The organism is Paenibacillus sp. OK060, assembly GCF_900101205.1.
Taxonomy (GTDB): Bacteria; Bacillota; Bacilli; order Paenibacillales; family Paenibacillaceae; genus Paenibacillus; species Paenibacillus marchantiae.
The window spans coordinates 403,700-519,042 of record NZ_FNFR01000003.1 but is presented as its reverse complement, the minus strand read 5'-3'; the positions used below and the strand labels follow the sequence as shown (position 1 = coordinate 519,042).

Here is a 115,343-nt window from a genome sequence, read left to right as displayed (position 1 = left end):
TCTGTTGCTGCTGGACATTATGATGCCGGAAATGGACGGGATTACAGTACTGAAAAAACTGCGCAGCGAAGGCAATCATACGCCTGTCATTCTGCTCACAGCCAAAGGAGAAATTTCAGACAAAGTGACCGGGCTGGATTATGGAGCCGATGATTATATAGCAAAGCCCTTTGCCACGGAGGAATTGCTCGCACGGATTCGGGCAGCCTTGAGAAGGAAGGGAGAAGTTGTTCCAGAGGATGGACTGAAGTTCGGTGACATCGAACTGAACACGACGCAGCTGAAGCTGAGTGTGCAAGGCAAGGAGATCAAGCTGAATCTGAAAGAGAATGAACTTCTGGAACTGCTAATCACGCGCAAACAGGCCATTACTTCCAAAGAGCAGATTATTGAGAAATTGTGGGGTTTCGATTCGGAAGTGGAGTATAACAATGTGGAGGTGTACATCTCGTTTTTACGCAAAAAATTAACCTTCCTGAACTCCTCGGTCCGCATCAATACGATTAGGGGTGTGGGGTACGTACTTGAGGTGACGTCCTGATGTTCAAGAAACTCAGAAACCGATTTCTGATCGTGAACCTGGTATCCATATCAATTATGATGCTGGTTGCCTTTGCCACGATCTACATCATTACGTACCAGAATGTACAGCGGGAAACCAACATGGAACTGTTCAAAGTGTCGGATTTCTATCATGGGCCTTACAACTCCAGCAAGATGCCTCGCGGTGATGACAGAGATTCGGGGACGGGATCACTACCGTCCGATTCCATTGCTAATGGAGCTCCAGGGAGTGATCCGAATTCACCGCCAGGACGCTCTGTATCGTTCATGGTCAAGACGGACAGTGAATGGAAAATCACCGATGCACACTCCAGGTTTGATATGGATGACACGTTCTATACTGAAGCTTTGCAAAAGGTGAATAAAGTCGACGATCTGGATCGGAAGACCGGACAGTTTACACTGAATGGAACGGACTGGGCTTATGTGATCGACCCGAGCAGCACAGGGCATATGATTGTGTTCATCGATGTGACGGCCCAACAGGGCATCCTTACGAATCTGATTTATACTTTTGCCGTCGTGGGTTTGATCATGCTGATCGTTATCTATTTCCTGAGCCGCTATTTCGCCAATCGATCCATTACCCCGGTTAAGGAAGCCTTTGAGAAGCAAAAGCAGTTCATAGCCGATGCTTCACATGAATTGAAAACGCCGCTGGCGATCATTAATACCAACACAGATGTGCTTCTCGCGAACCGGGAGGATACGATTGAGAATCAAGCTAAATGGCTGCATTACATCAAGTCGGAGACGGAACGCATGTCGGGACTGACGAATGATCTGTTATATCTGACTCAAATTGACGATTCAAGATCCTCGATGATTCATGCCAAATTCAATATGAGCGATGCGGTGGAGACGATTATTTTGACGATGGAAGCCGTAATTTTTGAGAAAAATATATCTCTGGACTACAGCATTGAGCCGCAGCTCATGGTCCATGGCAACAGCGAACAGATCAAGCAGGTCATTCTGATTTTGCTCGATAATGCTGTGAAATACTCCAGAGCCAAGGGCTCGGTCAACGTATCGTTGAAGAAACAGAACAATGACGTTGTGCTGGCCGTTTCCAACACGGGAGAAGGCATTGCGCACGAACATCTGGACCGGATCTTCGATCGCTTCTATCGCACGGATGCCTCCAGAGCACGGAAACATGGTGGACATGGATTGGGTCTTGCGATTGCAAGGTCGATCGTGGAGCAGCACAAAGGTGAGATTTACGCCCGCAGTGTAGTAGGGGAAGGTGCAACATTTTACGTTCGTTTATCCTAGGGATAAGGAATAAGGCATGTCTGTTGTGGGTTAACCTATGCTACAATGGCAACAGAACGTATGAATCAAGGAGCTGACTTTAACGTGACTGAAGCAAATTCAATGAATGAACAGGAAATGAAGGCATATATTGCAGAGAAGACAAAGGCAAGCGAAGCGAATATCGCTCTTGTCCTGAAGCATGAGCAGGCGTACATTAACAAAGCACATGAAAATGCCAAAGGCGACGTGGATATCGACGGTGACGATCTGGCCGACTACATTTTGAGCCGCAAAGATGTAAAGCTGGATGAACTAACCGTTGAAAGCATACTGGATGCTGAAATGGACTACTTGATGGAAAAAGGTCTCGCAGGCTACGTGGATTAAATTTAAATCAATCTATTTATTAAAAAAATGACCTCAGCCTCCACGTTATTGTGGAATTTGAGGTCATTTTGGATTGTACACTCGGAAATACCTTTTAAAGCGTCAGCCAAGTTAGGCTAGCCCCATTCTTCTTATTGACCCATCATACCGCCATCTACAGTATAGAGCGAAGCGGTGACATACGAAGCTTCTTCGGATAACAGGAAGTTCATGATGGCTGCGACTTCTTCCGGTTCACCATAGCGGCCCATCGGAATTGCGGATACGGTAGCTGATTGATAATCTTCCACATTACCGGAGTTTGCTTCGATTTGACGCATCATACGGGTATTAATGGTGCCTGGCAATACCGCGTTAACCCGAATACCATGAGGCGCGAGTTCATTCGCTGCTGTGCGGGTGAGGCCAATCACGGCATGTTTGGACATAATATATGGAGATACGGCTGGAGCACCCATCAGACCTGCGAGGGAAGAGGTATTCAGAATCGCACCAGATTTTTGTTTTTTCATGACAGGGATGACGTTCTGCAAACCAAGGAATACGCCGCGCACATTGACGTTATATACGAGGTCGAGCGCTTCAATGCTCAGATCCTCGATCAGTCCGGTTGGACCTTCAATGCCGGCATTGTTGGCAAAATAATCGATACGACCAAACGTATCAAGTGCTTGCTGCACATAGTTTTTCACGTCGGCTTCTTGAGATACGTTTGCTTTCACTGCAATGGCGTGCTCTTTGTCGAGTTTCAGATCCGTGATGGTTTGCTGGATGGCTTCTTCGTTCAGGTCGACCAGCACCAGATTAATTTTACGTTCAGCAAGGCGGCGTGCCAATTCTTTACCGATGCCTCCGGCTGCTCCTGTAATAACTGCTGTTTGGGTATATGATGTACTCATCATGTATTCGCTCCTTATAAAATGAAATCAGGTGAACTGTGAGTGAACATTCAACCTGTGGTCTATCGTTCCTATCTCAATGTTAAGATATACATAGTAATGTGACAATCATCATTGACAGCGCATATGTCAGCTATCGGACAGAGATGTAAGCGGTGTTCATTTAGGTTACAATAATGGACAGAGGAGGTGGAAATGTTGATTATCGAACACCCTCAGGATCGGAGAGCACGAAGAACGCAGGATGCCATCATTGCTGCGGCAGTTTCTTTGATATTGGAAAAGGGAGCTGAAGCCGTCACGATTCGTGACATTACGGAGCGGGCAGATTATAACCGGGGAACGTTCTATTTACATTTTCCTGGTAAACCCGAGCTATTGCAATTCATTCTGGATGATTTCATGCAGGGCGTGGGACAAGCTTATGCATCACCTTACGCGGAGTTAAAAGAAGTGGATATGACGGCATTACTGCCATCAACGATGCCTGTATTTGAATATATCGAAGCACATCAGGACATCTTTCGAGCCTTGATGACGATGCATGGGGATATGGGAACGAGACTCTGCAATATGTTCAGAACATATTTAACCGAGGATTTTGTATTGGTGACCGAAGACAGCGACTACACCATTAATTACGATATCATGCTAAGTTACCTGGTATCTGCGACCGTTGGTGTGATTATGCACTGGGCGGAGATTGGGTTCAAGTATTCTTCCCACTACATGGGAGAACAGCTGACCGCGCTAATTAACATCAAACCGACCCGTCTCCTGATTGAACCAGGGCAGAAGGGCCGGACCATTCATGAACGCATGCTTCAGGACTAAATAGCGTGCCTGATTCTCTTATTCCCAAGGATAACTAACGGTGAGGAAGTCGGCGAAGTTCTTGCTTTCTGCCCGCCGTTGTTTCCGCATGGCCGCCCGGGCTGGAGCAGTCTCGTATAATTTCTTCTCTTCCTCCGTCTCCGGAATGATGCGAGGGACAATGAGTTTGCGGTTATTTTCATCCAAAGCGACAAAGGTAAGGAATGCGGTCGCCGCAATCTTCTTCTCCCCCGTCTTCAGATCCTCGCGGATCACCTTCACAAAAATCTCCATCGAACTTCGTCCCGTCCACGATGCGAAGGATTCCAACGTCACCGAATCCGTCGGATTAATCGGATACAAGAAATCGACCGAATCGGTCGAAGCCGTAACGGTATTGACCCGGCACAACTTGGATGCGGCGATGGATGCAATGTCATCGATATAGGACATGAGTTTGCCGCCAAACAAGGTATTATGGTTATTTACATCGGTTGGAAATACTCTTGCCGTCTTGAAACAACGTGTTTCGCGCACATACTTTATCTCCACTTGATCTGATTCCGTAGGTTTAGGTATCTCTCTCATTCTTTGTAGTCCTCCTGACAGTATGGCTGATGGACGCTGCAAGATATGCCGCGTCGATCCTCTCTATATGTTAGTTCTAGTATAGGTGTCGGTCACATCCCTATTCAAGTGAAGCATAATTCAAAAAAACCGCCAGGCGCGGACCGGCGCGCTGGCGGTTTGATGCTGTATATTAAGCCTTGGGTCTGAAAATGCCAGCCGGCTTGCCGATGGGCAAGAACGTATAGCCGAAGTGAGCGTTCAGTACGGAAGCACCTGTGCCGTACAACGACACGATTCCGATTCCCATTTCAGCATAAGCTGCGATGGTATGGAAGATATGAGGAGCTACGCCGAACGCGTCAAAGGTCAGGCCAAGGAACAGGAAGTCAATGAGAATGAAAATGATGAGCAATACTTTGTTGGCTTCCACGGCACCCAGCGTCATGAACAGGGTGAACACGAGGTATCCGGCAAAAGCAAATCCGAGCTGCTTGCCATCTGCCTGTTCCGCAAGAGTGGAGCCAAACACGCCCATTTTGATCAGCCAGTTGGCACCCATCGCGAACCAGAAGAATGCGTATGCGCCGAAGGCAGTTGTACCAAAGGTATTGTTGCGTTTGGAATCTTGAATGCAAGCGAACAGCTGGGCAAAGGCACCGAGGAAAATCGCCCAAGGAATGGCGTAGCTAAGGCCGTCTGTAATGCCAAGCTTTTGGGAGGAAGCGACCAGAGTGACGATGGCCAACCCAAATAATCCCATCGCGCTGGGATCGGCGTTTATGATTTTGACTTTAGTCTGTGAATCGGTTTGCATGGTGTTGATGAGCCTCCAAATAATCAAATCAGGATGATCCGTTCGAACTGAACCGTCCTCTATACTTCGTATTTCGTATCCGCCTGGTCCGGACACACACATCGCCCTATTGTACCTGAATGTATTTCGTATGAAAAGGGATTTTATTACCTTTTGGGGCATTATCCCTTCCCTTGTAAGGCATGTGTTAGAGATCAAGAACGAAGAAATCGGTTTATTGGTGGAAAAAGACGGAAAATTACATGTTCATTCCCTGGAAGAAGGGATAGTATCGAGGGGAAATGAAAACCTTTGCCTCAAAGTTTACTGATGTGAAGCATTAAAGAATTTGAAAATAAAAAAATTAAAGAGGTGATCCGTTAATCTTTTTTTAAACGACAAAATGCAAGCGCTTACTTATGGGTTGTACCATCGTTCTGGCTTTAATCATTCTATGATGAGGAAACGAAAGGATGGGTGTTCATGATCGCGAAGACGCGGCAGGTTGGTTTGGTTTTGCTCCTATGGGTATTTACAATTTCCAGTCTGGGGTGGGGAACAATGTTTGGCACACCAACAGCAAGTGCAGCCGTATCGGCTGATGAAGCTGCCGGTGGAGGCACTTATAAATTCGATTTTGGTTCAGGAGCTGTTGCGAATGGATATACAGGTGTGGACGCAACGTCTGCGTATTCGGCGGAACGTGGCTATGGATTCACCGATGTATCCAAGGTAACGGTACAGGATCGGGGTACAAGTGATCCGATTAAATCCGATTTTGCCAAAATCGCCGATGGGGGCGGATTCAAGGTGGATTTGCCAAACGGTGATTATACCGTCTCCCTTGTCGCTGGCGACAGTGCAGGCAACACAGATATTGCGATCAAAGTGGAGAGCATGAACAAGGTTCAGCAGAATACCAAGCCAGCGGGTGAATATCTGGAGATGAGCTTCGATATTGCCCTGGTGGATGGGCAGATGAACTTTGAATTCTCCGGAACGGCCGCTAATATCAATGCGCTCGTGATCACCAAACAACAGGAACGCGAGGCAGGGAATAAACCTGCTGTGTACCTTGCGGGTGACTCCACGATGCAGACGTATAATCCATATTGGGAGCCCCAAGCGGGTTGGGGACAAATGTTCCCGTCCTTTTTCAGTGATGCCGTGGAGATTAAGAACCATTCCATTGGTGGACGCAGCTCCAAATCCTTTATTTTCGAAGGCCGATTGGATGAGATTCTGCGCCTCATTCGTCCGGGAGATTATCTATTCGTGCAGTTCGGACACAATGATGCAACGATCAGTGTTCCTGACCGTTATGCTTCACCCGCCGATTACAAAAACTATCTGAAAACCTACATAGACGGCGTGCAGCAGCGGGGAGCTACCCCAATTCTCGTAACCCCAATGGGTCGCAGGGACTTTAACGCAGACACAGGCAAGTTCAATGTATCTTTCCCTGAATATGTGCAGGCGATGAAAGAGGTCGCTTCGGAGAAAAATGTGAAGCTGATTGATCTGAGCGCACTCAGCATTGCGTACTATGATTCCATTGGACCGGAAGCGACATTGTCTGTTTTCCTCCATGTATCACCAGGCATCTATCAGGCGTTCCCGAACGGGGCAACGGATAATACGCACTTCCAGGAATATGGAGCGATTCAGATTGCCCGTCTGGTTGCAGGTGCGGTTCGTGAGCTGGATCTGCCGTTATCGGAAGCGGTTCAGGATGCTGAAGTTCCAGCTGAATTGCCTGCCAAACCTGCTGGATTGAAGGCAGGCAGCATTAGCAACGCCGGAGCGGTATTGAAATGGACGGCGGATGACACCGCAGACATCTACAAAGTATACCGTAAGCTCTCAACAGAGCCGGAAACTGCCTACAAACTGGCAGGAACGGCAACCGTACCTACTTTAACGCTAAGCGGTTTGGTTGAAGGTAAGTCGTACACGGTTCGAGTAACGGCTGTGAATGGCCGCGGCGAATCCGATCCTTCGGATGAAGTCAGCTTCACCACCAAATCGGCAACGTATCGATATGACTTTGGCCCGGTAGGTTCTCCCGTTGCTGAAGGGTATACGGAAGTCAATCGGAATACGCTGTATACACCAGAACGCGGTTATGGATTAACGTCTTCCGCCAATATGGCGGATCGGGATCGTGGCAGTGCGACGGATAACCTGCGTCGTGACTTCGTGATCTATTTTAACGGATCATATGAATTCAAAGTGGATCTTCCGAATGGTACCTATTCGGTCAAGACGTACACTGGGGACTGGATTGGGTCAGCAAAAACCAACATCAACATCGAAGGCAAAGATTATGGAACCGTATCCTCCGGTGCTCAGAATATTGCCGAAAAAGTGATCAATCAGATTACCGTGCAGGACGGGCAGATGAATCTGGTCTTCAGTGGGGCTACGGCGCATCTCAACGGACTTGAGATTACACCTGTATTGGTGGCCCCTTCCAATCTGAAACTGAATGGCCTGGATCTGGAGAGTGATCCGATCACCGCTGCATTGTCGTGGAATGCTATTGCCGATGACGTACAGTATAAGGTATACCGTCAGTCAACTGGAGCGGCCAAGGCCGAGCTGCTGGCAACCACGGATGCAACAACCTATACCGATAATAAGATTGACCTGGGCATGAATTATGTATATACGGTAACGGCTGCGGATCGTACAGGTACGGAATCGGTAGCATCCAATGCATTGCCTGTATCGACGATTGATTCATCTGTAGACAAGGCAGAGGTTCCTTCAGGTCTGTCGTTACAAAGCATCAACAAAAATGACGTCTCCATCACTTGGACGGAATCAACAGGAGCGCGTGCATACCAAATCTATCGTGCTGTGAAGCAGGATGGACCGTATGATCTAATCGCTCGCACCAAGGAGACGACATACACAGACTCCACCATTCTCAGCACCATTCCTTATTTCTATAAAGTGGCGTCTGTGAATGCGGGAGGGGTATCCGAACTTTCGGCTGCACTCGAAACACCAGTAGCAACGACGCTGAATCGTGAAATGGAGTATCTGGACCGTGCTCCGGTGGCTATAAAAACAGAAAACGGCAACTATATCGGCTGGCGCATGCTAGGCTTGGATGCCGAGACCATTGCTTTCAATTTGTATCGGGATGGTGTGAAGCTTAACGATGAACCGATAACGGGAAGCACCAACTTTACGGATGCCGAAGGTACGGATGCATCCAAATACCGGGTCATGACGGTAGAAAACGGCATTGAAAAAGCGGCAACGAAGGAATTCGGCGTTTGGCAGGAGCAATACCTGTCTGTACCTCTGCAAAAGCCTGCTGATGCCTATACGAAAGACGGGCAGCCGTATTCGTATTATGCGGGTGATGCCAGCGTGGGCGATGTCGATGGTGATGGCGAATATGAGATTGTTCTGATGTGGTCGCCAAACAACGGCAAGGATAACTCCCAATCCGGATATACCGGTATTGTCTATATGGATGCCTATAAGCTGGATGGAACAAGATTGTGGCGCATCAATATGGGACCGAATATTCGTGCGGGTGCGCACTACTCTCCATTCCTGGTTTATGACTTCGATGGTGATGGCAGAGCCGAACTGATGATGCGTACCGCAGATGGTACCGTCGATGGACAAGGAAAAGTCATTGGAGACGCCAATGCAGACCACCGGAACAGTTCCGGTTACGTTCTGCTTGGTGATGAATTCCTGACGGTGTTCGATGGTGAAACCGGAGCAGCACTGGATACGGTGGAATATGATCCGCCGCGTGGAGATGTTGCTTCCTGGGGCGATGGCTATGGAAACCGGGTGGACCGTTTCCTGGCAGCGGTAGCGTATCTGGATGGCGAACATCCAAGTGCCATGTTCAGCCGTGGATATTATACGCGTACTGTGCTGGCATCCTACAATTTCCGTGATGGAAAGATAAGCAAAGTATGGCGTTTTGACTCAAGCGACGATGGCTACGGCGAGTATGCAGGCCAAGGGAATCACAATCTCTCGGTTGCAGATGTGGATGGCGACGGCAAGGATGAGATTACATTTGGTGCGATGGCCATCGACGATAATGGCAAACCGCTCTACAATACGAAACTCGGTCATGGCGATGCCATGCATCTGAGTGATCTGGACCCGACACGTCCAGGACTGGAAGTATTCGACGTACACGAACATAAAGATTCTAAGTATGGTATGGAAATGCGCGATGCGGCTACAGGTGAAATCCTCTGGGGTGTGTTCACAGGCATCGATACCGGACGTGGCATGGCTGCCGATATTGATCCGAACTATCCGGGAGCTGAGGTATGGGCTGCAACCATTACCAATGCTGAGCATATTCCAATCACCGGGCTTTACAGTGCTCAGGGGGAACTGATCACGACGAAGATTCCATCGTCCACCAACTTCGGCATCTGGTGGGACGGTGACCTGCTGCGTGAGCTTCAGGATGATATTCGTATCGACAAATGGGATTATGAGAACCAAACGACAGTTAATCTGCTGACGGCAACAGGTGCAGCTTCGAACAATAGCACCAAAGCGAACCCGAGTTTGCAGGCAGATCTGTTTGGAGACTGGCGTGAAGAAGTGATGTGGCGCAGTCAGGACAGCTCGGAATTACGCATTTATACAACGACAGATGAGACGGATGTGCGTATTCGCACGTTGATGCATGATCCAGTCTACCGCCTTGGGGTAGCTTGGCAAAATGTAGCCTATAACCAGCCGCCACATACCGGCTTCCATCTTGGAGTAGGCATGGAGCAGCCAGCGGCACCGAATATTCGTTATGTAGGTGGTCCGCAAGAAGTAGAAGATACGACACCTCCGGTCATTACAGGCATGCCTGCGGAACAGATGAGTGAAGAGGATGTACTCCAAGTTGATGTGAAGGCAGAAGATCCGGAGTCCGGGATTACTCTTCTGGAGTTGACTTGGGACGGTGAGGCCGTAGAACAGGGTGATGAGATTGCACTGACGGGTATGGTGGGAAAACACACTTTTACAGCCAAAGCAGTTAACGGCGCGGGACTCATCACCGAGCTTTCCGTGGAAGTGACAGTCATCGCCGCAGACCAAGCCACAGGTGCACCGGGTGTACCTTCCTTGTCCGACGATAACCAACATGGCGACGGTTTGGCGGATGGAACATACACCATCACCATGAATATGTGGTGGGGGAATAACGGTACACAGTATAAATTGTATGAGAACGGTGAACTGATCGATACGCAGAAGCTCACGGCTTCAAGCCCTTCTGCCCAAAAGGCATCCACGGATATTTCGGGTCGGGTAAACGGTACGTATGTATATACTTGCGAACTAATCAATTCAAAAGGGACGACCGAATGCGCTCCGCATACCGTAATCGTTCGTGATGCAGCACCAGGGAAGCCGGTGCTCTCTCATGACAACTGGGATGGGGATGGAAACTACACGATTACGATGAATATGTGGTGGGGCACAAATGCCACCTCCTATCGTTTGTCTGAGAACGGTCAAGAGGTCGACAGCCAACCGTTGACTGCAGCATCTCCGAATGCACAGACAGCAACAGCAGTGATCAAAGATCGTGCACCTGGCGAGTATGAGTACGTTGTGGAATGGATTAACGAAAGTGGATCGGTTTCTAGCGAAGTCATCACAGTGAAGGTCACACATTGATTAAAGTGATCTAACGATAAAGCACCTCTCTATCGATATAGGGTAACCCCTTGGGTAAGCCTTAGATAGAGAGGTGTTTTTTGGTTTTTTCAACATACACAATAATGACACAACTGTTTGATTATGAAGTTAGTGGGGAAAATTTGCTCGTGAAATTGTAATCCAACCTTCAATTAGGCGTTGCAGAGCCATTTTCGGATCGTCTTCTAGGGATAGCTATAGAGACTTTCAAAAATTGGAGAAGGATACAAAACATCCATGTGAACTATGCCATATGTTAATCCAACTATAGATTGACAGGAAAACCTAAAATGTAACACAGAAATAGGGAGGGATTAGACGCGATGGTTATGAGTTTGGAATTGAAAAATCAAATAGAGAAAGCCAGACATAACCTTCATATGTTGGTAGAGCATAACGAGGGTAGATTTGGACATCCCGATGTGCTTCAGCAGTCCATGGTACTGGATGAATTGATCAATGAGTATAATCGAATGCACTTAAGCAAGCCGAGGGCTTGATGGATATAGATGAGCTTTTTTTGCATGCGCACATGATAATAGCTGGAATAGACAGCAGGAAGAACGAATGCTGTATCATTCCAGTTCAATCATGAGCGCATGTTTTTTTTGTTACTCCTCAATGCAACAGCCGCTTGGCTTCCAGATAAAGTACCTGAACGAACTTTTTGGTATTAATGCGGGTCTGAGACAAGGAGGGCTCCACATTATTTTGTAGTTCCAGCATTTTCTTGCGAATCTCCGTAAAGTCAAAGAACTTCGACGCGTAATTCTCAAACTTCGGATGTGTGTAATCCGTGAGTCCGAGCGATACGACATGGCTTAATGTTTGGAAAATTGCACGGCGAACGCGCTGCTCAGATGCTTTAATCTCCTTCGTTACTTCCGCTGGTGAGGCATCGGAACCCAGTTTGCGTATGGCTACATTCTGGAAGATATCCTTAAGTGATGGGAACGTGTATGGAGAGAGCTTATGCTCCTCCGTTTCAATCTGCTCCAGGTATTCCAGCATGTCCAGCAAATCTCTGCTGCCCGCTTCTCCGATCATGCCCATCTCGGATAGCAGGAAATGTCCTGCGGTCGTAATTGTTTTGTCGGGGGCTGGTGTTGAAGCACGTTCGGAAGATTGCAGTCTAGACAGTCCTTGCAACGTACGCTGAATATCTGCGATGGATTGCTGCATACGCAGACGCTCGTCCACCAGACGCAGAACAGACAGGATCTCCAGCCGATTAATCGGCTTCGTAATATAATATTCGATGCCAAGCGAATAGGCTTCCCCGATCATATTTTTCGACTCAATCTGGGAGATCATCACGATCTTGCCATCGAACCTTCCTTCAAGTGCACGTATCGTCTGAATCCCGTCTCGCTGCGGCATGAGCAGATCAATCAGCAGTACATCCACCTTATGCAGCTCCAGCAGTTCAGCATGAATATGAGCTCCATCTTCAGCTTCCCCCGCAATCTCGCCGAGCCCCTCATCTTCAATAATATCCATCAGCATGGATCGAATCCCAGGATCATCATCCACAATAAAATAACGCATTTCCGTGTCCTCCTTTCTGATTAAGTTAACTCCTATATATTCCGTTCTCTGCATCTATAAATGATCTTTCCCTGCTATTAATGTCCCCTATTATCATACTTGGTTGTATATCCTGATGTGAAGACCCGTGCATGCTAACAAATATGTCAGATAAAGTGACAGTGAATGGATAAACGTTGCTTATTTATAAAAAATTTAAATGTTTCTGTGTAGGTATTTGTCGGTTTCCGTAGATGCCCCTGTAGTATAGGTAACATCCGAAAATGTGGATTCCGAGATATGCAGAATGGTACAAACGATCTCTTAACCTATCGTACTTCAGCAGAAAACGGTCCGTCTGAGGCGATAGAACTGCATGCCTTTATGAAGTAGTATGAGAATTTTTCGCTCAGTCATACAGCTGGGGAACGCTTTTTAACGAACCATCAACGAAAAGGGGCATTGCCAATGGAGCAAACAATACAAGATATTATTGCAGTTTTCAATGATTTTCTATGGTCCAAGCTGTTAATCATCTTGTTGGTCGTATGTGGTTTGTATTTTACGACCAAGACCCGGTTCATGCAATTCCGCATGATTGGAGATATGGTGAAAGTGCTCAAGGAGCCAAAGAGCAAGGAGCCCGGCAAAATTTCGCCGTTTCAGGCATTCTGTATCAGTATGGCAGCGCGCGTGGGAACCGGGAATATTACAGGTATTGCACTGGCAATCGCACTGGGGGGACCAGGGGCTGTATTCTGGATGTGGGTTATCGCGATTTTTGGTTCAGCTTCGAGTTTTGTGGAGAGTACACTTGCTCAAATTTATAAAATCAAAGATAAGGGCGGATTCCGCGGGGGTCCTGCTTATTATATGGAGCGTGGCCTCGGGAAACGATGGATGGGGATATTGTTCGCAATTCTCATCACGTTGTCGTTCGGTTTGGTCTTTAATGCTGTGCAGTCCAACACGATTACAGTCGCATTCAAAAATTCATTCGGCATCGATCGGTTGACGGTAGGTATTATTATGGCCGTTGTGTTTGCGGCAATCATCATGGGTGGTGTTAAACGGATTGCCAAGGCGTCCGAATACATCGTCGTTGTTCTTGCTGTGCTGTATATTGGCGTGGCTGCATTTGTTGTTCTGTCGAACATCACACAGCTTCCGGCCATGATTGCGCTGATTGTGAAAAATGCCTTCGGCATTGAACAGGTCGCTGGTGGTACACTTGGAGCCGCGCTGATGAATGGTGTCAAACGTGGTTTGTTCTCCAATGAGGCGGGTATGGGTAGTGCGCCGAATGCTGCGGCTACGGCGGATACAACACATCCGGTTAAACAAGGGCTTATTCAGGCGTTTGGCGTGTTGACGGATACCTTGGTCATTTGTACAAGCACGGCCATGATTATTTTGCTATCAGGTGTATACAAAGGTTCCAATCTGGGTGGAATTGAATTAACTCAAGCGGCATTAAGTGTGCATATGGGTTCATGGGCGTCCGGATTTTTGGCAGTCATGGTGTTCCTGTTTGCCTTTAGTACGCTCATCGGGAATTATTACTACGGGGAGACCAATATTGAGTTTATCAAATCCAATAAAGGTTGGCTGTGGGTATACCGTGTGTGTGTTATCGCGATGGTGCTGTTCGGTGCCGTTGCCAAGGTCCAGCTGGTATGGGATTTGGCCGACCTATTCATGGGGCTGATGGTTGTGGTGAATCTGATTGCCATCCTGATGCTGTCCAAGGTGACATTCGATGCGCTGAAAGATTACAAGAAACAAAAGGCCGAAGGACGTGACCCGATCTTTACTCGGGACCGTATTCACATTCCGGGCGAAGTGGAATGCTGGGAGTCGGAGGCCGAGGTAGTAGGAACAAAATGAAGTGAAGTTGCTAAATAACGAAGAAATAACGGATACAAATACAACAAGAGATCCACATACACTACGATAAAAAGACAAATGAAAAAACAGGACTTAGAATTTCCGTCACGGGGACGGGGATTCCAAGTCCTGTTTATTACATATAAAGTAGTTAATGTTCAGTATATCTGGTGGAATGGGTAACCATCCTATCGGGAGATGTACCTGCCCTTAATCGTTCACAGAGTAACTGATGAGTTGTTCAGACAGAGCTTTCATGCGTTCTCCGGCTTCATTCAGCTTCTCGATGACATCCGTAAAGGAGGATACGAGCGTGGCTTGCTCCTGAGAAGAAGCTGCAATCTGGGATACTTCGACTTCCATCTGTTTAATAACCTGTTGTACATCTTTTAAGCTGATATCAATATCGCTGGTAGCCTGTTTGGCATCGACAGAAAGTTTGCGCACTTCCGTTGCGACCACACCAAAGCCTGCTCCGGCTTCACCTACACGCGCAGCTTCGATAGCGGCATTAAGCCCAAGCAAGTTGGTCTGTTCCGAGATTTCACGAATGAACCCGGCAACCTTGTTGATCTGAGACGAATTCTTTACCGCCAGGCGTGTATTCTCCAGAATCTGTTCGCTGGTGGCCTGCAATTCCTCCGCATGAGCGGCAACGTGCTGGACCATTTCAACCAGGTTTCCATTAATCGTTTGGTTTTCTTGTATAATAGCTTCAAGCTGATTCTGGTTCGATTGATCATACGATACGCAGAAAATAGCAACGACCTGATGATTGTCATCAAAGATCGGTATATTAAGGACATCCAGCTCAATACCGTAGTATTCTGCCGGCAGGTGGGTCAGAGAGGCTTCGTTTCCGTTCTTGAGAGCGGTGAAGTTCTTATATCCATCCAAAAGAGGATCGCCTTCGTTGAATCCGAGATTGAACTTTTCAGTGGAGACAGAATACAATACCTTCTCGTGATCATACACCGTTAGACTGGCTGGTTCTCTAAGAATCAGACGGATATAAGGCATTACTTTCAAAAGGGCATCTACAACGTTCATAGTAGGTCGAACCATCCTTTCTTTATTTGAATTCTAAATTAGCAGTTGTAACTATGCTTATTACTTTATCTTTCATCGGATAAGAGTGCGCTATCATGTACTCCATTTTCCATAAAATATTGTCATTTTGAAGGCTGAATTTTAGAATATTTCCCATTTGAATGAATGTATTGGATATAAAATCTAGTTGTAACTATTTTTATATCAAGATATTTGTACGAACCTATATCGTTTATGGGACATGTGTCCATTGTATATGTAGATTCACACAGGGGGTTTATCCGAGATGAGAGAAATTATGGACTTTGGATTGCTGCGCCAGCTTGCGCGGGAGCATGGCCTGGATCAGGTGCTCGACGAACCTGCGCTTGCTGAATTAAGGTTGCTCGAAGCCTCCAAAGGTGAGATTATATGTGCCAAAGGTGAACGGCCCGAACGATTATATTTTCTCGTCCAGGGTAAGCTCAAGATTTATACAACACTGCCGAATGGCAAGTCTTTGTTGCTTCGTTTCAGTATGCCTCCTGCGCTGGTAGGTGATCTGGAGCTGGTCAATGGCAAGGAAGCCAAAAACACGGTGGAATCCGTCAATAAGAGCCTGCTGCTCGGTGTAAGCTATCGCTATCTCAAGAATACATATGCTGAAAACCCGAAGTTTCTCCATTTTATGCTCAGTCATGTGACCCACAAATTATATACCTTCTCGAATCTGTCGAGTCTTAATCTGCTTTATCCTGTCGAGAGCCGTTTTGCAAGCTATTTGTTGTCCACGATGGAGCAGGGGGAGCAGATCACAGAAGAAATCCAGACCTCCAAGCTAACAGAGCTGGCGGATATGCTGGGCACGAGCTATAGACACTTGAACCGGGTGATCCATGACCTCCGCGACCGTGAAATCATCCGCAAAGAAAAGCGCAACATTGTCATCTGCAATCTGGAGCAGTTGCGCGAAATTGCGGGAGGTAATATGTACGAATAAATAAGGATAGTTCTGCTATTTTACAGCATTCTTAAACCATTAGTACGACAAAAACACCCTCTGCATGTCCTATGCCAGAGGGTGTTTTGCATCCACCTGTCGGTGGATGATCCATTTGAATTGCTGTGCTGTAGCTTTATGTTTGAATTAAATATCTCCACGCTGTTCAAATAATTGAGCAATTTCCACGATGACCTGTGTGGCCTTCACCATATTATCAACCGATACATATTCGAATTTGCCGTGATAGTTCTCCCCGCCCGTGAAGATGTTGGGTGTAGGCATACCCATGTACGAGAGCTGGGAACCGTCTGTGCCTCCCCGAATTGGGCGGATGACAGGTTCGATATCCAGGCGAGTCATCGCTTCATGTGCAATATCGACGATCTGGCGCACAGGTTCGATTTTCTCACGCATGTTATAGTATTGATCATTCAATTCAATGGAAATGCTTTTCTCGCCATATTTGCTTTTCAATTCGCCCACGACATCCAACAAATACGCTTTACGTTTCTCAAACTTCTCCCGGTCGAAGTCCCGGATGATGTAGCTCATCTTGGTCAGTTCGACGTCTCCCTCGATAGATAACAAATGATAAAATCCTTCATAACCTTCTGTGAATTCGGGAGCTTCCTCCGCAGGCAATCGGCGGTTCAACTCCATCGCAATTTTAGCGGAATTGACCATCTTGTTTTTGGCTGTGCCCGGGTGCACGTTGGTGCCCCGTACTGTGATTTTGGCAGCCGCCGCGTTGAAACTTTCGTATTCCAGCTCACCGAGAGGTCCGCCGTCCACCGTGTAGGCATATTTGGCGCCAAAAGCAGGCACATCAAATTTATGCGGCCCACGGCCAATCTCTTCATCCGGGGTAAAAGCAACACGAATCTTTCCGTGTTTTAATTCCGGGTGTTCAATCAGGTAGGCCATTGCCGTCATGATCTCGGTAATACCGGCTTTATTGTCCGCACCAAGCAGTGTTGTGCCATCTGTTGTAATCAGGGTGTGGCCTTTATATTCACGCAGTTCAGGGAAATCAGTGGTGGATAACACTACATCCAATTCCTGATTCAGCACAATATCCTGTCCATCATAGTTGTCGATGACCTGTGGTTTGACATCTTTGCCTGTGAAGTCGGTTGCTGTATCCAGATGAGCGAGGAAACCGATCACTGGAACATCCTTGTCGGTGTTGGATGGCAATGTCGCCATTACGTAGCCGTTATCATCCATGGTCACTTCCTGCAATCCAATGGATTTACATTCTTCAACCAGGTATTTACCCAAGACCAGCTGGCCTGGTGTGGAAGGGCAGGTTTCACTATTTTCATCGGATTGCGTATCCATTTGAGCATAGGTTGTCAGTCTTTGAATTAAAATATCTTTCACCAGTAATCGCTCCTTCGGCTCGGTTTATTATAGTTGGGTATATTATAACCTGTATGTCTGTATGGCTATCATATCATGTTTTAGATTCATTTCGAGTTGTGGTGAATGCATCAGAGGAAAGGGTCGACTAGGTATAAAAAAGGGTACTATCTCACAAAAAAGTACGTACTTGTATTTCTATAGGTTAGGTTCATAATAGTGATTGAGGATTTGAAGCAGGACAACTGCGGCAAGCATGGGCAGCTGTTTTCCGATCTGGAAAACAAGGAATTGCCTCAACATATATCATCATCATATTGAATAGGAGATGTAATTGAAATGACAGAGAAATTATTTTCCCCGTATCAATTCAAGGGACTTCAACTAAATAACCGTGTCGTCATGGCACCGATGTGCCAATATTCCGTTACTGCCAAAGACGGTATTCCGAACGATTGGCATCAGGTACACTATGTAAGCCGTGCGGTTGGGGGTACAGGATTGATCGTGATTGAGATGACGGATGTTGATCCGGACGGACGTATTACCGACAATGATTTGGGCATCTGGTCAGATGAACACATTCCTGCCTTTACCAAGCTGGTGGATGGCATTCACGCTTATGGCTCCAAGGTGGCGATTCAGATCGCGCATGCTGGACGTAAAGCAGAGGATGCGGCTCGACCTGTAGCTCCATCGGTGGTTACCTTCCCTGGAGAGAGCTTCAATACGCCACATGCTTTAACTACAGAGGAAACACAAGCCATGGTACAGAAGTTTGCGGACGGTGTACGCCGCGCAGTAGCTGCTGGGGTCGATGCTATTGAGCTGCATGGTGCACATGGTTACCTCATCCACCAGTTCCATTCTCCGCTGATGAACCATCGCGAGGATGCGTATGGACAGGATCTTTCCCGTTTTGGTGTCGAGATTATTCATGCAGTGAAAAAAGAAATGCCTGAAGATATGCCTCTGATTATGCGGATTTCGGCAGTGGAGTACGCTGATGGCGGATATGATATTGATCATACCATTGAAATTTCCCGTGCCTATCAGGCAGCAGGCGTGGATATATTCCACATTAGCTCCGGTGGTGAAGGGGCTTCCGGACAACGTAAACCGGGTAACTACCCTGGTTACCAAGTGCCTTTTGCTCGTCGTTTCCGTGAAGAACTGAACGTTCCTGTCATTGCGGTAGGTATGCTTGAGGATTCAGCACTGGCTCAAGCAGTTATCGGCAACGGTGATGCAGATCTGGTCGCGGTTGGCAGAGGTATGCTGCGCGATCCTTACTGGGCGACTCATGCAGCTCTGGAACTGGGTGTTAGCAAAGATAAAGCGCCTGTTGCACAGCCATATTCCCGCGGATACTGATCTTAATTAGAACATTTATATAAATGCAATTAAAAAGGGATGTCCCATAAGTCATGAACATGACGGAGGACATCCCTTTTCTGTATCATTACGATCTAACGAACCGAACAGCTGTTATTAGCTGCAATTTCCACAGGTTTACGGATTAACAAATCGTAGGCACGTTTCTTCCTCGATCTTGGATCCTTCCTGGTGAGATCGATTCGTTAGCGCTTTGGCCTGAAAGTGAAATCACTTCGAGGGTATTCCTCGTGTAGCTTCAAACACAAATTTCTGATCAGAACGCGAAGGTGCCTGTTTGGGATCGAAGTCAGCATATACAACAACGTCGATGAAACCGATCTGTTCCAGAATCATGCGCAGCTCCTCCACACCGTACCAACGTAATGCAATCTGTTGCAGTTCTGTGGCTATGAGGGTGCCATGGCGCCACTTTTCATAGCGAATTAAACTTACTTTGTACTGCTGAAGCATATTGATTTCGATGTCTTTGCTCTCCATTGTAATCGTATCGCCATCCGGTAATTGAACAGTCGAGGTACCTGAGTAGTGTGAGGTCGTATTCGTTACATCGGGTAGAAAGAGGTCCAGCACAAGTCGACCTCCCGGTTCCAGATGTTGATACAGATTACGCAGGGCCTTTATGGAAGCCTGCCTGTCTTGAATAAGTAGCAGGGAGCCTGCGGCGATTATAATGACTTCATACCGGTAAGGAAGATCAAGTGTCTCCAGATCAGCAGCGAACAATTCAGGCATGGGCAATCCCCGCATGGAGCAAAGAGCACGGCATGAATCGAGCATATCCGTTGAATAATCAAGACCGTCTACGTTCAAACCAGCCTCAAGTAATGGAATCAGCATTCGACCTGAGCCAGACATCGCTTCCAGGATGCGTCCATTGCAGTTCGTCAGATAATTACGGTAAAATTCAATATCGCCTCCAAGGGAGTGGCCAACAGGCTTGGTGGCATTATAAACCTCAGTACATAATGGACCATAATAACTAAAAGACATGTAACGTTTCCTCCACAACATAATTAAAATGAGAATGTGGAAGGGACTAGCTACGAAATGTTTATCCCTTCCGGCAACGGTTGGAATTGAATTTTTCAGAGCAGACTATCATAAGGAATCACGCACCTTGTATGTAATATATTCCAATTATAGGTTTGCCTTCAAAGGTGGTCAATATAGTATCTGTTGTTAGAGGAATATATTTGACACTCATCACTTCATTTCGAACAATAAGTTAAAAGGGGATTTTGCATCAATTCCATGAGCGATAAATGGAATGATGCAAAATACTGATATATATCTAGGAGGAGATATGATGGAATCTTCAAGTGCATTGCCAGATATTCGGGAGCAGCTGTTGCTTCACGCGCCTGTGGAGAAAGTATGGGGGATTGTATCGACGTCAAAAGGCTTGGAATCATGGTTTATGCCAAGCAATCTAGAGCCAGTGGAAGGGCATGAATTTATACTGGAAGCTGGCCCCTTCGGAAAATCACCGTGTAAAGTTACGGAAGTTCAGCCGCCACGCAAGCTGTCATTCCAATGGGGTAAGGACTGGACGCTTACGTTTGAACTGACGGAGCAAGGACAAGACACCGACTTTACCTTGATTCACAGTGGCTGGGACGCGGACAAACTGACTGAATTTGGACAGGCTCATGCCATCATTCGTGAACGGATGGAGCAGGGATGGGCTGGAATCGTGCAGAAACTGGCCCAGGTCGTTGGACAAGCGTAAGGAAACGAGAAAAGTAAAACAGATAGTCAACAAATTCAAGAAAGCCACAGGTCTTACTCCGGTCTGCATTCCGGTAGCTGAGCCTGTGGCTTTTTTGACGTTAAAATATCATGTAAGAACTATTTCCGTCAGCAACAGAAACGTGTAACATGGAGTTATAGGTATAAAACGACAAAATTAGACGTCTCTCGCCATGGAGGCGGAAGGATTACATAGATGAGAAAACACTGGGTTATGCTCACCATTAGCTTTATATGTATTGTTGTTTTTCCTCTGGGTTCCATTGTACAAACGTTATTTACCGAGCGCGGCAACCCTCATGCGAATGATGGGGTTATGGACCTGACCGGCTGGAATTTCGATAGACAGGGGGCTGCTTCCCTGGATGGTACGTGGGATTTCTATCCGGGCCAATTGTTGACACCCGTTGACTTTGAAGCGGATGTATCTGGACGCAAGCCGATTTCCAAGCCTCTCCCTATCCATGTCCCATCCCGATGGAATGGAACTCTTGGAGAGGCGCACGGTTATGGAACGTATCATTTGCGTGTTCGCATTCCCCCGAGATTAGAGAAGAACGATTATGGGATACGTACTCAAAATATCCGCATGGCCCATCGTTTATTCATAGATGGCAAAGAGATTGGCGGCAAAGGGCTGCCAGGTACAACGGAAAATACCGATATTCAGCTCAATTTGCCTTTTACGGGATTTACCTCCATAGATGGCGACGTTGCAGATATTATCATTCAGGTATCGAATTACAGCTACTCGTCTGGCGGCATTGTTGCATCCATTTTGTTCGGAGACGAGCACAGCATTCTGAAAGGCCAACAGCAGGACTGGCTCAAGGATCTGATGACACTGTTCGGATTTATTCTGCCAGCGGCCTTCTTCCTGATGCTCTTCCGGCTGCGGCGCAGTGAAAAAGAGCTTCAGTATCTGGGATTATTCAGCCTATCCGGTGCGTTGTACGCATTGACTCATGGAGAGAAGTTGCTGGGAACACTGTTACCGTTCTTACCGAATAATGATATTCTGCGGCTTCAATTAATCAGCGCGGCTCTTGCGTATTATTTCTTGCTCCGTTATATGGATGCACTGGTACCTGGAGCGGTCCATCAATGGTTTGTTCGCTTGGGTGTGGTTTTGGTACTCGTCCAATGCGCGGTGGGTCTTACATTGTCTCCTGTTCTGTTCTCATTGCTGGAGCTGCCCATGCTGCTAATTTCACTCGTGGTGATTGGTTACACGCTGCGAGCGATGCTCCATTGGCTGAAAAAGCAACCGAATGACGGTCATTTTGTCCTGATGAGCATGATGAGTATATTTATGGTGGTTGTGCTGCACACCGTTGGTGCTTTCACCACCGTGGATACGACATTTCTAGCACTGTATGAGTTGCTGTTATTTGTCTTTGCACAGATGATTCTAACAGCGATTCGGTTTGCACAGTCATTCCGTGAAGTTGAAGCGTTGTCTGAACGTTTGCTTGCCATCGACAGTCTCAAGGATGAGTTTATGGCGAATACGTCCCATGAACTGAGAACTCCCCTGCATGGCATCATTAATATAGCTCAATCGATGCTGGAAGGGGCGGCCGGGGCGGTCACACCCAAGCAGGCCAAAAATCTGTCCATGATCACCTCAACTGGAAAGCGGCTTTCGCTGCTGGTAAACGATATTCTGGACTTTTCCAAGCTCAAAAATGGTGAAATTGAATTAAAACGGAGTGCTGTGGACCTCGAGTCAGTTGCCCGAACGGTTGTTGAAGTCTCTGGTTTTACCTTTGAAGATAAACCGGTTGTACTGATCCAGCAATGGCCTCCAGCGTTGCCGTTGGTTGAAGCGGACGAGGATCGCCTAAGGCAGATTCTGTACAACCTGCTGGGCAATGCGTATAAGTACACGAAGCAGGGTGAGATTCGTATCTATGCTCGTGTGGATGGAGCTATGGTGACGGTATCTGTCGCTGATACAGGTGTCGGTATCACCCAAGGTAAACTGGAAGACATATTTCAGTCTTACGAGCAGGGCAATGGAACAAGTGAGAGGGTTAACGAGGGAACTGGTCTTGGACTGAGTATCACTCGTAAACTGGTCGAGCTTGGCGGAGGGAGCATCTGGGTAGATTCGGAGCCAGGTGAAGGTTCGACCTTTCATTTTACCCTGCCAGTTGTGCAGTTTCCTTTGCTGCAAGCGAGTTCGAGGCCTGTTGCAGCCCAATATGTATCTACCCAAGAAAGAAGAGCGCAGGATACGGCAGCAGCAATGGATTGGGATGAGACGGATGATAATCTGGAAGCAGAGCATACCATTCTGATTGTGGACGATGATCCTGTGAATCGACAGGTATTGTTCAATCTTCTATCCACGGAACGTTACCGTGTCATTGCAGCAGATAGCGGGGCAGCAGCACTGAAGCTTCGTGAAAAACACCCCTCCATTGATCTTGTCATTACAGACTGGATGATGCCGCAAATGTCCGGGCTTGAGCTGTGCCGTAAGCTTCGTGAGAACAGTTCCTTGTCCGAGTTGCCCATTCTAATGCTGACAGCTCGCGGGCTGCCAGAGGATATCAAAATGGGATTCCAGGCAGGAGCAAATGATTTTCTGAGCAAACCTGTGGATGCAGGCGAATTGCGTGCAAGAGTACGGACGTTAATTGAGATGCGTACCTCGGTACAGGAGGTTGTTCGTACGGAAATGGCTTTTTTGCAGGCCCAGATCAAACCGCACTTTCTATATAACGCGCTCAACGTCATCATAGCGACATGCGCCGTCAATCCGGATAAAGCGACCGATTTGCTTATTGAACTGAGTCATTACTTGCGAGGAAGTTTCGACTTCCAGAACCGCGACCAACTGGTTCCACTAGCGAAGGAACTGGAGTTAGTGGAGTCCTATGTACATCTGGAACAAGCACGTTTCGAGGAACGTTTGGTGGTCCATTATGATATCGACCCAGATGTTCGTCTTTACCTGCCACCGCTTAGTATTCAACCGCTTGTGGAGAATGCGATTCGTCATGGGGTGATGGAACGTGCTGCAGGCGGCATGGTTAACCTGGGCATTACCAGGGAGGATGAACACATCGTCATTGTGGTACAGGATGATGGAGTAGGCATACCTCCTGAGCGTTTGGCTCAGGTAAGTTCAGGGCGAATCGAAGGTCCTGGAGGTGTAGGGCTACAGAATATTAATCGGCGCCTGTTGTCTTTATATGGTCAAGGGCTGGAGATTCAGAGTCATTCGGGGAAAGGAACGCTAATACGGTTTCGCATACCTGTGGAGAAGAAAAATGGTTCCAAATAATGGGCCGAGTTAGGCGAATTTGGTTAACAGATTATTAAACGAATGCCAAGATAATCGGTATTCCCATTGAATAATTCACGGCAGGAGGCTGGAAGAGCGATGAAAGCCATTGTAATCGATGACGAGAAACCGGCGCAGCTTCATCTGGAACGCCTGTTACGATCGGATGGGCGGATTACCCCCGTGCAGTGTTTTTCAACAGCCCGTGCCGGTCTGGATTTTCTGGCAAAAGAGCGTGTGGACGTTGTGTTTCTGGACATTGGCATGCCGGAAATGAATGGACTGGAAGCGGCTGAATATATACAGCAATTGGACAGCAGTATTCGCATTATATTTATAACGGCTTACGCCGATCATGCGGTTGAAGCCTTTGAACTTCAGGCGCTGGATTATGTGCTGAAGCCGGTAAGTTCAGCGAGGCTTGCCAAAACAATCGATCGCATTGCCGCAGGCATGATATCCTCATCCTCTCAGGTTGCTGCAACCGCTGAGGTTCAGGAATCTGAGGCTGTGGAGTTGGATATCCGTTTGCCTGGATTGCTTACTTTTAAACATCTGGATATTTACAGAAGCCTGGATCAGGAAGCAGAGAAGCACAAGTGGCGCACAGCCAAATCGCAAGAACTGTTTGCTTTTTTGTTTCACCATAGAGGGGATTGGGTAAGCAAAGAGATTCTGCTCGATAAGTTGTGGGCGGATGTCTCGCAAGAGAAAGGGCTAACCCATCTGCATACTTCCGTTTATCAGATCCGTAAACTGCTGAAAGAATGGAACATGACGGGCAAGCTGGAATACAACATGAACCGCTATCGTTTGTTATCGGGTAATCTGGTGAGTGATGTAGAGCAGTTCGAGCAAGGTATGGCATACGCTGACGTTACATCAGACAATGTCGATCAACTGCGGGATATCGTCCCCCTCTACCGTGGTGACTATCTGGAGGAGCATGATTATCGCTGGGCTCAAGCCAAAGCGAGAGATCTGAGAAGTAAGTATATAGGACTGGTTATGGATATCGCGGAATGGGACATGAAGCATGGACGGGGCAAGGAAGCGATGGAGCAGTTGAGTGAACTACAGGAACGGGAGCCATATGCCGAAGAAATCTGCCGATTAATGATGAGGGTAAGTGCATCCATGGATGATCAACAAGCCATACTCAGAATATATCATTCATTTACGCTGACCCTGCTTGAGGAACTGGGACATCAACCGGAGCCGGAGACAAGCAGGCTGTATAAAGATTTAACGGCAAAGTAGGCAGAAGTTCAGGCAGGAGGATGAAGCATGAAGTTATTCATACATCGCAAAGATTTGCGCACAGATGACCTGGTCGCATTCGATTATTTACTGCACCAGGATGCAGAGAGTCTGCATGTGCTCATCTATGATCCGTTTCTGCTGCGGCAAGGTCGTGAACAGGAACATAGTGGAGTGAATTTTCTACAGCATGCTGTAGAGCTTGGTAAGCGGTACCGCAAGTCAGGCCGTACGCTGCACATGGCTTATGGCAAACCAGCTGAGGTGATTGATTATATTCTCGATCAGATGCAAGGTCGTATAGATGAAGTTGTAGTTCATCGGGATATGACCCCATATGCAATTGAACGGGACCGTGGAATACGCAAGGTAACCGAGGAACGAGAAGTCACATTTACGCAGCTGACGGATCATCTGCTGATGGATTTGAAGGGATTCGCTGATTTTACGGGCAAGTCCGAGCCATATAAAGTATTTGCTGCCTTCCACCGACGCTGGGTGGAATTCATGAATGAGCATCCTAATCCAGCTTCAACCACTACGGTTGCAGAGGTGAAGGTCAGTGATCAGCAGATAGAATGGCCAGAGACCTTCCAGGTACCACAACAATTGCTGGCGTATGATGTATCTGATTTGAATGATCCTCATCTAATGTTGGATGGATTTTTATCTGATAGAATTGCCGATTACGGCGACCATCGGGATGAATATGAAGCTTATGAACCGAGCCGGCTCAGTTCTTATGTAGCTGTGGGGGCTGTATCCATCCGCAAGATGTACGATGCTGCGAAACGCACGGAGCATTCGGACGAGTGGATCAGACAATTGTGTTTCCGTGACTTCTACCTGTATCGGGCAGTGTATGAGAGTCATTATTTTACATATGAAAAAGTTTATGATCTTTCGGCGCTCAGCGAGGTTCACTTCGAACGATGGTGCAAGGCCGAAACAGGCATTCCGATTATCGACGCAGCGATGACGGAACTGAATGAGACTGGACATATGCCGAATCGGCTTCGTATTCTGACCGCAATGTTTCTTACCAAAAATCTGCAGTGCCCATACACGCTGGGTGAAGCGTATTTCAGACGTAAGCTCCGTGACTATGACAATATTCAAAACCGGGGCAACTGGCTGTGGTGTGCATCACTTGGCGAGAATGCAGCTCCATACTTTCGGGTGAACAATCCGGTGACACAGTCAGAGAAGTATGATCCCCAAGGGGATTATATCCGCAAATGGCTGCCTGACCTGAAGGGTTTGCATAGCAAAGAGATTCATCAGCCTCGCCAGGATGCCATTGTGGATCTGAAAACCTCAAGACAATCGGCTATTGAGATCTATAAACAAATTCTAGCTAGTCGTCAGCATTGAAGTTTACCATTTTCATCCCAGTGAACCAGCAATATTTTGGACAGATACGAAGCAAGCTCGCAGGCCGCGTCATAGCGGTCTTTTTTACATATATAGACATGAAAAGACTGTGAAACATGTTGAATATTTAGGAACTTTTAAGAATTTGGACTACCCATCTTAAGCTTTATGCTTTTTAATAGATAGTGTGCTTATCGTATTAAGTCATCTTAGACATATCAACGAAACATATTAAGGAGAAACGCTAATTATGAGTGAAACAATCAAAAGAGAGCGAATCCCAGAGCTGAATCTCGTACGGGCAATGGCTATCATCGGTGTGCTGTGTGTGCATTCCACTTCATATGCGACGGTAGACATGACGGGTTCAGGGTATTACTGGCTGTACAATTTTATTAATATTTTTATGAAATATGGTACACCAACGTTTATTTTCATGAGCAGTTTTGTACTGTTCTATAACTATTATTCTCGCCCGCTAGATAAGAAGCTGGTCAGCAATTTTTACAAAAAAAGATTTGTTTACATTTTACTACCGTATTTTCTATTTTCATTAATGTATTTTGTTATCCTGCACTTCACGCATTATCAGGGCCGTCCGTTCGGAGAATCAGCAGTAAGCTTCATAACAAAACTGTTCACCGGCAAGGCGTATACGCATCTGTACTTTGTATTTATTAACATGCAATTTTATCTGTTATTCCCGTTGGTATTGTGGCTGCTCAAGAAATATCCCTCAGTTGTCAAATGGTCGGTACCGATTGGGTTACTCATTCAGTGGGCATTTATCGTAAGTAATAAATATGGCTTCCAGGTGCCGAACAAGGGAAGTTGGGCATTCTCGTACTTCTCTTATTTCATGCTGGGTGCATTTATCGGGGTATACTTTCCGAAGATTAAACAATGGTTTGTCATTAGTCGGGAAAATGCAACCAAAGCTCGTGTAGTTTCATGGATTTTGCTGTGGGCGGTATGGATTTTTGCCGGACTCGGCCATGTATACATTTATTATCTGTTGCGCCTGAAAATTGCGACATATAACACGCTGTGGTACGAGTTTTTCTGGAATCTGCATACGTTCGCCTGTGCGTTGGTGCTCATTCAGATTGCGTACCTGCTCTATCGCAAAGGACCATCGCTGATCGTTAAGCCGCTCAATCGGCTTGGGGCACTGTCCTTCGGTATTTATCTGATACATCCATTCTTCCTGTTGATCTATCGGAATTATCCACCACAAACCGGGGTATCCTGGCTGATTCACCTGTGGTACGCCGGAGGTTTTGGTGTGGCGTTAATCGCATCGTGGATTGTGGTTGGACTCACGGCAAGATTTGTTCCGTTTGCATGGGTAATATTCGGCAATTTGCCAAAACCGAAGCCACGTCTGGTACCACAACAAAACTCGGGACAACTCGACGTTCGTTAAAATATTTATGCTAATACAGGAATAATAAACCGTTTCTTGGTCGACCATTAGGGTTGAGCGGGGAACGGTTTTTTTGATTGCCGATTAGATTCATACATGGGGAACGGATGTTTCTTTTTCATAAGCGAAGGGTAATGAGAAGGCGGAACACATTTTAAATAATTTATAAGTCTAATCTAGGTTTGAATAAAAAATACACACTAACGGAGAGGGCAGAAAAAACCTGAAGAAGCGTAGCGCTCGCCTTTAGCACCGGATTTTACCTTTTAAAAAGGGGATTAAAGAAATCTGGGGGTAACAGCGATCGGAAGGTTGTTCTGCCAGCGTAGTAAAACAGTGTAAATTCATTTATTCAATGGATGTATTGACTTTTAAGAACAGGATTAAGGTGAGAACAATGACAACATGTGAACAATGCGGGAAACCGATGCAAGATATATTGGAATACGTGGAACACATCCTTCACGAATGCGTGGGGCAGACCCAGGAGTACAAGACCAAAGACTATGGGACATCTGGCTATGAGTGTGTTGGCGAGCAGATGTGATACAATAGAAAGAAACCGGATTCATACGGAACCGAGGTGACAACATGGAGATGGGCTCGGCCCCTTTCCGGCAGGAAATGACGGAACATGAAGCGCAACTGACCAAGACATGTATGTATTGCGGGCAAAAGCGACCTTTGTCCGAATTTCGACGAAGAACCGGAAAGCGGGCTGGCCCGGGAGCCAGACGTGGCGCTTGTCGTCACTGTCGTCAGCTCGGTGGACAAGCCGATAACGATAATACCTCACTCCGGCCTACGGATGAGGCGATAAAGAGTCATAAAGGTGCTGCGGCTGCACGGCCTTCTGCATCTGCAAGTCATACAGCAGAACGGATCGTCGATACAGCAAATAGTACGCCTTCTGTTGCTTCTACTTCAGAAAGACACGAGCAGTCTAAGCCGTCCGTAAGTTCATCTTCTTCGATGGAGGGTGAAACGGCTGACTTCGTTGCTTCTTCAACTGTTTCTTCGCCTTCGGGCAACCGCAAGAAGAGGAGAAGGAGGAGAAAGGCGAAGCGCCCAGAACTGCAGTCGGGTAATGAGCAAACGGAGCCGCTCTCCGGAACTGAGGTGGAGAGCGAGAAGGTAGATCAGCCGCAGACGAGGGCTGATCTGCAAGAAAGGGATTCGCAGACGCATACAGCGAATGCTGATCCATCCGCGAAGCGTGCCCGCGCGCGTATAGCCGCTGGCACGGATCGGGCCGCCGAGCAGGAGATTGCGGCGGCCAAAGCTCTGCTGCTAGCCAAGCCGCAAGGCCCGGCAGCAGAGTCAGGGGCTGCGGATCAGCCGACCGCAGCCAAGCGCAAACGCAAGCGGCGCCGCAAACGTGCTGCCGCGCTGCTGTCCGGCGCAGGACAGGCCCGCAGCATAGCTGAGGCCAGTGCGCTGAACCTGAGCGACCGTGGCGATGCCTCGGTCGCCGGACCCCCAGCGGCGGCCGCACAGCCTGCCGCTGCTGCAAAGCCCGCCCCCGGCCAAGCGCCGGGCACGGCCATGGAGGCTGCGCCTCCTGCACCCGGGCGCCAGCCAGGCTCGCCCGGGTCGAAGCCGCGCCCGGCACGCAAGGAGCGTGCGCCTAAGGCAGGCGGCGAAGACGCAGCCCGTGCCGGATCATCCGGGCAGCGGGCGCCTGCACATTCCAGCCGCAGTCACGGGGCTGGAACGGAAAGCCGTCCTCGCCGTCATACTCCGGCGGTGCCTGTAGCGATTGATCCGGATGATCCGTCATCGCTTCGGACGAATCGGCAGGGCATGGTGCGCATGCGTGGCAAGACGGACAAAGGGCGGCGCTGGCATCAGGAAGTGGATATGGAGCTGGCGGTCACGTTGGTCAAGGAAAAAGCCGCTGTTGTGGTTAATCGGTACACGATCCGTCGATTGTTTAGCAACAAGGATTTCAAACGGTTTATTTTGACCCGTGATAACTATACCTGCTACTTCTGTGGATCGTATGGAGACACGATTGACCATCTTCTGCCACGAGCTAAAGGTGGGCATACCACCCCACTTAACTGTGTCTGCGCCTGCAATCTGTGCAACCAGTCCAAAGCAGCGATGGATGCCGAAGAATTCATGCGTTCCGGTATTCCCGAGTGGAATGCTGCGCATCAGGAAGAGCTGAATGAATTGGCAATGCAGGAAGCTCAGCTAGAATAAACGGTTTATGCGAAATACAAATACTTCCCCAAGCTTGTTCACCATGGGTTTCAAGCGGGGTATCCGATATAGAGAGCACACCAAGACTGAACGGGTCAGGGTGTGCTTTTTTGTTTTTTAGCTTCGCTGGTGAAATTTCTTCAAATTGACAACGGTACAGCGCTCATATGTACGTTATACTGGGGAGAAGTGAGTCGTGAAACTTCACATCGGTTTACCAGATGTATTTTATAATGGGCACCACATCTTTAGTAAATTTGAACTGTATAGATTGGAGGGAAGCAGATGAACCCGGCATCTTTGGACATCATGTCCTATATTACGGAAGAGAATATTCGTTTTTGGCTGGAGAAGTTTCGCTCCCTGGGCCCTTTACCGGCAATTTTGCTTACCTTTATGAAATCGTTCGTGCCCCCGCTGCCTACACTGCTCATTGTTGGGGTTAACGGAGCGGTGTACGGGCTATGGGCAGGATTTTTATATTCATGGATCGGGATGGTACTCGGCTGTACCGTTACGTTCCTGATTGTACGGGAGATTGGGAAGTCGGCTTTTGTGGAACGTTGGGCTAATAAACCCCGTGTGCAGCGCAGCATGGTATGGATTCGGCGGAATGCATTCAGTTATGTGTTTTTGTTGAGTATTTTTCCGGTTGGTCCGTTCGTCATTATTAATGTAGCGGCAGGTATTGCGCGGATGAGATTAATGTCCTTCCTGCTTGCGGTGAGTTTTGGTAAAGCCATTATGATCTTCTGTGTGACGTATATCGGTTCCAATGTAGCTCAGTTTATGGAGCACCCTGTGCGATGGGGCGGCGTGTTGTTGTTTATCGCGGTATCCCTTTGGGCAAGTCGGAAGCTGGAGCGGCATTTTACCCGTTCGTCATCCAATCGTGAGGAAATGAATGATCTGAGTCACTCCTCTGGAAAGTCTATTTCGTCGTAAACTTACGATGATACAAATACGTACGTTCGATTTTGTATGGTTTAGTCGCAGATAACCATCGGTTTAGACTGTTTGGAGGGGGATAAACATGATTGACAATATCTTTGATTTTGATCAGGAGCTGTACCGTATGGATGAGGACGAGCTGCGTTCGTTATTGCGTACGCTCTATCTCAGCGCAGATATGGCAGTCAGTGATCAGTCAGCGGAAGAACATTCTGTTCATTTTGCAACGAAAATACAGTCGATATTTAAGACATTGGATGAGAATCGGAACCGGGAGAAAGCGGAGCAACAGGCATTAAAGGCACAGATACCACGTGAAATTCATATAGCGATTGGTGAATCGCCACTAGGTAGCATTAAGGTTGCGATGGGCAAGGTTCCAGGTCGCTCGGAGCGGCGGTTTTTCTCTATGAATGACTACTATGCCATCGGTCCATTGGGCGATCTGACGAACAAGGCGGATTTACACCGCAGGCACCTCTGGCTACTTGAGAAACTTTATTTGGGTGAGCATGGAAGTTATGCCGTCCAAGGCATGGATAAGCTGCTTCAATTAAACAACATGTTGAGTTCAATTGATGAAGATACGCGAATCACCATTTGGTATGCGAATAATGCTCATGAGAGAACGGGGCTTTTATATGCCATGCATTTGCTACGTAAAAGGCTGGGGCCTATCTATTTAATCGATACCGGTGCATTATATCAGGAATTATTCAAACCTTCTGAAGTTCAGTATGATGTTCCTAGAACAGGTGAAATTTTTTCTGAGAAGTTGTTATCGATGTGGCAACACTGTGTGAATGCTGAACCGTTGTCTGTGGAGGAACGAAAACACATGGAGCAAGAGTGGGTGAATCTGGCTGTACAGCCAGGACTTCTGCGATTAATGAAGGATGGCCAGATTCAGAGCGTGCCCGAAGACGCGATTGATGAGTACATTATGCAGAAGGCTAGAGAGGTCACGTTAACCAGACAGCCTGGCGAGTTTATAAAATCAGCCCGCGTCGTAGGTGAGGTGCTGGGCCATCTTGAACAAGCTGTCGGAGACGCATTCATTGAATACCGTGTTCGACAGTTGATCATAAAGGGACGGCTTGAGATGGAAGGGAAGCCACATGCCATGCGATTCTACAGTGTGAGGCTCCCCCAGTAACCGAAATGGACTGTTCCCGGTAGTTTTTTTATCCCGGAGCAGTCCATTTATTCTTTCATGTCTTATTCTGATTCCATAACTCCAATAGTGGCCCCTCTTGCCCATAGACTGGATCTGTATCCGGAATGGGAACCTCCTGAATTTCACGCAGAACTTTGGGACGCTCCCCCGGTTCACCCGTTCGGGTATTATAGCTCATGCCACCTGGATAGGCCCCTGCAATGCGGAAATCACGGCTCGCACTCAGCCGCTTATGTCCGGTTCCCGCAGGTAATACGACCACATCTCCTGCATGAAGACGCACAACCTTTCCATGTTGCCCACCAAGAATGAGCTCAACCCAGCCACTAACCACTGCAAGTACTTCATGAGCATTGCTGTGAAAATGATGATAATCAAACACACCGTTAATCCAGCTGTTTCCCCATCCATTTTGGTTCAGTAACGACTCTGCACGAGCGGAATTTGTTGCCCAAATTCCTTTATACAGAAGTACAGGCAGACTCGGATGATTGGGGATCACACCATCGTCCTGAAATAACATCGTTTGTACATTGTTCATGTCCTCTTTCATCGTAAATATCACCTCTCTATGGCATTACCCGTTTATTTCTGGTGAAGAACAAAAAACAATTGTAAAATGATACAAAATGTATCACTATAAGGTTATAATCAGAACATAGACTCTCTTCAGTAACTTGTTGTATTAATCCAAGGGGGAATGTGCTTGAATATTGTCATTACAGGGGCTTCTGGATTTGTAGGATTTAACCTTTCTCAGTATTTGGCGCAAAAAGGACATCGAATCACCCTGGTGGACCAGGATGATTATTGTCAGAGGCTTGTTCACAGCTCTCCACTTCATGAGATGGCCTTTATCTGTTGTGATCTCGCGAAGGACAGATTCAGCTTGCCGCACGAAACAGACTATATTATTCATCTGGCAGCGATGCCACACGTAGATTATTCGTATCATCACCCCGGAGAAGTGTTTCGTAACAACACCCTCAGTACACAGGCCATTCTGCAATACGCTTCCGATCACCATATTCCCGTGGTGCTGGCTTCATCTGTTGAGGTATACGGAGGGGAGATGGGCAGAGTGTATCATGAATCCGATGAATATGCTCCGGTATCCCCTTACTCCGCTTCCAAAGTAGCCTGTGAGATGCTCGCACGATCCTACGCTCAATGTTACCAGCTTCCTATAAAAATATTTCGTTTAACCAATCTTTATGGACCTTGGCAGTTGCCGGACCGGATTATCCCGCGTAATTTTGGCCGAATGATGGACAGCCTTCCTCTGGATATTCAGGGATCAGCTGTACGTGATTTTTTGTATGTAGATGATGCGCTGCGAGCGATTGAACAGATTATGCTGAATGGACAAGATCAGCAGATCTATAACATTTCGACAGGGCAAGGAACAACCATGCAAGAGATCGGAGATCTTTTGCACCAATTGCATACTTCTAATGGAACGGCGGAGATTCGGGAGCAGGAGCCCACCCAGTCCAGAGGTTCGAGTCTGGTCGTTCACTCGGGAAAATTACGATCAGAGACCGGATGGTTTCCCCAGACGACGCTGGAGCAGGGACTGGAGCAGACCTTTCGATGGTATCAGGAACATCCCGAATGGGTAAGACAATTCAGCCGTGAATACCACACGACAAGAGAAGCACGCAGCTTTATTATCGATATGGCGAGATATGCAGTTCCGGCTATCTAACCAGGGCAAAAAAAGCCAGGGAAGGGTGTAGTGAATAACACCTTCCTTGGCTTTTTTGCGCCCCCGTCGAATCCCGGCTTTCAACCGGTATGGACGGTCGGGCAATGATCCTATATTTACTGCACGAATTGTCGTGCGTGTTCACGTTTAACAAATGGATCTAGTGATGTTTTTTTACATCAGCAATTTTGTCCTGCACAGCACCTTTGGCTTTGTCTTTCTTACCCTCAGCCTGAAGGGATCTGTTGTTAGTCGCATTACCGATCTGATCTTTCACTTCGCCTTTGGCCTTGTTTACGCCTGCTTTGATTTTATCGCTAGTTGAATTACTCATATCGAACATCTCCTTCGTTTCTGGTGTAGTCCTTATTAACCGGGATGCCCGTATTCTAAACGTTGCTATTGTGATAAGGGCAGAAATTTGTTCTGGATATTCTGTCAGAAATGATCAGTACGAAGAGTCAGTATAAGTATAGGCATTGCATAACCGCGTGCTTCATTAAAGAAATGAGAGGATGTTATGATATGAGCAATTATATTGGAAATGGTGCATATTGCTACGCTAATTCAGCTTCAATGCTGCTGTCGTCCATTGGAGAAAAGGTAGACCCCGGTCTGCTTGAAGCAGTCGGTGGCTTTTCACTAGGGGCCTTTCGAACGCAGGAAGATATGCTTTTTTTTGATAACTGTACCTCTAGTCCTGATCTGGCCATCAGCAAAGCGATGAGCATTCTGGGATTTAGTGTGCGCGAAAGTGTGCAATCACCGGGTACAGAGATGCCTGTAGATGAGCTAAGAGAGGCTTTGAAGCAGGGTCCTGTGATGATGGGGCCGCTGGATATGGGCAAACTCGTCTACAATCCCAACTCTCCCAACCTGGGTGGTTGCGATCATTATGTAGTGGCGTTGAGCATGGAGGGCGATGAAATATGCCTGCATGACCCGGCTGGATTCCCAAATGTCTTCCTAACACTGGATAAACTTGAGGAAGCATGGAAGTCTGAATTCCCGTGGAGCAGCGGTGTGTATCGACGATGGTTGAGTCCTGAACGCATTGAACAGCCTAATCTGGAGGAGATTAACCGCCGCGCTTTTACTTGGTTCAAATCAACCCTTACAGAACAGATCCATGATATTGCTGCACAGGAAGGACGAACCGGAGCTTCAGCAATTCTACATAAGGCGGAACAGGTTCGTGCTGGAGCAATCGATGGTAATGAGTGGGCTCATTATGTGTATTTTGCTCTGCCAGTAGGCGCGCGTCGTGCCCATGATTATGGGTTATTTTTTAAAACAATCCATCCTGACCTTTCTGCTTTGAAATACGCACAATCGCGCCAATTCGGGGAATGCCAATCCCGTCTTGTCTCCCGGAACTGGGAGGCTGCTGCGACAATCATGGTGGCACTCGCGGAGACGGAAGCCATGATCGAAGCTGCTATTTTGAAGATGGAATAATGTAATTGTAAGTGAAGCAAGGCTATGAGAAGGGGAGATACACATGGATGAATTAGCTGACAATCGCCATATCAGGCCAGGGGAAGATGAGACATTCGAGAATCGGAAAAAGGAGTCGGATGTCGCGCTTATCCAACGAGCCCAAACTGGGGATACAGAGGCTTTTGGTGAATTGATTCACCGTTACCGTGGGCAATTGTTCCGTTATGTGCGAGCACTTACACATGATTCTTATCTCGCAGAAGACATTTTACAGGATGGGCTTATTCGGGCGTTCATTCATATGGGGCAGCTTCAGAATGCCGAGCGTTTTATGGCCTGGATGCAGCGCATTGTGCGTAATCAGGCGTACTCACATATGCAACGCCGAGAGCAGCAGCGTGAACAACATTTTTCTTCTTTCCTTGCATTTGGAGCCGATGATCCCTCATGGAGCGATCAAGACTCGCTCGACAAGACGCTGAACCATCTTTTGAATGACACCGAACGGATATCGCAGGAGACTGGCTATGATCCGTATCAAGCTGTTGCTCAGCAGGAAATGAGGAATAATCTCTACAAGCTGCTGGGATGTCTGAATTTAAGAGAGCAGCAGGTCTTCACATCGTATTGGATGGAGCAGCTGTCACCGCAAGAAATTGCCTGTAAATTCAATCTGACAAGTGCCAATGCGTATCAAATTCTGTCCCGTTCACGTAAAAAAGTGTCGCAGCTTCATATTCATTTATCCGTAGAAGAAATGCTGGCAGAGTGGAATTCACTCGGGCAAAATCGAGTGATTCTGGAGGAACCCCTTTCGTTTCGGTCTCCCCAAACCTGGAACTCGGCAGCAGCATCCATTCACGAGATGTTAGGTTATATCGGTTCATCTCCATCTCTCCCCATGGTTATGGGGATGAGTGGACTTTCTTTTCGTCTGACCATCCTGCCTCAGGACATACATATCGCTGGACCCACCGCCTATAACTTCAAAGAGGTACTTATCAGAGGATTGCACCATATGGGTTATCGTTCCCATGCGGTTGAGGCTTTGGCGAGCGAAGCGGGACTCAATGCCAATCTGATCGATCCTTCGATGCTAGAGGAGAAAGCGAAGGGGAAAAGGTTGCTAAATCCAAGGCTTGTTCGGGCCCTCTCCTTGATTCGTTACTCCATTCATAGGGGAATTCCGGCCGTAGTATGGGACCTGAATATTCCCGAATTCGGATTGATTTATGGCTATGATGATGCAGCCCGGACCCTGTACGGTACAGATTTCATTAAATCAGTGACAATTCCCTATGATCATGTGGGCCGGGGGGTGAATCAGGAAGTATTTGTACTGGCAGCGGAATCAGATGGCATGATACGAGAAATGAACTTGCGCGCGGCACTGACAGATGTTTTGGCTCATTATCGTGGGGAGGACCCGTATACCTTGTCGAACACAGTCAGTGGTCTGGCTGCTTATGCGGTCTGGAGAGAAGCCCTAGAATACAGAAGGGTAGAACCGAACGGTCACGCTTATAACATTGCGGTTTTGTGGGATGCAAGACGTTATGCAAGTGAGTTTTTCAGGGAACTTTGTCTAAAGTGGGCTTCGATTCCCCGCTATTCCAGCTTGATTCCATTCTGTCTTCAGGCGGAAGAGTTATATCGAAACATGTCCCAAAGGTTAAACGTGCTCAAACAGTGTTTTCCTTTTCCTGAAGGCGGAAAGCCAAACGAGAAGCTTCAGGTCGATCAAGCTATCTCGATACTTCTGGAGGTGGAGGAATTAGAGCGAGCTGCTGTCGTTGCAATAAAAGCGTTGCTTGAAGAAATGGATCAGCATTCCCCAGAAATCGTTATGGTGTGGCCGAAATGTAACGATTAGATCTGGCGAACAGTGAAAGAAATATCAGGAGGCAGGACGATCCGTCAGGCCTTCTTTCTGTCTTTTTTGCTTTCGTGCCAGGATAGGTTCATACTTGAACAAGAAATGATGTCATTTCAGGAATAAGGCTGCACCCCTAGCTGCATAATAACGACAGTGACCAATTTCGTTGCATGAAATTCATGGTTTTGGAAAACAATTCCTGAAAAATTCAGTTGAAAAAATCCTTCCTTGTGTACATATCGCACATATGGTCATATGTGATCTTGTCTTCCTACCACATGTGGTAGGATTACGGATCTGGGACAGGAGAATAATCGATTTTAATCCGACCACAATGCTTGACAAAAAAATCGATTTTGTTACAATGTTCACAATATCTTCACAAGTGTAAAAAATTTCTTTTTCATGTTCATGTGTAAGAGGTGTAATATAGGGGTATAGAGTTCGGTTTCGGCCTGCTTGTCGTTTTGCGTCAACACATGTTGTCCGCAATAGACCCAAGATACAATACACGATGTGGGAACGGCCCTTGGGCTATGCTCATTCTATTGTGTGAAATTTGGTACATTTAGTTGTATTGGATGTATTTGTGGTTCGGCTCTGCTTGACAGGCATCATGAAAGTCGCGGACTTCTATCCCAAAGTAAAGGAGGACTTTCTCTTATGTCACAATCGCCTACTCAACAAGAGGTGCCGGTTACAGAAGGTGCCGACGTTTCCCAACGCCAGTCCTTGGACGTACTGGATCAATTGATGAAGCCTGAGGTACAGGAGTCTCTGACCGTTCTGGTGGAGAACTTGCCTAAACTGGCTGAAATGGTCACTGCTATGACCAAAGCTTATGACTTTGCACAAAGCGTAGCTACAGACAAAGTTCTGATCAGCGACACAATGAGCGCAATGGGCGAGTTTGCTAAACCTGTTGTAGACAAAGCTAAAGGTGTAGCTTCTGCTGCCATCGAAGCAAGTGATCGTGCGCAAGCCGAGCAAACTTCGGTTGGTTTGTTCGCTATGCTCAAAATGCTTAAAGATCCAAACGTACAACAAACGCTTCGTTTTGCTCAATCATTCCTGAGCATCCTGAACGAGCGTCAACAACAGCAACGTTAAGATTAGAAGAACGGAGGATGGATATGTCGAAGCAAATTTTGATCTTGGGCGGAGGTTACGGTGGTCTGTTGACTGCGCTGACTGCGCGTCAATACCTGACACCGGAAGAAGCGACTATTACAGTCGTGAACCGTTACCCTACGCACCAAATTATTACGGAACTGCACCGTCTTGCAGCAGGAAGCATTGCTGAAAAAGCAGTTGCCCTTCCACTCGAAAAATTGCTGAGTGGTAAAAATGTGAACTTGAAAATCGATACGGTGGATACAATCAAGCCGGACGAGAAAAAAGTTCTCATGACTAGCGGTTCTACTTACTCTTACGATGCACTCGTTGTTGCCTTGGGCAGTGAAACGGCATTCTTCGGAATTCCGGGATTGCAGGAGTACAGCTTCACGCTGAAATCCGTTAGCGATGCTAACCGCATTCGTGCACACGTGGAAGCTCGTTTGGATGCTTACAAACAATCCGGCAACAAAGCAGACGCTACGTTTGTTATCGGTGGCGGTGGTTTGACAGGTATCGAGCTTGTTGGTGAATTCGCTGACCTTCTTCCGGCTGTATGCCAAGAAAAAGGTATCGACTTCAAAGAAGTTTCCCTGTACACGGTTGAAGCAGGTCCTTCCATCCTGGCAGGATTCCCGCCAGAACTGGTTGAGCGTGCAAAAGCGAGTCTGGAAAAACGTGGCGTTAACTTCATCGTTGGCGTAGCGATTACCGAAATGAAAGAAAATGAAGTTCTGCTGAAAGACGGAAGCTCGATCCCTACGAACACACTCGTATGGACAGGCGGCGTTCAAGGTAATGCAGTTGTTGCCAACAGCGGAATTGAAGTGGATCGTGGCCGTGCGAAAGTTACGGAAGTACTGCAATCCACATCCCATAAAGACGTGTTTGTTGCTGGTGACAGCGCAGTGGTCTTCCCTAGCGAAGGCGCTCGTCCATACCCTCCAACAGCACAATTGGCTTGGCAAATGGGTGAAACTATTGGTCACAACTTGGGCGTAATGTTCAAAGGTGGCGCAATGGAATCCTTCACACCAGTATTCTCCGGTACACTGGGAAGTCTGGGTCGTAAGGATGCTGTCGGCATGATCGGTGGCAACCAGACTCGTCTGAAAGGTCTGCCAGCAACCATGATGAAAGAAGCAAGTAACATCCGTTACCTTGCTCATATTCACGGTTTGTTTGCACTGGCTTACTAATACCTGTACGCCATGCAGCAGAAAGGCACCCCACGTGGGGTGCCTTTCTTTATTTTTAACCAGCATCCGTAGAGCATAGGGACTAAGTTCCATGAAGTGAATGCGGAAGTATAACCGTTGTTATCAGATATGTATTGAAGAAAAAAGTGCTCGGTATAACCGTATAGGGTGTATGGTATATTAAAGGAAAGACGTGTTATCCGCATCTTGCCAGATCCGCTGAACGGTAGTAATACATAGCAGCCGGCGCTTAGAAGCGTCGGCTTTCGTTTAATTAAAGACAAGTCTGTTTTATAAAAGCTAGCTTATAAAAAGGAAAACCGAGAGGAGAATGACATATGAACGTATTAGTCATTGGAGCGAACGGACAAATCGGCAAATTTCTGGTGCAGCAACTGGCACAGGAAGGGAAACATCAAGTCACCGCGATGATTCGCAAACCGGAGCAGGCAGACCTACTTAAGCAGTTTGGTGCCAATGTCGTGATTGGCGATTTGGAAGGCAGCGTGGATGATCTGGCCGAGGCAATGAAAGATCACAATGCCATTGTGTTTACAGCGGGTTCCGGTGGATCTACGGGCGAAGACAAAACATTGCTCATTGATCTCGATGGTGCGGTGAAAACAATGGAGGCGGCACAGCAGCAGGGAATTACCAGATATATTTTGGTCAGTGCGTTTGGGGCAGATCAGCGGGAGAAGTGGTCCGACGCCATTAAGCCGTATTACGTGGCGAAGCATTATGCCGATCGGGCGTTGTTCGCAAGTGATCTGAATTACACCATTATCCGTCCAGGTGGTTTGAAAAATGAGCCGGGTACCGGCAAAATCTCTGTAGGAACAGATCTGAAACCGGGAAGTATTTCACGTGAAGATGTGGCTCGTGTAATCGCTGCTTCCCTCCAGGAGGAGAAGACGTATCGAATGGCTTTTGATCTGATCGCCGGGGATGAATTGGTAGAGGATGCCTTAGGTAAATTGTAATTCGTATTGTAATATAACGGGAGAATGGAATGACGGAATGAGGGGGAGCTCTGCATGAATGAAGCCGTGCTGGTGATCGAGGATGAGCCCAAAATTGCACGCCTGCTTGAACTGGAATTACAGTATGAGGGATATCAGGTAGGCAAGGCAGGCAGCGGAACGGAAGGGCTGGAGATGTATGGGGAGGGGCAATGGGATCTGATTCTGCTGGATATTATGCTGCCGGGTCTGAGTGGGATTGAAGTGCTGCGGCGGATACGTGCCAAAGATGCAACCGTGCCCATTCTGATGCTCACAGCCAAAGACTCTGTGGAAGACAAAGTATCCGGACTCGATCTCGGAGCCAACGATTACATTACAAAGCCGTTCCGTATTGAAGAGTTGCTCGCGAGAGTACGCGCTGCACTGCGCCTGAGTGCTGCATCGGCTGCTACCCACTCTGCCACTTCGGTCCCACGGGATACGGCGCAATCACCCGAGCACACGGCGGGAAATGAGACAGGCTGGCTTACCGCAGGTGGATTGAAGCTGAATGAAGGAACCCGTGAGATATCCCGGGATGGTCAATCGATTGAGCTTACACCGCGTGAGTTCGATCTATTGGTGTATCTGTTGCAAAACCAGCGCCAGGTGCTGAGCCGGGACCAGATTGTTCAGGCCGTCTGGGGATACGATTATTATGGAGATACCAATGTGGTGGATGTGTATATCCGTTATGTGCGCAAAAAAGTCGATAACGGATTCACACCACCCTTAATACATACCGTTCGGGGTGTTGGTTACGTTCTGAAGGAGCAAGTATGAGTCTGCGCAGCAGAATCTACGGATATTCGTCCGTATTGTTTGCCGTGCTGCTGATTGCCGTCAACCTGTCGGTGTATATCGTGTTCGAACGGATGTCGATCGATAACGAGATCAAGCGGGTAGAGGCTGAGGCCGAGTCTATTGTAAAAGGAGTGCGCCAGTCTGCCGGTTCCATTCCGCCGGACGACTTGCTCCGAGCCTACGCGCCGCTGGACGGCATGCTGCGGATCGTCAATGAAGACGGCACCAGCTCCCCGCCGGTGACGACCTCGGCAGAGGAGCAGCTGAGCAAGCTGTCCTACAAATACGAAAGCGAAAAAAAATCGGAGTATACCCAATTTGAACAAATCGGTTATGTCTGGGTCTCTGTTCCAGTGATCTGGCCGGATGGAGAAGTAGTGAATCTACAAGTCACCGAGAGCATTGAAGATACCGAGAATCGCCTGTCTGTGCTTCGTACAGTTCTAGTTGCCGTGACCATCATCGCGCTGATTCCGGCCATCATCTCCAGCCGTATTCTTGCGAACCGGATGACAAGGCCGATCCAGCAGATGACACGTACGATGAGTGATATCCAGTCGAGCGGCCAGTTCAAGCGACTTCCGCTCGATGAAAAATCGAAGGATGAGCTGAAAACGATGGGGCAGACGTTCAATCGCATGATGGATCTGCTGGAATCCAACTTCGAGCGGCAGGAGCGCTTTGTTTCTGATGCTTCTCATGAACTGAAAACACCACTCACCATCATTGAAAGTTATGCCAGTCTGCTGCAACGAAGGGGCAAGGAACGTCCCGAAGTATTCGACGAGGCGGTAGAAGCCATTCTGTCCGAATCCGTGCGCATGCGGGAGATGACCGAGCAGCTGCTATTGCTGGCAAAGCAGCCAGAGCAGTGGAATGTACAGCTGGAGCGGATGGATATCACCCAACTTGCGCTGGATTCCACACGTGCATTTCGCGAAGCCTATCATCGGGAAGTCCACTGCGATGACCCAGGCAGGATATGGGCGATTAGCGATGTGAGCAAGCTGAAGCAGCTGCTTTTTATTTTGCTGGACAATGCTCGTAAATATAGTGAGGATGCCATTGAAGTCCGGCTGGAGGCAAAGGGGCAGGAATGTCGGATACGTATTGTGGATAAGGGAATCGGTATGCGGGAAGAGGAACTGTCCAAGGTGTTTGACCGTTTCTATCGTGTTGATCAGGCCAGAACACGCAGCGGCGAAGCAAGCGGTTCGGGCTTGGGACTTTCCCTGGCCAAAGATATCGCAGAAGCCGTGGGCGCACGTATTGAATTGAACAGCACCGAGGGCAGAGGAACCGAGGCTTGGATTATTTTGCCCACATCCGTACAGAACGGATCACTCTCATGAAAATCTCATTCTTCTCTTATATACTGATAAACACAGTAGGGTTACGGATCACAAGAGAGTGCGTAAGGGAGGGAACGTGATGGAAGAGCATGAGGGGCGTCCGGAAATGAAACGGGAAGAACAACGACGCAAAGGATGGGCGAAGCCAAGACGTTCATTTTGGTGGGGTGCGGGGCTCCTGGCTCTCCTTGTCGTTATAGCGGTCATGTGGTGGAGGCCGTGGCAATCAGACCGAGTGATGTTAACAGCAGATGCAGCGGCCCAAGCGGTCTTGGATCAATATCCGGGAGAGATCCTGAATTCCACGTTGAAGGACGGAACCTACATCATGCAGCTCCGCTCAGAAACCGGACTGTATGACGTACAAGTTGATGCGGTTACGGCGACCGTGAATTCCATTAAACGGCTGGAGTCCAACCCACAAGCCGAGGAGAAGACGTTATGGAGCCGAGAACAGATCAAGACGGAATTGCTGAAACAAACGGATGCCGAACTGGTGTCGCTCGAACTTGTCGAGCAGCAGGGGAGCCCGGTGTATCTGGCGGTATTCAAGATGAAGGACAATGGTCGGGAGCAATGGACCATTGATCCGTATAACGGGGAGAAGCAGTCTTCAAAGCCGCTGGAAGCATCTTCGCCCGACCCGACAACAGGGGAAGGCACCAAGACTTCATTTCTGAGCGAGAAAGAAGCAGAGCAGAAGGCACTGGCTAAGGTTCCTGGTGAAGTGGATGATATCGAACTCCGTGGAACGAATAGTGGCAATCCGTATTATCTGGTTGAAATTGACCTGGATGACGGTCGTGAGGCTATTGTGCAGGTGAATGCCATTTCAGGCGCGATTCGTTCGGTCACTTGGGATGATGACGAAGATTAAAGGTATAGAAGCCATTCTGTGAGATTCTCACTCATTTTCTCATCAAATTCTAATCTGACTCTCGCTGAACTCTCATTCGTACAGGTTAATCTATAACTGTAGACGAGAACGAGAATAACAACGAGGAGATGAATGATGATGATGAATAAACATAAACTATGGATTGGCAGCTTGTCGGCAGCGGTGTTGCTCGGAGGATCAGCCGCTCTGGCTAGTGGGAGTGTAAACGGACAATCGGTACAGCCTACGCAAACGTCCAATACACAATCAGTAACACAGACCCAGAACAACACAGGTACATTGCTGACGGTCGCACAGGCCAAAGAAGCAGCCTTGAAAGCAACGGATGGTAAAGTGGATGATGTGGATCTGGAGCGCAGAAACGGCCAAACGTTCTATGAAGTTGAAATCGACAAAAAAGGTAGTAATGACGTTGTCGTTCGTTTGGATGCTTACACGGGTAAAATCCTTGCAGTAGTCGATGATGAAGATTACGATGACGACGATGATTATAATGGAACTGTGGCAGGTACGTCTTCCAATCAAGCTGCTTCAAAACAGGTTAAACTGACAGAGGTACAAGCTTCAAACATTGCCCTGAAACAGGTGACAGGCGGAAAAGTAACCGAAATCGAACTGGATCATGATAACGGCCGTTATGTTTATGAAGTGGAACTAAGAACAGCAAACGGTGAAGCCGATGTAGACGTCGATGCCAATACAGGCAAAGTGCTTTCGTTTGACCAGGATTTTGACGACGAAGATTAAGAAATAACGTATATTATAGGGATTTAGATTGTGTATAACAGAGGACGCTTCGGATGAAGCGTCTTTTTGCTGTTCACTCCATAAGTTCAGTGTGTAATCGTACATGTTCCGCCGTATTGTTCACTATTCGAGCAGGGGGATGGCGGATACAATCGTAATCAGGAGGTGAGTGCCGAGCCAGTCTGAGAAACAGGTAATCCTATGAAATGCATCATCGATCGGAGGAAGAAGAGACGTATCGATTTAATTGTAAGCGCTTTATAAATTAATTACGGAGGTGCATTATTCTATGAATGAGGGTTGGTTGAAAAAGAAAACAAAAACACATCGTTTCACTCGTCGCCTTTGTTATCTGCTTGCTCTAATCCTGGCGCTACAATCGCTAGGTATGCTGGTCGCTCCAGGACAACAGGCTTCCGCTGCTCCACTCAGTGTAACCAACGGGGTACAGTTCAAGGATACAAACGGCAATGTCATTCATGCCCATGGGGGCGGGATGATTAAGGCTAATGGGTACTATTACTGGTTTGGGGAGAATCGCAACCCTAATGGAACGTTCAAGGCGGTATCCGTATATCGTTCAGCAGATTTGAAAAACTGGGAGTATCGCAATGATGTGCTCACCAGCAGCTCGGCTGCCGAGCTGAACATTTCCAACATCGAACGCCCGAAGGTCATCTATAACAGTGCAACAGGCAAGTATGTTCTTTGGATGCATAAAGAAAACGGGGTCGACTATGGTGAAGCCAGAGTGGCGGTAGCGACCTCAAGTACAGTGGATGGCAATTATACGTATGTAGGCAGCTATCGGCCTCTTGGCTATGATTCGAGAGACATGACGGTATACAACGACAACGGAACGGCTTATCTCATCTCAGCGACCAAAGTGAATGCCGACCTGAACATCTACAAGTTGACTCCAGATTTTCTCGGTGTGGAATCGCTCGTAACGACGCTGTGGCCGGGTCAATATCGTGAGGCACCTGCCATGTTCAAAAAGGGTGGCGTCTACTTCCTGATCACATCCGGGGCTACGGGATGGAATCCGAATCAGGCCAAATATGCGACCGCTACCAGCATAACTGGTACATGGAGCGGCCTGAGCAACTTTGGAGATAGTACAACCTATGGCTCCCAATCCGCATACGTGCTTCCGGTGGAAGGCTCACAGACAACATCCTATCTCTATATGGGCGATCGCTGGGCTGGCGCTTGGAGCGGACCAGTGCAGGATTCTAAATATGTGTGGCTGCCGTTGTCTTTCCCAAGTGCAACCAGTCTGGCGATGAACTGGGCAAGCAGTATTACCATTGATGCAGCCACGGGTTCCGTAACCGGAGTGGATACGCCCGATGTATGGGACCCGAATGCTTCGTATCAGCTGATTAGTCGCAAAAGCAATAAATTGCTTAATGTCATCGGTGGTTCTGCGGATAACGGTGCGGATCTGGAGCAGCGGGCAGACGGCGGAACGACCAGCCAGCAGTGGCAGATCACGGATGCGGTTGGCGGTTATGTCAAAATCATCAATCGTTCCAGCGGCAAGCTAATCGGTGTAGAGAATGGTTCCACAGCAGATGGAGCTGTTATTGAACAGTGGAACGATGGCGGCTGGGCCAGTCAGCAATGGCAGTTGGTTAGTGTGGGTGGTGGTTATTATAAATTGAAAAACCGCAGCACAGGCAAGGTGCTTGATATTTCGGGACAATCCCTGGCAGACGGGGCAGCTGCAATCCAGTGGACAGATAATGGTGGTACGAATCAGCAATTCCAGATTGTTAAGGTTCAATAAAGATTGATTGTTTTGTTGGTTAAGCATCATAAAGATTCACAATTAAACCCTTGTCCCTCATTATGAGTGGGACAGGGGTTTTTATGAAGCTATATAAGCTAGAGATTAAACATTCCAATTGAACCTTTTTTTCTAATTTTAGATTATCAATAGCAGAAATAAGGTATTAGTATAAATAACGGAAAAGCTTAATCCTCAGGACGATTACATTGCTAAGATATATTACTGGTAGGATCCTGCCACAAAATAAAAATGGTAAAACACGAGTGCGAGTTAGGAGGTTAGCAAATGTACATTATTCTTCCTTTTTTGTTGTCGACATTAATCTCTGGATTGCTAGGTTATCTAACCTATAGAATATTATTAAAAAATAGAGCTGGGATTATTGTGACGTTGATATCATCCGCGTTTATAGCTTATATTTTTATAGATTTATATGCTTTTTTTGGAGTGGTAGGAGGTGTGTTGTTTTACATTTTACTAATAAGAATTTCAACTAAATAAAAAAATAATAATTACCAGACTTAATTGATAAATTAACAAAAATCAAATTCTATTCTATAAATTCAGGATCTTTGTTATGCACTTCTTTGTGCAGAGCAAAGATCTTTTAATTTTTCTTTATCCATCTCCATTAATCCAATCTGTGGTAAACTAGTAGAATTGTAGAAATAATAGAGACAGGGGCTGGATAACGAAGTGAGTGAAAAACAAGTACTGTCAATTGAAGGCTTGCGTATGCGGTATAACGGGCGTTATGTGCTAAATGGGATTGATTTAGAAGTGAATCGGGGCGAGATGATCGGATATATTGGTCCGAACGGTGCGGGTAAAAGCACGACGGTCAAGATTTTGCTCGGACTAGTTGAGGGATATGTGGGTACGGTCCGCATCTTTGGCAAGGATATCGCAGATGGTGACGCGGAATATAAGCGAAGAATCGGTTATGTACCGGAAGTCGCGGAGCTATACGAGCAATTAACCCCGGCAGAGTATCTGACCTTTATAGGAGAATTGTACGGGTTGTCCTATGAAGATGCCGATTATAAGGCGAAGCAGTTGATGGATTGTTTTGGACTAGAAAAATCATATCATTCCCGCATTGCTTCCTTCTCCAAAGGCATGCGTCAGAAAGTGCTGCTGATCTCCGCGCTGTTGCATGACCCGGATCTGTTGTTCCTGGATGAACCGCTAAGCGGTCTGGACGCCAACAGTGTAATGGTGGTAAAGGAGATTTTGACACAGCTGTCGGCCAAGGGTACAACGATATTCTATTCGTCACACATCATGGATGTGGTGGAGAAGATCAGCAGCCGAATCGTTCTGATTGCCGAAGGACGCGTGATGGCGGATGGTACGTTCAGGCAGCTCCAGCAGCAATCCATGGAAGGCTCACTGGAGGAAGTATTCAATCAACTGACGGGCTTCAATGAGCATCGGGCAATTGCAGAACGTTTTGTGTCCATCGTGCAGGAGGTGTACTGATATGGCGGAATCCTCCGACTTCCGCACGTTGAAGATTCTGGATCGTTTTCGGCCTATCATCGCCAGAACAGGAGCGGATTATGACGTACTGCGTTTGATTCTACGGGTGAAGTTCCAGATGGATCAGCGGAGGGTACCGACGGTATTGTCAGCACGCAATGGCAATAAGGAGCAGAAAGAAGGTAATCTGTATCTGCGTTCCCTCTGGTTATACGCACTGATGGGGCTGATTATGGTTCCGTTTGTCGTCTGGGATACGGGACATTATATGCTTCAGATGGGTCTAGTGACCGCCATGCTGATGTTTATGATCATGACCTCCATGATCTCCGACTTTTCTTCGGTACTGCTCGATATTCGGGATCGTAATATCATCATGACCAAGCCGGTAAATGGACGCACTGTTGGCTTGGCTCGTGCCATTCACGCAGGGGTTTATTTGCTGCTCCTGACAGGCTCTCTGACGGCTGCGCCGCTGGTAGCCGGATTGATTGCCCACGGGATCGGCTTTTTCCTGCTTTTTCTGGTGGAACTGGTGCTGATTAATATGTTAATTCTGGTGACCACGTCCCTGATCTATCTATTCATGATGAAGTTTCTGGATGGCGAGAAGCTGAAGGACATGATCAATATGGTGCAAATCCTGCTTTCCATCGGCATTGCCGTAGGTTACCAGCTGGTGATACGTTCGTTCAGCATCATCGACTTTAATATGGTGTTCACGCCTGCCTGGTGGCAGTTACTGCTGCCTCCGGTATGGTATGCAGCGGTTTTTGAGCTGCTGTTCAGCGGTGGGGGAGATCCCTGGCTGTATACTTTCTCGGCGCTTGCTGTGATCGTTCCAATGGTCAGTCTGTTGGTGTACGTGAAGTTGATGCCTTCCTTCGAATTGTATTTGGAGAAAATGGCACACGCAGGTCAAGCCTCCGGACGAAGACGTGGGAATTGGGATCGCATCATGGCAAAGGTATTCTCCCGTTCCAGAGAAGAGCAGGCGTGCTTTCGTTTGTCTGCCAGTATGATGCGAAGTGAAAGGGAGTTCAAGTTGAAGGTATACCCGTCGATGGGTTTATCTTTTGTATTGCCCTATGTATTCTGGTTCACCCAATTGCAGAGTTCTTCGTGGGCAGAATTTAGGGAAAGCTCCTTCTTTTACACGCTATATATTGTGCTCTTGCTGATTGTGTCTGTTGTGACCATGCTGAAGTATTCCGGACAATACAAGGCGTTTTGGACTTTCCGGGCAGCCCCTCTGGCAAACGAGAATGTGCTATATAGTGGAGCGCTAAAAGCTTTCTTATGCAACATGTTCTTACCCGTATTTATATCGAACGCCATTGTATTTGTGTGGACCTTTGGGTTAAGAATTCTTCCTGATCTGATCGTAATATTTTTGGTGGCAACTGCACTTATCCCGCTTTCTGGAAAGCTGTTGATGCGAAAACCGCCGTTCTCCCAATCCTTTAGTGTGGCCGGGCAAAGTGACGGCTGGCTCGTCTTTGCCTTCTTTCCGCTCATGGCACTGTTATGGGGACTACATGTATTCATCCGCACCATACCAGCAGGCATCTGGATCTATATAGCGCTACTAATAGTGATTAATATGCTGTTCTGGACGATGCTGCATCGGGTGAAGCGGGCCTCTGTAATGGTTGAAGGTTAAGGCGGGCGGTAGCAGGTTGAGGTTGCCTGATGAAGTTTAGCAGATGGAATTATGAGAATTATGAAGAAAAGTTGATTAAAGCCAATCCGGTGTTGATGAATCGGATTGGCTTTTTTACGTTTTTTCTAATTCTTTACGTGATGCGATGTACTTTAAAGATGGAGAAAATAAATGATATGCCGAACTGTAACAGTGATCTCGATTCTGGAGCACTTAAAAGATTGGGAGATTGAATTAGTGTGTTAAATCGGTATCGGTATGCTAAGCATGGGGTTTTCCGCTTTGTAGGACAGCTTCTGCCAGCTGATCGGCTGCATCCGCCGTGGAGAGGGCAGATTGCTCTGCTATCGCATAGACCTTGGACAGCGTGCCCGCAATCCCCGCCACCTTTTGGCGGATTAGGTCGGGCCCTGCGCCCTCCAGCTCGTAGGCGGTGCTGATGATTCCGCCTGCATTGAGCACATAGTCAGGCGCGTACAGGATGCCGCGCGCCTGCATGCCGCGAACAACCAGCTCCCGGTGGCTGAGCTGGTTGTTTGCCGCCCCGGCAACGATGGAGCAGCGTAGCTCCTCCACCGTTGCCGGGGTCAGTACGCCCCCAAGGGCACAGGGGGCGTACACCTTGCAGTCAGCGGCGTGAATATGGGCCGGATCGGCCGACATGGCGCCGCTGAACTGCACAAGGGCACGTTGTACACGTTCGGGTACAACGTCTGCCACAATGAGCCGTGCCCCGGCTGCATGCAGGTAATGGCACAGGGCATACCCGACCTTGCCCAGTCCCTGGACGGCAACGGTAATGCCCTGCAAGGCGTCAATGCCTTGGTGACGCAGCGATGTCACAATGCCAGTGTATACACCGTAGGCGGTCATCTCGGCTGTGAAATCATCTTGTGCACCAAGCGATCCAGTCGTATCTGTCACATGTACCGTCTCCAGCCGGATCTGGTCCATATCTGCCGCCGTAGTGCCCAGATCCAGGCCCGTCACATAACGTCCGTTCAATCGTTCCAGATAGCGGCCCAGAGAACGGAACGTTTCGGCACGCCGGCAGGCTTGTAGGTTGTTTTTGGATGTCTTATCTAAATCCTTATCTAATCCGTTCGATGTATCCTTGCCTTTTTTGGGATTCAGATTGTTGTCTGGGCTGGCATCGCCCGATTTGATGATCAATTCGGCTGGCACATCCCACACCACAGCTTTGCCCCCGCCATATGGCAGACCGGAGACCGCCGATTTGTAGGTCATGCCCTTCGCGAGTTTGATGGCATCCCGAACCGCTTCTTCCTCCGATGCATACGTCCAGCAGCGGCATCCCCCGAGTGCGGGGCCCAGTACTGTACAATGGATGGCGATGACAGCTTTAAGCCCGCTGCGTGGATCATGGCAAAATATGAGTTCTTCCATACCTTCCCGCTGCATCTCGTGCCACAACTGCATGACAGTTCCCCCTTTTGGTAGCCGTCGTTTCCCGAACCTTTTTGCCTGTACGCCTCAATCGAATTGCTGTTGGTTCAGCATATTCAGACACGCCGCTTTTCGCCCCTGGGTCTCAGGCCGGGTTGATAATGAGTGAAAAGGGCTCTATAATGTCAGTTCCGGCTTGCCAGTGGGCAGAAAATAGAAAATGCAGTCCAATTTACGTTCAACCGTTTAAAATGACCACATAACGTCCAATGATGGAGATAGAGTAAACATGCAGAAGAATAAATGATATGTAGAGGAAGCGGAACGAAGGCACGCAACAAACGGCCCATTTCGTTGTGAAAGTCAGGAAAGAGGGATTGCGATTGTTTAAAATATTGGTATTTATCTTTTTGATCCAGATTGTGTATGTATCTGCTTATACACTTCGGATGATTCTGACGCTCAAAGGACAGAAATATATTGCTGCGCTCATCAGTATGGGCGAAATTGTGATCTACGTACTCGGTCTGAATCTGGTACTCAAATATCTGACCCAGCCATCTGCGTTAATTGTATATGCCGTTGGTTATGGGCTGGGGGTATTGCTGGGTGCCTGGATCGAAGAGAAGATTGCGCTTGGTTACGTTACCGTTAAGGTTATTTGTAACCAGATGGGCGGGGATGTAGCGAATGCCTTGCGGGATAAAGGATACGGTGTCACCGCCTGGGTTGGTAGTGGACGAGATGGAGACCGGCTGGTTATGGAGATTTTGGCGAAACGCAAAAACCAGAAACTTCTATATCAGACGATTCTGGAGCTTGATCCCAAAGCATTTGTCATCACCGTTGAGCCCAAACAGTTCCATGGCGGGTTCTGGACACGTTCCATCAAAAGATAAATTAGGAATATTCGAGATAATAGTGAGCCCCTTTGGGGGCTTTTTTTCATGTCTATAAGTTGAAATGGGAATGCTCCGGGTTAAATCTGGTGTTATTTGAGGACTGATATCAGGATCTCAAAACGATCTGAGATAAGGATTATTGTTGTAATCGCTTCCAACATTTACATTGAGGACAAGTCCTTCGTGACATGTGATGGCAGAGATGGATGGACGTAATCATTATAATTAGGGAGGAATGGTTTTATGAAAAGCAAAATTCGAACATGGTGCAGTGCAGCACTGGCTCTGACATTGGGCTTTACTCTATTGTCTGGACCGACAAGTGTACAGGCAGCGGGCAATGCAGATTACAATCTCACAGGTTTCTCCCAAGGCAATACGGGTGGAGGTACCATCAGCGAGTCGGACACGTCCAAGTATAAGAAGGTATACAATGCAACGGATCTCGCTGCGGCGCTGAAAAAGAACTCTGGTGTCAAAGTCGTCGAGATTATGAACGACCTGAATCTGGGATGGAACGAAATTCCGAGCGCTGCACAGACATCGCCTTTTGCCAAGCATAATGATGCGCTGACTCATCCTGTATTGAAGCAAACGGGTGTCAGCAAGCTGACGATCGACAGCTTTAATGGCCTGACCATCTTCTCAGCCAACGGGGCCAAGATCAAGCACGGAGCCATCAGCGTCAAACGCAGTTCCAACGTTATTATCCGCAACCTCGAATTCGATGAGTTATGGGAATGGGATGAAGCGACCAAAGGTGACTACGACAAAAACGACTGGGATTACATCACCCTTGAAGAGAACAGCAACGTATGGATTGATCACTGCACATTCAATAAAGCCTACGACGGGCTTGTCGATTCGAAAAAAGGAACAAGCGGTGTGACCATCTCCTGGTCCCTTTTCAAAGGGGATGACGGCAGCTCAAACAGCTGGGTTACCCAGCAGATTAACGAGTTGGAGGCGAACAAGGCTTCCTATCCGATGTACAACTACCTGCGCAGCAGCGCGGTTGGGCTCAGCAAAGCCGATATCATTGCCATTTCATCTCCTCAGAAAAAAGGTCATCTGGTTGGTTCGACCAGCTTCGAATCGGCCAATGCTAATCTGTCCATAACTCTGCACCATAACTTGTACAAAGATATCCAGGATCGCATGCCGCGTCTGCGCGGAGGCAATGCGCATGCCTACAATATTGTGATGGATGCGACAGGGGCACGTGCGGCCAAATCCAGAATCACTTCTGCAATGGCAACGGCGATTTCGTCCAAAGGGTATCACTTTGATATCATCGGCAACGGAGCGATTTCCACTGAAGATGGTGCAGTACTGGTCGAAAAGTCGGTGATCAAAGACGTACTGTTCCCGGTCCGCAATAACCAGACGGACCCGGCCGACGCAACATATACCGGTAAAATTCAGGTGACTGACACGATGTATTCTCTGGATGGAAGCTCATTCCGTGGAAACAGTGATACATCCGGCAGTCCGCTCAGCCCGGTTCCGGCCGCAGTGAAAGCTTTCTCCTGGAACGGATTCTCTTCACTTCCTTACAGCTACACTACCGATGATCCAGCGACGCTGAATGCACGTCTCACCGGTTCGAGCGGAGCAGGTGCAGGCAAATTATCCTGGTCCAAAGACAACTGGCTGAAGACGAGTTACTAGGCTGTAACAGGAGTTAGGTTTTTGGAATCGAGTGGAGAGTGGCCGTGATCTATAGTGGTTCCTGACCACTTTCTCTTTTTTTCATAAGCAAAGAGTGCTCCTGCAGCCGTAATGGCCGGGAGCACTCTTTTTGTGGAACGGGAAGTCTTCGTTCCTTTTTAGTTAGATACGTTATCCGAAAGGGCAGGTGCAGCAGTTACCGAATCACGATAAATGATATTACCCTTCACGTGTACGCGGCCGAAGCTGCGACTCGGGTTATCAATCTTTTTGAGCATGGAATGAACCGCAGTGCGCGCCATCTGTTCGACATCGACTTCAACCGTAGTTAATTTGGGCTCGGAGAGTGTGGCATAGATATCATTATCGAACCCAACCACGGAGCATTGTGCAGGAACCTGAATACCCAGTGAAGTCAGTTTCTGAACGAGCAGATGGGCCACCTGATCACAGTTGCATACAAATGCCGTAGGCAGCTGCTCTGGCAGATCAATTTCAATAAACGTACCTCGCTCATCGCGGTCATTAAGCACAAGATCCGGATTCATCGGCAACCGATGCTCCAGCAATGATTTGTAATAACCGAGGAATCGGTCCTGAATGCTGCTAGTAGAATAGAGATTCCCCACATAAGCGATGCGGCGGTGTCCCTGCTGTACCAGAACGTTTGTCAGCTCATAAGCAGCGTAAAAGTTATCGGTAACGACAGAATCAATATCAGAATGCTCATCGTAGAAATCGAGAAACATTTTGGGTACCTCCATCGACTGGACCAGCTCGATATATTCCTTGCTGACTTGTCCAAGCACAATGAAACCATCCACTTTGTTGTCACTATAGAGCTTCGGTAGTATTAATTCCTCTTCGTCCTGAACATTCAGAATATGCAGAATACCGTAGTACCCCTGATCCTCCAGATGTTTGGTGATGCGCTGGAATACACGTACATAGAACGATTGTGTAGGTCCGGTAAAACGCTCCGGGATAATAACACCAATATTATGAGTCAGGCCTTCCTTCATCGAACGGGCTGCGGCGTTATACCGATAGCCCATCTGAACGGCAAGCACTTTAATTTTTTCCTTCAATTCGCCACTGACGCCATCTTTATCATTTAATGCTTTCGAGACCGTCACACTGCTAACTCCGAGCTTGTCGGCGATATCCCGCATGGTGATATTGTTCTTCAGCTTTGGTCGCCTCCTTCAAGCCGGTTTACGTACAATGTGCTGTCATTATGGTTAGCGCTTCCTTCAAACATAACAACAATCCATATTAGTATACATCGTTACCCACATGGAATAAAGAAATTCTGGTTAGCGCTGCGCTAATTTTTCAGCATGCCGCATTTTCCGTTGAAGGCTGATCTTCAGTTTTAAACCATTTGCTTTTGGAGAAGCTTCTCATTCCGCTCAATCAGGTCACCGCGCTGGCTGGCACAATCCAGGGAACGGTATGGATCAGATGGGGTATTGAAGGTGTAATCGACCAGTTTATCCAGCGTCGTTGTGGCCACATGACAGCGGGTATCGCTGGATGCGTAATAAATGAAGACCTCACCCTGTTCGTTGACCACCGCACCATTGCAGAAAATAACATTGGACACATCGCCTACGCGCTCGTCGTCATAAGGAGCAATGAAATGTCCGCCCGGCTTGGCGATGATGCGTGCCGGATCATTCAGATCCGTGGCGAACGTGTACAGCACATAACGAAGACCCGCTGCCGTGTTGCGAACCCCGTGGGCAATGTGAATCCAGCCGCGATCCGTTTTGATCGGAGCAGGGCCCTGGCCATTTTTCACTTCGTATACGGTATGGTATTTGCGTTCATCGATAATTGTCTCTTCATCAATTACCGGATTCAGAATGTCATTGCACATTCCGAAGGCAATTCCGCCGCCGCTGCCTGTGGAGATGAATCCGTCTTGTGGCCGTGTATAGAACGCATATTTACCCTTTACAAATTCGGGGTGCAATACAACATTTCGCTGTTGAGGGGAGTTGGTTGTGATGTTGGGTAGACGCTCCCAGCTGATCAGATCTCGTGTCCGCACAAGTCCAGCCTGGGCTACGGCACTGGATGTATCAAATGCCGGAGCTTCCGGGTCTTTGCGCTCTGAACAGTAGATACCATAGATCCAGCCATCTTCATGCTGAACCAATCGCATATCATACTGGTTGGTCTCGTCGGCATCGATATCTTCCCACACTAAGGGTTTGCCTGTGAAGCGAAATCCGTCGATACCGTTATCACTCTCAGCTAGGGCAAAGATGGATTTGCGGTCCAATCCCTCGGTTCTGATGACCATCACATATTTGCCATTGAAATAGATGGCCCCCGGATTAAGCGTAGCGTTAATGCCCAGACGCTCCATGAAGTGGGGGTTCGTCGTTTCGTCCAGATCAAATCTCCAGTGCAGCGGTACATGATGTCGTGTGATTACTGGATAACGGTACCGATCATATACGCCGTTGTAGAATGAAGAATCAATTTCATTTTGACGCGTAAGCAGCTGCTCCTGTTGCTCCAATAATTCATTGTATTTGGGGTGTATCATTGTTATCCCATCCTCTCAATTAGTTCAATGCAGAATCGGCTATTGTGATACGGGCATTTCCACGGTCCGGCGATTTCACTTTGATCCGGCGTGCCGTCCCCGTCTACCGACCAGTACCATTCCCCGCCAGCACGGTGATCGATAATATGTTCCTTCGTATATGTCCACAAGCGTTCCACTCTCTCCAAAAACAAAGGATCACCTGTACGCTCATAGGCGTTGTAGAAGCCGACCATCGCCTCAGCCTGAACCCACCATATCCGTTTCTCATCCACACGGTCACCCTCTTGTTCATTCATCAGGGAGCCATCGGCCTGTACAGCCACATTGGAAATGTTATAGGCAATATCCGTAACCATCGCAGAATACTCCGGGTGTTGATCCAGACGCAGCACTTTCAACGTTTCGTCGATCAGCCAGCTGGCTTCAATGTCATGCCCGAATGAGCGTAGATCGATGATGGAGTCCCAATCCTTGTTGAAAAATACCCCGAGAAACTTCGTGTCTTTGTCATACACCCGTTCATATAAGATGCCGAGCAAGCGTTCCAGCGCCGTCTTCACCTGCTGATCTGGCCACACTCGGTAGAGCGTGGTATAGGCCTCCAACACGTGAATATGCGTATTCATCGTGTAATCCGCGATCACACCATTCTCGCTCAGCATTTCATTGGGCTGTTCATTCCAGAAGCGATCAAATTGTTCCTTGTATGCAGGTAATTCGGCATTCAGCCCTTGATCCTCTATCAGGGCAAAAAGCGTTTTCGCAAGTTCCAAAGCAGATGCATCCCCGGTGGCACGATAGTACTCACTCAGTGAGTAGACGCCGAAGGATTGCGTATATACATGCTTGCTCGTGTCCATTGGTTCTCCTTTGGCATCCACCATCCAGTACATGCCGCCATACTCCGTATCTATCACATGGTCCACAAGAAAACGGTAAGCATGTTCAGCGTGATCACGCCAGATTTCATTTCCGGTTACCCGGTAGGCTGCTGCAAAGGACCATAATTGTCGTGCCGTGGCGATTCCGCCCTTGGGAGCGAGTGGATCGACCTGAAGGTCATTACCGACCCAGCCGTAGAATCCGCCGTTGTTATGATCTTTGAGGGCAGACCAGAATGGCAGAATATGACCTTCCCAGTGTTCTTTTATTTCAGTTCTAATGTCATTGGTGTGAGTCATAAGTGAGCGCTCCTTCAAAGTACAGGATTCAATTAATATTTAAGTTAACGTTAACTTTATTTATTAATATTAGTGTCGGGAAAATACGTTGTCAACGAATCTTGTGATAAAAACTTTTGCTAAGTAATAAATAATTTAATTGACAGGTAAACATTACCATAATAAAATTCATTTTGTAACCTTAACGATAACTTAAATTAACTTAGAAAAGGGGTAGAACCAAATGAGAAAAAACAAAGGCTGGATGCTTCTGCTTACCATGCTGCTCATCACTTCTCTGCTCGCAGCTTGCTCTTCCGGGGGTGGATCTCCACAGGCAGGAGAGGAAATCAGTACAGATCCTGCGGATATTAAGGGCGAAATCACCGTTCTCACGCAGCGTACAGATATTGTTGATAGCGTATTCAAAGATTACGCCGCGGAGTTCAATAAGGAATACCCGGATGTCAAAGTAAACTTCCAGGCACTGGCCGATTATGAGGGACAAGTGAAGATTCGTATGAGTACCAAAGATTATGGTGACGTGCTGATGATCCCCACCAGCGTACCGATTGCCGACATTCCGGACTTTTTTGAACCACTAGGCACGTACGATGAGCTGAAAGAGAAGTACACAGGCATCGAAGAACGTATGGTGGACGGTCAGATATATGGAATTCCAACCGTTATCACGTTCTCTGGCATCATCTATAACAAGCAGGTGTTCAAGGACGCTGGCATTGCGGAAGTTCCCAAAACGCCTGAGCAGTTCCAGGCTGCACTGCAATTGGTGAAAGACAATACGGACGCAGTTCCATTGTACACCAACTATGCCTCCGGCTGGGCTTTGACACAATGGGAAGCAGATCTGCCGACGGTTGCAGGCAGTGTGGACTACGTAAACATTGACCAACCGAACACGGATGAAAACTTTGTGGCTGGCAAGCCGCACTATGAATTGTACAAAGTGCTTTACGACGCAGCCAAGAATGGCCTGATTGAGAAAGATCCGACCACAACCGACTGGGAAAGCTCCAAGGCTGATCTGGCGAATGGGAAAATTGCAACGATGGCGCTTGGATCTTGGGCGATTACCCAAATTCAAGGCTTGACGGATACACCGGATAATATCGGATTCTTGCCATTTCCTACGAATGCAAGTGATGTTGTCGTTCCACTCGCAGCAGACTATAACATCGGCATGAACGTGAACAGTGAGAACAAACCTGCTGCGAAAGCGTGGATTGACTGGTTTCTCGCGAAATCAAACTATGCGGTTGAGCAAGGCGGAGGCATGAGCGCAGACAAAAATGCGGAATTGCCACCGATTTTGGATCAATACAAAGACGTTACATTCTCCACACTGACTCCTGCCAAAGAAGGACAGGAAGGTCTGGTTGACAAAATCGACAACGAAGGCGAGATTGGCCTCTGGCAGCCTGACTTCAAGAAACGCATTATCGAAGCTGCCATCGGTAATCGCAGCGAATCGTACGATGACATCATGAAGGATCTGAATGATAAATGGGTTAAAGCGCGGACAGAACTGGCGAAATAAGCAGATTGCGGGGATTCATCGATCTGTAAAGGCGCTACCTGTTGGCCGACCACCGCTGAAATACAGCGAGGCACCATGCCTTGGCTGAGGGGAGAAGGTCTCCCCTTTTCCTACGGCATTTTGCATCTGGAAGCAGCATATCGGATGTGAAATGCCACCTTCGGTGGTTGATTATCCAGCCGGATTTGTTCATTGGACGGGAGTCTTTCGATATAAAAGCGGCAGAACCGCTTGGAGGTGTGGAGAGCATGAAATACTTGAAGATTTCGAATTGGGGCTATTCAGCGCAACGCATATTTATCATTTGTGCCTTTTCAATCATTCCGCTGGCACTGCTGTTCACGTTTGCTTATTTGCCTGTCATTAATATGTTCAAATACAGCTTCACCGATTGGAACGGATACAGCAAAAGGTTCGACTATGTGGGGTTTGAGAACTACACGCGGATATTCAGTGACCCTGAGTATTTTAAAGTGTTTATTGTCAGTTTGTATTATTTTGTGGCTACCTTCGTACAAATGGGTCTGGCCCTCTACTTTGCAACGATTCTAAGCTTCAAAATCCGCGGCAAAAACTTTTTCAAAGGCATATTGTTCTTCCCCTATCTGCTGAATGGCGTAGCCATCGGATTTATCTTCCTCTTTTTCTTCAAACCGGACGGGACCCTCGATACACTCATGCAGGCAGTCGGTCTTGGGCAGTACACTCAGCTCTGGCTTGGGAATCCGAACATTATTAACGTGTCGCTCGCAGGCGCATCGGTATGGAGATACATGGGCTTTAACTTCATTATCTTCCTGGGTGCGATCTCTTCCATTCAAAAAGATGTCTATGAAGCGTCGGATATTGACGGAGCCAATCGCTGGCAGCAGTTCCGCCATATCATCCTGCCGAGTATCACACGCATCCTGCAGCTCAACCTGATTTTGGCGATTAGCGGCGCAATCAGTGCGTTCGATATTCCATACATTATGACCGATGGTTCCAACGGCAGTGAGACGTTTGTGATTCAGACCGTTCACTTGGCATTTAAGTACGGCAAGCTGGGCTTGGCATCGGCAATGGCTGTTGTGCTGCTGTTTATTGTCATTCTTGTTACGCTGGTTCAGCGGGTCACCATGAAAGGGGAGGAATGAACGTGCAACCATTCAAATATACCCTTGCGAGCATATTTAAATATGCTTCACTCATTCTCGCAGCGTTCATTGCGCTTGTACCCATCGTTGTGGTGCTGTTTGCATCGCTCAAAACCAATGCAGAATATGCGACAAGCAGTCCGCTAGCCCCACCAGCCAACTGGCTGAACTTTGCGAACTATACCAAGGCTTTTGTGGACGGCAACATGCTGGTCGGTTTCAAAAATACGATTATCATCCTGATCATCTCCATCGTGGGTGCCACTTTAACAGGTTCCATGATCGCGTATGTGCTGGATCGTTTTAAATTCAAAGGCAAGAAAATTATGGTCGCCGCGTTTCTGCTCGCTACCCTCATTCCGAGTGTGACGACGCAGGTCGCCACATTCCAGATCATCAATGCGCTCGACCTGTTCAATACCCGCTGGGCAGCCATTGTGATGTACCTTGGTACAGATATCATCGCGGTATATATCTTCCTGCAATTCCTGGGTTCCATCTCGAATGCATTGGATGAATCCGCCATGCTGGACGGCGCTTCCTACTTCACAATCTATTGGAGAATCATTCTGCCACTTCTGAAACCAGCGATTGTAACGGTCATTATCGTGAAGGGTGTCAACATCTACAATGACTTTTACACACCATTCCTGTACATGCCCAAGACAGACCTGCAGGTCATATCCACGGCTCTTTTCAAATTCAAGGGACCGTTCGGATCACAGTGGGAGGTCATCAGCGCAGGTATCATGATCGCCATCATTCCAACGATGATCATCTTCCTACTGCTACAGAAGTACATCTACAACGGCTTCGCACAAGGCTCCGTTAAATAAAAACGAAGGGAGAAATGAAACGATGACAGTTGTTGATACGAAAAACGTACACATTGTTGGGGATGCATTGCCGAATATGCCTTGGGAGGATAAACCGGAGGGAACAGAAGGCCCGGTATGGAGACACTCCGCCAACCCGATTGTGCCGCGTAACCCGGTCAAGGGAGTTGCCCGTATTTTCAACAGTGCGGTGATTCCTTATGAAGGGAAATTCATCGGAGTATTTCGCGCAGAAACCATTAATGGACGTCCACACCTGCACATGGGATCCAGTGAGGATGGCCTGAAGTGGAATATTGAAGAACAACGAATAACTTTTGTGGACGAGAACGGCGATTCCTTCATGCCGAACTATGCATACGACCCGCGTCTGGTGAAAGTGGAAGATACGTATTACATCATCTGGTGTACCGATTTCTACGGTGCAGCGCTGGGCTTGGCGAAGACGGAAGATTTCAAAACGTTTGTACGTCTCGAAAATCCGATGCTTCCGTTCAACCGCAATGGCGTGTTGTTTCCACGCAAAATCAATGATAACTATGTGATGTTGTCCAGACCAAGCGACAGCGGACATACGCCGTTCGGGGACATTTTTCTGAGCGAAAGTCCGGATCTCGTGTACTGGGGCAAGCACCGTCATGTCATGAGCAAAGGCGGTCAAGGCTGGTGGCAATCGGTCAAAATTGGCGGCGGTCCGGCACCGATTGAAACGTCCGAAGGCTGGCTGATGTTCTACCACGGCGTAACCGGAACGTGCAATGGTTTTGTTTATAGTATGGGCGCAGTCATTCTGGATCTGGATGAGCCATCCAAAGTGAAATATCGTTCCTCCAACTTCGTACTGACCCCGGAAAAATGGTATGAGGAGCAAGGCTTTGTGGACAATGTCGTCTTCCCATGCGCCACATTGCATGATGCAGAGACAGGACGGATTGCCATCTATTATGGTGCAGCCGACACATACGTTGGAGTGGCTTATACCACTGTCGAAGAGATTGTGAACTACGTTATCGAGACCGACGAAGTCATTGCCGGAGACCGTGAGGAAGGCAAATTATAATTGAAGTGAAACAATTTTAAAAAAAGCTGATGGTACTGCAATCGTAGTGGGACGTGTTATACATTCGGTCATTCATTTTACATTAATTGAAAAAGGGGCATTGCGGAATAATGCATATGGAATACATCAAGGGATTTACATTTGGCTGGATGAGTGGCAGGGGAGACTTCCGCAAGCCTGAAGCGAAAGAATCCTTGCGTCTGATGGCTGAACGCACTGGCAGTTCGCATGTTATTTTTGCACTGGCGGCACATCAGGATCATCCGCAGGCTGTAAAGGTCAAATATGAGGGTGAACATATGGTGGAAGACGATGAATTGGTGGATATGATACGTTATGCCCGCACACTGGGACTGCGGGTCATTCTGAAACCAACCGTCAATTGCACCGATGGCACATGGCGTGCACACATTAACTTCTTTGATATCGATGTGCCGTGTGAGCCGAAATGGAAAGACTGGTTCCGCAGTTATACCGTGTATCAGAAGCATTATGCAGCCATTGCAGAACGAGAGAAATGCGAGATGTTCATCGTGGGCTGTGAGATGGTGCAGTCTGAGCGTCGGAGCGAGGAATGGCGCGAGGTCATCGCGGGAGTGCGTGAAGTGTATTCCGGGCTAGTATCCTACAACACCGACAAGTATCAGGAAGGGCAAGTGAAATGGTGGGATGCCGTAGACGTCATTTCCTCCAGCGGTTACTATCCGATTGGGGATTGGGAGGCGCAGCTGGATCGGATTGAACAGGTCATTGCACCCTACGGCAAACCTTTTTTCTTCGCAGAAGCGGGCTGCCCTAGCCGTAGTGGATCGGCACAGGTGCCGAATGACTGGGGGTTAGAAGGTGCGGTCAGCGCGGAGGAGCAGGAGCAGTTCTATGAAGCCATGTTCCGTCATGGAAGTAAGCGGGACTGGGTACGAGGCTTTGGTCTGTGGGACTGGAGCGCAAATCTGCATCAGGAGCAAGATGCCTTGAGTGATGATGGATACGGAGTTTATGGTAAACCAGCCGAGAAGGTCATTCGTCGGTTCTATGAAGGCATTGCATTGGAAGCTTAGTCTGTCTTGGAGTTGAGTTATCCCATCTACTTGAATAGCGTTTATATATGGACAAAGATACTGCTGTGCTTATGCACGCAGTATCTTTTTTGGTTAAGTTTAATTTCTTTCTATTAAATGTAAATAGTCTCGAATATAAATTGTTAGAAGAATATATCGTTTAATTTAGTGATAACATTATATGAAAATCCCTTCAAGAACGAGTTGTTTGTTTACCCCAATTTCTGTCCAAGCTGCTCAATTTTCTCCAGCCATTTCTTTCTCTGTTCCTCGGACTGTTTGCCGACCAGATCTACAGGTGTTATGCGCACAGGTTTGATGCCTGTCAGAGCAAAGGTGGAGATCTTCATCATTTTGTGTGCAGGTTCACCCTGGAACCATTTGTAGTACCAGTTCGGACCATCCATGGTGGTGATCATGCGTGCGGAGCGACCTTTGAGCAGTTGATCCGGGAAAAGTTTACCTTTGTGATACTTGAAGGCATAGCCTGGCATGAAGATGCGGTCGATGAATCCTTTGAACAAAGCTGGTGGTCCTCCCCACCAAATCGGAAACACCCATACGAGATGCTCTGCCCACTTAATGGCCTCTTGGGCTTCCAGCAAGTCCGGTTCGAGCGGCAGTTTATTACGATAGCCTCCCTCTAAATTCATGTTGAACTCTAGTTCGTTCAGGGTGATCATGCGAACCTCGGCACCTGCCTGCACAGCGCCTTTACGATAAGCTTCGGCGATTGCGCCATTGTAACTTGGGGAGACGGGGTTGCCTTGAATAATTAATATTTTCTTCATAATGATGACACGTCCTGACTATTTTAGTTAATGAACACTAACCTCATGTACAAAAAGAAAAGGTCACGAATGACCTGGTAAATATTCAGGAACCTCCTGAAAGTCAGTTGAAGCCGGCGCTTCTAATTTAAAAGAATGTTTTTACACAGGAGCACTGTGCGATCAGATGCATCTCTTGATCGCCGACAGACCGGAACGATCTTCGCAAAGCTATTCCGCCCGCTTCTGCCCCATATCATTTGCCCCCTGGCCCAACATCGACACAAGACGGTGAACGGTCTCCCCGGTGTATGGAACAAGCAGCTCCGGCAGTTCACCCTGCATACTAGATACGGCCATGCGTGTAATGGCACCAATGACCAAAACGGCAGTTAGCCGAGAATCCTGAGCGGGCAGTTCACCTCGCATAATCCCCTGATCGATTAGATCAATCAACGCATCCAGCGGCTGGCGGTAATCTTCACTGCTTCCAGCTTCAATGAAAATCTCGTGATTTTGTGAAATTAACAGCAGTCCGTAGGGATCTTCATCATGCAGGTGGAGAACTTCGGTAATCAGTTGCTGGAAGCGTTCCAGCACCGGGCCCTCCTGGCGAACATACCCGTCAATGAGGGTGGTATAGTCCGCGCAATATTGGGTGAAGGCCTCAAGGGCAACGGCATCTTTGTTTTTAAAATGTTTGTAGATCGCCGCATCCGTTACTCCGGCGGCGTCACCGATCTCTTTGACGGAAATGCCGTCAACGCCTTTGGTTGCAAACAAGCGCATCGCCGCTTGTAGGATGTCTTTCTTTTTGCTGTCAACATGAGGTTTGTTCTTCATGATTGTATAGTAAGTGATTACTAACTAAATTGCAACTGACATTTCGAAATCTCTTATTTAATGCTACGAAAAGTGTTGTCGCTCAAAGCTTGCAGGCTTGTGAACGGCAACGTATGATGGATAGAAATACTAACGGATAGATGGGCACGGAGCGTGGACAGAAGTAGGGCTGCAAAGGCAAACATGAATAGCACCAGCTCCAAGCCTGGGGACGAAATGGAAGGTGAATGGCGTGAATGAAGACGTGCAGGCGCATCGCTGGGTGACTCCAGAAGGGACGTTGAATGAACAATATATAACAAGCAGGGAACAGCTCTACAAAGGCATGAATGGCAAGTATGTGGAGCGTTTCACTGTTCATACAGGGGAAAGTTATATTTTCAAACCGCTAACTAATCCTGAGCAATATGGGCGCGAGCAATGGATGTCGAGGCATGTGCTGTCTGTATTGCCCCCTATCTATCCAGCGCTGATTGCTGCATCAGACCGTGAAATTAACGCAAAACAGAGCTGGATCATCTATGAGGATCTGGGCGAACTGGTGCATGATTCGCGGGAAGAGACGATGCTGGCTGCTGCTGTACATATGGCGGAGTGGCACACGTTATCTGTTGCAGATTGGGGTGAGCTGCCCCGGGTCGGTCAGAAACCGCCAATTCGGGACATGCTGGATGATCTGCTTGGGCAAAAGGAATCCACCGCTGATTTGTTATCTAAACTGGAGATCACGCTGTCACCATCGGATTGGCACAACATCGCCGTGCTAATCCATACGGCAGAGGAGGAGTTACCTCGTGTTTTGTGTCACGGAGATCTGCATCCCGGCAACATGGCGGATGTGAATGGCAGGCTGGTGATTATCGATTGGGAGCATGCGCATCTGAATACGGCTCTTTGGGACGTGTATCATCTGGTGGATCTATCGCATCCGCTGTTCCCGAGAACCGTTACGCCTGAGCTGCGGGAGCGGATTATCGATGTTTATCTGGACGGGCTGGAGCGCCATAGCGTTCAGGTTGAACGGGTTTCTTTTAAAAAGTGGTACCGCGCATATGCCATTGTATTCTCGCTCTGGATGCTGCGTCTGATTGATGGGGATCTAAGAAGTGCAGACTGTGTATGGCCGGAGGAACAGCTGCGGAACCAGTGGCACGAGACGGCAATGACGCTGAAACAGTGCATGAAGCAGTGTTGAAGGGAATAGAAATGAGGGGTGCAGAACATGCGTAAAGTAGGACTCGTAATGCGTAAAATTCAATTCACGGAGGCACAGGGCCCGCGCGTATTTGCGGATCGATTGAAGCAGATCGGGCTGGAGCTGGGCGTGGAGATTGTGTTCATCTCGCCGGAGCGCCATGTTAGCGGGTATGACTGGTTGCCGGGTTATGAGCATGAGAAAGGCGACCTGGTGAACTATGATATCGTACTGGACCAGATATATAGCCAAAATATAGAGCATGTCATCTACACCGTATCCGGGTTTACGTTTTTGAAGATGTTTTTACCGAAGAGTGTGTTGTTCCCGCACAGCTTTCCCGACCCGGCGCTGACGGGGTATGAGATGATGAAGCCATTTTATACGATGGTGGATAAAGCGATTGTGCAGACGGAGTTCCTAAAAACAGAATTGGGCCGCAATTTCGGTGTACATGACGTGAACGTTATCCCGATTGGCTTTAGCGAAGAGCTCGCAAACCGCCACTACGACCCGAGTCAGGTTGTGCATAATCGCGTGCTCTGGATCGGTCGGGATGAAGCGAATCGTCGCCCGGATCTGGTGCTGGAATATGCCCGGCAGAACCCGGACAAGGAAGTATACATGGTATTCGGCGGTCGCCGCTATGAGGAAAGCATGAAGAAATACAACATTCCGGACAATGTAAAATTGCAATTTGCGCTGACACAGGATGAAGTATTTACCCTGATGAACTCGTCCAAGGTGTATTGGAGCTGTTCGGCCTTTGATACGTTTGCGATGCCGCTGACTGAAGCCATGGCGATGGGCAAAATGGTTGTGAAGCCGGAGCATGCCTGCTATGGTCACATTCGATCAACGCATGCCTTTGCAGGCAATGAGGATAACTGGTTTGAACTGGTGAACATGGCTGCTGCTGCACCGCGCAGTGTGTCGGAAGACAACCGTGAGTATGCCTTTGGTGCTTTTTCGCGCACGATCATGAAAGAGGGATACCGGGAGTTCTTTGCCAACTGGTTGAAGTAATGAGAGGTCTGTAGCGAAGGCTCTAACCATTCAGCAAGAAGGAGGAGAACCTTATGGAAGTACTCATCCTGTGGACGCTTGGCATGTGGGCTGTGCAGCTGCTGATCGAATGGCTTATCTATCGGTTGCAGGGACGTCGAATGACCGGTGTTCAATATATACTGCCATGTGTGGCCTTGCTCGGCGGAGCCGTTGTGATCATGATTAGCATTGAGATTGGCGGGTGGAACGGTATCGGTTATGCCTTGCTTGGTGCATCGCTGGGTGCAGCGGGAATGTTGACACTAATTACGGTGGCGATTACGGATGTAGTGTTTCGGCGTCGGAGACGGAATTAATCGGAGGGTTAGCTGCTGTACAGTAAGAGTGAATTGGACGATAGGGCGGTTGCAGGAATGCATTCGTCTGTGATATATTGACATTAATTATGACAAGGGAGGTGAAGACAGGTGAATCACGAGATGCTTAACAACCGTATTAGCCAGCTGCCGATTGCTATGGCTGGCATTGTTCATACTTTTCTGACCAATGGGAGAAGTCTGTCCAATTTTGAATATACGGAAATTAACATTTGCGAGAAGATGCCTGCCTTGACCTCATTCGGACGATAAGCGATATTGCTTGAATTCTGAAGGGCCGCGGAGCTAACCTCCTGCGGCTCTTTTTGTGTTGCGGTCAGGATCTTCCAATCCATAGGAGGAACCTTATTATGATGATTATTAGCGCGCAACAACTGACTCAATACCACGGAGCACATCTGGTGCTGGACGGCATTACGTTTGAAATTATGGAGGGCGACAAGGTCGCCCTGATCGGCCGCAACGGCAGCGGTAAAACGACATTGATGCGTCTGATGGCACGACTGAGCCAGCCGGATGAAGGACAATTGATGATCAAGAAGGATACACGTATTGGTTACGTCGCTCAGGTGCCGGAAGGAATGGACGATTACACAGTGCTGGATGTGCTGAGTCTTGGATTCAGGGAGCTTATGGCGTGCCGGAGTCAAATGAAGGATATGGAGCAGCAGATGTCCGATCCGGAATGTGCATCCGATCCGAACCAATTGGAGCGACTGTTGAAGCGGTACGCGGCATTGCAGGACCAGTTCGAGCGCGAGGGTGGATATGAAATGGATGCCCGGATCGATCAGGTGGCGGACGGTCTGGATATTGCGAAGGAGCATTACGGATGGCGGTTTGGTTCGTTGTCTGGTGGAGAACAGACCCGGGTTGTGCTGGCTTCACAGCTAATTGTAAGGCCTGATCTGTTATTGCTGGATGAGCCGACCAACCACCTTGATCTGGAGCGGGTGGAATGGCTGGAAGGATTTTTGCGTGACTACACAGGTACGATAATTCTGATCTCACATGATCGCTACTTTTTGGACCGTGTAGCATCCCGGACGTTAGAACTGGAGGATGGAGAAGCGCAGACGTCAGCTGGTGGTTATACGGAATATATGAAAGTGAAGGAACAACGACTGATGCAGCAATTCGAGGAGTTCAAAGAGCAGCAGAAGGTGATCAAAAAAATGAAAGAAACGATCCGCCAACTGGAAGAATGGGGCCGAGTCGGGGGTAATGAAAAGTTCTTCCGGCGTGCAGCTTCGATGCGTAAAGCAATCGAACGGATGGAACAGGTGAAACGCCCGGTACTGGAGCGGCGTAACGCCGACTTCGATGTACGCCCTACAGACCGTACGGGAAAACGAGTGGCCGTTATGGAACAGGTCGAAAAGGCTTATGGAGAACGTCCAATTCTGCGCGGTGTATCAGGATTGCTCGAATATGGCGACAAAATTGCCCTTATTGGACGCAATGGTTCAGGCAAAACAACGTTGTTCAAGCTGTTGCTGGGCGAGGAACAACCCAGTGCAGGCAACCTGGAGTGGGGTGCACGTGTAGATGTTGGCTATCTGGCCCAGCAGGAGGAGCCTTCCAATCCGAAGCTGAATGTGTTGGAGTACTTCCGTCTGGAAGCGGGCGTGGAAGAAGGAGAAGCACGCGGCATTTTGGCCCGATATCTATTCTATGGAGCAGATGTATTTCGCTCGGTAGGACAGTTATCCGGTGGGGAATGGACACGGCTAAGGCTGGCTCTGCTGGTTCAGCGCAAGCCGAATGTGCTTCTGCTGGATGAACCGACCAACCATCTGGATATCGCTTCAAGGGAAGCGCTCGAAGAGTCGCTTGTTGATTTCGAAGGCACGGTGCTTGCCATCTCGCATGACCGCTACTTCGTCAATCGACTTGCTTCCCGCGTGTGGGAACTGGAGAATGGGCGGATGACCGCTTATCTGGGAGACTATGAAGCCTATCGCGAGAAGAAGCTTGATCTGCAAATCCGCGCAGCCGCGGCAAATCAGCATATAGCAGTTGTTGCCACTCCATCACGTGGGAGTTCAAAACCGAAACAGGAGACGAAGTCCGGTAGCACGCTTAATACAACGGCCACTTCCAAAAAGCTGTCCGCTGAACAATTGGAGCAGAGATTGGCCCGTCTTGAAGGGCAAATCCAGGAGATGGATCGTCAGCTTGAATCCTTGCAGGATAATCCAAACGAGCTGGAGCAAGTGTGGAACGAACGCGAGCAATTGTCTGGTGAATACAATGATATGTTGGCCCAGTGGGCAGAGCTGTGAGACAGGTCAGATTACGGAACTTATCTTGAAATAGATCTTGAAATAGATGAAGAAGGAAAGAAGGCCGGAGGGAGATTTCTGGCCTTTTTGATTTTCAAAGTTAGCTTTATAACGGGATGATATCCGAGGTGATTAGCTGGTAAAATTGTGTATCGCCACAATCTTATCTTTACTAGCATTTTGCATAATTCGATTCTTATTGTTCGCGGGCAAAAGATCTAGACGAATAGATTCATTTCGATCTATATCTTGCTGATTGAAAACCACTCTTGGGATTTATGCAAAATGCTTTTTTACATGTCATCGGGAATAGTGTAACTTTTTTCCTTCTCATGCGTTAAATACGTTTGTGTGTATTGAAACGGCTCCTCTTAGAGCTCACAGAAAGGCAGGTTATCGATATTTATTATTCATTGACTTATCGGAACTGGTCGGATGACCGGCAGGTGGAGACGGGCGTACTGGAGCAGGTATCAGGTACTCGCGATGAGCTTTTCATGCGCAAGCTGGTCGATGCTACCCTGATGAAAAATAAGCTCTGGGCGCATCTGTCCAATGAATGCGAGGATCGTCGGGAGCATGCAGTTTACGTGACCGAGTATGACAATCAAAAACCTGCGGAATACGGTACAGCGATTGCGGACGCTGCACTGGCAATGTGTAAAATGTCCTCCATGTACAGTGCGGAATACATGCTGTGGAATGGGTGTGCATTTCAGGAATTGGACTTGGCAGAATCCTCCTCGTACACGATGGAGCTTGCCGAGCAACTGCTGGACCATTACATGGTCCGGGGCGGTACGACCTATGAATTTGTGTATTCCGTGTTGGATGCGGATCGCAAGAAAGTGTTGTTTTTTATGAAGGAGGTAGATTTGTAATGGACGAAAATCCCAAACCCAAACCTGGATCACGCGCCAAGCTGGTTGCCTTCTCGCTAATGCTTGCGGTTCCAGCCGTATTATCCGGTTGTAGCAGCAATAGCGATGAGTGTGACCCGGAATACGATACCGGATGTGAATATGACTCCAGCAGTGGGCACTATTATTACGGTGGCGGATCGTCCTATCGGAGCAACAAGGACAGCAGTTCCTACAGCAAATCCAGTTCAAAATCGAGCGGCTTTGGCAGCTTCTTCCGCAGTTCGGGAGGTTAGAACCTGATGAGGAATATCTACCAACTGCCATTCAGTCATGAAGAAGTATTCAGGGGTGAAGCAGGGCAACAGGTTCCCTACCATCGCATGTATGGCAAGCAATATTGTGTGCCTGCATTGACGGTTTATTCCCCTGCGGAGATGCAGGAATTGCGTGCAGCAGTTGAGGCTGTAGACGGGATTTATTGCAAGGTGATGCGTTTTATTCAGCAATACATGCCCGACTCTTTCCTGGAGCAGCAGCTGGGTATTCATCCCGGCCTTATTCCGGCGGCTCGTATGGAGATGGTGACAGGCGGGATTACTCGGCAGGACTGGATTATTGGGGAAGCCGGACCTAAATGTATCGAAAATAACACGGATACCCCAACCGGCATACCTGAAGCAGCTGCATTGGAAGGTATTTTGGTGGGGATGGTTGAAAAAACATCGCTCCATGCTCCGTCCAAAGGAATGGATGAATGTATCCGGGAATGCTTTCACCGCTGGCTGGATGCTTACGCACAGCAGGGTTTGCTGGGCCCGGTGACCTTTACTTCATTTGGGGAGCATGTAGAGGATCGGACCAATACGGAGTATCTGATGAAGCTGTGCCAGAAGGCGGGGTATGAAACGTTTTACGCTCCACTGGAGGAGTTGGAGATTATTCCAGGGGAGGCGCTCTACCATCATGGACGCGAGATTAACCTGTTGTACCGGCTCTATCCCCTGGAATATCTAATCGATGATCGAGATGAAACGACCGGCGTGGACATCGGCGCAGCACTGCTTGAATTGGTTCAGGATGGCGGCCTGGGCCTGATGAATCCTGCACAGCATGTGCTGATGCAGAGCAAGGGTTTCATGGCGGCGATCTGGTCACTCTATGAACGCAATGAACAAACCATGGAATATTGCGGGTTTCGGCTGTTTGATGATGCAGAGTTAGCGGCGATTTCGCGTTATCTGCTACCGACTTATTTCGAAGCTGGACCTTTCGAATGGAGCGCAATGCCTTATGTGGCTAAAAGCTATTGGGGCCGCGAAGGTCGAGGCACATCGCTGCTGGATGAGGGATCGGATCATCATGCGGGCCAAATGGCTGCTTCTCATCAGCTGCACGCCCCTACGAACTCCAACACAATAGCCGAACTGCAAGAAGAAGATGAGATCGCAGCCTATTATAATAATCAGCCTAAAATATATCAGCAGCTGGTACCGATGGAACAGGCCGTGATTCAGACAGAGGATGGCGTATACAGCGGTTATTTGCTTACAGGGGTGTTTGTCATCGGTGGACGTTTTGCCGGTGTGCTGCCCCGGATCGGGGAGAAGGTAACCGGAGATATGGCCTATTATTGTGCGGCTGTGGTCAATGAACGGATGGATGACGAGGAGGAGAAGGAATGGACAATTTGGGATTGAACCTGCTGAATGTAGCGGTAGGTGTAGGCATTTTGCTGGTAGTATTGGTATGTGGGTATTTCGCTTTTAGCCAATTGACCCGGTATAACGATAGCGAGGAAATCGCAAAAGGTAACGAGGCGGCAGGCATGTATATGGGCAGCAAATTGCTGGGCCTGTGTATCATTGTGGGCATGGTGTCCTTCTCCACGCATTCGTGGCTGGATATGCTGCTCTGGTCGGCGCTTGGAATCATTATTTTGTGTCTGGTCTATATTATATTTGACTTCCTGATTCCCAAGATGCGGGTATGTGACGAAATCGCAAGAGGCAATATGGCGGTAGCACAGCTGCTGCGGTCCATTATCATCGGCGTTTCCATCGTCATCGGTACGTTTTTGATGTAAAATAAACCCTAGTGTTTATTTGGAATGAATATCAATTCAACGAAGAAGGAGCGCGGCATCATGAGAAAAGTCATCATCGATACAGATACAGCAGGAGACGATACGATTGCGATCCTGACGGCACTGCACCATTTCCAGGTGGAGGGCATTACGATTACAGGTGGGAACGTACAGTTTGACCAGGAGGTTGAAAATGCCCTGTACACGGTACAGGTTGCGGGACATGGCGGCAAGGTGCCTGTGTACAAAGGGTGCGAACGCCCATTGATGGCCTATGGCAAGGCCCAGCACCGCACGGTGGAAGACGTACATGGTGATGACGGCATGGGCGGAGCCCATTTCCCGAAGGCGGACCAGCGTCCAGAGGCAGGGCATGCAGTTGATTTTATTATTGAAAAGGTACACGCACATCCGGGCGAAATCTCGCTTCTGGCCATTGCACCTCTGACCAACATTGCGATGGCAATCCAGAAGGACCCAACCATTATTCCGGAGATTGCTCACCTCTACATCATGGGTGGAACGAATAATGCACTGGGTAATATCACACCAGCCGCGGAGTATAACTTCTATGTAGATCCGGAAGCAGCCAAAATTGTATTGCACGCAGGCATTCCGACGACCATGGTTGGCTGGGAAATGTGTACTCAGTATTCTGTTATGGATGATGATGATCACGCTGAAATTGCAGCACTGGGTACATCTGGTGCCGATTTCTTCACAGCCATCAACAAAGTGGTGATGCAGTTCAACAAATCGGTACATAAACTGAATGGCACCACTCACCCGGATACGTTGTTGATGGCTGTTGCCGCAGATGAGTCGCTCATGACCAAATCCGGTCAGTATTATGTGGATGTAGAAGCAGCAGGAGAGTTAACACGCGGATATAGCGTTGTGGATATCAACGGACGTTTCGGCAAAGAGCCGAATGTACGCGTCTGCGAGGCCATTGACCGTCCGAAATTCAAATCCATGCTGCTGGATGTGCTCTCTGCTATTCAATAAAATTGTGGTTTTAACTCCAATAAAAGTATTTATCATCCGTGCCTATTTCAGGTACGGATTTTTTTTGCCCATTCCATTCCTATGAGTGTGTGCAATGCGCGTTCTCTGTCCAGTTGGTGACAACGCTTCGGGTGTGTTAAAGTGAAGGAAATGTTACAGCGGAGACCCTTTAGTTTAACTTTTGAGCGTCCGGCAGGAGGAGTGGCACAATGTTATTTTATTTTGTAGCACTGCTGGTTACCTTGGTTGATCAGGGAACCAAGATGGCGGTGAGGATGTATATGGAAGTTGGGGACACGATGAGGCTTGGCGACTCGGGAATGCAATTGCAGCATTATGAGAATAGTGGAATGGCAGGCAGCCTGTTTCAAGGGAATGCGCGTCTTTTCGGTGTGGTCGCCATTCTATTCGTGGCGGGCATGATGTATTATCGGAGAAAAGGTGAGATTCGCGGTTTCTGGATGCAGGCAGGTGCCGGTTTCATGGTCGGTGGTGCTTTGGGTAATGCAATTGATCGTTTTATCTACGCACGTGTAACGGATTTTCTCGTATTTCCGTCGGGACGTGGTATTCTCAATTTGGCGGATGTAGCAATAAATGTTGGTGTGGTTATGCTGGTCATCGGCATGTTAATCCGTGCATTTCAGAGTTACCGAGCCAAGCGTTTACGTAATGCTTTGCCGAAAATAGAGCGTTGATAAAGAGTTAACAACAGCTGTGATGTAAGCAGCGTAACTGGATACATGAGGGACATTGGATATTTCCGATGTCCTTTTTTGTTATGTCGACGAGCGGACTCGCGGTCAGTGGGACTGATTCATTTTTACCGAAACCGTTTTAGGAATAATAGGACACATTATAGTCAACGCTCTAAGTATAAAACGGTGGAAGGATTAACCACGTGGTTACTTCACTAATTTAATGGGTAAATCTTTACGTATATAAGCTGAGGGAGGTACAACATGAGAACATCGCTTACCAAGGCACTCGGGTTAATGCTGCTTTGTGGAATAACGGCTGTATTTCTGTCTTCCTGCACTAGCGGGAATAATGCCAATGGCAAAGTGCAGGTTGAATTTTTTCAGAACAAACCCGAAGCCAAAGGAACCTTTGACGAATTAATCAAAACATTCAACGCCGAACACTCCGATATTCAGGTCACTCAGGTGAATCCACCTGACGCGGAGACGGTGCTGAAGACACGTGTGGTGAAGAACGATGTGCCAGACATTATGGCAATGGGGGCAACCGATACCTATTCCATTCTTGCACAGAGTGATATTTTCGCCGATCTGACAGATAGTCCACTGTTAAAAACGATCGATCCCAACTACATAAAGATGCTGAAGGATGTCACGGGCATGGATGAAGTGACAGGTGTTCCATACGCAACAAATGCAAACGGCATCATGTACAACAAAACCTTGTTTAAAGAAATGGGTCTGAACGTACCCAAGACCTGGGACGAGCTGATTGCTACAGCCAAAAAAATTAAGGATGCGGGTAAAATTCCGTTTTACTTCACATACAAGGATGATTGGCAGACGAATCTGCCGTTCAATGCACTCGGACCTAACTTGGTTGGTATTGATTTCTACCTGGAGCGTCGCGAGAACAAAGTGACCTTCAAGGAGAAATACCGTGAGGTTGCGGAGAAGCAGTTGGAGCTGATGAATTACGGTCACGGCGACAACTTCGGTAAAGCGTATTCGGATGGTAACCGTGCCTTTGCCAATGGTGAAGCTTATATGTACATCCAGGGTACCTGGGCGATCTCCGAGATTCGTAAAGCGAACCCGAATGTGGACATTGGTTTCTTCCCATTCCCGACAGGCAACGATCCGAGCCAGATCAAGTTGGTGAACGGAATCGACTCTCTGTTTACCATTTCAGCGAATACACCAAACAAGGAGCAGGCCGAGCAGTTCATCGCGTTTCTGCTGGAGCCTGAAAATATAGGCAAGTACATTAAGGAACAGACGCTGTTCTCTGCGGTGGAAGGTGTAAAACAAGATGATCCTGCTGTACAGGAACTGACACCTTACATTGAGCAGGGCAAGGTTATCGACTTCGCCGATCACTATATTCCGGCTGCTGTGCAGCTGAATTCCATCGTACAGTCCTTTTTGCAGAACAAGAACATCGACAACTATCTGGATACACTCGACAAAGAATGGGACAAGGTAGCGAATCGGCGATAACGCCTTGTCCGAAGGAGGATGGAGTATGAACAAGCGCATCGCGCCTTATTACTGGATGACGGTTCCGGCGGTAATACTGTTCTTTGTATTTATGACGCTGCCGGCCCTCCAGGGGATCTATTATTCATTTACGAACTACAACGGATTCGGTAAAGGTTATGATTTTGTTGGATTCAAAAACTATTTCAATCTGTTTCAAGATGACAACGTAGGCAACGCCTACTGGTTTACCTTCAAGTTTGCGATCGTTGTAACGATTCTGACGAATATTCTAAGCCTGCTCATTGCACTCGGGCTGAATGCCAAGATTAAGTTCCGTAACTTTTTCCGTGGCATCTACTTCTTGCCGAATATCCTGAGTGTATTGATCGTAGGTTACATATTTAACTACCTGTTCTCCAACGTATTCCCGATCTGGGGACAAAACCTGGGCATCAACGCCTTATCCACCAACATTCTGGGCAGCGAAAGCCTGGCATGGATTGGGATCGTGATTGTAGCGGTATGGCAATCAGTTGCGTTGAATACGATTCTGTATTTGGCGGGATTGCAAACCATCCCTACGACATTGTATGAAGCATCAAATCTGGATGGCGCCGGCAAATGGCGTGAATTCTGGAGCATTACGTTTCCGCTTATTGCCCCGTTCTTCACAATTAATATGGTGCTGGCGATGAAAAACTCACTGATGGTCTTTGACCAGATCGTGGCCTTGACGAATGGTGGACCGGGACGGGCAACACAGTCCATCTCCCATCTGATCTACACGGGTGGATTTGAAGGCGGCGAATATGCATATCAATCTGCGAACTCGGTTATCTATTTCATCGTTATTGCGGTGATTTCGATTCTGCAAATCCGGTTCCTGCAAAGAAGGGAGACGGATCTGTAATGAGAAGCCGTTTACGTATCAACTGGCCCGTTATGTTGTTAATTATTCTGGGTACCTTGTTCATTCTGTTCCCTTTATATATGACGGTTACAATCGCATTGAAAAATCCGGAGCAAATGGCCCAATCGGTCTTTGCTATTCCGACAACGCTTCACTGGGAGAACTTTGCAAGTGCAATAGACATGACAAACTTCTTCCAATCGTTCCGTAACAGTGCCATTGTTACTGCGTCAACAGTCATTCTGACCTTGCTCAGTAACTCTATGGTTGCTTACGCGATTGCCCGGAATATGGAGAAGCGGAAATTTTTCAAAGGGCTGTATTATTACTTCGTCAGCGCGATGTTTATTCCGTTTCCAATCATCATGCTGCCGATTGTTAAGCTGACTGCATCACTGGAAATGACCAATCTTCTGGGTCTTATCCTGCTGCATACGGTGTACGGTCTCGCCTTTAACGTATTTGTATATGTAGGTTACATTCGGTCCATTCCGGTAGCACTGGAGGAAGCAGCCTTCGTAGATGGAGCAACAACCTGGGGCACATTCTGGAAAATCATTTTCCCATTGATGGCGCCGATCAGTGCCACGGTTGGTATTCTAACTTGTCTGTCTACCTATAATGACTTTCTGCTGCCACTCATTATTATTAGTGATCCGGCACAATACACGCTTCCACTGGTACAATATGTGTTCCAGGGTCAATTCAATACTGACTTCAACCTGGCGTTTGCATCGTACCTGCTGGCGTTGCTGCCGATGATCATCATTTACCTGTTTGCACAAAAATGGATTATCAATGGTGTAACGCAAGGTTCAGTGAAATAAATTGGGGAGTGATTGGTGCGACACTGATGATTAGCATCCTGCCGATCCTGATCGCTTTCCTCGTCTTGAGCAACCGAATTGTGGAAGGTATTGCTGCCGGATCGGTAAAAGGATAGACCTGAGCACCACACATGAGTTATTGGCTAATTTAAACCTTGGACCCTTACATATCCCGATCCAATAGGGATGTGTGAGGGTTTTTGCTCATCGCCCTGGACTTCTTCTATCTCCTGAGATCGTGTATTTATAACGAGTATATCAATTTAGTTATTCTCTATAATGCAAACTAAATGAAAGAACTGAAAATACCTATTATTGGAATTTCAAAAAACTTTCAAGTTTTTTCGCAAAACTACTGCATTTTCAAACCACCTGTGCTAACATACCCTAAGAATTAAAGCCCACACGGGAAAGGTGAGAAAATGACAGCAATATCCTCAACCAAAGAGTCCCTGCGTTCGGATGCCAAGGATCTGAATCTGATTCGGCTAACATGGCCTATTTTCCTGGAACTCTTCTTGTTTATGTTGATGGGGAGCGTGGATACGTTCATGCTCAGTTCAGTGTCCGATAATGCAGTATCCGGAGTCGGAGCAGCCAACCAGATTATTTCCATTGCGATTCTTGTACTGGAAGTCATTGGACATGGCGCTGCTATTGTTGTGGCACAATATATTGGTTCGAAGAAGTTGAGTGAGGCGGCACAGGTCACAGGTAATGCGATTACACTAAATCTGATTGTTGGACTGATCCTGAGCGGAAGCTTCCTTCTGTTAGGAGGACATCTGCTTACACTGCTTCATATCCAAGGTGAAATATACGATTTTGCCCGTTCTTATATAAGTATTGTCGGAGGCGGGATCTTCCTTCAGGCGCTGATTAACGCGCTGGCCGCGACGATTCGTACGCATGGTTATACCAAAGAGACGATGTATGTTTCCGTTCTGATGAACGTGATTCACGTCGTTGGTAACTACGCCCTTATTTTTGGCCATTTCGGCATGCCGAAGCTTGGTGTAGAAGGGGCAGCGATCTCAACGGTCGGAAGCCGTCTGATCTGTTTGATTATTTTCTTCTGGTTACTCTATCGGGTTATGGATGTAAGGGTAGAGTTTAGCTATTACATCAACCTTTCGAAGAAGTTTATCAGCAAAATCTTGCGAATCGGTATTCCCTCTGCACTGGAATCCGTTGTATATCAGTCCTGCCAGCTCGTCTTCACACTGTACGTAACCTATCTGGGTGCTGAAGCGATGGCAACCCGGCAATATGCGGGTAACATTTCAAGCTACATCTATCTATTCAGCATGGCGATCGGAATGGGAACTTCCATTATTGTTGGCCGACTGGTCGGTGCGCGGCGCAAGAATGATGCATACAAACGTGTATTCGACAGTGTGAAGTGGGCGCTGCTCGCAACGATTGTGATCGATGTAATTATTATTCTCTTCCGTGTTCCGCTGATGAGTGTGTTCACGGATAATCCGGAAATTATCAAGCTAGGGGCACAGGTCATCCTGCTAAGTCTTCTGCTGGAAACCGGGCGAACCTGCAACATTGTGATTATTGGTTCCCTTCGTGCCGCAGGTGATGCGAAGTTCCCGGTATACATGGGACTGATCTCTATGGTCTGCATGAGCCTGCCGCTAGGCTACCTGCTTGTGTTCAAGCTTCACATGGGGCTCGCCGGTGTATGGCTTGCGATTGCCGCAGACGAGTGGACACGCGCTGTCATTATGTATTTCCGCTGGAAGAGCCGGGCTTGGGAGAAACATGATCTGTTGGATCATGAGGAGGAAGTTGGAGTTCAGCCGGTGCCGGCAGTATGATGTTGATTTTGGAAAATAATTTCGATTTGAGTGGAGTATAGAAATAAAAGGACGCCTCACTTGGAGTCGTTAGTCTTATTAAAGAAGAGCCAATCATGGGATGGAGCATTCCTCCTGATGATGGGCTCTTTTTTCGTTATTTGTGCAGTATTACCTCGTTATCTTAGAGAGGTTCAGATCATAGGTGGGGGCTGTAGCGAAGTTTGTCACCAGAACAGGTTAGCAAAAATGATCAAAACGAGATGTGCAGCCTCACGTATAGTAAGGATATGTAAAGGGGCTGGACTTTATTTGAATTCATACAGTGAATTGATTCGGCAAAGTCTCTACTTTATTGAAACGAATCTGTACGAGGAGATCGGGCTTGAAGAAGTGGCGTCTGAAGCTCTCCTGTCACCCTATCATTATCATCAGGTGTTCCGCAGGGCAATGCGGTCATCTCATTCGGGGTTATTTTGAACGGCAAAGGCAAAGTGTGGGTGGATAGTTTCCGCTTCGAAGAGGTTGATCCGAATACACCATTGACTCATATGGAGACGGAGTATGAGATGTCGGACGAGCCAATGAATTTGTCTTTTGAGGAGTGATCAGATGTGAAAGCAGGTCCAACGTTAAGCTGAAGAAAGTATGGGAATTATGATATAATCTTGGGTAAGAATGGAGCTGATGCTGGATGACGGATTTGCTCGATCCTCGAGTGGATTTTGTATTCAAACGTATTTTTGGAAGTGAGCAAAGTAAAGATGTTTTGTTAGCTTTCCTTAACAGCACGTTTATTGAAACCGGTGAGTAGCCTCTTACGGAGATTACACTTATTAACACGTTTACGGACAAAGATAGTCCGGAAGATAAACTAATCCATTTTAGATATCAAAGCGCGTACGGTGGAGGGTAAGTTAATCAACATTGAGATGCAGCTGTTTAATCCGTATAATATGGAAAAAAGGACGCTGTTCTACTGGAGTGAAATGTACTCTCACCAGATCAAGAAGGGCGAAAACTATAATCTTTTGAAAAAATGTGTGACGATCAATATTTTAAATTACTCATGTCTGGACAATGAACGATATCACAATGTTTTTCATTTACGCGAAGATCATACAGGTATTGGTTTGACAGATGATATAGAAATTCATGTGATGGAATTGACCAAACTGGATCAACACCCTGTCCCTATGGATAAGGGTGGACTAGTGAACTGGCTTTTATTCTTAAAAGGGATTGATCCATCAAACTGGGAGGTGCTGGCGATGAATGAACCGATGCTAAAAAAGGCGATGGACACGCTGGAATTTCTGAGTCAGGATGCAGCTACGAGAATGGCTTATGATGCACGGATGAAAGCACTAAGCGATGAAAAGTCGATGATTGAAGGTGCACGTGCTGAGGGTGAAGCCAAAGGGAAAGTAGAAGGTAGAGTAGAAGGTAAAGTGGAAATGGCTCGCGAGCTTCTTGCACTTGGCGTAGATATGTCAGCTGTGGTGAAAGCCTCCGGACTCTCTGCAGAGGAAATCAAAAAACTGCTGCCTAAGCAGTGATATGAAACTGAAATTACACTTTACAGGGCTAATCCAATTACGGGTTGGCTCTTTTTGTTGTGTTTGGGGTATAAAAAAAGTGGAGCGAAGTCGAAGCTGAGAGGATACAGACGTTTCTGGAGTTTCTCACAAATCGAAAAGTCCTCCATAGCTAATCAGGCCATACCTTGTTAACATAGATCCAAAGAATACGATAACTCATGACACATATAGAGGATGATTTCGATGAATAAAAAAGTATTGGTCGTGGATGACGAGTCAAGCATTGTCAGTGCCATTGCTTACGCGCTGCGGCGCGAAGGATATGAAGTAGAGACAGCAAATGACGGCGAAGAAGCGCTGGTCAAGGTGGCGTCATTCCATCCGCAGGTCATGATTCTGGATGTGATGATGCCCAAGCTGGACGGATACGGCGTATGCCGCAGGCTGGAGGATCGAGAGGATATCGGCATTATTTTGCTGACTGTCAAAAATGATATCGTGGATAAGATCGTAGGCCTGGAAATGGGCGCGGATGATTACATGACCAAACCGTTTGAGATCCGCGAGTTGCTCGCCCGGGTAAAGGCATTGATGCGCCGTGTGGAGAAAAGCAGCCCGTCCCCTGACGACCAGAAGAATCAGGTTATCGTCAATGGAACACTGCGCATCCATATCGCTCACCGCACCGTGACGGTGAATGAGGAGAAGCTGGATTTGACGCCAAAAGAGTTCGACTTGCTGACCATTCTGATGTCCAACCCTGAGCGTGTATACACACGGGATGATCTGCTGGACCGGGTGTGGGGCATGGAATATGCCGGGGGTACACGCACGGTGGATATTCATATTCAGCGGCTGCGCAAAAAGATCGGCGATACTGACCAGCAAAAATTGCAGACGGTATACGGCATTGGCTATAAGGCATCAGCCCCTGAACCGGGCGGCTCGGTATGAGAGTCAGCATTAAGCTGAAGTTCAGCGTTTTTCTGGCCGCATTGCTAATCCTGACCGTCGTTGTGCTCAGCTCCTTGGTATTGCGAGGTATTGAGCGCAACCAGCAGACGCAGATCGAGACCATTCTGTCCCAGCAGACCCGTCTGGTGAATCTGAATGTGCGGCAGTCTTACTATACCGAGTCCGTTCGTCTGGAGCAGGAGGTTTTTTTACAGCAAAATGGCCGCAGGTTGGCTCAAGAGCTTGCAAGCTCCACAGGTCTGCCCATCGCGCTTTATGATATGAAGGGACAGCAGGTTGGTTCATCAATCATGTCTGAGGAAAGTGCAGATATCACAGCGACGCTGAACTATGCGCTGCAAAATAAAATTGCTTATCACGAACAGGGGGACACCCTGCTATATGTAGCACCGCTGGACGGACCGGATGGACAGATGGGTGCTGTGCGCATGCAGTATCCGGTTCAGAGCTATCATGAATTCTATGCCCGTATCCTTCAGTTGTTTATGTGGGCGGGGATTGCGGTTGTTGGACTTAGCTTCATTCTGGGATATCTCTTCTACAATCGTTTTGCTGTTGCTATAACCCGATTGAAGAAGTCTGCCGATTCCATTCGTGAAGGGCATTATATTACCGAATCACCAGTGAGTCGCAAGGATGAATTGGGCGAACTGGGACAGGGCATTTATTATATGAGCACATCGATTCAACAAAATATTGAAGCCATGCATGCGGAACAGCAGAAGCTTCAGCTCGCTATCGAGAAGCTTCAGGCTCTGGAGCAGCAGCAGAAACAATATATCGGTAACATCAGCCATGAGTTCAAGACACCACTTACGTCGATTAAGGCATATGTGGAGCTGCTGGACATGTATAAGGATGATCCGCAATTGCTGGATGATGCCACGAGCAATATTGGCAAGGAAACGGAGCGGTTGTACGAGATGGTTGAGAAGGTATTACATTTATCAGCCCTGGAGAAATATGATTTTGAGAATCAGGCGGAAGACGTGGAGGTTCGTGCTCTACTGGAGGATGCCTGTGGCCGGATGCGGGGCAAAGCCGAGAAGTTTGCGCTGAACATGGAGCTGACGTTACTGCCTGCGGTGATCCGCAGCGATCGGGAGAGCCTGATGCATATTTTCATCAATCTGTTGGATAATGCGATCAAATATAATGTGCCGGGAGGTGTCATCCGGGTAAGCAATGAACTGCGAATGCAGGAGCGACAAGCGGTGATTCGCATCTTCAACTCAGGTACGCCCATTCCGGATGAGGCGAGCGAGAAAATCTTTGAACCCTTTTACACCATCAACAAAGACAGGGCCAGAAAAACCGGGGGAACCGGGCTGGGACTATCACTCGTCAAGCAATTTGTAGAGAAGCAGGGCGGCACAATCTCATTGTTGCCGGGCGATCCGAAACACGGGGAAGGGACGACGTTCCAGCTTGTTTTCCCTCTTGCCCATTCAAGTTTACAAGTTGGAAACAAGTCTGAATAACTTTGGAAGTATGCGATGTGTATGCTTGGTCTATAGAAAGCACTCAGGAGGGACCATGATGAATTGGAAACAGGCGGCTATGGGCACGCTCGGGGCGATTGTCCTATTATCGGCAACAGCATGCGGGGGAACAACGAAACCAGGGGATAATACACAGAACGGGAAATCCGGCACGGATATTACAGTCAAGGACAATACAAATACATCGGTATACCAGAGCTTTAAGCTGGAGAAAATCGATAAACTGTCGAATATGCGCGGGGTAGCGTGGCTAAGCAATGACTGGATTTTGTCGGATAAAGTAAACGAGTCCATGAAGCCTGTCACCGTTGAGGGTGAGAAACGTTACCCGCATAACTTATACATGTACGATCTTACAAAGGGCACAGATACACCCGTGAAGGAAAGTGAAGTGAATCTGGGCTCACCACTCGTGTCCCCGGATAGTCAGTATATTTTCTACAGAGAACCAGAGGAATCGACGGGCAAAGGCTTCATTCTGAACCTGCACAACGGGGAAGTGGTTCCTGCAGGCAATGACGATGGATTTGTCTTTGAAGGAGCATGGCTGGATAAGGAGCATGTTGTTTTTCCAAACATGAATGGGGATATCATATCAGCAAGTGTGGATGGAATAACCAAAGCGCTGGTCAAGACGGGGAACTTCAATGTAAGCAGTGTCAGCGTTTCTGGTAATGTAATTTACTACATCACAGGCACGGACGGACAGTTGAATAGCTACGATACGAAGACCGGTGAAGTGAAGCAGGTGTTGAAAAGTGTAGAGAGGGTAATCCCGTCCAACGATGGATCAAGACTGGCGATTGTGAAAAAAACAGCCGATACCAAACGGGCGCTGGTGCTAACCGATCTGGAAGGGAATGAAAAAGCCACGCTTGCCAGAGGCACGCAGATCTTCGGCACGAGCTGGTCTGGTGACGATTCCAAAATCGCCTACACAATCAATTCGGAAAGTGACGATGAAAAAGGGCTGTTCGTCTCTAATACGGAATCGGCGGAGCAGTTCCAGATCTCGGCCGAAATGGATAACGCATCTGATCCACTGAGCTGGAGTCCGGAAGGCAACCGAATTTTGCTGTCACAGGCAGTGCAGGAAAATGAATCATACCACTTTGTCACCTCGGTCATTACGATCTCGCAGTAAATCATCATCGAAGAAGAAGTAAATTAGCAGAGCGGGCCTGACTCATATCGAGTTGGGCTTTTTCTGTACCTTTAACGCTGGTTTTCTGGGTTATACTGAAGAGACGAGAAGTAAAGGGGGAACATGATCATGGATGAAAAGGACTGCCGTCTGCTGCTGAGCGTTTCCGAAGAAAGTAGTCTGACCAAGGCTGCGGAGCGCATGTTTATGACCCAGCCGGCTTTGACATACCGTTTGCAGCAATTGGAGAAGGAATTTGGCGTGCCACTTATCGATAAAACGTTAAAAGGCGCCAGATTTACTCCCGAAGGAGAGCATCTCGCGATCTATGCCCGTAAAATGCTCAATGAGCTTAATCAGGTCAAGGAGCAGCTGTCGAACATTCGGAATGAGGTTAAGGGAACGCTGCGTCTTGGGATTGCCAATCATTATTCGTTGTACAAGCTTCCTCCCTTGTTAAAGCAGTTCAAGGAACTGTACCCTGAGGTTCAGTTTGCTGTGACCTGTGCTCTGAGTGTGGAGGTTATGGAACTGTTGATGCGGGATGAAATTCAGGTAGGGGTCATCCGGGGGGAGCATCCATGGTATGAGGGGAAACATCTGCTGCACGATGAACCGATCTGTATTGTATCCCGTGAACCCATTAATCTGGATGAACTTCCCGAGCTTCCGCAAATTGCATTTCAGGAGCCCTTGACGAAAACGGGTGGAACTCCTGTGAGCCCCTTCCGAGAGGGAGTAGCGGCCTGGTGGTATGAGCGCTATGAATGTTCACCAACCGTAGCGATGCGTGTGGACAGCTATGAGACATGTAAGGAAATGGTGCGTTATGGGCTTGGTTATGCCATTATTCCGGGTATTTTTGTGTCTGATTCGGATGGCCTTCACCAGCAGGAATTGATTCGACAGAATGGACAGGGATTGCGGCGTAATACGTGGTTAGTGTATAAGGAAAGTGTGCTGCAGCAGGCAACGGTGGGTCGCTTTATTGACTTGATGAAAACGGCTGGAACACAGCATGTTGTGGACGGAAACTAGATACAGACATAGCGGAATAGGTGCATTTATTCATGCATAATTATCCGATATTTTATTATCAAATAAGGAATTTTATTGCTGTTTGGCAGTGTCATTTTTATAGGAAGTACCCATTCGAAGGATGTACATAAGATTAAAATGTATACCGATGCCGTCTTGGCTAATATGAAAAATAACCAGTAATATACTGACATCTAATGATATCCATATGTTATTGTCTAGCGAGTCCATAAAATTTTTTATGGGCTATTCCTTAATTTTTTTGAATTTACTTCTGGCTTGGTCACACATACAATATATCCAGTCTGATTGTATATTTATTCGATTGAATTGAATATAGAAATGCTGTATTTGGAGAAAGGCGGCAAAACAATATGTATCCTGACCCAGCTCATATGAAGCAAAAAATCAAAGAAACCGTAGATCGGCTGGACCCTGACTTGCGGGAATTATCCCTGCGCATTCACGCTAACCCTGAACTTAGCTTTCAGGAAGTCCAAGCACAACAATGGTTAACCGAACCGCTGGAAGCGGCCGGATTTCAGGTGGAAAAAGGCATTTCAGGCCTCGACACCTCGTTCCGTGCTGTATGGGAAGGCCAGCCAGGCGGACCAACGATTGCACTGCTCGCTGAATATGATGCACTGCCCCGCATCGGACATGCCTGCGGACATAATCTGATCGGAACCTCTGCTGTAGGTGCAGCACTGGCGCTCAAGGAAGCTTGCCCTGATCTTCCGGGACGAATCGTCGTACTTGGCACACCGGCTGAAGAAGAGGGCGGCGGAAAAATCATTATGGTGAACGATGGCGTATTCAATGAGATTGATGCCGTCATGATGTGTCACCCGCAGCAAAAAACGATGGTACTGAGAGGTGCGCTGGCTTGTGTGGACGCAACCTTTACGTTCCATGGCAAACAAGCACATGCTGCCTCATCTCCTGAGAAGGGCATTAGTGCGCTAGATGCCTTGGTCAACGCGTACGCGGGAATAAACTCACTGCGTCCTTATTTGAAGGATGACGTTCGGGTGAACGGGATTATTACCAAGGGTGGAGATGCGCCCAACGTGGTGCCTGAGCTGGCTGAAGCCGTATATATCATTCGGGCGAAGACCGTTGAAGAGCTGAAAGTCGTCATGGACAAAGTATATCGAGTCGTGCGCCATGCTGCGGAAGGCGTCGGGGCTGCGGTAGATATTACCGAAGGCCTGATCTATGCCGAGCGGAATAACAACAAAACTCTGGCGGGTCTGTTTCAGCAGAACCTGGAGGATATGGGCATTGAAGTGCATGATCCACCGCAAACAGGCGGTGTGGGTTCATCGGATATCGGTAACGTAAGCCAAATAACAGCCGCCATCCATCCGTATATTCGGTTAGGTGACGCGACAACACACACTCCTGAATTTGCCCGGCTTGCCGGAGCAGAGGAAGGCATGATTGAACTGAACCGTGCGGCGAAGGCACTTGCACTGACAGCGTTCGATTTGTACGCAGACAAGGCCGCATTGCAGCAGGTACGTGATGAATTTGAAGCGTGGAAACAACAGAAGGACGAGGGATGATGAATTGGAAAACATAACAAAACAACCACAACAACGGCGCAAATGGTTTAAGATGCCTCACACCTTCGTCATCTTGTTTATTCTGGTGCTGGTAGCTACCGTGCTAACCTACATTATTCCTGCAGGGGAATTTGATCGGGTCAAGGATGAAGCAACAGGCAAATCCTTGCTCGTTCCAGGTTCATATCATCATGTAGAGGCCAATCCAACGGGATTATGGGATATTCCCAAGTCCATCGTTCGCGGACTGGTTGACTCCGCGGACGTTGTATTCTTTATTTTCATCATCGGCGGAGCATTTCAGATCATTACGAGTACGGGAACGATTGAGGCCCTTACAGGTAGGGTAGCCCGGTCGTTCGCCAATAAGGGATTATGGGTCATTCCGGTATTCATCACCTTGTTCTCAGTTGGTGGATTCACGATGGGCATGTCCACAGAGGTTATGGTCTTTGTACCGATCGGGATTGCCATTGCGCGTGCGCTGGGGTATGACGCTCTAACGGGTACGGCGATGATCTCGCTAGGGGCCTCCTGTGGTTTTACCGCTGGACTGCTTAATCCGTTCAACGTGGGACTGGCTCAGGCGATTGCAGAAGTCCCGATTTTTTCAGGCATGTGGCTGCGTGCGATCATCCTGGTGTGTCTCATCTCCGTGACAAGTATCTATATTATGCGGTACGCGTCCAGAGTGAAGTCTGATCCAACACGTGGTTTGGTGCATGAGCTGGAACAGGAGCAGGCAGCAGATACACCTGCGGTGGACCTGAAAAAACTGCCAACGATTCGCATCACACATATTCTGACTATCATTACAATTGTAGCTGGCTTTGCCCTGTTAATCTGGGGTGTATCGAAAGAAGGCTGGTGGATGGAAGAACTGGCGGCTCTCTTCCTGAGCATGGGCGTGATCGCGGGTCTTGTCTCCGGGTTCGGTCCTAGTCGAATTGCAAGTGAATTCGTCAAAGGTGCAAGTGGCATCGCTTATGGTGCCTTTATCATCGGTCTGGCAAGAGGTATCATGGTTGTCCTCGATCAGGGTAACGTAATTGACTCCGTAGTATACGGAATGTCTACATTGGTTGGCGAATTGCCGTCTTCCGTGCAGGTATTGGGTATGTATTTCTTCCAAAATATCATGAACGTGTTCATCACCTCGGGTACAGGTATGGCCGTGACAACGATGCCGATTATGGTTCCATTATCGGATCTGCTCGGGGTTACCCGTCAGACTGCCGTACTGGCTTTCCAGTTCGGAGACGGATTCACCAACATGATTTTGCCAACGTCTTCAGCCTTAATGGGTAGTCTCGCGGTATCCGGCATTCCGTATCAGAAATGGGTTAGATTCTTCTGGCCGCTGATGGTCATGTGGATCGCTATGGGTATTGTATTTATGCTGATCGCCAATGCCATTCAGTATTCTTAATCGTTCAATTAAGATAAGTAGCGAAAAATGTATTCCATAACTTACATTCCTTTCTATACATTTATATTGACTAAGCTATTCCGCTTCCGATAAACTAGAATGCAGGAATAAAAGTCGAATGTTCAAAGCAGCAGTTCGAGACATTGTTTCGGACGGCTGTTTCTTTTCTTTTTCATAAGCAAGGTTGCAACGTTGTAGTCTTGTCGGATGATCCGGCCAATAACAACATGGAATAGGAACAGGTGATACACATGTGTAACAGCGCGTACCGCGTGCTTTTATATTATAAGTTCGTGAAGATTGAAGACCCTGAAACGTTTACCCAAGAGCATCTGCAATACTGTAAGGACCTGGGTGTAAAAGGACGTATTCTGATTGCCTCGGAAGGCATTAACGGTACCGTATCCGGTACACCAGAGCAAACCGAGCAGTACATGAAGGATATGCATGCCAACCCGCTGTTCAGCGATATGGTATTCAAGATTGATGATGTCGAAGAGCATGCGTTCAAAAAAATATTTGTTCGTCACAAAGCTGAGCTGGTTACGTTCCGTGTGGACGAAGACTTGGACCCGAACGAAATTAGCGGTAAACGGTTGTCCCCGAAAGAATTTTACGAGCATCTTCAACAGGAGGATGTCATTGTAATTGATGGCCGCAATGACTACGAGTACGAGATTGGTCATTTTCGAGGTGCAATTCGTCCGGACGTAGAGTCGTTCCGCGAGTTTCCGGAATGGATTCGGGATAACCTGGGCGACATGAAGGACAAAAAGATCATTACTTACTGTACTGGCGGTATCCGTTGTGAAAAGCTGACCGGGTTCATGATTAAGGAGGGTTTCCAGGACGTGGCTCAACTTGATGGCGGAATCGTGACCTATGGTAAGGATGATGAGGTACAAGGTCGTTTGTTTGATGGGAAATGTTATGTTTTTGACGAGCGTATTTCCGTGCCGATTAACCGGACGGATGAAGATATCGTGATTGCCAGCTGTTATCACTGTGGAACGACGCATGACCGTTATATTAACTGTCCAACCTGCAACCTGCAGCATGTAAGCTGTGAGGATTGCGAAGAGACGCATAACCGCTTTTGCTCGGATGCCTGCCGGGAGGCAGCACCGGTAACCGCATAAGCAGGGAGAGCAGGTGCTGATCGTGAAGCGCGAAGAGGAACGAACGACGCGTGAACGGATTTTGTTCATGCTGAAGCAGCAAGGCACAATGACCGCAAGGGAAATGACAGCTGAGCTTGGTCTGACCGGCATGGCGATTCGCCGTCACCTCACGGCACTGGAGCAGGAGGGATGGATTGAAGTTCGGGAAGCCAGAGCTACAGCTGGACGTCCCTCCGCCGTATACCATCTGACGGTACGCGGGGATAGCTTTTTCCCAAAATCATATTCATCACTGACCCTGGAACTGCTGGAGGAACTGTCGGATTCAGCGGGCAGCGGTGTCGTGGATGCATTGTTCGAGAGCCGCCGGGACAAGCTGCTTCGCAGCGGACAGCCACAGATGCAAGGTCAGGATCTGGCCGGACGTGTCGAGGAACTCGCGCGCATTCAGAATGCAAACGGATATATGGCCGATGCCTCCAAGGAAGAGGATGGCACCTATGTGCTTACCGAGCTGAACTGCCCTATTGTGCAGGTAGCGAGTGTCTATAAACAGGCTTGCCGCTGTGAACTGGAACTGTTCCGTTCATTGCTGCAGGCTGATGTGGAGCGCACCGAATGTTATGCGGATGGCGGCAAAAAATGCACGTACCAGATTCGCGAAGCGGCTGGGAATTAGCATGTATAGAGATTGTTTCGATCACTCGGAACAGTCTCTTTTTTGTTTGGAAAATGACGTAAAAACGTTATATTAAGTATTAGATGCGTGTTATTATTAAATTTACATCCAGCTCAAAAAAATGCGTAGCGATTAACATTGTTAATTTCAATATGCTCGCTAATGATCATTATCACAACGTATTTCATTTAAGAGAAGATCATACAGATATATCCCTGACAGATGATATAGAGATTCATTTTAGGCGAAATTTCGAAGTTAAAAGACAACAACATTATGATGAATGATGGATTAGTGCGATGGCTATTATTTTTAAAGGGGATAACCAAGTCTAGCTGGGAGGAGTTATTGATGCACGAACCGGAACCGGCGTTGAAAAAAGCCATGAGTGTATTGGAGTTTCTGAGCCAGGATGAGCAAGCACGTCAACAATATATCGACCGTCAGAAATTTCTATGGGATGAAGTTTCCATGATTGAGGGCGCACGAGAAGAAGGTCTCAAGAAAGGCTTGGAGGAAGGCATCCAAAAAGGAATCGAAGAAGGCATCAAAGAAGGCATCAAAGAAGGAGAAGCAGAGAGTAAACGTAAAATCGCAATCAATATGCTCGCTTTGGGGCTTGATCAAGATACCATTATCAAAGCTACCGGGCTAACATTATCTGAACTAGAAGAATTGAAAAAAGAAAAAGAATGATGTGTATTTTCTCTTCACCCAGTTGTATATCCTTTCTTAGCAGAGGCCTTATTGCAAAATTGCAGAGGCCTTTTTTTGTTTTATGTAATGTTTTCTCTCACGTATCTGCAATGAATGCAAATTGGAAGCGGTTCAACCATTGACGGGAAACAGGTCGCACCTTAATATTAGGGAAACAATAAAATACCAACACGAGTCATGGACTTCAGTCGCATGAGAAAAGTCTATATTTGTCTGCTTTTGTCAGTCAAAGCAACAATGCGTTGAAGCGTTCGTTTTGTCCCGCCCTATCGTGTCACTTGGATAACGATGAGGGCATCAACATTTTAGAAGATGGAGAGGGGTTCTCACACATGAAAAAGAAATGGTTAATGTCTCTGATGATGGTTGGATCAATGATCGTAGCGGCAGGTTGCGGAAATAACAGCGGCGGTAGCACAACGACCGAGGGATCGGGCAGCACAACAGGTGAAGGTACGGCAGAAAAATCGTATCGCATCGCGATCTCGCAAATCGTCGAGCATCCATCGCTGGATGCCACACGTGAAGGATTCATTGCAGCGCTGAAGGATGCTGGTCTTGAAGAGAACAAGAACTTGACGATTGACTATAATAACGCGCAAGGCGATTCAACGAACAACCTGTCCATTGCCCAGAAGATTGCCGGCGATTCCAAGAATGACCTGGTTCTAGGGATAGCAACGCCATCCGCACTGGCCCTGGCTCAACAAGTGAAGGACAAGCCATTGCTGTTCGCGGCAGTGACGGACCCGCTGGGTGCCAAACTGGTGAGTGACATGGACAAGCCAGGTGGTAACGTAACAGGTGCATCGGATACGAACCCGGAGGCGATCGTGCAATTGGCTGATTTTATCGCCAATTATTTACCGGATGTGAAGACGGTAGGTCTGGTTATTAACGAGGGCGAACCGAATGCGGTGGTGATGGCGAACAATGCGGAAAAAGCGCTGGCAACACATAATATCAAGCTGGTCAAAGCACCAGTTACGAACACTTCCGAAGTAAAACAGGCAACCGATTCTCTGGTTGGCAAAGTGGATGCCTTCTATATCACACTGGATAACTCGGTAGTTAGCGCAGTGGAAACAATCATCCAGACCGCGAACAAAAATAAAATTCCGTTCTTTTCCAGTGACCGGGATACCGTGGAAAAAGGGGCTTTCGCAACCGTTGGCTTCAAATACTACGATCACGGATACCAAGTGGGTGAAATGGCTGCGGACATTTTGAAAAATGGGTCGCAACCGGGCGACATGAAAGTCACCGTGCCGGACAAGCTGGATCTGATTCTGAACCTGAAAGCTGCTGAAGCTCAAGGCATCACTGTTACCGATGAGATGAAGGCAGAAGTGAAGGACCAGGATAACAACATTATTCAATAATCTGACCGGAGATCCTCCGGCAGTACGGATGCGAGGCGGACGTGCAGGCGGGTTCGCCTCATTCTTTTCGATAGACAGGGAGGAAGCAATGTGAATTTGACTTGGGGTTCAATTGAAGGGGCAATCGAGCTTGGATTGTTGTATGCACTGATGGCATTGGGTGTATATATTACATTCCGCATACTGGACTTCCCCGATCTCACCGTAGACGGAAGTTTTACAACTGGAGGCGCAATCGCGGCGGTCATGATATCCAACGACTTCTCTCCTTGGCTCGCTTGCTTGGCAGCAATGGCTGGAGGAATGGTGGCTGGCGCCTGTACAGGTCTGCTACACACCAAAGGCAAAATTAACGGGCTGTTATCCGGTATTCTGATGATGATTGCTCTGTATTCAATTAATATGCGTATTCTCGGCGCACCGAACAAATCCATTATGGGCATGGATAACCCCTTCTCGGGTGAGCATGTCATGGTTATCATTATCGTAGTTGTGCTGGTATTCAAAATTATGCTGGATCTGTTTATGAAAACAGATATCGGACTGGCACTGCGCGCCACAGGTGACAACAAACGCATGATTCGCAGCTTCGGCGCGAATACGGTTGTGACCACCATTGTTGGTGTCAGTCTGTCCAACGGACTTGTTGCGCTGTCTGGAGCATTTATTGCACAGCAATCCGGTTTTGCAGATATTACGATGGGAATTGGTATGATCGTTATCGGACTGGCCTCCGTTATTATCGGGGAAGCCATTCTGGGTGCAAGAACCGTATTCTGGGCCACACTTGCGGCCGTTGTCGGTTCAATTATTTACCGGATTGTGGTCGCGATCGCACTCCAGGTAGAATGGTTCGACACATCCGATCTGAAGCTGATCACCGCTGTGATCGTTATTATCGCACTTGTTTTCCCAACCATGCAGCGCTCCATGAAGCAGAAAAGCCTGGCTCGCAAACGAACCGAAGAGCTTATGGGCTCGTCGAGCCAACAGGCGAAGGGAGGCATGTGATTATGCTTGAGATTACACAAGTGACCAAACTGTTTAATCCGGGAACGACCGACGAGAAGACTGCGCTGGTTGGCGTAAACCTGACGATGAACCCGGGAGACTTCGTGACCGTGATTGGCAGTAATGGCGCGGGAAAATCAACGTTGATGAACATTATCTCAGGCGTCATGAAGCCAGATATGGGCGATGTGCTGATCAATGATCGTTCCATCAAAAGCCTGCCTGAGCATAAACGCAGCAGTTGGATTGGCCGTGTGTTTCAGGACCCGATGGCGGGTACAGCACCGCATATGTCCATTGAGGAGAATATGGCGATGGCGTACAAACGTGGCAAGGGCCGTGGACTGGGCTTTGGAGTGACCCGTGCAAGACGGGAGATTTTCAACGCCCAGTTGGAGAAACTCGGCATTGGACTCGACAAACGCCCCAATGCCAAAGTGGGCCTTCTGTCTGGCGGTGAACGCCAGGCGCTCAGCCTGCTCATGGCAACATTCACCCAGCCGCAAATTTTGCTGCTGGACGAGCATACGGCTGCGCTTGATCCTTCTCGTGCGGAGCTGATCACAGAGCTGACAGAGACGCTTGTACGTGAGATGAGACTTACAACGTTGATGGTCACACACAATATGGAGCAGGCCATACGTTTGGGCAATCGTCTAATTATGATGGACAAAGGCCGAATTATTTTGGACGTTATTGAAGAGCGTAAGCGCACGCTGACCGTACCTGAGTTATTGGGTGAGTTTGAACGTATCAGCGGTAAAAAAATGGCCGACGATCGCGTGGTGCTGGGTTAAATCCAGGGAGCACCTTGCGATTACCGAAGAGAGCCAGTACATCTCATTACAAAAACCTTTTGCGTTCTCGCAAAGGGTTTTTGTGGTATGTTGAACAGAATAAGGATCACAAGTAGTAAGCATACATAGGAGGGCCAAGCATGTTGTTACAATTCGATGAAGGAACATACACGGTAATCCAGCGTACCGATTCCATCCGCCTGCTGGCGAAGGAATTTGCACTGCTGTATTTTTTGTATGAGAACAAGGAAAAAGCCTTTACTCGCAGCCAACTGCTGGATCGGGTATGGCCCTTGGAATATCCGGTTGAACGCACCGTGGACGACCATGTGTATCGACTGCGCAAGAAACTGAAACGTTGGGAAGAAATTGCACTGGAGACCGTGCGTGGTTATGGTTACCGACTTATCATCCGATCGAATATGGCGATATTGCCCTCTAACCCTTCCGCCCAAGATCAGGAGATGCGAGAAGTGATTCATGGATTGTTCCGCAAATATCATCTGTATGGGCAGGGGAAGTCGATGCTCACGCTGCTGGATCAGCAAGAAGCACTGGGCATTGAGATTGATCCATTTTATCAGCTGTATATCCACTTTATTCAGGGAGATCTGGAATGGTTGATTACAACGACGGAAATTCCCTTCGAGGAACGTTTGTATTGGCTGCTAATTTTTACACATACCCTGATTGAACCATCGGAGAGTTTGCCATTGTACGAAAAGGCTCTGAATTCATCCGCACTGTCTGCCGATCAGCTTCGTGAACTTCGTATTCTGAACATTGTTGAAGTCTACGCAGAGGTGGGCCAGTATGAACGAGCCAAGGCTCGACTCATTGAAACGTATCACGTGATGGAGAAAGATGAACTGGTTCATTTCAGACTTCCGGTAAAGCTCTCAGCGTTGTATGTGGAACTGTGGGGTGGCAGCGGCGAAGCGGTAGAGGATCAGATGTCTGCTCTGCGTTCCGGGTTGAAAGATGCGCCATACTTACGGGAAATCGGACGCTTTCAAGTTATGGAAGGCCTATGGTTGCTTAGACAAGGGAGAATCCGAGAGGCAGAGCCTAGAATGGACGATGGTCTGGACGTATTGAAAATGACATTGAACGCACCGCTATATCTCAATTCGGCTTACCAAATATTGTTGTTCATGGCACACCACCGGATAGAGGGGCGACTTCGCACTAAATACCATCAAATTTATGCGGATATCTCCAAAAGTTACGGCGTGCCTATTTATGGACAACAAATTGTGGATGAAATCCGCACATTTTTATCCCCGTATGCTCCATCCTCTGATCTTCCTCTGATATAACACCCTTATGATTACAGCCAAGGAACATATAAGCCAGCAACAAGGCTGTAATCAGGGGAGGAAGTATACGTATGAACGTCATTTCAAATGAACCCAATCCATCATCCATTTCGTCCAATGGTTCATCCAAAAGCCTATGGACCAACTTCCGCTTCATGCGGATGTTTATTGCTTATTCGCTCGCAACCTTTGGAGATTGGTTTGACGCGCTCGCCATCCAGGTAATGGTCGCTTATCGTTGGGGTGCTGATCCTCTGATCATAGCCCTTATTCCGGTATGTATGGCTGTTCCGGGGATCGTACTTGGCTCGGTGGCAGGTGCACTGGCTGATCGTTTGCATAAGGTGAAAATCATGATGATATGTGATGTGATCACCGTCTTATTAACGATTGCAATTCTGTTCGCGCCAAGTGCGGCTTGGCTGCTGCCGCTTCTTGCTTTACGAGCGATGATGGGGGTATTCCATGTACCTGCGCAGCAGGCACTTACGCGTCAAGTGGTAGCAGAGGAGCATTTGTTTCAAGCATCGTCACTGAACGGTTTTGTGAACCAATGCTCCAAAGTAGCGGGACCGCTGCTGGGTGCAGTCATTGTGGCCGTCTTTTCACCGCAAGTCTGTATTTTAATCAATGCTTGTACACGTTTGTTGTCCGGAGTCGTGTTATGGCCTTTACGGCGTCTAACAGAGGATCCAGAACCTTCTGCATCGGATGGAGGTCCTTTGGAAACGGGGGAGACCGCGGAATCTCTATTCATTCAATGGCAGAAGGGTTGGCGTTTTATCCAGAGCAGCCGCACCCTTCTGAGTACGATTCTGTTTGGTTGCTTTGGATTAATGGCGATCCTCATGATCGATTACCAGTTTACGACGCTGTTTCGGGAGATCAAGCCGGGCAACGAAGCTCTGATCGGCTGGCTGGGATCATCCGCTGGGGCAGGTGCGGTTGTGATTATTCTACTATTGAATCGACTTCCGCGAATCGGGTATGGCTGGGGGTTGGGTGGAGGATATTTGCTGATTGGTGCTGGAATTGCTGCGCTTGGCTGGGTCAGTTCCCAAACGTCCGAGTTCTGGATCATCATCTGGGGCTTATGCATCGGAGTGGGCAATGGACTGTTCATGGTGACGTTGAATTACTTGCTGCAAAAAGAAACTCCGCCTGCCTATGTAGGCCGTGTATTCGGTATTCAAAACTCGCTTTCCAGTGTCGTGCTGGTCATTGCTCCACTCGCTGGAGGTGCCTTGATTCGGAGTGTAGGACCGAGTCCCACATTTCAATATATTGGCATGGCGACACTGGCTATTGGTTTCGCAGGCATGATGCTGCAACGAATCTTATGGAAGGGGCAACAGCCACTTCCGGCAGAGTCGACTGGAGAACTTGGGCAGAAGACAGTCAGACAGCCATAACTGCCATCGTTACGATAAAAAGAAAATGAACGATGAACAGCCGCTACGGTTACTTATCCGTAAGCGGCTATTTCCATCTAATAGGGTAGTGCATCATGCCTCCCACCAAGAGAAATAGGAGGTGGAGGCCATCAGTCCACCAACAGACAGGGATCCGCTCACCGACAGGTTAATGGACTGACCAGGAGGAACCACGTAACGTCCTAACTCATTGGATAGAAAGGGACCTACCTGCAAGGGCATAGCCAATAAGGTTGTGGTACCCGTGGGAGCGGCAGCGGAGAATCGCACCGTTGCAATGCTCGTGTTACTGCTTGATAAATTATTGTTTACCGGTGAGAGTGTGCTCGGTGATGTCAATGTTCCATTTGCAGACAGAGTCATGGTACCACTGAAGGAAGAAAGCAAGTTGAGCGCGACTGTGATTCCACCAGAAAGCCGTGATATATATACATTTTTACCGCTCCCGACTGGGTTGGTCAGTTGGACAGTAGCAATAACACTGCCCCCCAGCAATCCTAGTGTTGTGGAGTTGGTTGAGCCTGCATTGTACAGATTGCCAGTACTACCTGCATTATTCTCAGGTGGAGCCACAATGCCGGGAGAGGTAAACGTATTCGTAATGGATGTATAAACGGGACGGTTTAGCGGGTTGAACACGTGATCATTCGGCATTGTGCACACTCCTTTTTTAAATGATATGTCAGAATTCCCACCAGGAAAGATTAATGGAGGCGGTTTGGGAGCCTGTTCCCGCACTGATGGATAGTGTCTGTCCTGGAGGGACGATGATAGAACCGTTCAGGTTTAACATATACATGCCCGCTGTAAGAGGAATGCTTAACAAGCTTGTTAATGTTCCCGTTAATGTGCCGGTATTTTGCCTTGTTGTCATTACACTCGTATTGGTATTGCCCAACAATGTATTGACTGGCGCAGGTGTGGTACCACCTGTAATGGTTCCGCCGGAATAGACAATGAGTGTAGCAGCTGCGGTTGTACCTCCGCTGATTCTAGAGACGTACAAGGTACGCCCACTGCCCGCTGCATTAACGACCTGCAGCAACAGATTTAGTCCAGCACCTACACTGACATTATTGGTAGTCAGTGCAAATGAACTGCCTGCGGCTGCCGCACCGCCCTCTGGAGTGGACTCAATGCCGGGGGCAGAGAATGTATTAGTCAGTTGAGTATATAAGGGGCCGTTGGATTGATTAAATACATTGGAATTGGTCATATAATCCACCTCCAATCTGTCTGAATAAGATAACCAAAGTGAATTTTTTGGAATGTGCTGCTTCTATGAAAGTTTGAAATAGAGACGTGAAGAGGTTGTACTTGCAGTGTATGTGGGAAAAAGGGGAAGGGTTTGGGATACAAACAGTAAATCCTCAAATAACGGCGTATGCCGTGCCCGTATTTTACATGCAGGCATACGATGCGGAAGCACATTTTTTAAGGGGAAATCGATATGAGTCGAACAGCGAAGCGTAGCAAGAAGAGAACGAACCAAACAACTAAATATGTCAGCCGTCGCCAATCCCGTCGTTCCTGCCGCGCTAAATTGCTGAAACCTCCTTGTTCCCGGATTACTCGTCCCCGGTTCAAGCAGGGTACTTCCTCACGTACGACACTCCCTGGTGCTACTCACTGTTTTACAGAGCATACGTATGTCGGAGCCGAGACAAACGGTAGTATGAATTCTCTTCCGGCTCAAGACACCTCATCGCTCAGCATGTACACATATGGCATTGTAAATCGGGGCGAACATCCGGCTCTTGTGCAGATTCAGATCAGCCCTAATGCCAGGGACTATGCTGTGGACAGCCAGGAAGTGATTGCCGGAGGGCAGACCAAAGCGCTGGTGCCGCTGCGATTCCTGCGTTATACCCGGCTGGTTATCCAATCGGTTGAACCGGATCAGCCGACCCGGCTCGATGTTTATTTTCAGGCACAGCGTATGCCGTAAGAACGTGGAATTCTACAATCGATTTGACCAGGGAGGAGGACGAGGCATATGCCTAACTTTACAACGTTTAACACGAATCCGGATAATCTGAGAACTCTGATTTTTGGTCATGATAGTACAGGCGCAGCCCAGCCGGTTCACACCGATACAAGCGGGAACGTACTCGGAATTATTTTGGATGGTACGATCAGTAATATCTCAGGTCTGACTACCGTTACGATTAATGCCGGAACTATCACAAATATTCTTAACGGAACGATTACCAGCGTCCTCGGAGCAACGATCACGGCGGGTACAATTAACAGCGTGCTTGGCGCAACCATCACAGCCGGAACATTAACAAACCTGCTGAATGGTACAATCACCAGTGTTTTGGGAGCCACCATTACTGCCGGAACGATCACAAGTGTGCTCGGGGCAACCGTGACGGCGGGGACATTAACAAACCTGCTCAATGGTACCATCACCAGCGTGCTTGGAGCTACAATCACCGCAGGAACACTGACGAACTTGCTGAACGGTACAATTACCAGTGTACTGGGAGCGACGATCACAGCCGGAACGATCACCAGCGTGCTTGGAGCCACAGTGACCGCGGGAACACTGACGAACTTGCTGAACGGTACAATTACCAGTGTACTCGGGGCGACGATCACAGCCGGAACGATTACCAGTGTACTGGGAGCCACCATTACGGCGGGTACAATCAATAGCGTGCTTGGAGCCACAGTGACCGCAGGGACGCTGACGAATTTGCTTAACGGTACAATCACGAGTGTACTCGGAGCGACGATCACGGCCGGAACGATCACCAGTGTGCTTGGAGCCACGGTGACGGCGGGGACGCTGACGAACTTGCTGAATGGTACAATCACAAGTGTACTTGGAGCGACAATCACAGCCGGAACGATCACCAGTGTACTGGGAGCAACAATCACGGCAGGTACAATCACCAGCGTGCTTGGAGCGACGATTACCGCAGGGACGCTGACCAATCTGTTGAACGGTACAATCACAAGTGTACTTGGAGCAACGATTACAGCCGGAACACTGACGAACTTGTTAAATGGTACCATCACTAGTGTACTGGGAGCTACCGTGACAGCGGGAACGTTAACGAATTTGCTGAACGGAACGATTACCAGTGTACTTGGTGCCACCATTACAGCCGGAACGTTGACCAATTTGTTGAATGGTACCATTACCAGCGTATTGGGAGCCACGATTACGGCAGGTACACTCAGCAGCGTGACGTCCATCTCGCAAAAAAGCTTTCAGGAATCACAGCTTCTCAGCACGCCAACGGCAAACACGTTTACACCGCTTCCGGCGGTCACGACGAGTGTATTCGGCACTTATTCTTTCTTTGTATATAACAGGGGGCCGGGGCTTAACCGGGTCGATGCCCGCGTGGAAATCAGTGCTAACGGTACCAACTGGTACGATGATGTGGACACGGTGACCGGGATTTTGCCAGGCTCGGTCGATGTTCTGGTGCCGCAGCGTTTTCTCAAATATACACGTCTTTCCTACCGCTCCAGTCTGCTGGGAGCATCCAGCACGATTGATGTGTTCTTCAATGGACAAGGCACATAACCCGGTTTGTTGTCATATAGGTACATGGAGTCCCTTTGGTGGGCTTCATGTACTTTTTTTTGCATTGGAGGTGGCTGCATATGCAGAACAGGTTACTCGGAATTCATATGATTGTGCAAAATGAAGAACATCATCTGGCCCGCTGTCTCGACAGCTTCAAGCCGATGGGCAGCGAATGCTTCATTACAGATACCGGGTCAACAGATCGTACACCGGAGATCGCCAGACATTATGGAGCAACGGTGCTTCACGCCCGTTGGGAAGATGATTTTGCACATGCCAGAAATATAAGTTTGCCTCTCGCGAGCACGGAATGGATTCTGTGTCTGGACGCGGATGAGTATGTCATACAGGGATTGGAAGAGCTTTTGGATTATCTACCGAAGGTCCATAAGAGCGTTTCGAGACTGCGGATTACGATAGAGAACCGAATTGGCGAGGGAACGGAAGAGAGTGTCATCTTCCAACCTGTGCGTCTTTTTCGCGCCCACCAAGGATATCGGTATGCGGGGCGTATCCATGAGCAATTGGTTCGTGGAGGAGCAAAGGATGATGGAAAACAAGAAGAAGGCGCTCTGGAAATAAACGACTCCTCTACCCGTGAGGAAGACGGGATCGCTGAGCATGAACCCTTGGCTCCACTGTGTTTGGTTCATGATGGTTATTTGCCGTCCACGATTGCTCTAGGACCTAAACCCTTGCGTAATCTAAAGCTTTTGCAGCTGGAATTAGCTGATCGTCCGGGGCAACCTTTTCACCTCTATAATGTGGGGGTAACATACTGCCAGCTAGGGAATATCGAACAGGCAGCAGAAGCCTTTACTGAATCCTTTCTTCATACACCCCTGCAAGCTCCGTATCGCTCCACCCTGGTTCGGGACTATGCCAAGGTTCTTCTGGCAATGGGGCGCTATGACGAGGCTCATGGGTTATTGGCGGTAGAAAGACAGCGTTATGCAGGGTATGCCGACCTGCATCTGATATATGGAGAGATTTTGGAGCAACAGGGTCTGGAGGAGAGGGCCTACAAGTCTTATGCAAGAGCAACAGATTGCCGGGAGGGCTTCAATGGAGCTGATCTCAAGGACAATAACAAGGCAGAGATTCGAGGCGTACATCAGCAGGCAATTGAGCAAACAGATAAACCAGGAAGCGATGAATTATGTGAGGGCAAGTCCTCTGAAGATGTTCACAGAGAGCCAGCTCGAATGGAAAGATATTACGTAACGGATATAGGTTGCGATAGCTACAAGGCCTATACAGCCATGGGAAGGCTTGCACAGAAAAGAGGCTTTCTGCAGGAGTCTGCTCATCTGTACAGCCTGGCTCTGGGGAGCGAGATCACGTATGCTCCTGCATGGACAGGGTTAGCCGATGTATTGCAGCAATCCGGAGAGACGGATGAAAGCATAACAGAGACATTACTCGCACGCTGGAAAGAGTATTCAAAGAAAGAGCGCTCAAAGGAAGAGGATTCAGATCCGAGCGTAATAACATACGAGGATGATCTGGCGCATGTGGTTTATGCACTTGCTTCCAGTGGAGCATATGGGCAGGCATTGAAATTGCTACATGGAGATGCCCGAAATACGCCTATAAAACATGAAGATTATCTGTATTGGATGTTATGTGCCAACAGGGTATCAGAAGCCTTGCAGTACGTGCAGAATCAGTGGAGTGAGGAGGATATTGCGGGCATTAACTTCCAGCCTGAGCAACGATTGGACTTGGCATTGACCTATTGGACAAATGAATTATCTGTATCCGAATCATTTATGACCGCAGCAGAACCTCAGGAGAGGGATGGCTGGAGACTGCTGAATGGCCTGCTGGATACGGGAAAACGGGTGCATGTCGTGGATGACAGAGATGGGAAAACAGCTCATCAGACGCTTCAGGCCGCAACGGAGCTGAGTAAGAACATATTGACTCGGGCAGTGCAGATGGGGCAACTGGCGTTTGTCAGGAAGTTGTACGAGAAGATGGCTGCAATTAGTCCTGAACACGATGGAAATGGTGTTCGTAGCCGTTGGATGGCCGCTGTTCTTTACCGCCAGGGATACACCATGGCGGCCGCAGATCTGTTAATTCAATCTATGTCACAAGGCGATTTGGATGCGGAAAGCCTCTTTTACCTTGGGGAAGCCGTGTATGCCAAAGGGCATTACAATCAGGCATTGATTCTTTTCCAGCAGGCATTGGAGAATTATTCAGAACAGCGACAGGCGAGAGCTGGAGCTGCTGTCTGTTATATGAGGTTGGCGCTAGAGGTTATCAGACAGGAACGAACTCGCTCTCCCGCTGACAAGGTACTTTTGGCACAACAGACTGTTTTGGATCAGCAACTACGCACCGCAGAGGGTATCCCTTGGCGCACGGTGTTCCGTGCGAAGGAGAGGAGGAACCAGCTTGCCGACCAAGCACATTTCATTATGCATGATCGTGAAGGATGAAGAAGAACTGTTGCCTCATTGTCTTGAAAGTGTCCGCGGGGCGGTGGACGAGATCATTGTTGTGGATACCGGTTCGTCGGACCGAAGTGCTGCCATTGCCAGGGAATATGGGGCAGTAGTTGTGCCGTTTGTGTGGAGCGACGATTTTGCCGCGGCACGAAATGCTGGGCTGGAGCGGGCTTCGGGCGAATGGATTCTTTTTCTCGATGCGGACGAGGCGTTGGATGAGAATGCACGGGAGCAGATCAGAAGCTGGACGGCAGCCAGCGGATGTGACGGATTGTTTTTAAATATCCATAACTATACGGGTTCAGGTCAGCAGGGGGTGACGGTAAATCCGGTATTGCGCCTCTTCAGGAACGAGCCGGAGCATCGGTTTGAGGGTCGGATTCATGAGCAGATTGCGGTGGCAATCTGTCGGAAGAATCCACAGGCTGCTTTTCACGTGACAGACATGATCATTCACCATTACGGGTATCAGACAGCCATTGTGGAGCGCAAGGATAAGGTGAACCGGAATTTGCGTTTGCTTCAACAGGCGGTGGAGGAAGAGCCGGAGCAGCCGTTCCATCACTATAACCTGGGTGTCGAGTATCTGCGGATGGGAGAAACGGAACAGGCGCTGAAGACGTTTGGCGTAGCAAAAGCGGGAATTGATCCAACCCTGACAAGTTATGCACATCTGTTGTTCAAATATGAGATTCGCTGTTTCCAGCATTTGAGTCGCTGGCAGGAAGCATTGGATCATATCCATGATGCTCTTGAACTCTTCCCGGAATACACGGACCTGCTGCATCATCGCGGAGTATGTGAGGAGGCGTTGGGGGAGACCGAAAAGGCAGAACTATCGCTGCGTGAAGCAGTTCGTATGGGGCCGCCGCCAACCATATTTCATACGGAAGAAGGAATTGGAACCTATCAGACCTGGTATAACTTGGCTAGGCTGCTGGAGGGGCGGGCGGATCTTGAAGGTGCTGTGGATGCTTATGTGGAAGCAGTCCGTGCCAAATCGAGCCTGCTGCCGCCCTTGTACCGGATTTTTCGGATCATGCGGGTTTCGGGTCAAGGGCAACACTTGGTGGAGCTGATTAAGGAGCGATTTGCAATTACTTCAGAAGAGGCGATCCAGAAAGTATTGGGCATTCTGGAGCAGTGTCGTTGTTATGATACAGCTGTGAAGTTGTTGCCAGACATATCTTCAGACCTTTCCGGGGAGATGCGGGAGAGGTTATCCATGGCTGAGGCTTTGCTTCAGATTCAACTGGGAAAATGGAACAAGGCACGCCTTAAGCTGGACACGGTACGGCGAAAAAAAGGAGAGCTTTCTGTACCAGCTACCCATTGGATAGAGCGACTAAACTGGATTGAAGGAAGACCAATAGAGGGGAAAGATCAACTGACTGCGTGGCTGTATCGTCATTCGCAATCGGGTACGGAGTCGGAGCCATATCAACAGGCAGAAAGAATCAGTAGTTCACAAGCCGTTGCCCAAAATGACGACTCAAACGTGGCTGCTGGGACAGCATATAATGGCTGGCAGGCAATTGGATTAATGATGGAAGGGTGTGTGCAATCCGGGAAATGGGATATGCTGCATGCGCTGGTTCAGCTTGGTCAGGGGCAGTTGGCAGAAGGAGTGTATCCATTGGTGGAAGGCGCCCGGCAGGAAGCGGGAGAACCCTTTGCCGGAGCCTCCGATTCACGTGTGGGAACCAGCTGGTTGGTGAAAGGGCTTGTCAGTGCTGCCGATCATCACTTGGAGGCATATGCTCAAGGGACAGAAGGAGAGCGAGACCGTTGTTGGCCTGTGGTTCAACAGATTAGGCTGGATTTACCGGGGCCGGATGGTTTTGAGTTTTGAAGATTGAATGAAAGAGAGCAGAACCCCGTATAGGAAGGAGGGAGGATGAACATGCAGACAGGAATCAGCCTGTGCATGATTGTGAAGGATGAGGCCCGGTCGCTTCAGCGATGCTTGGATGCTATTCAGGATGTTGTGGATGAGATCATCATTGTGGATACGGGATCAACGGATGAGACGATCGATATTGCCCGTCGTTATGGGGCGGTTGTCATCAGTGCGGCATGGACCGGAGATTTTAGTGCTGCCCGCAACCTGTCTCTTGCTGCGGCCACTCATCCTTGGATTCTGGTACTGGATGCGGATGAAGTCTGGATGCAGACCGAGCACAATCTGACGAAGATGAAGCGGCTGCTGACCTCAAGTCAGGACGACGTATGGGGCTACTGGATACAGGTCACGAGTTTGCTCGGAATGTCTGGAGAAGAGCGTGTGACGGATGCGGTGTGTCGTTTATTTCGGAATGATCCCCGGATTGCTTTTCAAGGCATGATTCATGAAGAAGTGGCATCTTCGATTCTATCCTTCGCTCCGTGGGGTGTGGTCGATTCCGAGCTTGAGATTATTCATTATGGCTACCTGGAGCACGTTATTGTTGGCAAAAATAAACCCGAGCGCAATATGCGGCTGATTCGCTCCGCTCTCCATAAGTCGCCGGATCAACCGGAACTGTTATATGCCATGGCTGCCGAGTGGTTTCAGCAAGCGAGATACGATGAAGCGCTCAAGTTGTTACAACCTTTGCTGGCAAAGCTTACGCCGGAATGTGGCTATCATTCGGATCTGGTACTCAAAACGGCTTATGCCTGGCGGGAACGTAGCCGCCCAGAGAGAGCACTCGCTATCGTTGAGGAATGGAGGCCGCTGTATGCTGACTTCCCTGACTTGCTGGAGCTTGGTGCTGTGTTGGAGCTCGATCAAGGACGGGATGCTGCGGCGCTCGACTGGCTCAAGCAGGCCAAAGCAGCAGCTTCCACAGCCAGTCGATATACGTCCGTTTCCGGTGCCGGAACGTATCGCAGCCTGAATCTGGAAGGCATGGCCCATGAACGGCTGGGCTGCTGGCAGGAGGCAGCTAAGGCTTATACATCTGCGCTCGCCGTACAGCCCGGCAGCTTGCCAGCATGGCAGCGGCTGTTGCTGCTGGCCGCAGCAAGCGGGCGGCCGAACGCCATCGCAAGCGCAGCCCAGCGGATCAGCCTGCCGCCTGCGGCCTGGCAGTCGCTGATCCCGGCCGCGTTGGATGCGCATCGGCCCGAATGGCTGCTGCGCCACGCGGCATCGCTGTTCGCCGCGCTGCGGGCGCAGCCCCTCGCCGCCGGGCTGGCGCTGGCCCAGCTCGGCGAGGACGCCGCTGCCCGTGCGGCTTTGCAGCCCTGGGCGACGCATGCGCAGCACGGGCCGGAGGCGGCGCTGGTGCTGTGGGCGCTCGGCCACAAGCAGCCCGGCGAGCCCTTCGCCAGTGCTGCTGCGGGCTCAGCGCGAGGCGCAGCCGCGTCGCCGCCAGCGCGGCGTAAGGCCCGCGAGCAGGCAGCCACGCCCGATGCAGCCCGCGCAGCCGATGCGCTGCTGCGGGGCGCCCCGGCCAGCTGCGCCGCGCCAGCGCCGCAGGCCGTGCACGCCGCGGCGCTGGCGCTCGCACGCGTAGGCGCCTGGGCCGCATGGCTGCGCCTGCTGCAGGCCCTGCCGCCCGGCCAGGCGCCGGCGCTGCTCGCGGCGCTTCCGCCTGCGGCCCGCTGCGGGCTGCTGCGCGCGCCCGCAAGTGTGCGTGAAGGGCTGCTTGCGCTGTTCGGCACGCCGCATGGCGCGCAGCAGTCCTTCACGCACGAAGTGCCCGCCATGGTACTGGCGGGCACGCTCGCTTTGCTCGCCGGGCGGCAGCGCACTGCGCGTGATTGGGCCGAATGGGCCCAAGTCACTGCACGGCAACCTGCCGCTTCCGGCAGCCCGACGACGACAATCCCGCCGGGCCTGCACACCCTGCTGCGCCTGACATCACCCGGCGCAGCATCCACCGAAGCATACGCTAACCAGTGCAGCATGCTGCTGGTTCATCTCTAACGCTTAGGCAATCCAAGGGTTTTAAGGATGTAGAGTTAATCTTAATCTATGCCCCTGATCCGTGATCCCGTTTATCCATCCCAATTACTCTTTACGAATAACAGCACGAAAACAACGGATTGCCGGGCCGTACATGTCAGACCAGATGGCATCCTCTGGTTCTTTCACGCTCAGCTTGCCTTCGATCGTCAGTCCGGTAACAGCCATAATCGTCTCCAGCAGGTCCGGACGCATCTCGGGCACATCAAACGTGGCTATCAACCGTCCGTCCGGCTTCAGCACCCTGGCGAATTCGCGAAAGGCGCGCAGCATCGTGCCTGTATCCAGATGCTCCAACACAGAGATGCAGAATACGCTGTCAAACATCTCCGATTCATACGGAAGCTGAGCCAGATTGGCCTGCGCAAGATTTAGTCGGTCCAGGCTCGATTCCGGCAGGTCACGTGCGGCCTGTTCACCAAAATCAGAAGCGATATCCAGCCGGATCGCTTCTCTGGACAAAATACGCTCATCCCAATCACAGGCATGAACTTCCCGGCAGTGCTCTGCTAGCCAGAATTTGAACGGATGGGATATACCACAGGCAGCGTCGAGTACGACGTCTTCCTGCCGCGCAAACAAGCGTGCCCATTCGTACTCGTACGGACGGCTCCACCACGCAGGATGCAGTGGGAAAACCAATGTATCCGTTTTGGGGTCACCCTCCCGAATGTATCTTGATTCCATGAAATCCGTTGCATTTGGCGTATCCATCATCCCCGAATTCCCTCCTTTAATCCTGCTTCTGCCAAAAAAGTTTCCAATACCGTACTCCACCTGCGCCGCCAGTGGGATATGTCGTAGGACAGCGCCGTCTCGCGGGCATAGATACCCAGCCGCTCTCGCTCGGCCCGATCCTGAACGAGGCGTACTAGCGCGGCGGTCAGCGCTTCTTCACCTGGAGGTACCAGCAGTCCGTTGAAGCCATCCTGAATCAGATCATTCAGACCGCCAACATTGGAAGCAACAACCGGAAGCCCACAGCTCATCGCCTCCAGACAAGCGTAGGATGTTCCTTCCGAGAAGACGGTCGGAATCACGGCGATATCTGCCTGATGGTAGGCCTCGCGAATATCCCGAAAATCATACGTGCGCTGTATAATTCGATCCGCATGAGGGTGCGTGCGATGCCAATACCGGAAGGATCGGCCCACCGTGCTGCCTTCAACCAGTTCTCCGGCAAATTCGACCTCTAGATCAGGAAAGGCACCGAGCAGTCGGTCAGCTGCCAGCATCATCGGAATAATGCCCCGTTCCATGCTGATGCGGCGTGGATATAAAATGCGCAGTGGACGGGAAGGGCTCACATGGATTGCGGCCGTTGTGTCATTCTCCTGCTCCTTCAAATGATCACCCGTTAGCACATTTGGCTGGTGACCAGCCATGCCCTGTCTGATATTTGGCGAGTCCAGTTCTTCAGCGATTACTGTCACCTCGGATCTGTCCGCCCGCACCATGCCGTTTCCATCGTTTCTTTCCCCCACGGATGACAAAGCATTCAACCCCGAGATGGCAGCTTCACTATGATCTTCATGACTTGCAAGATCCTTCTTCCATGCTGCCAGCCATTCTTCTTCCTGTTCATGCTCGAATGTACGCCTTGGCGGAGCAGGCATGAAGTAGGAGGTATCCACTGCATTGGGAATGAGCACGACCTGACCGGGATCGGCAAACGTACAAGCAGCACGGCAAAAGGTCTGAAAATGCGAATCGACCGACACGATGCGTACAAGTCCATCCAGTGCCAGCTGAATATGCTCCGCGACTTGCTGCTTGGTTTCGAGCGGCAGTGCGGGACGATCCCAGTTAATACCGTGGCAGATGCCGAGACTGCCCGGCTTGTAGGCAATGGGCTGCCACAGGCAGCTTGCATAGATCACAGGTCCTCGTGCTGCGGCAGCCATTCGGGCAAAAGCTTCGGGCACATCATTCATATCGTAGGCATATCCGTATACATCAATCTGTTCCGTACGGGTCTGAAAAGCTTCAAAATAGGACAGTTGATGAACCTCGGGGATGTGTCCCAATCCGCGGATTACACTGCATAATTCCAGGACGTAACGCTCCAGACCGCCCCCGAACACCCGGCTGAATTCCCGGTTATATCCATCGGTGAAGCTGTGTGTCAATATGCTGACCACGCCCATTTCACTGCTCCTCCTTCCACGGAATCAGTCGGGGCTCCGGATCAAGAATCGATTCATAGTGCTCCAGGCTGCCCCACTCGCCGTGTGGATCAATTCGTTTATAACGCAAATATTTCCGAACCCGATCCTCCAGACTTCCGGCCCAGCCAAGATGCTGGACTTTCAATTCTGTGCTGATTCCAGGCAATACAGTGCAGGGCAAGGGAAGACGAGGCACATGATGATTTTGCTGCGGATAAAAATAAGGATAACCTGGCATATAACGGACCAGGGAAGCGGTATGACGTCGGTGAAGCCCCCAAAGGTTATCTTCCCGATAGTGGGTTCGTCCGCCCCACATATCGTAGAAGCGGAAAGCGATCCAGTCCGCGTGATCCTGGTTAATCAGAGCGCGTATCGCTTTCTTCGCTTCCGTGCTGTATAGCTCATCGGCATCAACCGAGAGCAGCCAATCCGGGGAGGTACCTGCCGCTGCTTGCCATAGAGCGTTGCGTAATCGCCATTCCTCCGCAAATAATGGCTTTTCCAGCACTTCCAGACGAACGACCTTGGGATAGGCTCTGCATATATCGGGTGTGCCATCGGTGCTGGCATCGTCCACAATGACAATCTCATCTACGAATTCACTCAGATCGTCCAGCACTTCCTCCAGATATCGCCCGCGCTCGTTACGTACCTGAAGCATGGCGGTCAGTTTATTGCCCTGACTTTTACGAACCCTACGAACGGAAAACGGCTCTCTGAATAGGTCTGTATCCTGGTGTTTTGCAGCATGCTGCTGATCGCCTTGCCCCTCTGGGTCAGCATGCAGCGATTCCAGCGTTTCCGTTGGAGTATGAGTTGTTTCGGATCGTATATCCTTGTGCACCATCGGTCCATTCACATGTTGTCTGCGCTTCTTCGGGTCCAGCATCATGGCACCTCCCCCAGCAATTGCTGGACGGCTTGATCCAACAGCTCCATCTCGACGATTCGCGCAAGAGCATCTTCATCCTCCAGTGCCGTCTCCAGAAATTGTCTCACCGCCCCGTGACGTTCTCCGCGCAGAGCCAGAGCTAGACCCGATAGCTGCCGATAATCCTGTCGGCTGGGGCTATCCTGAATATCTACTGCATGCACCAAATCTAATGCATCTTCCACACGTCCAGTCTCCTGATAGATACGAAATTTCCAATGCCGTGCCGTTTCGCCTCCGAGTTCATCCAAAATGTGCAATGCATTTCCATAGTCATCATTCAGACGCAGTAGTTCTGCCCGGACAAGCTGTTCCTCCCCGGCCTCAAGCCAGCGACAGAGTTGTTCATAATGGTGCCGTTCCTGCTCGTTACCTGCGCTGATTCCATACACCTGCAACGCATTCTCGATTTCCCCGGCCCTTGCATGAATGGCGGAGAGGAATCGATAGTGGGAGCTTACACAATCATTGCGCCCGTTTAATACCGCGTGAGAGAAGGCTTCCTTGAGTGAAGTGGCCGCTCTGGAATCCTCTAGCACATATTCATAGGCTGCCAGCAAAAAGGAAATCGTCTCATGCGCTCCTGCTTTGGAACGAAGCTGACGATAGAAGTCGGCCTGCACACTGCATTGCAGCTGGGTGACCGTATCCTGAACACCCGAGAGCGTCTGTCGCAGCGCATGCAGGAATAGCAGTTCATAGTCCCGGAGAGGGACCTCGAGGTCATCCTTTTGCATGACACCAGCAGGAGAGGTATCCTCTCCATTCAGCCAGATGGCGCGTACGCCCTGGAATACCAGCTTCATATAGCGTGTTTCTGAAGTCGTGCCCACCAGATCGGCGATACCGACCAGTCTTGAAATGCAGCTCTCCCATAAGGGAGACTCCGCTTCTTCACCAACTGGCTCGGGAAGAAGTACAATACAGAGCCCCGGATGGAGCGAGGCTGTGGCGGTCAGCCAGTAGGGATGCGCAACCACAGCAACCGTACGGGGCTCCTGCAGCAATTGTTCTGCTTCGGGAAGCGTGATGACGGTGATATTCGCAGGCATTTCCTCGGAGCGCTCCAGGCTACTGACATAGTAGACAAGCCCTTCCGCAACCATCAGAGCAGCGATGTCTGGATAGGGAAAAGCAGACCATCCTCCCTTCCGGGGGAAAAGGACATAACGAAAGGCAGGCAGGGCCGTACTTGACTCTTCTACATCTACCCCTTGATAAGGCTCCGGGTCCGGGATCGGAGACAGCTCTTCCATTGATGAATCACCTCACTTGATTTGCATTTTTGTCCGTTCATGGATTGAAGCAGTACCATCTGATAAACATCGGATTGGCGCTGCTTTGAATGATACCAATGAATCCAATAATTCAATATGTAATGCCTTTTTTGCCCAGCGTATTTTATGCCTGAGACTAACATATGGGCGTTCCGTCCTAAACATGAGCATCTTCCGTGAATAGACGAAGCTGGCAAGCTCTAACATTAGGCTTGTTTTTTTCTATTGTGTGACCATCGTCACTTTTTTTTGCTGTCATGGCAGGGTTTGTGATAATTGTCACATGTATAAAATAGTCTATCTGGCACAATACGTTCATCAATACGTGTTTGGCTGACAGAAACTGAAGAAGGGGCTTCAATGCCAAATACGAAAACTGCGATATGAACAGAAAGAAGGGGTAACGGTATGGATCCGATCATGTTATCGCGTATCCAATATGCGCTCACAACGATTTTCCATTTCTTTTTTGTACCGCTGTCCATTGGTCTTGTACTGCTGGTAGCGATTATGGAGACGTTGTACGTAGTGAAGGGTAAGGAAGTTTACAAAACGATGGCCAAATTCTGGGGCAAACTGTTCCTGATTAACTTTGCCGTCGGTGTGGTCACGGGTATCTTTCAGGAATTCCAGTTCGGCATGAACTGGTCCGAGTATTCCCGGTTTGTAGGGGATGTGTTCGGTGCGCCACTGGCGATTGAAGCCTAGCTGGCGTTTTTTATGGAGTCTACCTTTATTGGGCTTTGGATTTTCGGATGGGATCGCTTGTCCAAGAAAGTGCATCTGGCCTGCATTTGGCTGGTATTCATCGGTACATTCTTGTCCGCGCTGTGGATTCTGGCAGCCAACTCATTCATGCAGCATCCGGTTGGCTTCGAGATTAACAACGGCCGCGCCGAGATGAATGATTTCTTTGCACTGATTACGAATGGTCAGCTACTAGTGGAGTTCCCACATACGATCTTTGGCGCATTAATGACAGGTGCTTTTGTGGTAACTGGGATTAGTGCCTATAAGTTGATGAAGAAGCAGGATGTGGAGATCTTCCGCAAATCGTTCAACATTGCCATCATAATTGGTCTGGTTTCCTCGCTGGGCGTTGCCTTCTCGGGTCACTTCCAGGCGCAATATCTGGTGGAGATGCAGCCTATGAAAATGGCGGCCAGTGAAGGAACATGGACGACGACGGAAGATCCGGCACCATGGACGGTGGTAGCCTTTGTTGATCCGGACAAACAGGAAAATTCCGGCGAGATCAAAATCCCTGGATTGCTCAGTTATCTGTCCTATAGCAAGTTCTCTGGCAGTGTCAAAGGCATGAAGGAGCTGCAAGCGGAGTATGAGCAAACGTATGGACCAGGGGACTATATTCCACCGGTACGGACGACGTTCTGGAGCTTCCGCATCATGATTGCTGCGGGCGGATTGATGATTTTGCTAGCGATCTACGGTACATTCCTGGCGATGCGCCGCAAATTAGAGGGAGCAGGCAAATGGTTTATGCGCTTGATGGTGTTTGCCATCTCTCTGCCGTTTATCGCCAATACATCGGGATGGATTATGACTGAGGTAGGAAGGCAGCCGTGGACGGTATTCGGTTATATGACGACGGAAGCCGGGGTATCCCCGAACGTAAGCGCAGGTCAGATTTTGTTTTCCACCATCGCATTTACAGTCACTTATGCAATCCTGGGAGCGGTGATGGTCTATCTGTTCGTTCGTGAAATCAAGGCAGGGCCATATGCAGTCGAAAAGCCGGAGGAGCATGATGAATCGGCCGATCCGTTCGGCGTGGATGGGGGTTATTCTGTTGTCACTAAGTGAATTGTGGTTTTTGCTGATTGCCGTCTTGTTTGTTGGTTTTTTCTTTCTGGAAGGTTTTGATTTTGGTGTGGGCATGTCCACTGCAATGATTGGCAAAACGGATCGTGAACGTCGTACTCTAATCAACTCGATCGGTCCGTTTTGGGATGGCAATGAGGTCTGGCTGATTACGGCAGGGGGTGCAATGTTTGCAGCCTTCCCGCATTGGTACGCCACGCTGTTTAGCGGGTTTTATCTGCCACTGGTCGTGGTGCTGCTGGCTTTGATCGGCCGCGGAGTTGCCTTTGAATTCCGCAGCAAGATGAGACATGAACGCTGGCGCAAAACATGGGACATCATTATCGTAGTCTCCAGTGCGTTACTGCCATTCCTGTTCGGGGTTGTTTTCGCTACCTTGATGAAAGGACTGCCTATTGATGCGCAGATGCAGCTCCGTCCCGGCTTCCTGGACATCGTCAATCCGTATACGGTTGTAGGTGGGTTGAGCGTTACGTTGTTGTGTCTGGTGCACGGTTTGCTGTTTGCTTCATTGCGGACCGTCGGAGATCTTAGAGAACGTGCCCTGAATATGGCCAAAAAACTGATGTTGCCGCTGGCCGCGATCCTCGTGATCTACGCTGTGATGACATACTTCATGACCGATGTGTTTGCCGTACGCGGCTGGGCTCTCTGGATTATGGTTGTCCTTGGCGCTGCTTCATTGGGTTTGGCCGCTTACTTCGTGCGACAGAAACGTGAAGCCTGGGCTTTCGGCATGACTGGAGCCGTGATTGCAATCGCGTTTGCCTCCGTATTTATCGGTCTGTTCCCAAGGGTCATGGTGAGTTCAATGGGTTCGGCGTTTGACCTGACGGTCTACAATGCTTCATCCGGTGCATATTCGCTAAAAGTGATGACGATTGTGGCTTGTACGCTGCTTCCGTTTGTACTCGGTTATCAGATCTGGAGTTATTATATTTTCCGCAAACGTCTGAACGACCAGCATCACCTGGAGTACTGATATGGGACGGGGGCTGTTGAAGCTGCCGGGCATTCGACCGGTACTGGCGCTGGCTTCAGCGCTGGTACTGTTGCAGGCAATGACGATTATCATGCAGGCGAAATGGCTGGCACAGGCGATTACGGCATTGTTTCAAGGTTCACCTGTAACGGAGCAGTACCCAGTGCTGCTGTTGTTCCTGGCCGCTTTTGCCGCCCGCTATGCCCTATCGTTCTGGTTGCAGCTCATCGCTTCGCGGTACGCGGAGAAGACAGGGAACGATCTGCGTAGACAGATGGTGGAGCAGTGGTTCCGGCTGGGGCCGCGTTTTGCCAAAACGGAAGGAACAGGGCACCTGGTAACCTTGGCACGCGAAGGAACAGCCCAGTATAAGACGTATCTTGAACTGTTTATTCCCCGAATGCTGGGGATGGGGTTCACGCCAATCGTTATTCTGTTCTATGTCTTCAAGCTGGATATGATGTCCGGGGTTATTTTGACGCTGACGCTGCCGATCCTGATTGTGTTTATGATTTTGGTGGGGTTGGCTGCACAACGCAAGATCGATGGACAGTTCAAGTCGTACAAAGCGCTGGCCAACCATTTCGTAGATACGCTCCGTGGACTGGAAACACTCAAAACACTGGGACAAAGCGTTAAGCATGGAGAAACAATCGTTCGGGTCAGTCAGCGATATCGCAAGGCTACGATGTCTACGCTGCGTATGGCTTTTCTGTCCTCCTTCGCACTCGATTTCTTCACCATGCTGTCGGTGGCTTCGGTGGCGGTTGGATTGGGGCTGCGCCTGACGGAAGGACATATGCTGCTTGGACCAGCGCTGACCGTACTCATTCTCGCACCGGAATACTTCCTGCCTGTACGAATGGTAGGCGCAGATTACCACGCTACACTGGACGGCAAAGAGGCCGGGGAAGCGATCAGCCAGATGATTGAACGAGGGAAAATGGCCGAACGTAAGCAAAAGGAAGTATACACAAGTGCTGTTCTGCATGGGGTGTCAGAAAAGAACGGAGAATCCTCCTCGCCTGAGCCTTCTTCTGGCCCAAGTGATGTGAATCCATCCACCATACGGGTGGTGTTACGTGAGGTAAATGCCCAAAGTGACGTGGCTGCTTTCTCATTGAAACCCTCTTGGGAGGCGACGAGCAGACTGGCGCTCACTAACGTACAGGTACGGCATCAGGAAGACGGGCCATGTTCGCTGAATGATGTGACGTTTCAGGTTTCTGGTCTTGGCAAAGTAGGGATTATCGGAGCGAGCGGAGCAGGGAAATCGACCCTGATTGATGTACTGGCGGG

The 115,343-nt window shown here is 48.6% G+C and carries 97 protein-coding genes and 3 pseudogenes (2 of these 100 running past the window's edge); 79 read left to right on the top strand and 21 right to left on the bottom strand.

Translation table 11 applies throughout. From position 1 onward, the window contains the following. The 3 genes from BLS14_RS13990 to BLS14_RS13980 all read left to right on the top strand — a co-directional run. Positions 1-541, top strand: partial view of a response regulator transcription factor gene (locus BLS14_RS13990; protein WP_063567761.1) — the 3' portion only. Its footprint begins 137 nt before the window's first position; 541 of the gene's 678 nt are visible here — the last part of the coding sequence; its start codon lies beyond the left edge, outside the window; it ends in the stop codon at positions 539-541. Next, positions 541-1,842 (top strand): sensor histidine kinase, encoded by a 1,302-nt coding sequence (locus tag BLS14_RS13985; RefSeq protein ID WP_063567762.1) that lies wholly within the window; start codon positions 541-543, stop codon positions 1,840-1,842. Before BLS14_RS13990 ends, BLS14_RS13985 begins: the two co-directional genes overlap by 1 nt. A 102-nt stretch (positions 1,843-1,944) precedes the next feature. Beyond that, a complete protein-coding gene (locus BLS14_RS13980) occupies positions 1,945-2,211 on the top strand; it encodes a hypothetical protein (protein ID WP_072733957.1) in 267 nt (88 codons plus the stop codon). A 131-nt stretch (positions 2,212-2,342) separates the two neighbouring features. Here BLS14_RS13980 and BLS14_RS13975 read toward each other — a convergent pair whose 3' ends face one another. Then, positions 2,343-3,110 carry an SDR family NAD(P)-dependent oxidoreductase gene (locus BLS14_RS13975; protein WP_090952327.1) on the bottom strand — a complete coding sequence of 256 codons (768 nt, stop codon included), beginning with the start codon at positions 3,108-3,110 and terminating at the stop codon, positions 2,343-2,345. 195 nt (positions 3,111-3,305) lie between these two features. Here BLS14_RS13975 and BLS14_RS13970 point away from each other — a divergent pair, with 195 nt between their 5' ends. Beyond that, entirely contained in the window at positions 3,306-3,944 is a 639-nt protein-coding gene (locus tag BLS14_RS13970) for a TetR/AcrR family transcriptional regulator (RefSeq protein WP_063567764.1), read from the top strand. Between the two features lie 18 nt (positions 3,945-3,962). Here the strand turns inward: BLS14_RS13970 and BLS14_RS13965 are convergent, their stop codons facing one another. Together BLS14_RS13965 and BLS14_RS13960 are read right to left on the bottom strand one after the other, a co-directional pair. Further along, complete coding sequence (locus tag BLS14_RS13965) at positions 3,963-4,475, bottom strand: acyl-CoA thioesterase (RefSeq protein WP_090952671.1); 513 nt, start codon at positions 4,473-4,475, stop codon at positions 3,963-3,965. A gap of 208 nt (positions 4,476-4,683) precedes the next feature. After that, a complete protein-coding gene (locus tag BLS14_RS13960) occupies positions 4,684-5,307 on the bottom strand; it encodes an acetate uptake transporter (protein ID WP_063567767.1) in 624 nt (207 codons plus the stop codon). A 462-nt stretch (positions 5,308-5,769) separates the two neighbouring features. Between BLS14_RS13960 and BLS14_RS33480 the strand changes: the two genes are divergently transcribed. Both BLS14_RS33480 and BLS14_RS13950 read left to right on the top strand, forming a co-directional pair. Then, positions 5,770-10,965 carry a rhamnogalacturonan lyase family protein gene (locus tag BLS14_RS33480; RefSeq protein WP_090952324.1) on the top strand — a complete coding sequence of 1,732 codons (5,196 nt, stop codon included), beginning with the start codon at positions 5,770-5,772 and terminating at the stop codon, positions 10,963-10,965. 344 nt (positions 10,966-11,309) lie between these two features. Then, positions 11,310-11,486: an aspartyl-phosphate phosphatase Spo0E family protein gene (locus BLS14_RS13950; protein ID WP_053782597.1), complete on the top strand. Its 177-nt coding sequence runs from the start codon at positions 11,310-11,312 to the stop codon at positions 11,484-11,486. 118 nt (positions 11,487-11,604) lie between these two features. Here the strand turns inward: BLS14_RS13950 and BLS14_RS13945 are convergent, their stop codons facing one another. After that, a complete protein-coding gene (locus tag BLS14_RS13945; protein WP_063567769.1) occupies positions 11,605-12,534 on the bottom strand; it encodes a response regulator in 930 nt (309 codons plus the stop codon). Between the two features lie 447 nt (positions 12,535-12,981). On the opposite strand from BLS14_RS13945, the gene BLS14_RS13940 reads away from it, so the two are divergent. Then, entirely contained in the window at positions 12,982-14,400 is a 1,419-nt protein-coding gene (locus BLS14_RS13940) for an alanine/glycine:cation symporter family protein (protein WP_063567770.1), read from the top strand. A gap of 210 nt (positions 14,401-14,610) precedes the next feature. Here the strand turns inward: BLS14_RS13940 and BLS14_RS33555 are convergent, their stop codons facing one another. Next, on the bottom strand, positions 14,611-15,069 hold the full coding sequence (locus tag BLS14_RS33555; protein WP_371121638.1) for a methyl-accepting chemotaxis protein: 459 nt from the start codon (positions 15,067-15,069) through the stop codon (positions 14,611-14,613). 667 nt (positions 15,070-15,736) lie between these two features. Here BLS14_RS33555 and BLS14_RS13930 point away from each other — a divergent pair. Beyond that, the gene (locus BLS14_RS13930; RefSeq protein ID WP_090952321.1) at positions 15,737-16,429 is read left to right on the top strand and encodes a Crp/Fnr family transcriptional regulator; all 693 of its coding nucleotides are present in this window, start codon (positions 15,737-15,739) and stop codon (positions 16,427-16,429) included. Positions 16,430-16,576: 147 nt separating this feature from the next. On the opposite strand, the gene pepT is transcribed toward BLS14_RS13930, so the two are convergent. Continuing rightward, positions 16,577-17,815, bottom strand: a complete 1,239-nt coding sequence (gene pepT, locus BLS14_RS13925) for a peptidase T (RefSeq protein WP_064641664.1) — start codon at positions 17,813-17,815, stop codon at positions 16,577-16,579. A gap of 318 nt (positions 17,816-18,133) precedes the next feature. On the opposite strand from pepT, the gene BLS14_RS13920 reads away from it, so the two are divergent. After that, positions 18,134-19,168 (top strand): NADH:flavin oxidoreductase/NADH oxidase, encoded by a 1,035-nt coding sequence (locus BLS14_RS13920; protein WP_063567774.1) that lies wholly within the window; start codon positions 18,134-18,136, stop codon positions 19,166-19,168. A 231-nt stretch (positions 19,169-19,399) separates the two neighbouring features. Here BLS14_RS13920 and BLS14_RS13915 read toward each other — a convergent pair whose 3' ends face one another. Continuing rightward, positions 19,400-20,182 (bottom strand): class I SAM-dependent methyltransferase, encoded by a 783-nt coding sequence (locus BLS14_RS13915; protein WP_090952317.1) that lies wholly within the window; start codon positions 20,180-20,182, stop codon positions 19,400-19,402. Positions 20,183-20,495: 313 nt separating this feature from the next. Between BLS14_RS13915 and BLS14_RS13910 the strand changes: the two genes are divergently transcribed. The 8 genes from BLS14_RS13910 (at position 20,496) to BLS14_RS13875 (ending at position 32,611) form a co-directional block, all read left to right on the top strand. Next, a complete protein-coding gene (locus BLS14_RS13910) occupies positions 20,496-20,921 on the top strand; it encodes an SRPBCC family protein (protein WP_371121631.1) in 426 nt (141 codons plus the stop codon). A 216-nt stretch (positions 20,922-21,137) separates the two neighbouring features. Continuing rightward, a complete protein-coding gene (locus BLS14_RS13905) occupies positions 21,138-24,236 on the top strand; it encodes a hybrid sensor histidine kinase/response regulator (RefSeq protein ID WP_090952314.1) in 3,099 nt (1,032 codons plus the stop codon). A gap of 99 nt (positions 24,237-24,335) precedes the next feature. After that, a complete protein-coding gene (locus BLS14_RS13900; RefSeq protein WP_079695428.1) occupies positions 24,336-25,496 on the top strand; it encodes a response regulator in 1,161 nt (386 codons plus the stop codon). Positions 25,497-25,523: 27 nt separating this feature from the next. After that, on the top strand, positions 25,524-26,870 hold the full coding sequence (locus BLS14_RS13895; RefSeq protein WP_079695429.1) for a cryptochrome/photolyase family protein: 1,347 nt from the start codon (positions 25,524-25,526) through the stop codon (positions 26,868-26,870). Positions 26,871-27,120: 250 nt separating this feature from the next. Next, positions 27,121-28,296, top strand: a complete 1,176-nt coding sequence (locus BLS14_RS13890; protein ID WP_063567780.1) for an acyltransferase — start codon at positions 27,121-27,123, stop codon at positions 28,294-28,296. A gap of 624 nt (positions 28,297-28,920) precedes the next feature. Continuing rightward, a complete protein-coding gene (locus BLS14_RS33550) occupies positions 28,921-30,504 on the top strand; it encodes an HNH endonuclease (RefSeq protein ID WP_371121630.1) in 1,584 nt (527 codons plus the stop codon). A 285-nt stretch (positions 30,505-30,789) separates the two neighbouring features. After that, positions 30,790-31,449: a TVP38/TMEM64 family protein gene (locus BLS14_RS13880; protein ID WP_063568231.1), complete on the top strand. Its 660-nt coding sequence runs from the start codon at positions 30,790-30,792 to the stop codon at positions 31,447-31,449. An 88-nt stretch (positions 31,450-31,537) separates the two neighbouring features. Further along, complete coding sequence (locus BLS14_RS13875; protein WP_063568230.1) at positions 31,538-32,611, top strand: DUF1835 domain-containing protein; 1,074 nt, start codon at positions 31,538-31,540, stop codon at positions 32,609-32,611. A gap of 55 nt (positions 32,612-32,666) precedes the next feature. On the opposite strand, the gene BLS14_RS13870 is transcribed toward BLS14_RS13875, so the two are convergent. Beyond that, positions 32,667-33,185, bottom strand: a complete 519-nt coding sequence (locus BLS14_RS13870; RefSeq protein ID WP_256336460.1) for a cupin domain-containing protein — start codon at positions 33,183-33,185, stop codon at positions 32,667-32,669. A gap of 147 nt (positions 33,186-33,332) precedes the next feature. Between BLS14_RS13870 and BLS14_RS13865 the strand changes: the two genes are divergently transcribed. After that, the gene (locus BLS14_RS13865) at positions 33,333-34,340 is read left to right on the top strand and encodes an NAD-dependent epimerase/dehydratase family protein (RefSeq protein ID WP_090952311.1); all 1,008 of its coding nucleotides are present in this window, start codon (positions 33,333-33,335) and stop codon (positions 34,338-34,340) included. A 160-nt stretch (positions 34,341-34,500) separates the two neighbouring features. Here BLS14_RS13865 and BLS14_RS13860 read toward each other — a convergent pair whose 3' ends face one another. Continuing rightward, the gene (locus tag BLS14_RS13860) at positions 34,501-34,674 is read right to left on the bottom strand and encodes a CsbD family protein (RefSeq protein ID WP_064506464.1); all 174 of its coding nucleotides are present in this window, start codon (positions 34,672-34,674) and stop codon (positions 34,501-34,503) included. 191 nt (positions 34,675-34,865) lie between these two features. Here BLS14_RS13860 and BLS14_RS13855 point away from each other — a divergent pair, with 191 nt between their 5' ends. The 12 genes from BLS14_RS13855 to BLS14_RS13795 all read left to right on the top strand — a co-directional run bounded on the left by BLS14_RS13855 (position 34,866) and on the right by BLS14_RS13795 (position 49,716). Beyond that, positions 34,866-35,798 (top strand): cysteine peptidase family C39 domain-containing protein, encoded by a 933-nt coding sequence (locus tag BLS14_RS13855; RefSeq protein ID WP_090952308.1) that lies wholly within the window; start codon positions 34,866-34,868, stop codon positions 35,796-35,798. A gap of 43 nt (positions 35,799-35,841) precedes the next feature. Continuing rightward, positions 35,842-37,653 carry an RNA polymerase sigma factor gene (locus BLS14_RS13850; RefSeq protein WP_090952304.1) on the top strand — a complete coding sequence of 604 codons (1,812 nt, stop codon included), beginning with the start codon at positions 35,842-35,844 and terminating at the stop codon, positions 37,651-37,653. A 666-nt stretch (positions 37,654-38,319) separates the two neighbouring features. Next, positions 38,320-38,766: a DUF1641 domain-containing protein gene (locus BLS14_RS13845; RefSeq protein ID WP_024629786.1), complete on the top strand. Its 447-nt coding sequence runs from the start codon at positions 38,320-38,322 to the stop codon at positions 38,764-38,766. A 23-nt stretch (positions 38,767-38,789) separates the two neighbouring features. Beyond that, positions 38,790-39,971 carry an NAD(P)/FAD-dependent oxidoreductase gene (locus BLS14_RS13840; RefSeq protein WP_063568226.1) on the top strand — a complete coding sequence of 394 codons (1,182 nt, stop codon included), beginning with the start codon at positions 38,790-38,792 and terminating at the stop codon, positions 39,969-39,971. Positions 39,972-40,309: 338 nt separating this feature from the next. After that, positions 40,310-40,954: an SDR family oxidoreductase gene (locus tag BLS14_RS13835; RefSeq protein ID WP_090952301.1), complete on the top strand. Its 645-nt coding sequence runs from the start codon at positions 40,310-40,312 to the stop codon at positions 40,952-40,954. A 54-nt stretch (positions 40,955-41,008) separates the two neighbouring features. Continuing rightward, positions 41,009-41,758, top strand: coding sequence for a response regulator transcription factor (locus BLS14_RS13830; RefSeq protein WP_063568224.1), 750 nt, complete (start codon positions 41,009-41,011; stop codon positions 41,756-41,758). Then, positions 41,755-43,131 (top strand): sensor histidine kinase, encoded by a 1,377-nt coding sequence (locus tag BLS14_RS13825; protein ID WP_090952298.1) that lies wholly within the window; start codon positions 41,755-41,757, stop codon positions 43,129-43,131. Before BLS14_RS13830 ends, BLS14_RS13825 begins: the two co-directional genes overlap by 4 nt. A gap of 79 nt (positions 43,132-43,210) precedes the next feature. After that, positions 43,211-44,008, top strand: a complete 798-nt coding sequence (locus BLS14_RS33135; protein WP_063568222.1) for a PepSY domain-containing protein — start codon at positions 43,211-43,213, stop codon at positions 44,006-44,008. Positions 44,009-44,146: 138 nt separating this feature from the next. Further along, the gene (locus tag BLS14_RS13815; protein WP_176854510.1) at positions 44,147-44,776 is read left to right on the top strand and encodes a PepSY domain-containing protein; all 630 of its coding nucleotides are present in this window, start codon (positions 44,147-44,149) and stop codon (positions 44,774-44,776) included. A 289-nt stretch (positions 44,777-45,065) separates the two neighbouring features. Next, complete coding sequence (locus BLS14_RS13810; protein WP_090952292.1) at positions 45,066-46,568, top strand: RICIN domain-containing protein; 1,503 nt, start codon at positions 45,066-45,068, stop codon at positions 46,566-46,568. A 699-nt stretch (positions 46,569-47,267) separates the two neighbouring features. Next, positions 47,268-48,053 (top strand): ABC transporter ATP-binding protein, encoded by a 786-nt coding sequence (locus tag BLS14_RS13800; protein ID WP_063568220.1) that lies wholly within the window; start codon positions 47,268-47,270, stop codon positions 48,051-48,053. A gap of 1 nt (position 48,054) precedes the next feature. Beyond that, positions 48,055-49,716, top strand: coding sequence for a hypothetical protein (locus tag BLS14_RS13795; RefSeq protein WP_090952289.1), 1,662 nt, complete (start codon positions 48,055-48,057; stop codon positions 49,714-49,716). A 261-nt stretch (positions 49,717-49,977) separates the two neighbouring features. Here BLS14_RS13795 and BLS14_RS32315 read toward each other — a convergent pair whose 3' ends face one another. Then, positions 49,978-51,156, bottom strand: coding sequence for a Leu/Phe/Val dehydrogenase (locus tag BLS14_RS32315; protein WP_143021541.1), 1,179 nt, complete (start codon positions 51,154-51,156; stop codon positions 49,978-49,980). Between the two features lie 350 nt (positions 51,157-51,506). Between BLS14_RS32315 and BLS14_RS13780 the strand changes: the two genes are divergently transcribed. Next, positions 51,507-52,022, top strand: a complete 516-nt coding sequence (locus BLS14_RS13780) for a DUF2179 domain-containing protein (RefSeq protein ID WP_053782622.1) — start codon at positions 51,507-51,509, stop codon at positions 52,020-52,022. A 246-nt stretch (positions 52,023-52,268) separates the two neighbouring features. Next, the gene (locus BLS14_RS13775; protein ID WP_090952286.1) at positions 52,269-53,696 is read left to right on the top strand and encodes a pectate lyase family protein; all 1,428 of its coding nucleotides are present in this window, start codon (positions 52,269-52,271) and stop codon (positions 53,694-53,696) included. Positions 53,697-53,854: 158 nt separating this feature from the next. On the opposite strand, the gene BLS14_RS13770 is transcribed toward BLS14_RS13775, so the two are convergent. The 3 genes from BLS14_RS13770 to BLS14_RS13760 all read right to left on the bottom strand — a co-directional run bounded on the left by BLS14_RS13770 (position 53,855) and on the right by BLS14_RS13760 (position 57,440). Then, positions 53,855-54,868 carry a LacI family DNA-binding transcriptional regulator gene (locus BLS14_RS13770; protein WP_072733779.1) on the bottom strand — a complete coding sequence of 338 codons (1,014 nt, stop codon included), beginning with the start codon at positions 54,866-54,868 and terminating at the stop codon, positions 53,855-53,857. A gap of 203 nt (positions 54,869-55,071) precedes the next feature. Next, positions 55,072-56,256 (bottom strand): glycoside hydrolase family 130 protein, encoded by a 1,185-nt coding sequence (locus BLS14_RS13765; RefSeq protein WP_090952282.1) that lies wholly within the window; start codon positions 56,254-56,256, stop codon positions 55,072-55,074. 2 nt (positions 56,257-56,258) lie between these two features. Beyond that, positions 56,259-57,440: an AGE family epimerase/isomerase gene (locus BLS14_RS13760; protein ID WP_090952280.1), complete on the bottom strand. Its 1,182-nt coding sequence runs from the start codon at positions 57,438-57,440 to the stop codon at positions 56,259-56,261. A gap of 223 nt (positions 57,441-57,663) precedes the next feature. Here BLS14_RS13760 and BLS14_RS13755 point away from each other — a divergent pair, with 223 nt between their 5' ends. The 5 genes from BLS14_RS13755 (at position 57,664) to BLS14_RS13735 (ending at position 63,067) form a co-directional block, all read left to right on the top strand. Then, positions 57,664-58,977: an ABC transporter substrate-binding protein gene (locus BLS14_RS13755; RefSeq protein ID WP_063567577.1), complete on the top strand. Its 1,314-nt coding sequence runs from the start codon at positions 57,664-57,666 to the stop codon at positions 58,975-58,977. 248 nt (positions 58,978-59,225) lie between these two features. Next, the gene (locus BLS14_RS13750) at positions 59,226-60,113 is read left to right on the top strand and encodes a carbohydrate ABC transporter permease (protein WP_062323195.1); all 888 of its coding nucleotides are present in this window, start codon (positions 59,226-59,228) and stop codon (positions 60,111-60,113) included. Beyond that, positions 60,110-60,949, top strand: a complete 840-nt coding sequence (locus BLS14_RS13745) for a carbohydrate ABC transporter permease (protein WP_063567578.1) — start codon at positions 60,110-60,112, stop codon at positions 60,947-60,949. Before BLS14_RS13750 ends, BLS14_RS13745 begins: the two co-directional genes overlap by 4 nt. 22 nt (positions 60,950-60,971) lie before the next feature. Beyond that, positions 60,972-62,009 carry a glycoside hydrolase family 130 protein gene (locus BLS14_RS13740; RefSeq protein WP_072733776.1) on the top strand — a complete coding sequence of 346 codons (1,038 nt, stop codon included), beginning with the start codon at positions 60,972-60,974 and terminating at the stop codon, positions 62,007-62,009. Positions 62,010-62,125: 116 nt separating this feature from the next. Beyond that, positions 62,126-63,067 (top strand): glycoside hydrolase family 113, encoded by a 942-nt coding sequence (locus BLS14_RS13735; protein ID WP_090952667.1) that lies wholly within the window; start codon positions 62,126-62,128, stop codon positions 63,065-63,067. Positions 63,068-63,279: 212 nt separating this feature from the next. Here BLS14_RS13735 and BLS14_RS13730 read toward each other — a convergent pair whose 3' ends face one another. Together BLS14_RS13730 and BLS14_RS13725 are read right to left on the bottom strand one after the other, a co-directional pair. Then, entirely contained in the window at positions 63,280-63,861 is a 582-nt protein-coding gene (locus tag BLS14_RS13730; protein ID WP_083584685.1) for an NAD(P)H-dependent oxidoreductase, read from the bottom strand. A 207-nt stretch (positions 63,862-64,068) separates the two neighbouring features. Continuing rightward, the gene (locus BLS14_RS13725; protein WP_090952277.1) at positions 64,069-64,680 is read right to left on the bottom strand and encodes a TetR/AcrR family transcriptional regulator; all 612 of its coding nucleotides are present in this window, start codon (positions 64,678-64,680) and stop codon (positions 64,069-64,071) included. Between the two features lie 223 nt (positions 64,681-64,903). On the opposite strand from BLS14_RS13725, the gene BLS14_RS13720 reads away from it, so the two are divergent. From BLS14_RS13720 to BLS14_RS13570, 34 genes and pseudogenes are all read left to right on the top strand, one after another. Further along, positions 64,904-65,875 carry a phosphotransferase family protein gene (locus BLS14_RS13720; RefSeq protein ID WP_176854507.1) on the top strand — a complete coding sequence of 324 codons (972 nt, stop codon included), beginning with the start codon at positions 64,904-64,906 and terminating at the stop codon, positions 65,873-65,875. 27 nt (positions 65,876-65,902) lie between these two features. Then, positions 65,903-66,901 carry a glycosyltransferase gene (locus BLS14_RS13715; protein ID WP_063567582.1) on the top strand — a complete coding sequence of 333 codons (999 nt, stop codon included), beginning with the start codon at positions 65,903-65,905 and terminating at the stop codon, positions 66,899-66,901. 53 nt (positions 66,902-66,954) lie between these two features. After that, the gene (locus BLS14_RS13710; protein WP_063567583.1) at positions 66,955-67,239 is read left to right on the top strand and encodes a hypothetical protein; all 285 of its coding nucleotides are present in this window, start codon (positions 66,955-66,957) and stop codon (positions 67,237-67,239) included. Positions 67,240-67,350: 111 nt separating this feature from the next. Beyond that, positions 67,351-67,512: a hypothetical protein gene (locus BLS14_RS32565; protein WP_162842465.1), complete on the top strand. Its 162-nt coding sequence runs from the start codon at positions 67,351-67,353 to the stop codon at positions 67,510-67,512. Positions 67,513-67,610: 98 nt separating this feature from the next. Further along, the gene (gene abc-f, locus BLS14_RS13705; RefSeq protein ID WP_090952274.1) at positions 67,611-69,545 is read left to right on the top strand and encodes a ribosomal protection-like ABC-F family protein; all 1,935 of its coding nucleotides are present in this window, start codon (positions 67,611-67,613) and stop codon (positions 69,543-69,545) included. 413 nt (positions 69,546-69,958) lie between these two features. Next, positions 69,959-70,426, top strand: coding sequence for a hypothetical protein (locus BLS14_RS13700; RefSeq protein WP_090809431.1), 468 nt, complete (start codon positions 69,959-69,961; stop codon positions 70,424-70,426). After that, complete coding sequence (locus BLS14_RS13695; protein WP_063567585.1) at positions 70,426-70,701, top strand: hypothetical protein; 276 nt, start codon at positions 70,426-70,428, stop codon at positions 70,699-70,701. Before BLS14_RS13700 ends, BLS14_RS13695 begins: the two co-directional genes overlap by 1 nt. A 6-nt stretch (positions 70,702-70,707) precedes the next feature. Continuing rightward, positions 70,708-72,105, top strand: coding sequence for a glutathionylspermidine synthase family protein (locus BLS14_RS13690; RefSeq protein WP_063567586.1), 1,398 nt, complete (start codon positions 70,708-70,710; stop codon positions 72,103-72,105). After that, positions 72,087-72,491, top strand: a complete 405-nt coding sequence (locus BLS14_RS13685) for a DUF350 domain-containing protein (RefSeq protein WP_063567587.1) — start codon at positions 72,087-72,089, stop codon at positions 72,489-72,491. The genes BLS14_RS13690 and BLS14_RS13685 overlap by 19 nt, the downstream gene beginning before the upstream one ends. A 60-nt stretch (positions 72,492-72,551) precedes the next feature. Then, on the top strand, positions 72,552-73,499 hold the full coding sequence (locus tag BLS14_RS13680) for a nucleoside hydrolase (protein ID WP_063567588.1): 948 nt from the start codon (positions 72,552-72,554) through the stop codon (positions 73,497-73,499). Positions 73,500-73,708: 209 nt separating this feature from the next. Beyond that, on the top strand, positions 73,709-74,197 hold the full coding sequence (gene lspA, locus BLS14_RS13675) for a signal peptidase II (protein ID WP_063567589.1): 489 nt from the start codon (positions 73,709-73,711) through the stop codon (positions 74,195-74,197). Positions 74,198-74,494: 297 nt separating this feature from the next. After that, a complete protein-coding gene (locus tag BLS14_RS13670) occupies positions 74,495-75,700 on the top strand; it encodes an ABC transporter substrate-binding protein (RefSeq protein ID WP_090952663.1) in 1,206 nt (401 codons plus the stop codon). A gap of 25 nt (positions 75,701-75,725) precedes the next feature. After that, complete coding sequence (locus BLS14_RS13665; protein WP_063567591.1) at positions 75,726-76,592, top strand: carbohydrate ABC transporter permease; 867 nt, start codon at positions 75,726-75,728, stop codon at positions 76,590-76,592. Next, on the top strand, positions 76,592-77,419 hold the full coding sequence (locus tag BLS14_RS13660) for a carbohydrate ABC transporter permease (RefSeq protein ID WP_090952272.1): 828 nt from the start codon (positions 76,592-76,594) through the stop codon (positions 77,417-77,419). Before BLS14_RS13665 ends, BLS14_RS13660 begins: the two co-directional genes overlap by 1 nt. 2 nt (positions 77,420-77,421) lie before the next feature. After that, positions 77,422-77,535 (top strand): annotated as a pseudogene (locus BLS14_RS32310) (carbohydrate ABC transporter permease); the annotation flags it as partial. A gap of 306 nt (positions 77,536-77,841) precedes the next feature. Further along, positions 77,842-79,248 (top strand): MATE family efflux transporter, encoded by a 1,407-nt coding sequence (locus BLS14_RS13655; protein ID WP_090952269.1) that lies wholly within the window; start codon positions 77,842-77,844, stop codon positions 79,246-79,248. Positions 79,249-79,539: 291 nt separating this feature from the next. After that, entirely contained in the window at positions 79,540-79,707 is a 168-nt protein-coding gene (locus BLS14_RS32560; RefSeq protein ID WP_176854505.1) for a hypothetical protein, read from the top strand. Next, positions 79,704-79,835, top strand: coding sequence for a hypothetical protein (locus BLS14_RS33130; RefSeq protein ID WP_256336453.1), 132 nt, complete (start codon positions 79,704-79,706; stop codon positions 79,833-79,835). The genes BLS14_RS32560 and BLS14_RS33130 overlap by 4 nt, the downstream gene beginning before the upstream one ends. Positions 79,836-79,921: 86 nt before the next feature. Beyond that, a pseudogene (locus BLS14_RS13640) lies at positions 79,922-80,786 on the top strand (Rpn family recombination-promoting nuclease/putative transposase). Between the two features lie 225 nt (positions 80,787-81,011). Then, a complete protein-coding gene (locus BLS14_RS13635) occupies positions 81,012-81,722 on the top strand; it encodes a response regulator transcription factor (RefSeq protein WP_072733766.1) in 711 nt (236 codons plus the stop codon). Beyond that, complete coding sequence (locus BLS14_RS13630) at positions 81,719-83,224, top strand: sensor histidine kinase (protein ID WP_090952261.1); 1,506 nt, start codon at positions 81,719-81,721, stop codon at positions 83,222-83,224. The genes BLS14_RS13635 and BLS14_RS13630 overlap by 4 nt, the downstream gene beginning before the upstream one ends. Positions 83,225-83,282: 58 nt before the next feature. Beyond that, positions 83,283-84,389 (top strand): hypothetical protein, encoded by a 1,107-nt coding sequence (locus BLS14_RS13625; protein WP_090952258.1) that lies wholly within the window; start codon positions 83,283-83,285, stop codon positions 84,387-84,389. Positions 84,390-84,518: 129 nt separating this feature from the next. Beyond that, entirely contained in the window at positions 84,519-85,427 is a 909-nt protein-coding gene (locus BLS14_RS13620; RefSeq protein WP_090952254.1) for a LysR family transcriptional regulator, read from the top strand. 395 nt (positions 85,428-85,822) lie between these two features. Beyond that, positions 85,823-86,995 (top strand): M20 family metallopeptidase, encoded by a 1,173-nt coding sequence (locus tag BLS14_RS13615; RefSeq protein ID WP_256336452.1) that lies wholly within the window; start codon positions 85,823-85,825, stop codon positions 86,993-86,995. A gap of 4 nt (positions 86,996-86,999) precedes the next feature. Next, positions 87,000-88,424 carry a YfcC family protein gene (locus BLS14_RS13610; protein WP_256336451.1) on the top strand — a complete coding sequence of 475 codons (1,425 nt, stop codon included), beginning with the start codon at positions 87,000-87,002 and terminating at the stop codon, positions 88,422-88,424. A gap of 251 nt (positions 88,425-88,675) precedes the next feature. Then, complete coding sequence (locus BLS14_RS13605) at positions 88,676-89,563, top strand: oxygen-dependent tRNA uridine(34) hydroxylase TrhO (RefSeq protein WP_064641719.1); 888 nt, start codon at positions 88,676-88,678, stop codon at positions 89,561-89,563. Between the two features lie 13 nt (positions 89,564-89,576). Then, a complete protein-coding gene (locus BLS14_RS13600) occupies positions 89,577-90,224 on the top strand; it encodes a helix-turn-helix transcriptional regulator (protein ID WP_090809140.1) in 648 nt (215 codons plus the stop codon). An 83-nt stretch (positions 90,225-90,307) separates the two neighbouring features. Further along, complete coding sequence (locus tag BLS14_RS33125) at positions 90,308-90,511, top strand: PD-(D/E)XK nuclease family transposase (RefSeq protein WP_072733761.1); 204 nt, start codon at positions 90,308-90,310, stop codon at positions 90,509-90,511. Continuing rightward, complete coding sequence (locus BLS14_RS13595; RefSeq protein ID WP_256336445.1) at positions 90,501-90,920, top strand: PD-(D/E)XK nuclease family transposase; 420 nt, start codon at positions 90,501-90,503, stop codon at positions 90,918-90,920. The genes BLS14_RS33125 and BLS14_RS13595 overlap by 11 nt, the downstream gene beginning before the upstream one ends. A gap of 353 nt (positions 90,921-91,273) precedes the next feature. Then, positions 91,274-92,323, top strand: a complete 1,050-nt coding sequence (locus tag BLS14_RS13590) for an ABC transporter substrate-binding protein (protein WP_090952245.1) — start codon at positions 91,274-91,276, stop codon at positions 92,321-92,323. 150 nt (positions 92,324-92,473) lie between these two features. Beyond that, the gene (locus tag BLS14_RS13585; RefSeq protein WP_371121637.1) at positions 92,474-93,334 is read left to right on the top strand and encodes an ABC transporter permease; all 861 of its coding nucleotides are present in this window, start codon (positions 92,474-92,476) and stop codon (positions 93,332-93,334) included. Between the two features lie 2 nt (positions 93,335-93,336). After that, positions 93,337-94,131, top strand: a complete 795-nt coding sequence (locus tag BLS14_RS13580) for an ABC transporter ATP-binding protein (protein WP_090952239.1) — start codon at positions 93,337-93,339, stop codon at positions 94,129-94,131. A 140-nt stretch (positions 94,132-94,271) separates the two neighbouring features. After that, entirely contained in the window at positions 94,272-95,450 is a 1,179-nt protein-coding gene (locus tag BLS14_RS13575; protein WP_090952237.1) for a winged helix-turn-helix domain-containing protein, read from the top strand. A 71-nt stretch (positions 95,451-95,521) separates the two neighbouring features. Continuing rightward, positions 95,522-96,862: an MFS transporter gene (locus BLS14_RS13570; RefSeq protein WP_090952234.1), complete on the top strand. Its 1,341-nt coding sequence runs from the start codon at positions 95,522-95,524 to the stop codon at positions 96,860-96,862. A gap of 93 nt (positions 96,863-96,955) precedes the next feature. Here the strand turns inward: BLS14_RS13570 and BLS14_RS13565 are convergent, their stop codons facing one another. Both BLS14_RS13565 and BLS14_RS13560 read right to left on the bottom strand, forming a co-directional pair. Continuing rightward, positions 96,956-97,537, bottom strand: a complete 582-nt coding sequence (locus BLS14_RS13565; RefSeq protein ID WP_090952231.1) for a hypothetical protein — start codon at positions 97,535-97,537, stop codon at positions 96,956-96,958. A gap of 28 nt (positions 97,538-97,565) precedes the next feature. Beyond that, complete coding sequence (locus BLS14_RS13560) at positions 97,566-98,099, bottom strand: hypothetical protein (protein WP_090952228.1); 534 nt, start codon at positions 98,097-98,099, stop codon at positions 97,566-97,568. A gap of 234 nt (positions 98,100-98,333) precedes the next feature. On the opposite strand from BLS14_RS13560, the gene BLS14_RS13555 reads away from it, so the two are divergent. The 5 genes from BLS14_RS13555 (at position 98,334) to BLS14_RS13530 (ending at position 106,802) form a co-directional block, all read left to right on the top strand. Next, positions 98,334-98,831, top strand: coding sequence for a DUF6385 domain-containing protein (locus BLS14_RS13555; protein WP_072733753.1), 498 nt, complete (start codon positions 98,334-98,336; stop codon positions 98,829-98,831). 48 nt (positions 98,832-98,879) lie between these two features. Continuing rightward, the gene (locus tag BLS14_RS33120; RefSeq protein WP_244552129.1) at positions 98,880-100,427 is read left to right on the top strand and encodes a DUF6385 domain-containing protein; all 1,548 of its coding nucleotides are present in this window, start codon (positions 98,880-98,882) and stop codon (positions 100,425-100,427) included. 80 nt (positions 100,428-100,507) lie between these two features. Continuing rightward, positions 100,508-102,880 carry a glycosyltransferase family 2 protein gene (locus BLS14_RS13540; protein ID WP_176854503.1) on the top strand — a complete coding sequence of 791 codons (2,373 nt, stop codon included), beginning with the start codon at positions 100,508-100,510 and terminating at the stop codon, positions 102,878-102,880. Continuing rightward, complete coding sequence (locus BLS14_RS13535; protein ID WP_143021537.1) at positions 102,837-104,741, top strand: glycosyltransferase; 1,905 nt, start codon at positions 102,837-102,839, stop codon at positions 104,739-104,741. Before BLS14_RS13540 ends, BLS14_RS13535 begins: the two co-directional genes overlap by 44 nt. 51 nt (positions 104,742-104,792) lie before the next feature. Next, entirely contained in the window at positions 104,793-106,802 is a 2,010-nt protein-coding gene (locus BLS14_RS13530) for a glycosyltransferase (RefSeq protein ID WP_143021536.1), read from the top strand. A gap of 84 nt (positions 106,803-106,886) precedes the next feature. Here the strand turns inward: BLS14_RS13530 and BLS14_RS13525 are convergent, their stop codons facing one another. Genes BLS14_RS13525 through BLS14_RS13510 form a run of 4 tightly spaced genes read right to left on the bottom strand, consistent with a single transcriptional unit; the run spans position 106,887 to position 111,199 of the window. Next, positions 106,887-107,558: a class I SAM-dependent methyltransferase gene (locus BLS14_RS13525; RefSeq protein ID WP_090952217.1), complete on the bottom strand. Its 672-nt coding sequence runs from the start codon at positions 107,556-107,558 to the stop codon at positions 106,887-106,889. After that, the gene (locus BLS14_RS13520; RefSeq protein WP_090952214.1) at positions 107,555-108,988 is read right to left on the bottom strand and encodes a glycosyltransferase family 4 protein; all 1,434 of its coding nucleotides are present in this window, start codon (positions 108,986-108,988) and stop codon (positions 107,555-107,557) included. The genes BLS14_RS13525 and BLS14_RS13520 overlap by 4 nt, the downstream gene beginning before the upstream one ends. A 1-nt stretch (position 108,989) precedes the next feature. After that, complete coding sequence (locus BLS14_RS13515; RefSeq protein ID WP_082935360.1) at positions 108,990-109,901, bottom strand: glycosyltransferase; 912 nt, start codon at positions 109,899-109,901, stop codon at positions 108,990-108,992. Next, positions 109,901-111,199, bottom strand: a complete 1,299-nt coding sequence (locus BLS14_RS13510) for a hypothetical protein (protein ID WP_090952211.1) — start codon at positions 111,197-111,199, stop codon at positions 109,901-109,903. Before BLS14_RS13510 ends, BLS14_RS13515 begins: the two co-directional genes overlap by 1 nt. Positions 111,200-111,628: 429 nt before the next feature. Between BLS14_RS13510 and BLS14_RS13505 the strand changes: the two are divergent. The 3 genes and pseudogenes from BLS14_RS13505 to cydD all read left to right on the top strand — a co-directional run. Next, positions 111,629-113,044, top strand: a pseudogene (locus tag BLS14_RS13505) (cytochrome ubiquinol oxidase subunit I). Beyond that, positions 113,028-114,044, top strand: a complete 1,017-nt coding sequence (gene cydB, locus BLS14_RS13500; protein WP_072733951.1) for a cytochrome d ubiquinol oxidase subunit II — start codon at positions 113,028-113,030, stop codon at positions 114,042-114,044. The pseudogene BLS14_RS13505 and the gene cydB overlap by 17 nt, the downstream one beginning before the upstream one ends. Position 114,045: 1 nt before the next feature. Then, positions 114,046-115,343: the 5' portion of a thiol reductant ABC exporter subunit CydD gene (gene cydD / locus BLS14_RS13495; protein WP_090952208.1), read on the top strand. It continues 577 nt past the right edge of the window; only the first 1,298 of its 1,875 coding nucleotides appear in the window; its start codon is at positions 114,046-114,048; the stop codon falls past the right edge of the window.

What these genes read in the sequence shown, in the direction of transcription:
- BLS14_RS13680 (WP_063567588.1), top strand. Translation starts at nt 72,552, where the DNA reads ATGAGAAAAGTCATCATCGATACAGATACAGCAGGAGACGATACGATT.
- BLS14_RS13860 (WP_064506464.1), bottom strand. Translation starts at nt 34,674, where the DNA reads ATGAGTAATTCAACTAGCGATAAAATCAAAGCAGGCGTAAACAAGGCC.
- BLS14_RS13870 (WP_256336460.1), bottom strand. Translation starts at nt 33,185, where the DNA reads ATGAAAGAGGACATGAACAATGTACAAACGATGTTATTTCAGGACGAT.
- BLS14_RS13845 (WP_024629786.1), top strand. Translation starts at nt 38,320, where the DNA reads ATGTCACAATCGCCTACTCAACAAGAGGTGCCGGTTACAGAAGGTGCC.
- BLS14_RS13875 (WP_063568230.1), top strand. Translation starts at nt 31,538, where the DNA reads ATGATTGACAATATCTTTGATTTTGATCAGGAGCTGTACCGTATGGAT.
- BLS14_RS13880 (WP_063568231.1), top strand. Translation starts at nt 30,790, where the DNA reads ATGAACCCGGCATCTTTGGACATCATGTCCTATATTACGGAAGAGAAT.
- BLS14_RS13655 (WP_090952269.1), top strand. Translation starts at nt 77,842, where the DNA reads ATGACAGCAATATCCTCAACCAAAGAGTCCCTGCGTTCGGATGCCAAG.
- BLS14_RS33480 (WP_090952324.1), top strand. Translation starts at nt 5,770, where the DNA reads ATGATCGCGAAGACGCGGCAGGTTGGTTTGGTTTTGCTCCTATGGGTA.
- BLS14_RS13985 (WP_063567762.1), top strand. Translation starts at nt 541, where the DNA reads ATGTTCAAGAAACTCAGAAACCGATTTCTGATCGTGAACCTGGTATCC.
- BLS14_RS13515 (WP_082935360.1), bottom strand. Translation starts at nt 109,901, where the DNA reads ATGCTGGACCCGAAGAAGCGCAGACAACATGTGAATGGACCGATGGTG.
- BLS14_RS13595 (WP_256336445.1), top strand. Translation starts at nt 90,501, where the DNA reads ATGATGAATGATGGATTAGTGCGATGGCTATTATTTTTAAAGGGGATA.
- BLS14_RS13530 (WP_143021536.1), top strand. Translation starts at nt 104,793, where the DNA reads ATGCAGACAGGAATCAGCCTGTGCATGATTGTGAAGGATGAGGCCCGG.
- BLS14_RS33120 (WP_244552129.1), top strand. Translation starts at nt 98,880, where the DNA reads ATGCCTAACTTTACAACGTTTAACACGAATCCGGATAATCTGAGAACT.
- BLS14_RS13905 (WP_090952314.1), top strand. Translation starts at nt 21,138, where the DNA reads ATGAGAAAACACTGGGTTATGCTCACCATTAGCTTTATATGTATTGTT.
- BLS14_RS13715 (WP_063567582.1), top strand. Translation starts at nt 65,903, where the DNA reads ATGCGTAAAGTAGGACTCGTAATGCGTAAAATTCAATTCACGGAGGCA.
- BLS14_RS13895 (WP_079695429.1), top strand. Translation starts at nt 25,524, where the DNA reads ATGAAGTTATTCATACATCGCAAAGATTTGCGCACAGATGACCTGGTC.
- BLS14_RS13555 (WP_072733753.1), top strand. Translation starts at nt 98,334, where the DNA reads ATGAGTCGAACAGCGAAGCGTAGCAAGAAGAGAACGAACCAAACAACT.
- BLS14_RS13580 (WP_090952239.1), top strand. Translation starts at nt 93,337, where the DNA reads ATGCTTGAGATTACACAAGTGACCAAACTGTTTAATCCGGGAACGACC.
- BLS14_RS13750 (WP_062323195.1), top strand. Translation starts at nt 59,226, where the DNA reads ATGAAATACTTGAAGATTTCGAATTGGGGCTATTCAGCGCAACGCATA.
- BLS14_RS13540 (WP_176854503.1), top strand. Translation starts at nt 100,508, where the DNA reads ATGCAGAACAGGTTACTCGGAATTCATATGATTGTGCAAAATGAAGAA.
- BLS14_RS13910 (WP_371121631.1), top strand. Translation starts at nt 20,496, where the DNA reads ATGATGGAATCTTCAAGTGCATTGCCAGATATTCGGGAGCAGCTGTTG.
- BLS14_RS13795 (WP_090952289.1), top strand. Translation starts at nt 48,055, where the DNA reads ATGGCGGAATCCTCCGACTTCCGCACGTTGAAGATTCTGGATCGTTTT.
- BLS14_RS13685 (WP_063567587.1), top strand. Translation starts at nt 72,087, where the DNA reads ATGGACAATTTGGGATTGAACCTGCTGAATGTAGCGGTAGGTGTAGGC.
- BLS14_RS13665 (WP_063567591.1), top strand. Translation starts at nt 75,726, where the DNA reads ATGAACAAGCGCATCGCGCCTTATTACTGGATGACGGTTCCGGCGGTA.
- BLS14_RS13900 (WP_079695428.1), top strand. Translation starts at nt 24,336, where the DNA reads ATGAAAGCCATTGTAATCGATGACGAGAAACCGGCGCAGCTTCATCTG.
- BLS14_RS33550 (WP_371121630.1), top strand. Translation starts at nt 28,921, where the DNA reads ATGACGGAACATGAAGCGCAACTGACCAAGACATGTATGTATTGCGGG.
- BLS14_RS13585 (WP_371121637.1), top strand. Translation starts at nt 92,474, where the DNA reads ATGGCATTGGGTGTATATATTACATTCCGCATACTGGACTTCCCCGAT.
- BLS14_RS13830 (WP_063568224.1), top strand. Translation starts at nt 41,009, where the DNA reads ATGAATGAAGCCGTGCTGGTGATCGAGGATGAGCCCAAAATTGCACGC.
- BLS14_RS13615 (WP_256336452.1), top strand. Translation starts at nt 85,823, where the DNA reads ATGAAGCAAAAAATCAAAGAAACCGTAGATCGGCTGGACCCTGACTTG.
- BLS14_RS13590 (WP_090952245.1), top strand. Translation starts at nt 91,274, where the DNA reads ATGAAAAAGAAATGGTTAATGTCTCTGATGATGGTTGGATCAATGATC.
- BLS14_RS13970 (WP_063567764.1), top strand. Translation starts at nt 3,306, where the DNA reads ATGTTGATTATCGAACACCCTCAGGATCGGAGAGCACGAAGAACGCAG.
- BLS14_RS13810 (WP_090952292.1), top strand. Translation starts at nt 45,066, where the DNA reads ATGAATGAGGGTTGGTTGAAAAAGAAAACAAAAACACATCGTTTCACT.
- BLS14_RS13635 (WP_072733766.1), top strand. Translation starts at nt 81,012, where the DNA reads ATGAATAAAAAAGTATTGGTCGTGGATGACGAGTCAAGCATTGTCAGT.
- BLS14_RS13560 (WP_090952228.1), bottom strand. Translation starts at nt 98,099, where the DNA reads ATGACCAATTCCAATGTATTTAATCAATCCAACGGCCCCTTATATACT.
- BLS14_RS13510 (WP_090952211.1), bottom strand. Translation starts at nt 111,199, where the DNA reads ATGGAAGAGCTGTCTCCGATCCCGGACCCGGAGCCTTATCAAGGGGTA.
- abc-f (WP_090952274.1), top strand. Translation starts at nt 67,611, where the DNA reads ATGATGATTATTAGCGCGCAACAACTGACTCAATACCACGGAGCACAT.
- BLS14_RS13695 (WP_063567585.1), top strand. Translation starts at nt 70,426, where the DNA reads ATGGACGAAAATCCCAAACCCAAACCTGGATCACGCGCCAAGCTGGTT.
- BLS14_RS13960 (WP_063567767.1), bottom strand. Translation starts at nt 5,307, where the DNA reads ATGCAAACCGATTCACAGACTAAAGTCAAAATCATAAACGCCGATCCC.
- BLS14_RS13740 (WP_072733776.1), top strand. Translation starts at nt 60,972, where the DNA reads ATGACAGTTGTTGATACGAAAAACGTACACATTGTTGGGGATGCATTG.
- BLS14_RS13735 (WP_090952667.1), top strand. Translation starts at nt 62,126, where the DNA reads ATGGAATACATCAAGGGATTTACATTTGGCTGGATGAGTGGCAGGGGA.
- BLS14_RS13915 (WP_090952317.1), bottom strand. Translation starts at nt 20,182, where the DNA reads ATGTCTTTTAGTTATTATGGTCCATTATGTACTGAGGTTTATAATGCC.
- BLS14_RS13920 (WP_063567774.1), top strand. Translation starts at nt 18,134, where the DNA reads ATGACAGAGAAATTATTTTCCCCGTATCAATTCAAGGGACTTCAACTA.
- BLS14_RS13575 (WP_090952237.1), top strand. Translation starts at nt 94,272, where the DNA reads ATGTTGTTACAATTCGATGAAGGAACATACACGGTAATCCAGCGTACC.
- BLS14_RS13945 (WP_063567769.1), bottom strand. Translation starts at nt 12,534, where the DNA reads ATGCGTTATTTTATTGTGGATGATGATCCTGGGATTCGATCCATGCTG.
- BLS14_RS13570 (WP_090952234.1), top strand. Translation starts at nt 95,522, where the DNA reads ATGAACGTCATTTCAAATGAACCCAATCCATCATCCATTTCGTCCAAT.
- BLS14_RS13850 (WP_090952304.1), top strand. Translation starts at nt 35,842, where the DNA reads ATGGATGAATTAGCTGACAATCGCCATATCAGGCCAGGGGAAGATGAG.
- BLS14_RS13620 (WP_090952254.1), top strand. Translation starts at nt 84,519, where the DNA reads ATGGATGAAAAGGACTGCCGTCTGCTGCTGAGCGTTTCCGAAGAAAGT.
- BLS14_RS13865 (WP_090952311.1), top strand. Translation starts at nt 33,333, where the DNA reads ATGTGCTTGAATATTGTCATTACAGGGGCTTCTGGATTTGTAGGATTT.
- BLS14_RS13605 (WP_064641719.1), top strand. Translation starts at nt 88,676, where the DNA reads ATGTGTAACAGCGCGTACCGCGTGCTTTTATATTATAAGTTCGTGAAG.
- BLS14_RS13565 (WP_090952231.1), bottom strand. Translation starts at nt 97,537, where the DNA reads ATGCCGAATGATCACGTGTTCAACCCGCTAAACCGTCCCGTTTATACA.
- BLS14_RS33135 (WP_063568222.1), top strand. Translation starts at nt 43,211, where the DNA reads ATGGAAGAGCATGAGGGGCGTCCGGAAATGAAACGGGAAGAACAACGA.
- BLS14_RS13745 (WP_063567578.1), top strand. Translation starts at nt 60,110, where the DNA reads ATGAACGTGCAACCATTCAAATATACCCTTGCGAGCATATTTAAATAT.
- BLS14_RS13760 (WP_090952280.1), bottom strand. Translation starts at nt 57,440, where the DNA reads ATGACTCACACCAATGACATTAGAACTGAAATAAAAGAACACTGGGAA.
- BLS14_RS13855 (WP_090952308.1), top strand. Translation starts at nt 34,866, where the DNA reads ATGAGCAATTATATTGGAAATGGTGCATATTGCTACGCTAATTCAGCT.
- BLS14_RS13980 (WP_072733957.1), top strand. Translation starts at nt 1,945, where the DNA reads ATGAATGAACAGGAAATGAAGGCATATATTGCAGAGAAGACAAAGGCA.
- BLS14_RS13670 (WP_090952663.1), top strand. Translation starts at nt 74,495, where the DNA reads ATGCTGCTTTGTGGAATAACGGCTGTATTTCTGTCTTCCTGCACTAGC.
- BLS14_RS13765 (WP_090952282.1), bottom strand. Translation starts at nt 56,256, where the DNA reads ATGATACACCCCAAATACAATGAATTATTGGAGCAACAGGAGCAGCTG.
- BLS14_RS13815 (WP_176854510.1), top strand. Translation starts at nt 44,147, where the DNA reads ATGATGAATAAACATAAACTATGGATTGGCAGCTTGTCGGCAGCGGTG.
- BLS14_RS13975 (WP_090952327.1), bottom strand. Translation starts at nt 3,110, where the DNA reads ATGAGTACATCATATACCCAAACAGCAGTTATTACAGGAGCAGCCGGA.
- BLS14_RS32315 (WP_143021541.1), bottom strand. Translation starts at nt 51,156, where the DNA reads ATGCAGTTGTGGCACGAGATGCAGCGGGAAGGTATGGAAGAACTCATA.
- BLS14_RS13690 (WP_063567586.1), top strand. Translation starts at nt 70,708, where the DNA reads ATGAGGAATATCTACCAACTGCCATTCAGTCATGAAGAAGTATTCAGG.
- BLS14_RS13755 (WP_063567577.1), top strand. Translation starts at nt 57,664, where the DNA reads ATGAGAAAAAACAAAGGCTGGATGCTTCTGCTTACCATGCTGCTCATC.
- BLS14_RS33125 (WP_072733761.1), top strand. Translation starts at nt 90,308, where the DNA reads ATGCGTGTTATTATTAAATTTACATCCAGCTCAAAAAAATGCGTAGCG.
- BLS14_RS13775 (WP_090952286.1), top strand. Translation starts at nt 52,269, where the DNA reads ATGAAAAGCAAAATTCGAACATGGTGCAGTGCAGCACTGGCTCTGACA.
- BLS14_RS13890 (WP_063567780.1), top strand. Translation starts at nt 27,121, where the DNA reads ATGAGTGAAACAATCAAAAGAGAGCGAATCCCAGAGCTGAATCTCGTA.
- BLS14_RS13835 (WP_090952301.1), top strand. Translation starts at nt 40,310, where the DNA reads ATGAACGTATTAGTCATTGGAGCGAACGGACAAATCGGCAAATTTCTG.
- BLS14_RS13660 (WP_090952272.1), top strand. Translation starts at nt 76,592, where the DNA reads ATGAGAAGCCGTTTACGTATCAACTGGCCCGTTATGTTGTTAATTATT.
- BLS14_RS13520 (WP_090952214.1), bottom strand. Translation starts at nt 108,988, where the DNA reads ATGGGCGTGGTCAGCATATTGACACACAGCTTCACCGATGGATATAAC.
- BLS14_RS33555 (WP_371121638.1), bottom strand. Translation starts at nt 15,069, where the DNA reads ATGGTCCAGCACGTTGCCGCTCATGCGGAGGAATTGCAGGCCACCAGC.
- BLS14_RS13630 (WP_090952261.1), top strand. Translation starts at nt 81,719, where the DNA reads ATGAGAGTCAGCATTAAGCTGAAGTTCAGCGTTTTTCTGGCCGCATTG.
- BLS14_RS13930 (WP_090952321.1), top strand. Translation starts at nt 15,737, where the DNA reads ATGAGAGAAATTATGGACTTTGGATTGCTGCGCCAGCTTGCGCGGGAG.
- BLS14_RS13770 (WP_072733779.1), bottom strand. Translation starts at nt 54,868, where the DNA reads ATGCGGGATATCGCCGACAAGCTCGGAGTTAGCAGTGTGACGGTCTCG.
- lspA (WP_063567589.1), top strand. Translation starts at nt 73,709, where the DNA reads ATGTTATTTTATTTTGTAGCACTGCTGGTTACCTTGGTTGATCAGGGA.
- BLS14_RS13940 (WP_063567770.1), top strand. Translation starts at nt 12,982, where the DNA reads ATGGAGCAAACAATACAAGATATTATTGCAGTTTTCAATGATTTTCTA.
- BLS14_RS13625 (WP_090952258.1), top strand. Translation starts at nt 83,283, where the DNA reads ATGAATTGGAAACAGGCGGCTATGGGCACGCTCGGGGCGATTGTCCTA.
- BLS14_RS13840 (WP_063568226.1), top strand. Translation starts at nt 38,790, where the DNA reads ATGTCGAAGCAAATTTTGATCTTGGGCGGAGGTTACGGTGGTCTGTTG.
- BLS14_RS13725 (WP_090952277.1), bottom strand. Translation starts at nt 64,680, where the DNA reads ATGAAGAACAAACCTCATGTTGACAGCAAAAAGAAAGACATCCTACAA.
- BLS14_RS13825 (WP_090952298.1), top strand. Translation starts at nt 41,755, where the DNA reads ATGAGTCTGCGCAGCAGAATCTACGGATATTCGTCCGTATTGTTTGCC.
- BLS14_RS13710 (WP_063567583.1), top strand. Translation starts at nt 66,955, where the DNA reads ATGGAAGTACTCATCCTGTGGACGCTTGGCATGTGGGCTGTGCAGCTG.
- BLS14_RS13950 (WP_053782597.1), top strand. Translation starts at nt 11,310, where the DNA reads ATGGTTATGAGTTTGGAATTGAAAAATCAAATAGAGAAAGCCAGACAT.
- BLS14_RS13525 (WP_090952217.1), bottom strand. Translation starts at nt 107,558, where the DNA reads ATGATGGATACGCCAAATGCAACGGATTTCATGGAATCAAGATACATT.